The organism is Dyadobacter sp. CY261, from assembly GCF_021440085.1.
Taxonomy (GTDB): domain Bacteria; phylum Bacteroidota; class Bacteroidia; order Cytophagales; family Spirosomataceae; genus Dyadobacter.
Window position 1 is genome coordinate 230,687 of record NZ_JAKCPW010000011.1, and the last position, 113,642, is coordinate 344,328.

The window sequence follows — 113,642 nt, forward strand, 5'->3', positions numbered from 1 at the left end:
CAAGGGGTAGCCACCTATATTTGAACAACCAGCCAATTTATCTGGACGGTATTCTTTATCAGCCGGGTAATTCAACATATTGTCAAATCAAAAAGCATTTGCTGGCAATGAAAGAGCTTGGCTGCAATCTGGTAAGGATACACATCGCTGGCATTGATCCACGTATTTACAAGCTTGCCGATAAGATTGGAATATTGCTCTGGGTGGAGGTGCCCAGCCCGCATCGATCGACCCGAAACAGCCGTAAAAACCACCGGGCCGAGCTCATGCGCATGCTGACGCTGATCGGGACTCATCCTTCGGTTGTGATATGGAGCCTTTACAATGAAGATTGGGGGGCGCAGGACATTGCCAACAACAGCGAAACCCGCCAGTATATCACCGATATGTACCACTACATGCAGCTTGCTTATCCGCAGTTTCTGGTCGTCGACAACGATGGTTGGCATCATATTTCTTTTGAAGGAAGACTTAAGACAGATTTGCTGACCGCACATCTTTATACGCCAGACCTTGATCGGTGGAAGGGCATGCTGGATGAGCTTACGGCAGGGAAGCTGGAATCAGTGGCAGCATTTCCGCTGGTAGTAGGAGATCCGTTCTTTTATAGAAGACAGGTACCCCTGATCGTGAGCGAATGGGGTGGATTTGGATTCAAAGATTACGGGGGACCGGCCGAAGAAAGTGCGCGTGTGAGTCAGATCGAACTTTTTAAGGCGGAGCTGAGAAAGCGAAGCATCTCCGGCGACGTTTATACGCAAGCCACGGATATTGAGGAGGAGCGTAATGGATTAATTGATCGGGAAACCGGTGCCCTTCATATAAAGCCGGGGCTACTGGCGTCAGACCAGAATCAACGGCCCGTTGATCCTGATGGGGGATAAGCCGACCGGGAACGTGGATAACACTTGCTGCCCGGGCCGAGCGCGCACGGCTTGTCACGCCTCCTTCAAAGCCTCCAAAAACAGTCCCGTTAACTCTTGAACCGGAACACGGTTGATTGAAGGATTAACTTTCAGCATAAAGCCGTGTTCCCCAGATTTGGCTAGTTCAATATTTCTCTTCCCGAGGGCTTCCCTGAATTTATCAGGATCAGCATTTTGAAGTTGTAAATTGACAAAGTGCGAGCCGTTTTCAATCTTACCAAATTTGACGTGCTCATTCTTCCCCAGTTCTTTGAATAACTTTTCACTGTTCGACCAGGCTAGTTTATATTCATCTATGAAACCGTCGGCATAATACAATGCAACCGCGGCAAAAACCCACGCTGCCGGCAGTCCGCCGCCAAACATTCTTCTTTCATGAAAAAGCTTTTCTGTAAATGCTTTGTCACCCGCCAAAATAGCTCCGGAAGACGCATTAAAACATTTCCACATCGAAGTGAAAACAGTGTCGAAAAGCGCTCCGTACCGTTTCGGCTCGACGCCGGTATGAACCGCTTGCTTGAACAACCTCGCTCCGTCCAAATGTGTTCTGATCCCCTGCTGTTTGGCAAAATCCGTCATCTTTTCCAGGCTTTCGTAGCTCACCATCCTGTCCTGCTGACGTCTCACCGGTGTTTCGATCGCCATAGCGCCTATCTGAGCCTCTACCCGCCCCAGTTTTGTTTTGGCGATGATCTTTTCAACCTCCCCCACAGAGAACTCCACGGCGTTCGCACCCAACGGAATCAGGTTTAAACCGCTCAATATCTGCGAACTGTCCCCGGTATCATTGTAAATATGGCTCTGTTCCTGAACGATAACCCTCTGACTATTCTTCGACAACTTGCGAATAGCAACGTGGTTTGCCAATGTCCCCGTAGGCATAAAAACGCTGGATTCTTTACCAAGCAATTGTGCAAATTTGTGCCCCAATTCCTCCACTACCCCGCCATTGGAATAAAAATCAGGCTTGATTTTACCTTCATCCGCAAGTTTCATCAGCAAACTTGCATAATCCTTTGGACTCAAATTTAGTCCATCATATAAAAAGTCAACTTGCTGGCTGGATTTACGGGGGCTTTTTAACGAGTCATTTAAGGCAAAACCCTCATTCGGAGTTGCGGTGGCAGCGAGTATACCGCCCAGCTTAACAAAGTCTCTTCTTTGCATTGGAGTGAATGAAAAAAAATTTAACGAAAATAAGGACAGAAATGGTTAAAGCTGTATGCGTGGTTTGTTTAATTAATGCGCCTGACCCGGAAGACACCCTTAACACAGGAAAGACCCATCTCCGGTTTAATTTTCCGGAGGTCGACTTTTAGCTGTTCCCGGTACTGTGTATGGACACTTCTCACTCGAGGTACCTTTGTAGTTCCCGGTCTTTCCCCAGCAACCGCGCTATGCTACCAAGACTTTTATATAAAATCCGTTGAGCCCGATATGGAATTCCGGGGAAATATGTTTCCCCCATGTCTATCAGGATTGCCAGGTGCCAGAAATTTCTGGGCAGGCCTTTTTTGGAGCACCTTCCATCGGCGGCTAGCCCATATGCTATCCTTATTCCCTCCTCGAATTTAAATGCAGGCTCAACAACGGCTTTAAACCGCACATCCTTGGTGGATTTGTTATAAAAACGGTGTACCGAATGAGCAGGCGCTGTGATCTTGTCCCCCGGCCCCAGCAAATATTCTGTTCCGTTGCATTTTACATTTAAGTACCCATCCACGACTTCAAAATGCTCGTCAAAACAGGTATGGTAATGCAAATCGTTGCCCCCTCCCGGTTTTAGTTCTACTTCCACATGTACATATTCGCCGTTCGTCTCCTTTGAGGTTTTCAGAAACGTTACCCGATCCCCGACAGCGGGATTTTCTATTGTTCTCTTCATCGTCTATTTAATTGGTTCGCCAAAATTACCCGCGCCGGCAAAGGATCTAACTACGCTAGACGGAGTAAATAGTACGCAGTTCGTCGCCAAGATGTAAATGCGCATTCATATAGCCGGCAGCACGCGGAAATACAACTTTGGCTCGATTGTGCCGGATACTAACTGGAAAAGCGGCAGCGATGCGGGAAGTGATTATCATTGCCGGAGTTTACTTACCGGAGGTTCCGAAAAGCGGATGCTACCATTTTAAGACAATGCAAGTGTATTTTGGTCCAGTAAATAATATGAAAGGGCAAATGGAAAACCTGGACATCGACTACCTCACCATGGTTCAAGGCCGCCAGGAGGGTGAAAGTAATATGAGAGAATTTGAAAACTCCTATAATCACATGGGCAAACTTGGGCTGCAGTTCAATAACTATGAAATACCGGGCATACTCCTTTCAAGATTGGCTGGTGTATCAGATGGGAATACTGCATTTTCCGCTGCAAAGACACCGGAGGCCGTTAATATGAATTTTATACTTTCAGGAGCCATGCGGTCCCGATTACACGCCAATAATTCGGATTTCCTGATTAAGAAGTTTCAGCATAACCTGATCTATCTCGAGAACTTCGATGGCAGCCATAATTTTCCAGATGGAACTACCAGTGCTTTCCATGTTATGTTTGATAAAGCATATTTCTGCCGGTTGATAGATTACAATGAGGAACAGACAGGGAGACTTTTAGAGAAAATCGAAAAAAAAGAAGGCTTTTTTGCGAATAAGCATATGATGCCAGTGATGCCAGATATGTTGACAACCATCAATGATATTACCTTATGTAAGTTAACGGGGCCGTTTAGGAGGATATTTATGGAAGGCAAAGCTCTGGAGCTCTTGTCACACACGCTTAACCAGGCAGCGCATTATACTCCGGCACGCCAAAAACTTAACGCCACTGATTTGCAACGGATCAAAGAAGTGAAAGAATATCTTGACTGCCACTATCTCAATCCGGGTAGTATGCTTGAAATTTGCAGAATGTTTTGCCTGAATGATTATAAACTAAAAACGGGCTTTCGAGCGCTGTACCAGGATTCGGTTTTTGGCTACATTCATCTGAGAAAAATGCAGCTCGGGAAGAAACTGTTGGAAGATGGTCAGATGAATGTCGCGCAGGTCTCGGATTGCATCGGTTATGCAAATCATTTCAGTGCAGCTTTCAGAAAGTATTTTGGTTTCTCTCCAAGTCAGCTTAAGCGCTGAGAGGCTGTGCTCCCAATATGGATCGACTTTAAAAAACACCTCGTGGAAGTCAGCGATATTGCCCGATTTCTACGAGGTGTTTTTAGGTCAGCGGATTAGCCTAGACTATCGTTTCAGTTTTTGATCACTTTGGCAGTGCTGACACGGCCATCTGCTCCTGTTGCCCGTAGCAAATATAGACCAGGAGACAGACTTTTCACATTGATCTCGCTTTCCGATCTGCCAGGATTGCATTCCGAATTGAACACGGCCCTTCCCTTGGAATCGAGCATTATTACCTGTGTGAGCTGACTTTCTCCCGAGGTTTTCACTGTTAGCCTTTCTAAAACGGGGTTAGGGAAAACTATTAACCCGGGACCTTCCCCGAGATGGACTTCCATTGTAGGGCCATAGACGGACTTGCCTTCCGCTCCGGCTGCCGTTATCCGATTCGCAACAGTGTCAGAAAGCGACAAGAACCGTTCTCTTTTTCCTGCGGTGGCGGAAAGCATCTGTACGGCGGCTCCCCGATGCCGGTAGAAGACCCGGTGGGCATCCGTATCGACGGCACTTTCTTCAAACGCCATGAATCCTGTCGGCGTTTCTCCGGCGAGGCGAAGCGACCGCTCGTCCTGTCCATTCAACTCGGACGGATCGTACGACAAACCGACAAAGCCCTCAAAAACCAAGGGTTTTTCGAAAGTATAGACTCTTTCAATACTGCTGGTATTGTCGTCGGTGAATGGCGTTGGGGAGACCTGTAATGTATTGTTCGTTAGTGTGAGGTCCGTTTCCGGCACTATCGTGAGGCCATCCATTGTGACACTGGCACCACCCTGTACAAAAAGAGCGTTTTCACCAAAGTGCATTTGTGCCTGACAGTGGCGGGCTTCCAGTAGCCCCAAACAAGCCAGGCTGATGATGATATATGTTTTCATAAGATTGGTTACCAGCCCGCCGATACTGTTTTGGAGCATCGACAAGCCAGATCGTCAAGGTCAATGATTAATCCCTTTTGGCTTCCAGCTTCTGCCGTATGCCTTGGCCGGAAACTTCCGCCAGTTGCGTTTTCAGCCACTCAATTTCCCTGTTCAGTTGCATGGTGCGCTTTTCCAATGCCTGGATCAGGATGAAGGCTACGCCATCGACATCGGCTGTGTTCAGGGTAGTATCATTGCCAATTGTTCCATGGAGATCTTTGCCATAGGCGGCAAAGAAATCCTGGGCCATCGGGCCATAATGCCGCATGGTAGCGGCGTCCTGCTGCTTGTAGTTCCAGCTTCCCAGCCGCAAACCCCGGACTTTACGGAGAAAATCCTCTCCGTCGGCCTTCACAAAATTGGTTTTTCGGGTCGAATCCGATGAGCTGATCCAGGCATTACCGCCAGGTCCCAGCGCCACGTAGCTAGTGAGATTGGCGCTGCTGTATAACAGATAACCGTTGGCGAAGCGGGCTGTAAACTTATTGGGTGCTGAAACCTGCGTATGCTGGGGAAATCCAAGTGCGTCACCAATGATAAAGGATCCCGTTTTGTTGGCAGTGGAGACATAACTACCTATCGCGGTAGAGTAATCACCGGACGCTATCGTTTCCGTTCCGAAGGCAAACGCCCTTACTCCACTCGCATTGTTGTGAAAACCCATAGCGACTGCGCCCTGACCATTGGCGAAATTTTCTGTTCCAAAAGCCGTGGCACCTAGTCCATGCGATTGGTTGTGCTTTCCAAATGCCGTTGCGTAATGACCGTCGACGCCGTTTTCCTCGCCAAATGCAGTAGAGGATCTTCCGTGTGCACTATTGTGATTTCCAAATACTGTGGCCGCCTCACCTGAGGCCGTATTCCTGTACCCCATCGCCACCGAATACTTCTTTTGCGCCTGGACATTGATTCCCATGGCTACCGAACCTTCACCGATATTTCCCACGAACCACTGTACATTGTCGACTTGTCCCGCCCGGAAGGCGGCGAGTTTCGGGATCCAAAGCAGGCTGGTTCCAGCGTCGGAGGGAAGGTTACTTGTGTTCCCAGCCCCGAAGGTGCCAGTGGCGATAATCCCGTCCGGGTGTTTTACGTCTAATCCTGCCCGCGGAGTGTTGGTATTGATGCCTAATCGCCCCTGGCCGTGCACCGCACACGTGATGATGAGCAATCCGCCTAGCAAGATTGTTTTCTGAATTTTCATGGCTGTTTGATTGTAAATTTTGAGCATTGACTGATAATAGACAGACAAGATGTTCACGACATACTCAGACGAAGCTGCCGGACATTTTACCGCCCTTTTAGTTTCGTCAAAAGTAGGCTGAGGGGCATCACCAATTACATAATAATGCGTAGTTGGCCGTATTCTTGAGTGGCTGTCGTAGAAGCAATTATATCCGCCAAATTGAGCAACTCGTCTACAAAATCAAAACCCGGTTTGAATTCCGGTCTATCCGCGAAATTTTTTAGTAAAGTCCTGATAACTCACCATAAAAAGCAAAGCCGTGTACACGGCATTTAGCAAAAAAATACTTTGACCGGCCTCATTTGATTCCCCGTAATTCAGCATCTGGAACGGGGCAGCGTATGGCAAATAAATGATATAGTCCCAGTTTTTTAAGAGTAAGCCAATCATTAATCCGCCCAGGCCAACTCCTAGCGAAGTGATGAGATTTTTGAGCCGGAACGAAAGCCAGAACTGTAAAAAGACCATCGGCAAAATAGCAATCAACAACTCGGTCACAAATCTAAAAAGGTGTAGGCATGGTACCGGAAATTTTGAAAACCCGAGACCGGGTACCGCATAGCCAAGAGTGACGCCGGATAAAACACTCAATGACAGGTACAATGTAAAAAAGCCAATGACCATGGCGAAAACGACCATCAGCTTGCCCAGGTAAATAGTACCCCTGCTAACAGACAATGTAAATAAGTGCTTCCATGCATTTGCCTTATGCTCGATATGGACGATCAGACCGATGATCAACAGAATAAAGCCCACTGAAAAGAAACAGCACCCGTTCAGTACCCGAATGAGGAAATCGTCCCAGGGGTTTACACCATGCCCTGGTATAAAGGCTTTTACGTCCGATAAATAGGTGGCAAACAAAATAAATGGGACGAAAAGAGCACCCAATATCGTCAGCCAGAGCGCGAATGTATTTTTAAGTTTGATAAACTCAGTGTAAAACAGGTTCATAAATAATCATCTTTTACAATTGAAAGAAAGGTTTGTTCGAGCGTGCTTTCCACAAGCTGGGCGCGATTGACACGCAATCCCCCCGCCGTCAGCAATGTGATCAGCTGGGCCAGACGATCTTTGTCAACATATTGTACTTCAAGGAATTCTGCGGCCTTCACGACGGGCTGATGGTCTTCCAGCAGGATTTTCAGGGCGTGTATGTTGTCATCCGTATCAATCTCAATAATGGCTTTGTCCCGGCTGATTTGCTGCAATTCTTTAAGAGGCCCCTGAAAGAGCATTTTCCCCTGACCAATGATACCTATGTGGGAAACCAACCTCTCAACTTCCGAAAGTAAATGGCTTGATACAAGGATCGTGACACCGTGTTTCACATTCAGCTCCTGTAACAGATTCCTGATTTCTATGATGCCGTTCGGGTCCAGGCCATTAGTGGGCTCATCCAGTATCAGCAGATCTGGTGAAGAAAGTAGCGCTATCGCCAGGCCAAGCCGCTGCTTCATTCCCAGTGAATAGTGATGAACATACTTGCCTGCCTCCGAACCTAGCCCCACCATGTCCAGTACTTCCCATATCCTGCCCTTTCTGACGCTTCTCAGGTTGGCAGTAGCTTTAAGGTTGTCAAACCCGGTTAGGTGTTCATACAGTGATGGTGTTTCAATGAGTGCGCCAATCCGGGAAAGTATAGGGTAGCGCTGATCGCGAAGGGATTTTCCAAAAACTTTGACAATTCCTGAGCTGGCTGGAAGCAAGTCAAGCAACAGCCTGATCGTTGTGGTTTTCCCTGCTCCATTCGGTCCTAAAAAACCATAAATAGCCCCTTTCGGAATTTGCATGTTAAGATCCCTGACGACCTGCCGGTTTTTTGAAAAGCTAAAAGATAAATGGGTGGTTTCAATGGCAAGTCCATTTCCATTATTCATATCCGAGTATTTAATTGATAAACAAATATTCCCGGCTTTGTTGAATTGGAAAAATGATCCGGACATAACAGGCTATTGTACTGCCGTAATGATCAGTTGCGATGCCGAATCTTTTCGGCGACAGATAACTGGAATTGGGCATCGAAAAGCCGGCTTTCGGCATGGCGTGTTTCGAAAGCCGCGTCGATTGCCCATATTTGAGTGATGGAACACCTGGAATCTTTTATCGGAAAAGTAATGGCCTCCAGGATGTTGATGCACCTTTCTTTTTGCCTCACGTTTGTGGCTGTCTTTTCATTCGCAGTCATTTTAAGTGGTAACTATGACGTGGCTGCCGCTGCCATGATCAGTTGTCTTTACATTTTGACATGTACCTATGTCGGAAGGTGGTATGGTAAGTCGTGGCTAAACCGGTCAGTAGTGCGGGAGCCCCTTTCAAAGTCAGTTTCGATTTTCCTGGTGCTAGTGTTGGGTGGTGCTGCCGGTGCTGCATATATGTTCAAAGGTGATATCTCCGGATACTTCCTGCAGAACCTGTTTATCTGCTTTCCCATTTCGTTACTCTTTGTATTTTTTGGTATCGCAATTGCCCTGGCGCGGCATGCAGTAGGGATGCAAGTCATAGAGGCTAAAATCGTAAAAGAGCAAAAGGAGAGCGAGCTTCGGCTCCTTTTATCACAACTGAGCCCGCATTTTCTTTTTAACACACTCAATAACATTTACGGAATATCACTCACACAGCAGCAAAGGGTCCCGAAACTGCTGCTTAAACTTTCCGAATTGCTCAGGTATAGTGTTTACGAAACGAGAGAAGAGTTTATCCCGCTTAAAAATGAATTGCTGTATTTAAAGAATTACATTGATTTTGAAAAAATACAGAATGGTGACAGGCTGGTGTCGGAAATTGCAATCGAGGAAAATCCCGACGATCGGATACGGATCGCTCCCATGCTGCTGATTGTTTTTGTTGAAAATGCATTCAAATATTCCAAAGCTACGCGCAAGCAAAGTATGCTGGTTATCATTGAATTACAAATCAAAAATGACTGGATCCACTTCTCAATCAAAAACTCATTCGAACCTGGACATAGGGAAAAAATGGGCTTTGAGGAGCCGTCAGGTATTGGCCTGCACCATACATTGAAAAGATTAAACCTGATTTATGGGAGTGATTATTTTTACAATGCTTACGTAAACGATGATATGTACCACGTTACACTACGGCTCAAAGCGAAATAATGATGATCAATTGCTTAATCGTCGACGACGCACCGGTGGCAAGGGAAATTTTGGTAGAATACTGTAAACTGCTTCCTGTATTGCGGGTTGCAGGGATATGCAGCGATGCTTTTGAAGCCCGCGAGAAAATACAACAGCTACAAGTCGACCTGCTATTGATGGATATCAACATGCCGGTCCTCTCAGGAATTGAACTTTTGAAGACATTGAAAAATCCTCCCCTGGTTGTTTTCACTACGGCCTACAAGGAATTTGCGACGGATGCTTTTGACCTGGCTGCCTGCGATTACCTGTTAAAACCATTCTCCGTCGAACGTTTTATTATTGCCATCGACCGTGTCGTAGAGAGATTGAATCCCAAAGCGAATACTAAGCCTGAAATACCTGCTATCTCAGGCAACCATTTGCTATTACGGACTGAGGGCAGGATCAACAAACTGAATTATGACCAGATCGTGTATTTAGAAGCTAACAGGAACAATACAAAGGTGGTCACTTCCAGTGAGCATTTAATAAGCCCGACACCGCTTTCATATATCGAAGCACAGCTGCCAGCTGAACTGTTCTCCAGGGTTCACCGATCCTTTATCGTCAATCTTTCAAAAGTCAGCAGTTGGCAGGGTAACCGGATCATTCTCGGCAAAAATGAAGTGCCGCTAGGCGGCAGCTATAAGGATGAATTTTTGAAAATATTGGGAGCGTAACTGCGACTGAGTCCTGCATATTACGAATGGCGAAAAAAGTCCTTCGGAGTTAGGCCGGTGAACTTCTTGAAGTTTCTGATAAAGTGCGATTGGTCAAAAAAGCCTGCACGAAGCGCCGAATCGAGCAGAGAGTCGGTTAAATGCGCCCGGCCAATCAGGGCTTTCATGCGGACGATGTCTGCAAATTGTTTGGGGGCTGTACCAACGCTCTTTCTAAACCTCTTTTCGAATGCATCGAGACTAATATGCATACTTTCAGATAGTTCCTTCACATCAAGCACCCCACTTGCAGCCTTTATTTTTTCCACAGAATTGATAATGAGCAGATCAGCCTTTTGATAGCGGATTCTTTCAACAAAAAACTGTTGTACAATGCTCACCTTCTTTTCAATCGATCCGGCTGTCCATAATTGCTCTTCCAGCATCATTAACTCAGATGGTCGGAAGAATTCGTCCAGGCCAACATTGGTTTCGAATAATTCGTGAATGGGTAAACTAAAAAAAGCGGCAGCGCCGCCCTCCTTAAACTGAACAAGGATGTTGGCGCTGTTTTTCCCGTATTCTACCAGCCTGAACGACTTCCTTAAACCAGATAAAGAAAATAGCGGCAGAACGGAATTTTCGGCTATTCCTTCAAATTGCACGGCCCCCTTCAAGCGAATGGCTACAACCACGGATGTGTCAGGCAATAAGCGGCTGACCAACGTGTCGCTGCTTTCAACAACCACAAACGATTTTACGAATGGGGCTAAACAAGAAACAGGTTCGAATATTTGCATAGGATAGGCACAATCTACCAATTTACCTGCGTTCCCGCAACCATTTTGCTATGGCCAAACCAATTTCTTCCGAAGAGTCTTCTTGCAGATTATGATGTCCGTTTACAATCACATGAGTTTGGTTAGGCCAGAGCTTACAGGCATTTTTCTCTGCCTCGGCTAAGGTTCCGGGTGTCGCTTCGATGAACAGTTTCGGAATATTACTTTCTGCAAGCCAGCTGCTGTTGTCGTTTACAGTCCTGACAATTTCCGCCGGTTCGCCGCCTAATGGCAACTGGCGGGCCCAGCTGAGCATAGCACGCCTGCCTTTTCCCGGCTCACCAAAAGGGCGACGGTATTCGGCTAATTCTTCTTGTGACAGTGTGCGTAAAACTGTTTTTGGTAAATTAAACTCAATAAAAGAGTTGTCCACAAGTACCATTTTCTCCCCTTCATCGGTACGAAGCTTTTGAAAAGTCTCCCGTGCTACGCCAGGCACCTCGTCCCATGTGCGCGGTCTTGTGATGGATTCCATGTACACAATTCCTTTCACCGCGCCGGGATGGTTACGGGCCCACGCAAAAGCCAGTACGGAGCCCCAATCATGCACCACAAAAATGATGTCCCGTTCTATCCCGAGACTGCTGAGAAATTGGCTGAGGTATTTTTCGTTATTGCTGAAAGTATATTCCGCTTTGTCGGCGAATTTATCCGAGTCGCCCATACCCATCAAGTCGGGTGCAATGCACCGTCCCAAATGCTGAACGTGCGGCAGAATGTTTCGCCATATATAACTGGATGTTGGGTTTCCGTGGAGGAAAATAATCGGGTTGCCTTGCCCTGTCTCCACATAGGCCATTTTGAGCCCATTCATTAACTGGTATTTTTTTTGAATTGGAGAGACCGTTTGCTCCCGGGGTTGTGTGGCGTTCATTGTTACTTTGTTTTGTTTAGAAAATGCAGTTACTTTTTCTTGCAAAGTGACCTGTGCAGGCGATAGGACCTGCACGCCGGTGATCAGCAAAATCATAAGTGTTGACTTCATGCGTCGATTCTTTTTACAAAAGTCGCACTGCGTTAAACAAGTAAATAGTATAAAATCATTGATTTGCCGGACCGAAAAAGATACCGTGCATCCGGGAAAAGTTACGGGAAGATTGCTTTCTGATATGATGCACAACGACTCTTTGCCGGGCATCACTTTGCAGCATGAGATCAAGAAGTATGGATACTTTGACTATGAGACCAATGAGGCTCTGTTTCTGTCACCAGCATCTGAATTAGCAGGCCCATTGGCTGACTGCCTGGTCATCGCAAACCATCCGGAAAATAGGGCCAATATGGAGAGAGACGTTCTTATTGCGTGAAAAGACTTCCATTGCAACAATTCACTAGCCACTTTGCTCTCAGCCAGGGTCCCGCCTGCCATAGCGAAATTTGCAGGCATAAAATAAGCAATAAAGATAACAAGCACCAATAAGTTGCAGATCGCTGCAATCATCCATGCATTTTTATTGGCCAGCTTCTTTTTAAACGCATTTACAGATAAAATAATAGAAGACATTAGTGGCATCATTTCCAATGGCAGCATTGTCGATCCTAATGCTTTTGCATTCATTGAGAACCAGGATAAAAAGCCAGCGGGAGACATTGTTTGCCAAAACGGGACTAAGACAAGCAGGATGACTAAACATCCACCGGTAAAAGCGGACTGGGCGGCTATTGTAAAAGTAGCCAGGTGGCGGTTAGTTTTCAGACGTTTATCTGATACAGATGCCGGGGCGTGTAGTTGGATCATTGTTTCTTTCTTTGAATATTTTCTTACAAAGAAAGGAGCACGACAAAGCCTAAAATTGTAAAAAACGGAAGTGAGGTATCTGTTTTCTTAAATTATTCGGAGAATACCCTGTAATATCTTTCACGTCATTAATAAAATGAGCCTGATCGAAGAAGCCGCTTTCGTGTGCGATCCGGGTCAGCGCATGACCCGAATGAATCATTTTGGAGGCAGCCTGTTTCAGTTTTACTAACCGCAGGTATTCTTTCGGCGAACACCCAATATGGTCATAAAAATGATTTCTGAGGGTTCGGTCTGAGACGTTCAGTTGTCTGGCCAGGTCTTTGATTTCTGTTGTAGCAGCATTGTTCTCCATGAGTTCTACCGCTGTGGTAATCAAGGACAGATCCCTGGCCAGCAAATGATCAAGGAATATATTTTCAACCTCGTCGAACATTTGCTCAGTGTCCGTACAATGTTGGATCTTCTCCTTAAAGGCGGTCGCAGCGAGTTGAAATAAATCTTGCGTATTGATGAGCCAGGGCAAGGATTTAATAGGTGTTTTGGTAAAATAGGCCAGACCAAAAGGTCGCACATGCGCCCCGATGATTTTGATCCGATCCGTTTGTGGTTGTACGACGATCTTTTGGGTTGAAATGCGTGAGATGACCATTTCTACCGAAACCGACTGGTTCAAACTCAGATTGGTGACTGTAAATGGATAATCAAAAAAATAGCCAAACGTAATTCTGGGAAATGGGATGATGTATTCTGAACTTAAGGCAAGCTGACTTGCCGGGACATCAATGTAAAAATAGCAATCAACGAGTGTTGAAAGAAACGGGTCTAATGGCTTTTTCGTAACAAAATAATTATTATTATCCATTGATCCAGACTGTTACGTGTGTTGAAGGCCAAGTTTAATCTTTGATATCGGTCAATCCGGTTGTTTGTTGATTTACTCCTGAAAGTACAAAAATGGAATGGACACACCTACATTTTGTTGCATACCCCAAACCTCTATCACATTCAGGCAATGTTACCAGACGGTCTCGAAGGAATCCAAGTCATTTTGACCGCGACAACGCGGCCGGCCGTTGCCGCCAGATATCAAATAGCGTTTCTTAGCTGTTCTTTTTCAGCCGCTGATTGCCGTAAAAAGTAGCAGATTACCCAAAGCGTGATAATAGTACCTCCATGAATGAGCATCGCCCACAGGTTACTGCCGGGCGTACGCCATACAATGAGCATATCGGCGAAGGGAATGATGGAACCTGCCAATAAGGTGAGCAAGAGGGGCTTACGGTAATGAGACCAGGCAAACAGCACAATCATTAACCCTGAGAAAATATCCCGGATGCCTTTGATATAGTGAAAAGCGTAGTTAGGCTCTTGGTAATGAAGGCCAAATCCTGCTTCCCCAATTTCGGGTGCCAGCAAAAAACGACCGCCAATGAAGAGCAGGCCGAACCCAATCAACAGGCTTATCAGCCTGGCAGGTGAAGAGATGTGTTGCGTTGTCATAATCTTATGCGTTTTAAAGTACAGCACAAAATTGCCCAGCAAGCGCCACCTGTGCATTCACTCAGGTGAAGAAATGCGGTTATAGTCCTTTCCCGCCCATCGCGCCCGGATACGACTCAATGACTGTGGCTTGACTCCCACGTAAGAGGCAATATGATACTGAGTGATTCGGGCCGCGAGCGTCGGATATGCATCTAAAAATACCTGGTAACGTACTTCCGGCGAGTCCGTATAGAGTGAGACAAGCTGCCCCATTGCCTGAACAAAAATTTGTTCGATCACTATCCGGCCAAAACGTTCGCCATAATTTAGCTCGGTGAATAAGCGTTGCAGGTTGGCAGATGAGATAATGAACAACGTTGAATCCTCAATGGCCTGAATAGTACGTCGGCAGGGCTGTTGCGAAAGAAAGCTTTCATAATCACAGACAAAGTCGTTTTCTAAACCGAAGCTATAAATTTTCTCGTCCCCATCCTGGTTGACAAAATACCGAACCAAGCCCGTCTGAATAAACCCTACCTGTTGGCAAACCTGACCTTGCTGAACAAAATAATCTCCCTTTTTTAGAGACCAGGGCTGGAACAAGGTGCCTATCAGCGTCGTGTCCGCTTCATTGAGTGGAACTATGTGTCGTATCGTCTCGATAAGAGCAGTCAGCGGGTAATTCATCACTATTCTGCGTATAATTGAATGTTATGGCAAACTATATCATTTACAGGACAATACCATTGAGCGCCTTCCGGGGGACGCAAACTGACCGATATGAATCAAAGATATGGTTGGCACAATACCCCTCTGTAATAGTCCTAAGACCCCATCAGGGATATTGCACGCTTGCAATAACTTTGTCCCGCTAACGCTGGCCGTGATATTACCGGCAGTAACCAAAACATATAAAATGCAATCTAAATGAGAAAGGTAGTTTTATTCGCACACATCTCCCTGGATGGTTTTGCAGGAGACGTCAATGGTGGCCTCGGTTTTCTGACGTATGATCAGGAGTTGCAACAATACGCCGGAGAGCTGGTCAAAACAGTGGGCGCTCCTTTATATGGCAAGACCACCTACCAGTTGATGGAAGGTTACTGGCCCACCATATTAAACGACCCCAATGCCGACAAGCATTCGCTGGAGCATGCGCAATGGGTGCACGATATTCCCAAAGTAGTCTTTTCGACGACACTGGACACCGCAGGCTGGAATAACACGACACTGGTCAAAGACCATGTTGTGGAAGCGGTAAGCAAGCTCAAAGAAGAGCCCGGCAAAGATCTGGTCATATTCGGCAGCCCCGGCCTTGCCAAAAGTTTTATGAAGCTGGGACTGATAGATGAGTGTAAACTCACCTTGCATCCTGTGATATTGGGCAATGGTATCAGTCTGTTTGATGGTAATATCGCGAAAAGCTCCCTGAAATTACTGGAAAGCAACACCCTTAAATCGGGCGTTGTTACCTTGCATTATGAAGTTGGTAGGTAAAGGATTTCTGTAAATCACGGACTGACTCGACTATATTGAGACGATTCAGCCCGTGATTAATTTGCCGGCGATTTGTTATTTGATGGTAAGATCCGAAAGGTGAGCGCATGGTGAATGTCCATCCACAGGCTGTAATCGTTTGTTAATCGCGACTATCTGGCATTCGCAATCGCGCTGAAAGATGCCCGCACTTTTACCGGAGTAGTCTTCTTGCCCTCCCGATAGAGGTTGCATACGACCGTGCCGCTGGATATCTCGTTTGTTGCGGTAAATCTTTCAACGTTGAGCTCAGCTGGATCGAAGACAACTTTGTCAAGCTCAGCATGAGTTTCCTCAAAATACATGGTGCTATAACTTGCACCACCATCCCTTGCAGGGCCTCCGATGAAAAATGTAGATTTTTGGAGTTCTCTATGGTCGCCTTTCAGGGTGTAGGACTTAGGTCCGGTAAACCAGCCAAGCAAACCGGCCTGAAAGTCCACGATCTTTGCTGATCTGCTTTGCTCGCTTATTTTAACAAAGTAAGAAGTCCCATTCTCGTGGATTTGGTGACTGATATCGATATCAATGTCTTCGTATCGTTTTCCATCAACAATCAGAACGCCCGCCGAGCGAATTTTGATGTTGCGGACCAGTTGGGCTCCCGCCTCCTTGATGAGCTTTATTCCGACGGCCATCTGTCGCTTTTCTTTCGCAGGAAGTTTGTTTGGTGCGACATAATAAAACCTTGCGTTGTTTGCGTTTTCCGGTTTGAGCTTGATGAGACCTGTCTGAGCATCCAAGGTAGACTTCCCGTTAACAGTCCATGCGCTAATTTCACTCACGGTACTCAGGATTCCGAGCGGCACAAAAAGCTCTTCTTCGGGGGACGTCGGTTTAAAGCTCTCGTCAATGTGCCGAAGTTCGAGAGTGGTTTCTTCTGATGGAATGAGTGTGTCTTTGGTGCAGTAAAGAAAATACTTTGAGACAATAGAAGTTCGACCCGTCTTGGTCAGCTTTGCTGAGATCCGCCCGGTGGTATTATCCAACTCGGCCTTACGGGTAATGGCCCAGCTTCCTTCCGCCTGCTGTTGGGCGAGTCCAAGCGCGCCGGCTGCGCCGTTCAGGTCCTCCCCGGTAGAATGATAGGCAAAGGTAGCCGGTTTGTTGAACTTGATTTCTTCGGGGGTAATCCGGTAGCTGGTCCCCACGCCGACCATTGCGGTGTTTTCGATCGGTTCGACGCTAAACGGGGTAGATTTACTGAGTGCGCCGCTTGGAATGGTCAGCGTCAACTTGCCATCGTTTGTTGTCAGGCTTCCACCTTCCGGCCCGATCGTTTTGGTTGTTGCCGGTCCGATCGGCTTCCCGAACGCGGTCACCGTTCCTGGTCGATAAACCGGATTTTTGGACGGGTCTTTGGTATCCGGCAGCCTGGTTTCGCATGCCCATAGAAATAGTAGCGAAATAATAAGTACAGAAGAAAATACATGATTCATGGCTTGGTTGTATTTGGATTGATTATGGGTCAGATAATAAGGAGCTTTTTTTAACGGCGCTCGTTTTCAGGACGATTTTGCCTGTGCGCGCGTAAATCGCGGAACTTGGTTTTTAACCGGTTCAAGAGATTGAAAAAAGTAGTAAAGCGCTTTGAGATCATTTTTGGTGAACGACTGAAATGATTTCCACGGCATCGGCGAGTTTGGGAACGCAGCCCCGGTTTCAAATCTTTTGATGAAATCATTAACTGTCCATGACGCCAGAATACCGGTTTCTTTGTCGGGCGTGAGATTTGGTGTACCGAAAATCCCATTCTCCACTGGCATTTGATATCCTCCGGAGAATTCCTTTCCGATAAACTCACCGGTTTTGCCCCGCTGCGTGTGGCAGCCGACACAATTTGCGACAGAGATCGCCAGATATTTACCGTACTCGGCCGTAGTGTCTGGTGCGATATAGCTGGGCGCTGTCGGCTGGCTGGGCTTCAATACGAACCTGGCCACGATCTTCCCAAGTATATTCAGGTCGTTTTCCGGAACGGCATGGCTGATGGGCTCAATGCGTCTCAGATACGAGATGATGGCCGAAATATCCTGATCACTCATGGTATTAAACGTCATGAAGGGAACCATGGCCGTGTTGTCATGCTTAACAGAATTCCGGATGGCACGTGCCAGCATTTCGTCTGAGTAACTCCCGATTCCGGTAGCGCTGTCCGGGGTAATGTTCGGCGTATAGAGCGTTCCGAAAGGCAGTTTGATTTCAAGCCCGCCTGACAATCCTAATTTTGTCCCATTCTGCACATTCGTGACACCGTCGGCAGCATGGCACGTCCAGCAATGAGAGGGGCCCATCACCAAATACCGGCCCCGGGCGATCACCGCTGCATCACGGCTCGATCTTATCCCGGTTTCCGGAACTTCAAACTCTTTTTTGTAGCTAAACTGAACGTATAATAAGAAAAGACCTGACACGGCCGCCACAGTCAGGAAGACCCGCAGCAACCCTTTAACAATTTTCTTTTTCATGGCTAAAGATGAATAACGAATGATTAGTCGTCGGTGCGAGCCTTGGCTAGATCGGCATCGCGAGCGATCAACAGTGCAAAAGTATCCTGGGAGCAAAAAAATAAAAGATGTATTTTGCGACAACTTTTTACGCTTTCTGGTCATATGAAGTTTCAATTGTCCATCATACGCGATATCATCTACGAGGCGGTTGCTCACGGTGTCAAATTAAATGAGCTATGCAGACGGGCGGGGTTAACGGCGGCTGAGCTCAACGACGCCGACCGGATGGTCGACTGGGAATTTGCTCCGCATTTATGGGACGATATCGTGGAGCTGACAGGCGACAACTTGATTGGCCTGCATATGGGAAAGCGCATGCGGCCAACGGCCTACGGGATGATCGGCTTCCTGGTGCAAACGTGTAAGGATGTTAGGGAGGTGCTCAGTTCCATATCTCAATACAACGAGACGTTTTCTTCTATTTACACTTACACGCTGGAATTACAGGCCGACAAAGCGGTGCTGTATATGGAACCGGATGCCTTGTGGGCTGCCAAATATCCGACAAGCGCCCGACAAGCGTCAGACATTGGAAAATCGTCAGCAGTTTACATTCTGAGGACTTTGACAGGCAAGAAGATCACTCCAATTCACGCTTTCTTTTCACATGAAAAAATGCACGCCGAGGGTTACCGAAAAATACTTGAATGTGAATTAACGTTCAATGCGCCCAGAGATGGGCTTGTATTTCGGCGCAGCGATATGGACTTGGCTGTACTCGGCCACGATGTTTCGCTATTTTCTTTGTTCGATAATCTTCTCCAGGAAAAGCAGAAGCAACTTTCGGCAGGGAAAAGTTTTTCAGAGGTAATCAGAACTTCTATTTTGTCCAATTTCAAAGGGCAAATCCCATCCATCGAAATAATTGCCGCGCACCTCAAAATGCACACCCGGACTTTTCAACGCAGACTTGCTGCGGAGAATCTCAGCTATCGTTCGATCTGTAATGACCTCCGCAAAGAACTCGCTCTGGCAATCATTGCGCGTTCTGATAAGAGCATTGCTGAAATCGCCGAACTACTTGGGTATGCAGACCATACCAGCTTTCGAAGGGCATTCAAAAGTTGGACGAAATCTTTGCCAAAAACCGTACGTGCAAAAGCAAGCAGCCCGAATTCTATCTAAGTAGCAGTTATTAATTTTCGCTTTCATTCTAGCAACACCTTTGAGAATCTATATGAAATGTCATTTGCTCTCCCTCGCGTTTCTTTGGCTATTCCATGTGTCGCATGCCCAAACAAGGGTTGACCCGGTTGAAAGTGAATTGAGAGAGCTGCATATTCCCGGCCTGGCCGCGGCAAAGATCGAGAACGGAAAGATTTCCTGGATGCGATATTATGGTTTGCAAGACATCGAGCAAAAAATACCAGTGTCGGGTGAAACTGTCTTTCATATCGCCTCAATTTCAAAAACGATCACAGCTGCTGCCGTTTTGCAGCTCAATGCAAGAGGATACTTTAATCTGGATGATGATATAAACCGGTTCCTTCCGTTCCGCGTTGTAAATCCATCGTTTCCGAATGCTCCGATTACATTCAGGCAACTTCTGCGGCACCGCTCCTCGATCGCTGACAACCGGGATTACCTGTTTCCGTTTTGGGAAAATAAATATCAGGGAGGCGATATCCCATTGGAAGCATTCCTGCTCAACTACTTAGCGGCCGGCGGCAAGAATTATCATGCAGGCAAAAACTTTATCCACGCAGAGCCAAACGATAGGTTCGAATACTCCAACATGGGGTATGCCCTGCTGGGATATTTGGTTGAAAGAATTACAAAAATGCCTTTTGACCAATACTGTAAAGCCCGTCTCTTCGAACCTTTGCAAATGAACCATACCAGCTGGTTTCCCCAAGATTTTCCGGAAGCCCGGTTGGCTACGCCATACGCTTATTCCGATTCCCTGGCAGCGCTGATCAAACAGCCGCAAGGCAAGTATCCCGACTTCCCCGCCGGCCAGCTCCGATGCACGTTGAAGGACCTTGCCACTTTCTTGTTATGCTGGACTCATGACGGGAAGTTTGACGGGAAGCAAATCATCGATGCGAAGGCCATTCAGACGCTGACGCCAAAAGATATGAGCCTGGGTTTTCACACCTGGTTTATGTACCTGCTCAACACCGAAACGCCCATGTATAGTCACAACGGGCATGGGCCGGGTGTCTCCACGTATATGCTTTACGACCCGTTCTCGAAAAAGGGGTTGGTCATTCTGATGAACGGAGAACTCTCGGATTACTTCAAATGGAGAAAGCTTATCGATTTGCTTTACCAATTCTGACGCATTTGTTCAAACTGCACAAGAACAGGAACGTTTTTTTATATGACAACTACCATAATGAAGCAAGAAAATGGAATTTACTCCGATCAACGAATCGCCGTTCCTGTCGAATTTGCGGACTTTTTCACGCATTTCTACGCGGCACAAAATAACAGTGAGCAGGATGTCAAAAAGACATTAATACCCAGTTTCCAGACGATCATAGTATTCAGCTTCGGGCCTTCCATCAAGTTTAAATCCTGTGGTAACAGCCTTGAACTGAATGAATGTGTCATACTTGGCCCAATCAGGCAGGTTATCGAATACACGCTGCCACCTGGCGCACATTTATTGATCGCCAATTTCAAAGACGATGCTTTTTACCGGTTTTTTGGCCCGGCTGTTCTTTCTGATCAAATGGCGGTACATCCTGATGAACTACTGGACGAAAATTGCTTTACCCGGCTCTGGCTTCGGCTGAAAAATGAATCGACGACAAACCGCATAGCACTCATTCTGGATTTTTGCAGACCCTACCTTCGACCCAGGCATCTTTCGGTAACCCGCTTTACGGAAGAAAAGGCAGACTACACGGTCGTGAATCCTATTAAAACCGTCGCTCAAAAGACAGGGCAGAGCGAACGCAATGTCCAGCTAAACCACAAGAAATATTTCGGCTTTACGGCCAAAGAAAAGGCCCGTTACGAAAAGTTTTCGAAAGCCTTGCAATTACTGCAAACCTCATCTGGTAAAATAGATTGGCATCAAATTGCAGAAACTTGCGGCTATTACGATCAAAGCCAGCTCATTCGCGACTTCAACCATTATTTAAATCTTAGCCCGGGCCGGTACATCAAATTCCAGAAAGATATCTGTAAAGCCGGAGGATGATGGGTGTCGAAAGAATGTCTCCCCCGCCTGCATTCCCCGCTGGTCCCGTTGCTGGCCTTCCGCCGACGCTATTTCGTTTTCTTACAATTTCAGCGATGAAGGATTCATGAATTTTGTGCTGTAAACAAACAACAGCATGAAACAGACAAGCATTTTTCTGACAGGCGCAACCGGCTCCGTAGGATCTCAATTAGTTCAAAAGCTCACATCGCTGAACATCCCGTTTAAGGCGCTTGTGCGCACTGCCTCGCAAGCTGAACATCTCGGCAAGATACCCCATGCGGAAATGGTCGTGGGTGATCTGGCAAACCCTGAAAGTTTTGAACACGCCTTACAAGGTATTGAAAAGACCTTTCTTTTAACTAATTCGTCGGAACAAGCGGAATCGCTACAGACGGGCTTCGTTGAAGCTGCGCACCGGGCAGGTGTCGGTCACATCGTCAAACTCTCCCAATTCGCTGCGAACGAATCGTCTCCCGTACGTTTCCTGCGCTACCATGCCAAGGTCGAAAACAGGATCAGGGAGCTAGGTTTCCGGTACACTTTCCTGCGCCCCAATTTATACATGCAGGGCCTGCTGGCCTTCAAAGAGCAGATCAGAGACAACGCTCACTTCTTCGCCGCTATCGGGAACGCCCGGGTAAGCGCAGTCGATGTGAGGGATATCGCAGCGATGGCAGCCGTGGCCCTGACCGAAGCGGGCCACGAGAATAAAACGTACGACATCACCGGACCCGAGCCGCTCACCCACTATCAAATGGCTGAAACACTGTCCAAGACTCTTGGCAAACCGGTAAATTTCATCAGCGTCTCCCCCAGCGAAATGGAAGAAGCCCTGCGCGCCGCAGGATTCCCCGAATGGCAGGTAGGTGGCTTGATTGAAGATTACGCGCATTATGCCAGGGGCGAGGCGGCAACAGTTTCGGACGCAATCGCCCGTACCACTCATCAAAGCGCCATAACTTTCGAGCAGTTTGTTCAAGACCATAAGTTCTTGTTTCAGCCCCGGCCTTAATCGAAATTACAGCATTGCCTTTGTAGCAATATCGAATTAGGCTTAAACGAGATCTATTCTGATCATTACTTTGCGCGCGACAAATACAACTTGGCCGATTCGGACATCGTCAGAACTGCGCCTGCTAGTATAACGATGTCTTTCAGTACCAGCCTTCCCCTACTTGATAGGAACGGAGCACCCCACTGGTCATCGCCAAGATCGGGCACCCAGGATTCGGGCGTGGTAATTAAAAACGACAGCGTTCCGATGGTCATTAAAAATATGAGGATGCTCCCTATCATACTCGCAAAGGGAAATATACTATGCAGCGCAACAAGCAACGCACAAATAATCAGGAATACCCCCAAACCCTTTGCGAATCCATAAGTGTTGTTCGCAACATGCCATTGACGATTCTTTGCTGACAACTCACCCTCTTTATTTGTGTATTCCTTATATTGTTCGGGATGCCGGTAAAAGAAAGACATCATGGGACTGTTCGCAACAAATGGAACAATCCCGTCAGCTTCATAACTAAAAAATTTAAGTCCGCCAATCCACAAAAAAACAATCACAATGCTAAACCTTAACAAAATCAAACCGATCCTGTCTAATTTTGCAGCATACTTAGCTAAAAAATCTTTCATATCTATCCCCAGTTAATGTATAAAAGCTGAGAAGCACCTCAATCGATCCGATAACGTTGTACACTTCCCGAGGCCGATGATCTTTCAATTGCATCGATCATCCGGTGCCGGACTACTGCCTCTTGGAAAGTTACGCTCAGATGTGTCCCTGAATGCAGATCACTGGCGACCCGGGCGTAGTTCTGGGCAACAATCTGGGCAGGGACCGAAAGACTGCTAAGGCCATGATTGAGATACTGCTCCGGGATGGACAAGACTTCCAGATCCCCATCTCCCTGGCTGGCCAAAATCGTTACCGGGAAAGCGGCCGGATTACCACCGTCGGCTTTGAGCACGAAGTCACCCCGGGATCCGTTTATCTCCCAATGAAAATTGGTCCCCTTAAACATTCCTCCCCTGTAATGGATCGAAGCTATGGCTCCGCTTTGGAGTTGACCGTGGACAGCCAGCTGATCGTAGGCAGTCATGGGAATGGTCTCTCCGCTTTCTACGATCGTTGTCGTCTTTCTTCTGTTGGTAGCAATCGCACTCAGCTCAGAAAATTCCCCAAGGCAATAGCACAACGCATCAACCGCGTTCCCAAATGACGAGTAAATCATTCCTGCGCCGTTGCGCTTATCAACCGCGTAGGCATATGCCTCCAATGTATATTCACCGAAAATAATCCCCGAACCAATCAGGGAAGTAGAAAGTACCTCGCCAATGTATCCGTCGGCGATAAGGTCTTTGATGTAATTAACTGCCGGAATGGCCCTGGATTGGAGGCCAACGGCACCGAATATTCCTTTCTTTTTTGCCAGAATCGATAGCTCTTCCGCTTCCTCCAGACCATTTCCCAAAGGCCATTCGCAGTACACATTTTTCCCGGCGTTGATTGCCTGGATTACCAGCTCCCGATGCTGCGGGACGCGCACGGTTACGGCAACGAGGTCCACATTTGAATTCTCGATCAAAGCCGCGTTGTTATCGAAGTAGTATGGAATTCCTAACAACTTGGCCGTCCTTTCCGCGACTCCCTCTTTCAGATTGCTTATCGCTGATACCTCAAAATCCGGGAGTGCATTTAGTGCTGGAATATGGGCAATGGAAGCCCATCCGCGATCAGAATTTACACCAGCAATTCCGACTCTTATTTTTTTCTCCATTTGATTAGATATAAAATTGTTGTTGATTATAAATAGAGGCACTACTATCGAATATCCAGAACAGATCTTTTCAACAAAAGGGATTTAATTTTCCATTCACCCATTTCCATTAAGTATGTTTCGTGGTAATGACCATACCCATGGAGCGTTTTAAACGGTGACTCAATTGCCGGGGAGAAATAAATTCTGTCTTCCATTGCCCAAATTGCTTTGGCAGTACTTTCCGACAGTATTTCGATTTCAGCATTGTGCAGGTGATGAATGGAAACTGCCTTTTCCAATATTAGGCAACTTTCCACAAAATCTTTTGCTGTCGAAAATTGGTAAATGATAGCTCCCTCCGCATTTTCAAAAGTAATAAGCGGGTCTGAGGCCAGGAGCCTTCCCAGCTCATCCCACTGCTTTGTATCCACATAGCGGCAATATCTTGCCTTCAACATCTTCAATGTTTCGATGTAAACAAGATCTCTTTGCATGCTCGAATGTGCATTAGCCATAGTCTGCTTAGTTTAATGATTAAGTAGTAATTAATTATCAAAGACTAATCACTATTTTACCGGTGGTTGCGTTTTTCTCCAATTCCAAATGAGCAGCTGGAATCTCTTCAAGCGGGTATATTTTTGAAATATGTGATTTCAAGACTCCCCGCTCCAATAAATCCGCGAGTGCTTTCATGTCCTGGCCATTGGAGACTACTGCATTATAATAGGCATTCACACCCAGGTCATTTGCCAGCCTTTCCCATTTGGTTCCCTGAACCATCGCCCATAGGCTAATCAACGTTCCGCCGCGCTTCACAACGGCTAACGTCCTGGCTATATGGTCGTCCCGCAGCGCCTCTAAGGCAAGATCAACGTCGGATACGACATCTTCAAAGCGCTGCCTATCATAGGCCACGTACTCATCCGCGCCGAGGCCCAAAACGAAATCCCGCTTGCCGTAAGATGAAAGAGCGATTACATAGGCACCCAGATATTTCGCAATCTGAACCGCATAATGTCCCACGCCTCCACCAGCCGCTGTGATCAATATCCGATCGCCTTTCCGAATGTTGGCCCGGGTCAACGGCTGCCAGGCAGTAAGTGCTGCCAGGGTTGCAGCAGCCGCTTCTTCGAAACTGATATTCGAAGGTTTCAAAGCAAGGTGCGATGCCGGCGCCGCCACATATTCCGCATAAGCTTTGCCGTGCCCCGGATGCCTGATCGAGCCAAACACCTCGTCTCCTACTTTGAAATCGACAACCTTCTGCCCGGTGGCGGTCACTACGCCGGCGACGTCCCATCCCAGGATTTTTGGCGTCTCTCCATTAAAAATCCAGTCGATCGCTACGTCCATCCGAACGTAAGTGTCAGCCGGATTGATGCTCAGGGCTTTCACCCTGATCAATACTTCATCAGCTCCAATGTCGGGAACCGGGATTTCTGCCAGGCGCAAATTGTCTACGCTGCCCTGGCTTGTCAGAATAATAGCCTTCATCATGATATCTTTTAATGCGCAGCGCGCCGATTTCCATCATCAATGAGATCGGTTCCAAGCAGATATCGACGAAGAGCCCGATACCTGAACAGCAAATCGACCCAAATCAATATTTCAACAAGAACCGCAACAAAAATAGATTGTTGATGTTGCAGATGCGACGCAATAGCTCCGCCCATATACGCGATCAGGAGCAGCGAACCAATTAGCCCTGTGGAGTGAATGAGGAAAAGAATGACCGAAATCGCCTCGATCACGCCGATGATCCGGTAGGTGTCCGGTGGGATTCCAAAGGAGACAGATTGGGCAATGGCAGTTTCATGCCCGGATAATTTCAGGAAAGCGCTGAACCCAAACAGGAGCCCCAGTATAAACCTGATTATCAATTCCATTACGACAATTTTTTTCAAAGACACGACCATTTACTTGAAGTGAAGGTTAATCAGAAAAATGGGCCCGGGACTAAGGTATCCGACGGGCACCTACCGAATATGTGTATACGTTGGAGGTCAGGAGCTCTTTACGGGCGCTGCTTTTGCGAACTCTTCCCGTGAAACCGGATTTCCGTCGATGCTTTCGAAAATCGCTTTGGAATTGGACAAAGTTTGCATCAGGGATTTCGGCCCTTCGAAAGGACGCCCGCCAATGTGCCAACCATCCGTGTGCAACTCTTCGATGAGCACCCACACGACCTCCCTGAACGCTTCGGACCCCTCGAACTTAACCATCACTTCCGTAATGGCTGCCGCCATCTGATGTTTTTGCTCCGGCGTGAAGACGCCGTCTACCAATTTAATGTTTACAAAAGGCATGATTTTAAAATTTAGAGTTTAAAAAACTATTTGAATTAAAAAGGAAAAGAAAGAACCACGGTGCTATCGCCGAACCTCAGTATTACGCTTTTGCTTAGGGCTTCTGGTCAGGTGAACGATAAATCGTAAGGCCCAGTAAATCAGCAGGGCTTCCACCAAAGAGAGGTACAAGTACAGGATTCCCATGAGGTCGCGGGCTAGGCTTTCTTCTGTAATTGTTCGATCATGCTGGTCGACAGATCCCATAGTCTGTCCGCACCGTCAGGGTCCAGGGCATACTTCGCAACTCCGGCGAAGCGCTCGGGCCGGCTTGTCACGACTTCGGCTTCGTTGCAATCTTCGAAATACGCTCCGCTAACGTTGCGAACGACCGGCGAAGCTGACAGCAATATGGAGGTTGCAGCACCTTCCTGTACGGTTTTGTGAAACTCGGGTGCCGAACGAAGCTTCCCGCCAACATGCCTTTGCAGGTTTGTCAGAATAGCACCCGGGTTCAATGCATTAACGGCGATCCCATCCTCGCGCCAACGCCGGGCAGCACCGACGGCAAACAAAATGCAGGCAGTTTTCGACTGGCCATACGAAAGCCAGGGATCATAGCTTATAAAGTTGAAATTGATGTCGTCAAACAAAACGGGACAAAGTAGATGTCCGCTTGAACTGACCATCACGATCCGTGCGGCAGGTGCAGCTTTCAGGAATTTATGCAAGCCTACCGAAAGCGCGAAATGCCCGAGATAGTTCGTCATGAATTGCATTTCGATTCCTTCGGAAATTTTCTGCAGATACGGGATCCCCATGACGCCCGCATTATTGATCAAAACATCAAGCGGTTCGTTCCAATTTGACACAAAGCTCCGGACCGAAGCAAAATCGCTCAATTCAAGTTGCTGCACCGTTACTTTCCGGTTTCCCGTTGCCTGCATGATCTCGTCGGCCACCTTCCTGCCCACTTCTACATTTCTCACGGCCATTGTTACTTCCGCACCGGCCTTCGCCAGCGCTCTTACCGTTTCGGCCCCAATGCCGGAAGTGCTGCCGGTGACAATGATTCGTTTTCCGCTGAGGTCAATACCTTCCAGGATTTCGTCACCGGTTGTCTCAAATCCATATCCTGTCATCATCGGTTCCATGTTGAAAATGTTGGTGTTGCATTGAAACTATGCACCTTTGAAGACCAACCGCGTAAAGAAGGTTGGATCGATGATGAATGTGCCCCATTTGGCATCGAATGTAGAGGTAGGCTTTGCCTTAATGACCTCTTCAACCGTCATTCCCTGTTGCTTCAACTTCTTCACAGCATCGTAGATGTGAACCAGCATATCCCTATAGGCTATCAGTTGGTTACGGTTGCCGATGGGTCCATGACCGGGTATGATGATCGTCTTGTCCGACGAATGCCCGATGTTATGGTTTGTGGCAGCAATCATGCCCTTGATATTCCCTCCGGTATTGTAGTCTATGAACGGATAATGTCCATTCCACCAGGTGTCGGCCACGTGCAGGACGTCGGCTTTGGGGAAGTATACCGAAATGTCGCTATTCGTATGCGCTGGCGCATAATGCCTCATCTGGATATCCTCTCCGTTAAAAGTCATTGATTCCTTGTCGGCAAACGTTTTCCCCGGCAGTGCACCCTTCGGAGAGGGCGGGAAAGTAAAATTCCAATCATCCACCCGGATCGTCCGTGACATGTTTTTGAGGGTGTTTTCGTGGGCTACAATGGCCGCACCTTTTTCGTGTAACCACAAATTCCCGTCGACATGGTCAAAATGCCAATGTGTATTGATCAGGAATTTCAAGGGGGCGTTTCCCAATTTCGCAAGCGCCGCGGACATATTCGGCTTCGATACTCCGATCCCTCCATCCACCATCAATTTGCCATCTTTTCCCGTCGATACCAATATGTTTCCTCCTGATCCTTCCAGTACGGAGAGGTTACCGCGAAGCTTTGTAATCTCGATTTTTGCCGTAGCGGCAGCTTTTTTGATGATATTGACCGGGCTTTCCTGGGCGACAACTGATTTTTGTGAAAGCAAAAGCCCAATGGATATCAAGCTTGCCGATCCAATAAATTTCCGGCGATCAATGTTGATATTTTCCATATTCATGAATAAGTGAAGAATTGAATGATTATGAACCTGCGATCCGGATGATTACCTTTCCTGCGGCATGCCTGCGCTGCAAGTCGGCATAGGCGGTAAGCACAGAATCCATCGTGTAATCTTTCTGTTCTATCCGCGCGCTGACCTTTCCTGCTTCAATCAGCCTGGTCGCTTCGGACAATATTCTGCCATGATGCGCCCGCGCTTTGCCGGAGATGAGCGGATAAAGGGTGAACACCCCCGAATAGGTAGCACCACGAAAGGACAATGGCGCCAGACTATGGCTACCCCAACCCAAAATGCTCACAACATGCCCGTCATATTGTTTGGCAGCTTTGAACGATGCGTCCAGCGTGGCTCCGCCCAACGTGTCGAAAATGATATCGAAGCCGTCGTCGTTCGTGTACTCTTTTACATACGCTTCGACGGACAATGCATGATGATCGACAGGCGTAGCCCCGTAACCGTGTATCAGCTCCATATGGCGGTGGTTAACGGTTGCAAAAACCTGCGCCCCCATGGCGGCCGCAATTTGAATGGCCAGCTGCCCAACTCCACCAGCCCCGCCGTGGATCAGAACCGTTTTGCCGTGGCCGATTTTCGCGCGGTCCACAAGCCCTTCCCATGCGGTGATGAACGCCAACGGAATGGATGCATTCTCTTTCATAGTCAGGTTACCGGGCTTGATGGCCAACAGATCCGCGTCGACAGAGGCGTATTCTGCCAGCGAACCCTGTACGCCTGCGACTCCGCCGATCATTCCATAAACTTCGTCTCCCGGCTTAAACCGGGTCACCCCATCGCCGACCGCCTCGACGGTCCCGGCCATATCAATGCCTAAAATGGCAGGCAACTTCACCTGAGCATGCAGGGCCTCCCCGGCTACGATTTTCAGGTCGAGGGGATTCACGCCGCTATGGCTAATTTTTACGAGAACTTCGCCCTCCCGCGCGACGGGTGTCACAACATCCTTTATCTGATAAGGGGTGTTGAATGCTTCTAAAACCAGCGCTTTCATTATTGTTTGATCAGTCTAAGGTATGTTAGGGGCAAGTTTGCTTCTGAATTTTGAGAAACTGAGTCCGCTCTTCTGCTTGAAAAATTTGCTGAAATGACAAATGTCATCAAAGCCCATTTCATAGGCGATCTGTTTCATGCTCTTCGGTGAATAGGTGGCCCAATATTTCGCTTCGGATATCATTCGCTGCTGGATATGATGCCTTGCGCTACGTCCTGTTTCCTTCTTGATGGTGGCGTTGAGATGATTTCTTGTGACCGACAGATCGGACGCATAAGCGCTTACGGTCCTCTTAATGATGCTATCCGAGTTAATCAGATCCATGAACCTGCTCACCAATGCACTGCTTGCATTCAGGGCGGCCGAAGGTAGGTTTGCCTCTCTGGACAGTTGAATGAACAGTATTTTCAAGAGGCCTTTAAGAATTGCCGATTTGAAAAAGCCGGTCTTTGCCTGCTCATTCGATAACATTCGACCGATCTCTTCAACCATTGGCCGCTCACCATGTTCGAGCGGTAAAGCCAGGAAGCAGGTGTTGTATGCATGTTCGAGCAAATGCGAAATGTGCGCATACACAGTGCCGCTATCCGCAAGAAAATCTTTCGAAAAACAAATCCGGAACCCTTCCAGACGGGCGGTATTTTGAAACAGATAAGAACGGCCCGGCGTTAGCACCAGGATCATATCTTCGCTGATCTTTTGCATTCTCCTCTCGCATCGGAGCGCTCCACTCCCACTTCTGATCCATAGCAGTTCGCAATATTTGGGTAAAACCGGTATTGCGTGCTCGTGAGGATGATAGGATATGGTCGATTCCAGGTCCTGGATCTCAAAGTGATCGTCTGTCCCCAAGGGCTTCGTCATTGATCCATTGCAAGGACGCGGCAATTTCAATTCTTGGAGAATAATTTGCTGTTGGCTCATCGCAGTAAGGGTTTATAGGTAAACAACAGGATGCTGTAACCGCTATTTCAGATATTTCCGAAGTTCCGCCGCGGCGTGGATGAAGAGCGATTTTGTTTGGGGAATCTCCGCTAATCCATTCAACAGGCCAAAATCATGGATCACACCGTTATACCGTACTGTCGTGGCGGGCACACCGGCTTCTTCCAATTTCCGTCCATATGCCTCTCCTTCGTCTCTGAGGACGTCGTTTTCTGCAACCTGAATGAGCGCGGGAGGCAATCCCGTCAATTGATCAATGGTAGCCTGCAATGGGGACGCATAAATGTCCTTTCTCTTTTCCGGATCGGCGATGTACATGTCGTACATCCATTTCATCACCGGGGTTGTCAGAAACCGTTGAGCCCCGTACAGTTTGTAGGATTCGGTTTCAAAGTCGGCATCCACAATGGGCCACATCATGATCTGTACTTTTATTTCAGGCCCTTTGTGTGCTTTCGCCATCAGGGTAGTGACGGCGGTCATATTACCACCCACGCTATTGCCCACCACGCCGAGCCTCTTACCGTCGACGTTGATCTCCCTGCCATGCTCGGCGACCCATTTGGTAGCGGCGTAAATCTGGTTAACCTGTGTCGGGAATTTGGCCTCAGGCGTCCGGGTGTAATTGATGAAAACCGCGGCACATCCGGAAAGTACGACGAGATCCCTGACCATTCGCTCGTGCGTCGGAAAGTCGCCCAATACCCATCCGCCTCCGTGAATGAATACAAACACCGGCAGGATGCCTTTCACTCCGGCGGGCCTCACCAGATTTAATTTGATAGAAAACCCATCCACCGAAATGGTTTTTTCAGAAACGTCAACCCCCGACAAATCCACCTTGACTGATTTCTGGGCATTCACTAAAACCATTTGCGCTTCCTGGGGCGACAAAGTTTCGAGCCCGGGTCCACCCGTATTCAATCCTTTCAAAAACGACTTAACCTGGGGGCTGAGGTGCATGTCGGTTGCGTAATCCTGCGCCTGTCCGTAAGAGCTGATGCTCATCCCAATTACGAGAAGCGCGCCGAATAACAAGCCTTGTGCCAGCGGCGAGAGCAGATTTGTAAAATTTTCCATGATAAAACTGATTAGTTTGATTTGACATTAACTAAACAATTACAATGCCAAATCGCAATACTCTATTAATCAGATCTTTACAGATTTTTTGTTAAAAAATAAATAGCGATATATCCTTTTTTAGTGATTTGATATCTGTATTTCAATACAAAAGAAGGCAGTTGGTAACCTCCATGAGCCCTATGCAAATAGTCCCAACGCAAGTAACCATACGTTAACCCACGTATAGAAATGTCCGTGCGGCTTTCTGAATTTTAAATAATTCTGTATTTTTAAACCTGCCGATAGCATCCTCTATCGATCCCCACTTCTCGACGAACTGCTGGACTTTAAATTTCAATACGAAGTGTCTCACCACTAACATTGATACCCATGGCTCGTTTGTACAAAATGGCATTCATTCTGCTTTGCTTGAACCTTCCAAACCTCGGAAAAGCCCAGACGCAACCCGTCAGTCGAACACAGGACTACTTATGGCTAAAAGTTGCCCATATCTACTACATGGTCATTCGGGAGGGAGCAGTAGATCAGGATAGCTGCCTGATGTTGGTAAGCCAAAAAAGCCACATCAGCAGATGGCCCGTTGTGACAGAGGGCTTCGGAGCCAACTATTCGAACGCGGATATCTCCTGGTTTGAACGGGGAAACACATCAGCCGGCTTGAAGCGGTTAGCGGCTTCGAAGGGTGGCGATCATACCAGGCTTTTGCTTCTTCTGGGTGCATACTATGCATTTCAGCCGGGCTATCGTAAAAATGATCTGGACAGTGCGCTTTCCTTTTTGGAGGCCACGCGAAAGGAAAGTCAGGCACAACGCGATACAACCTTGTGGAACCAGTCTTTATGTCTTCTGGGAAAGACCTATTTGAAAACAAACAACACTGATAAGGCCTTTGCAACCTTCGAACAAGCGATCAAGAACGCGCAGAAATCCTCGGATAAAGCACTGGAAGCGAAGGCATGGGATTACCAGGGCACCTATTGTTTGACAACTCCTAAAACGATCGGAATAAAAATAAGTAGTTGGAAAAAAGCCTTTGAACTTTACGATCAGGTTAAGGATCAAAAGAACAAAATCAACTGCGCAACGAACATCAGTTATTTAAGCTTTTTAATTACCGATCTGAAAGAAGCGGAAAGATATGCAGCACTCGCATCGGAGCTTGAAAAAAGGATCGATGTCCCCGTAAAACATTATACCTACGATTTATTAGCGCTGATTTACGCTGCACGGGGCGAGCATGGGAAAAGCATGCAAAATGCGCTGGCTGCCGTAGAAAGTGCAGAACAAACCAGGGAGAAATTCGGCTTGGGCTATTTTTACGCGAGAGTCGGCCATATATCGTCGGGATATAACAAATTCCAGGAAAGCCTAGACTGGTTAAAAAAAGCATTGGATTATTTTACCAAAAACAATGGAGAGTCTGCGGATATTTATAAAGTATTAGCATTGACCAGCGGGCAGCTGAGCAACCTAAATAGGCATCAGGAAGGAATAGACCTGTTAAATCACTACTTAAAAATTTCACCGCCAAAGTCGGCCTTTGCCTTATACGAAATCCGTTTGGCATTGGCGGGTAACTACGCGGCAAGTGGGAACTACCCTGCTGCCGAAAAAAACCTGATCTTGGCAAAGGAGGCTGTCGAACGCAGCATGCTGGTCACCAAACAAAAACACAACACCCTTTTTAATCTGGAATTTGGACAACTGTACTATGCTTGGGGAAAGTATGGACTGGCGAAAAAGTACCTGAAGTTATTTGTCGAAAGTCCGGAGCGCACAAATTCAGCGTCGGACAATACGTTAACTGCCTATTACCGCTTATACAAAATTGATTCGACCGAAGGCAATTATGCATCAGCGCTCAACTACCACGTACTTTACAGTGCTCTCAAAGATTCAACGAGATCGGAAAAACAAAACCAATTGATTGAAACGCTGCGTGTACAATATAAAACAGAACAAAACCAGCGGGATATTGCCAGCTTAACAAAAGAAAAGACCTTCGAGCAAGAGCGTGTAGCACAAACAAAGAAAATGGCTTATGGAGGATTTGCCGGCGCTTCCATCATCATACTTTTGCTTTTGAACAGATATTACACCAATTCCAGGCAGAAGTTGGAAATGAATAAAAAGAATGAGCAGTTGCAGGTTTTAATTAAAGACAAAGACAGCCTCATTATTTCCAAAGAATGGTTGTTGAAAGAGGTGCATCACAGGGTTAAGAATAACCTTCATACGGTTATTTGCCTCCTTGAATCACAAGCTGCATACTTGAAAGACGATGCATTGAAGGCGCTGGAAATCAGCCAGCACCGCATTTATGCCATGTCACTCATCCATCAGAAACTTTACCAGTCAGATGACCTGAAAACGGTAAACATGTCCATATTCATTCCCGAATTCATGAATTACCTTTCGGAAAGTTTCGAGGTCAATAAAAGAATATACTTTGACCTGGATATCGCCGACATAGAGTTGGAAGTGGCGCAGGCCGTTCCTTTGTCACTAATTTTAAACGAGGCGGTAACCAATTCAATTAAGTATGCTTTTGCAAAACGGGATACAGGAAGGATTTCCGTATGGATGGCTCAGGAAGACCAACAGGTCACGATGTGCATTGCCGACGATGGTGTGGGCATTGATCCCGAGAGTCTTCGTTCGAAACCAAATTCATTGGGAATGAAGCTCATCAAAGGTTTAAGTGAAGATATCAATGCTGAATTTCATATTGAGAATAGCGGTGGGACTAAGATTACATTGGTCTTCACGACTAAGCTGTATGAACATCTCCGCACACATGAACCGGTTCAACAGATAGAGGCTTGATGTCGTCTTCAGTCCCTGCTCGAAGCGTAGTGCTGTTTACAGATGCCCAGTCGCTTCATTTTCGAGTTAAGCGTACTGGGATGAACGCCCAGAATTTCTGCCGCACCGCAATCGCCGGCAACTTTTCCTTTGCAAAATTTCAGCACTTTAAGAATGTGGTCCCGCTCATTCTCATCGATCGTTTTGAGTACCGCATGCTCGGAAGCTTCGGGCTTCTCCGGTTGGCGCATGCGTGCAGGAAATGGGACATGCGTTAAGGAGGGTCCCGTTGAAAGCAAAACGCTTCGCTCGATCAGGTGTTCAAGCTGCCTGACATTTCCGGGCCAATCATAGTGCACCAGCTCGCCGATTACGCCTTGGTCTATACTGACGATTTTACGGCCGGCTTTCTGAGCATATTTCGATATGAAATGGGCCGCAAGCAAGGGAATGTCCTCCCGTCGTTCCCTCAGCGGAGGAAGGTTGATCGGGAATATGTTAAGCCGGTAGTAAAGATCACTTCGAAAGCGCCCCTCTGCCACTTCCTTTTCCAGGTCTCGGTTCGTTGCTGCGATGATCCTGACATCCACCTTGATCGTATTTTTACCTCCGATGCGCTCAATTTCCCGTTCTTGCAGCACCCTTAGCAGCTTGACCTGAATGTCCAGAGGCATTTCGCCGACTTCATCTAAAAACAAAGTGCCTTTATGGGCAAGCTCAAACTTACCTAACCTTCGCTCCGCGGCACCGGTGAAGCTCCCGCGCTCATGGCCAAACAATTCACTTTCTATTAAATTGGCCGGCAATGCGGCACAATTGACTTTTACCATGGTTGCATTCCTGCGGGGCGAATTGCTGTGAATAGCACGCGCAACCAATTCCTTTCCAGTTCCAGTTTCGCCAAGCAGCAGGACCGTGCTGTCCGACGAAGCAACCAGATTAACCAGCCGGCTCACCCTTTTTATGCCAGCGCTTTTCCCAAATATTTCAGCACCAAACGGGTTGGAATCAATCAAATCATTTAAGTCCACGCACTTTCCAACCGGCGGTGAACCTATGGCCGAATCGAGGTTGTCGGGCAGAAATTGTAGCTGCTCGCCCGCGAGTTCGATGAAGTAATGTCCACTGGTTTGATAGAAAGAATCGGCTTGTGCTCTCATTGCCTGGCAGATGTGACTATGGTGAAATAGGTGGTCGTGCAATATGCGTCTCGCATTTTATTGCATTCGACTATACCAAGAAGTCAATTATCATACCAATAGTTAACATTCTGCTTATTAAACACTTATATGAATATTCCGTCAAAATATTTGTTATATTTCACAAAAAATGAAGCTACATTAGTGACATTTCACCAACCCAACCGTGTCTCATTCATCCCTTGTCGCCACCTTCCTTTTTTATTCCGAGCTTCCTTATTCTGGAATTCAGGGTGGAAACATTCATATCCAAAATTTCAGCTGCGCCGTTGGGGCCATAAACCTTCCAGTTGCATTTTTCGAGGACGGCGATGATATGATCGCGTTCATTTTCCTCGACCGTCTTGGTTCTTGATTGCGCCAGCTCTTCAGGCCGCCGCTCCAATGGCGCTGGCAGCGGCAGGGTATTGATCACTGGCCCGGTGGCTAATAAGACGCTGCGGGCCACAATATTTTCGAGTTCACGCACATTTCCAGGCCAGCTATAATTTAAAAATGCCTTTTTCACATGGTCGGCAAATGAGGTGATCACTTTGCCTTCTTTGAGGGCATATTTTTCCAGGAACGACTCCGCCAGAATGAGAATATCCTCCTTTCTTTCCCGTAGTGGCGGAAGCGTTATCGGGAATACATTCAACCGGTAAAACAAGTCAAGGCGGAAGCGGCCTGAGGCGAGTTCATATTCCAGATTCCTGTTTGTTGCCGCAATAATTCTCACATTGATTTTAACGGTTTTTCCCCCTACCCGCTCAATCTCCATTTCCTGCAAAACGCGTAGAAATTTCACCTGTAAATCCAGAGGAAGTTCCCCGATTTCATCCAGAAACAAGGTCCCTTCATCAGCCATCTCGAACTTCCCGACCCGTCGGCTTATCGCACCCGTGTATGCGCCTTTCTCGTGTCCGAAAAGCTCCGATTCAATAAGGTTTGGAGGAAGTGCGCCGCAATTGATTACCACAAAAGGCTTGGCTTTACGTTTGGAATTCCGGTGTATTGCTCTCGCAACGAGCTCCTTACCGGTGCCGCTTTCACCTAATATCAGCACGGAAGTATCCGAAGGGCTCACAATTCTGATGTTGTCTAGCAGGCCCAGCATTTGAGGACTTTTGCCTAGAATCCCACCCGACTCATCGGGCACAGGAGCGGGACGTGGCTTCTGCAATAATGCTAGTCGCTGGCTCTCGATTTGCTTCTTTTGCTGGTGCATATACCAGGCAACGTCAAGCGTAACCAGGAGATCCTTTGCCCGGAATGGCTTCACCAGGAAGCCATAGGGATTGGTCGATTTGGCAATGTCGAGATACTCTTTTTGAGAATTAGCGGACAGGTAAACAAATGCAATACCCAGCTCATTCAGTGTTTGAGCGAGCTGCAATCCTGTCTCCGGCCCTTGCAGCAGAATGTCCAGAAAAACGAGGTCCGGGTTTTCTTTTTCTATGATTTGCAATGCAGCGGCAACTGATCTGGCGATGGTGCAAACATGGTATCCTGCGCGTTCCAAAATCACTTCCAGATTGTTTGCTTCCACAAACTGGTCTTCAACGATAAGTATCCTGGCTTTCACGGGAGGGGTTATTTGATGGGTGTTGAATAAAAATAGCCAAAAATACAGGATGTTGTTAGACGAGAACATTTTTCTAATTCGCCGGGACATCCGGCTTTCATTGCTTTCTCAGAGCGCTGGACCCTCATCTTGCATTTACAAGTTCCTTCCAAAAACTTTTCAGCAAATATTTGCGTAACTCAAAAGTTACCTTTAAGTTTACGTAACTTAAAAGTTACCCAATATGACTAAAATTATCAAACATCAATTTTCCTTTTCCCACCCAGTTGAAACGGTGTGGGAATACCTCACGAATTCGGAGTTGCTAGCGTCCTGGCTGATGAAAAATGACTTCAAGCCGGCGATCGGGCACGAGTTCCAGTTTAGGACCGGACCGATTGCTCCCTTGAACTTCGACGGGATCATTTACTGCAAAGTACTGGACATCGTTCCGTTGAAACACTTGTCCTATTCATGGAATAGCGGTCCGGGCGGCGGAGAAATCACCCTGGAATCCGTTGTCAACTGGAACCTGGAACCAACTGAAAGTGGTACAACCCTACACCTCGAGCACAGTGGTTTTGCTAAAAAAGAGAACCTCGACATGTACAACGGGCTACTGCTCGGCTGGGTGGAAAAACTGGAAAAAATCGCGAACCTCTTAAAAGCAGAAAAATATGGCGATACCAGCGCTTGATGTTTTCCAGGTAATTGGTGACCCCAGCAGACGAAAAATGCTTATGCTACTCTTCGCCGGCAGTATGAACATCAATAACCTGGCTGAAAATTTCGATATGAGCAGGCCGGCAGTGTCCAAGCATGTTAAGATACTAGAAACGGCGGGATTTATTTCTATCACGGACGTCGGGCGCGAACGATACTGCACTCTCAGGAAGGACGGATTCGAGGAACTGCAGGCGTGGATCTCCTACTTCGACAAATTCTGGCTCAACAAACTGCAAAAATTGGAAGATCTATTAAATAACAAACTGCCGATTGATGATTCGGAAGGTAAAAAAAGTACGGGGTAGCAGCTCGTCTTAGCTTAACACCCCCATCACTTCCTGACAAGTAAATTTAACATTTATTCACCCGATAGCTGGCCAGGTCATAAGGAATCAGACCAGCCAGCTTCCTTCAACTTATGCCATGATCAGAGATTTAAATACCTCATTCTCCGTAGATCAATCTACCGAAGCCGTATTCAACGCAGTAAATAATGTCCGCGGATGGTGGTCCGAGAGGATAGACGGTGTCACCGACCGGATCGATCAGGAATTTACCTACCAGCGGAAAGATGTCCACAAATGCACCGTGAAAATTGTCGAATTCCTTCCTGGCAAAAAAGTGGTGTGGCTTGTACTGGACAACTACTTCAACTTTACCCAAAACCAGTCGGAATGGAAGGGCACGCGGGTCGAATTCGAGATCTCCGAAGCCGGCGGAAAGACGGTTCTTAACTTTACCCATCGGGGGCTCGTCCCGGAACATGAATGTTACAACATCTGTTTCGACGCATGGACATTCTATATTAACGAAAGTCTTAAAGGTCTGATTACTAAGGGTGTTGGGCAACCAAACCCGCTGACCGAGTAACTTCCTCAAAAAATTAGCGCGCCATGAATATAGGAATTATCGGATCAGGCGAAATGGGAGCCTGCCTTGCTTCGGGGCTGAACAAATTGGGCCATCGGGTTTCCATTGCCAACTCCCGCGGGCCAGCGTCATTAGCAAAAATTGCCCAAGCCACTGGTGCAGAGCCGGTAGAAGTAGAGCAGGCAATAAAAAATAAGGAGGTGATAGTAATTTCTATACCATCCAAAAATATACCGGATCTGCCCAAGGCGTTGTTCAGCGAACTTAAAAAAGATGTGGTTGTAATCGACACCACTAACTATTATCCCCAGCTACGCGACGGAATTTTACCCGAACTCGAACAGAGCTGGATAGACAGCCTCTGGGTTCAGCAGCAATTAAACGTTCCCATTGTCAAAGTTTTTAACTCGATATTGGCGACAAGCCTTCAGGTTTTAGGACGTCCGAAGGGGCACGCTGAAAGGATTGCCCTGGCAATATCCGGAGATAGCGCTCATGGAAAAACGATTGCCTCAGAACTTGTTGATCAATTAGGGTTCGACCCGGTAGATTCAGGCGCCATTTCGCAGTCATGGAAGCTGCAACCCGGCTCTCCGGTTTATTGCAGGGATATAGGCGTTCTGGAAATGAGCAACAGACTTGAATCATTAAACGGAGACTGGTCGGTGCTAAGCAAAGTCATTCTACCAAAGCGGCAGGCTGACGAGGCATTGATGGGGCTGAATTACCCAGCCTATCTGGAAAGCCTGATATAGTTATTCATTGATTGGGGCACGAAAAGACAGTTGTTCCGTTGGAACAGATTACGGCGCAGACCAAGGAGCTGCTGGCTGGGATCAAGCTGATTTTTAAATTGTCCATTGAAGGAAGCTACCCGGGCGGATTGCCGGAGGGCTGCTTCCTGATCAACTCGATCATAGAGTTTATTTCAGATGCCTTATCAATCAATATTCATGAACCTATGTTAACGGAATTAGTTATCCTGGCTGATTTTCAGGCTCACCGGTATGAGAGAACTTTGCATCAGTTTGTTAAACGTCCTTCAAATGCAAGTCTTAACTATATTCATCAGATGCTTTGCCATGATCATTTTTTTTTTGCGCTTGTGCCTCATGCTCTGGGGCAGATTGTTGCGAGCCAGGCATCGCCTTCACCAAAGGAATTGGTCCGTCAATTTCTTACAGAGGTCAGGTCAGGGTGTCTTCCGGAAAAGGCACACATTTTCATGGCCGATACGGTGGTCGCCCATCAGGTTCAGTCAGAGGCTCCCGTAGGTAGCCTGCGAACCCCGGAAGATTACACCGCACACGTCCGGGAGTTCATTCGGATGTTGCCGAGTACTGGCTGCAAACCGACCGACTGGAATTCGATTTACAGCTTAAAAAACGCCATTGATTAATTGGTAGGCTGCGGCTATATTTGCCAGCTATGTATGATCCGCTGATAAAAAACCTGAGCAAGTTTGTGCCGCTTTCGTCACAGGAAGCAGAGATCATAGAGTCGCTTTTTACCTTCAAGAAATACCGCAAAAAGCAGTATATCCTGCAAGAGGGAGACGTGACCCGCTTCGAAACGTTTATAGTAAAGGGTGTGACGCGAACGTATGAAGTGGACGATAAAGGTCAGGAGCATATCGTGCAATTTGGCCTGGAAGACTGGTGGGTGGGCGACCTATACAGTTTTTTGACTGGAAGTCCGACGACGTACAATATCGACTGTCTGGAAGACACCGAGGTGCTCCACATTACAAAGGCCGATCTGGAAACGCTCTATGAAAAGGTGCCCAAAATGGAACGGCATTTCCGCATCATGATCCAGAACGCATTCATTGCTTCTACCCGACGACTGTCGGCCAGCCTCGCCAGGAGCGCGCCGGAGCGGTATGAGGAGTTTATCAAAAAATACCCGCAAATAGAGCAGCGCGTTGCCAATCATCAGATTGCGTCCTATTTGGGCATTACCCCCCAAACACTGAGCCGGATCCGCTCGCAAAGCCAGTAGCGGCACCGGCAATACAACATTTGGCATTGATGTACTTACTGCATGGGGTTGTGCCCCGGCAGGAACGTTTGCGCTATGCCTGTTCACTGGCATAGCTCTTCAAAAAGTTAATCTAGGTTAACGGATTTTCTTATCACAGGTGATTGGTGATCGTGCGCCCAACCGGCAAAATTTGCATGAAATATTAGCCATGAAAAAAGTAACAATTGCTATCGTGTACCACAGCCGCAGCGGGCATACTGAGAGGCTTGCCCGGCTGCTGGCCCAGGAGATGACAACCGACCGTTCGCTCGTGCATTTGGTGAACGTGGCCCAACCCGACTCCTATCTGGACCTGCTCAGCAGCTCGGATACGATCGTATTCGGATGCCCCACCTACTTTGGCAATGTGAGCGCCGAGTTCAAACATTTCATGGAGCGCACAGGTGAGTTCTGGTATAAACAGCCCTGGAAAGACAAACTGGCGGCGGGCTTCACCTTGTCGTCAACCATCAATGGCGACAAACTGAATACGCTGGAATCGATGATGCTTTTTGCCTGTCAACACAGCATGAACTGGATTTCGCTGGGAGTACTTCCGCGGTTTCTCAATAACGAACAAACCGAAGGTCAAAACAGACTTGCAAGCTATATCGGGTTGATGGAGCAGTGCGACAATGGGGAGCGGGTTATCAACAGTCAGCACCCCGGCGATTTGCTTACCGCCGAGCTGTTTGCACGAAGGGTTGTTGAGGTATCTATTCGGTACATGGGCGGGCAAAATGAAGCGCGCGGGTAAATTATCCACGAACAATTTTTCTATAACAACTAAACATTACAGACATGTTTGCAAGTACATTAAAACACAATTTCAATTGGGGAACGCTGTTTCTCCGATTATTTCTGGCACTGGTCCTTTTCCCGCACGGCGCACAAAAATTACTGGGCTGGTTTGGCGGCTTTGGCTTTGAGGGCACTATGCAATACTTTACCGGCCAGGCCGGGCTGCCATGGATTATCGGATTGCTGGTGATCATCATTGAATTTTTCGGGCCTCTGGCGCTCGTGTTAGGGGTGGCAGTGCGCCTCTCTGCCGCGGCTATCGCGGCCGTAATGACCGGAATTATCCTTACCACTTTCCATGATCATTTTTTCATGGACTGGTTTGGCAACCAACACATCGAAGGAATGGAGTTCTTTTTACTGGCGATCGGCATTGCGGTTGCACTGGTTTTTACCGGTGGCGGTGCCTATTCACTCGGCCGACTTTTGAAACCCGTGCCCCCGACAGCCATATGAAAGCGTTGCCGCAAGCGGGCGCGTTTGGGTATTTACCAAGCGCCCCGCCGGCGGTGATCCCCCGAAAAGTGTAAATGCATTTTACGTAAATGTTTTCAGCCATTCGTTGGCCAGATACCACGACGGGTACTCGTGGTCAAACCTACGACCAACCCGGAGTTACAAGCTTCTGAAGGACAACTTTTTCCTTCGAGCTGAAAGTTTCTGTCACGTTGCTACCTATATGCCGGGAGCCGACGTTAGGTAGTTACCGGTTCCAGCGACTTTTACCTGTAACAACTTTAAACCGATTATGCAGCTACTTCCGACAGCCACCTATTTAGGGAACAACCTGACCACTTGCCAGACGGACGGTATCTGGACGAGCGTAACAACCTATTCGCAGGAAAATCTTCCGAATGTATCGTTGCATGCGCACGAAAATCCGCATATAACGATGCTTTTGGCAGGAGCAACCCTTGAAAAACGGCAACGAAGTGAGTGCTACCGGCAAGCAGGCGAAGCGGTATTCTTTCATGCGGGTGAGCCGCACCAGAATAGTAAGACGGTGCCGGGCTCGCAAAATTTTAATATTGAGTTTACGCCAGGTTTTCTTGAAGCGTATGACCTCACAGAAAACCATATTGGCCATGCTATCTGTGTAAATCCGCTCGCTGCCATTGCGTTTCTACGAGCCTACCGCCAATTATTGCACAAAGACCACAACACCGGCGATTCGATTACGATGGCCGTTCTTGGGCTATTTGGTACGCGGGAGAACGCCGGTGGCCGGCCGCCGGGTTGGGTAGGAAAAATCACCGAGCTGCTGCACGACCGCTGGAACGAGCAAGTGAGCTTACGTGAACTTTCCGTGGAAACGGGTACGCATCCCGTAACGATCTCGAAGTATTTCCCACGCTATTTCGGCTGCACATTGAGCGAATACATGCGGAAACTCAGGGTCATGAACTCGATTGCCCTGATTAAAAACACACCCTACCGGCTCACGCGCATCGCTCATGAATCCGGGTTTGCCGACCAGGCACATTTTACCAGGGCCTTCAAGCAGGTTACCGGATTTTTACCCAAAGAATACCGGGCAACTTAATGCGCTAATCTCATACAATTTTGGGTGGTTGATATACAGGAACTTTGCCGGTAAACTTAAATCAACCCGGCATATGTTACCTACCAAGCCTGTTTGTTTCTACCTGAGCGCCATTTTTTTCCTGCTTTGCTGTGACTGCGCACTCGCCCAGGCACCGTCGGTCCGGGAAATCGATGCAGCCATTACCATGATGGCGCATACCATCGATACCGCCTATGTATTTCCGGAAAAAGGACAAAAAATAGCACAATATCTCCGATCGGAACATCGGCAGGGCAGATTTTCGACTGCTAAGAATTGGCAAGACCTGGCCGGATCTATTTCGAAAAGCTTGCATGATTTCAGTCGTGACGGACATTTGTACGTCAGATATGACCCTAAAACCGTCAAAGAGATGCAAAAACCTGCGCAGCCCGCGCCGGATACAGCCACGCAGGCATATGATCCGTTTTTTGACGGGAAGGGCGCCGCGGAACGGAACTTCGGCTTTCGTGCTACGAAAGTGCTGGAAGGGAATATCGGGTATATCGAAATCTCGGAAATCAACATTTCGGCCCGCAGCCTGCCTGTGTTGTTTGCCGCAATGCGCTTCGTGGCCAACACACGCGCACTCATCATAGACCTGCGTAACAATGGGGGCGGGGGCAGCAATGTCGGCAGCGTCCTGGAAAGCTTTTTTCTGCCCAAGCACGCAACTTTGCTGGAATTTAAGACCAGGAATGGCAGCATTCAGACAGAAAAGACCGTCGGCTGGTTGTTAGAACCTAAGTATGAAAACCCGCTATTCATTCTGGTTAATAAGGGGACGGCCTCGGCGGCAGAAGCATTTGCCTATGCATTGCAAAAGCATCGCCGTGCAAAAGTAGTCGGACAGCGTTCGGCCGGGGCGGCGTTCATGAATTCATGGTATCCCGTCAACGAGCACCTCTACATTTCCGTTTCCACAGGAGCACCCACATGGCCAGGCACAACCGATAATTGGGAAGCGACGGGCATTCAACCCGATTACACAGTGCCGGAAGGCACCGAGCTTACTGTGGTTGCAGAGCTGCTGAAGTGACGATGGATCGGGCTTTCCGGATGAGCAACACATGACTCTGCCAATACTTCGGCTCTTTCCCGTTTGTGCAGTCCAATTGCTCTTTAATACCTTTTGCCTGTTCCTGTTATTGACTTTAATGATATCAAATGATAATTTGTAACAGACAAGACCAGCAGCCATTAATACACCAACAATGATTGCGGAAGCATCGGTTGTAAAATGCTTATCATCGATTCCTTTATTGACAAAATCGGCACCGATGTAAAGTAAACCTCCAATTGGAAAATAATAGGCAATTTACTCTTGTAAAAATGTATTCGCCGGAAAATCCGGGAGTGTTGTACTGCAGACTTAGAAAGGGAGACTTATTGGCCGTCGCAGACCGATCTCCAAAATCCGGTATTTGTGCCAATATGGCGTTGCTCGTCCTTGTTTTTTAATTGCCCACTAATTCAAGCGCTAAGTAGGCTTGGTAGTTGTTTCGACTTTTACATTAAGCTAAATACCTGCCACACAAGCATTACAACGTTTAGAGTAGCGAGAGATTTTAGCATCCCCGAAGCTTTTGGTGTTGAACGGTGCGCATGTAAAAAGCAAGTGATTGCTAACATATTCAAAACTATATGCAGTATCGTTAGAACACGAGCGTTTCTTAGGAATGAAGGATAGTTTGAAAGATACATCTGCCTGGCGCTATCAAAGCTAATCTCATCATTGATAGTTAGTCTTAACCACAGAAAAAAGCTACAAAGTACGGTCAAAGTCAGGAGTAAACCGGCAGAAATGAGTACTTTCCCGTTGATCGATTCCATCATTGGTATACTGGGTTTTCATTTACATTGGAAAAAGACAGACGGATTTTGGCATGACATACTATTCTAACGGACGCTTCGTCAATTCATTGAATCATGTTTACGGACGATGTTTCAAATAACGAAGTGAGCCAGCTATCTACTAGGAATTTTTACCTTGGCCAAAATTTCAATAAGCCAATCTACTAAATAGTTACGATACAATTAACATGGGCGCTTGGGGAACTGCTATATCATCTGACGGTAATTACGCCGATTTTTTTGGGCTATATAACGAAGGACTTAATGTCAGCGAAATCTCAAAGAAGTTGATCCGTGATAACCAGTAGACAGTAAACGACATTGCGGCGGACCACAACTTCTGGTTCGCCTTAGCGAGACAACCGGCGAAATCCTGTCGCTTCTATGTGCTGCGCTTTTGAAACGCTGCTTGAAATCAACAAGGCGGCGATAAAAAAACATGATTTAATGTTCCTTGAAGCGACCATCATAAACCATGTTTTTTGCCTTTTCAAATTGTGCCTTTTTTTGTTATTTGATGAAACAAAATTGGTCACCACGGCAGGCAGAAGTTATATCAATAGCAAAGCATCAACTATGCATTTCAAAGATCGCATCAGGCGGGCAGGAGCCTTGGTGCACTTCCTTTTTTTGCCGCAAGATATACATGCACGCCAGGAAGGACTGAGGTCGCTAGTTATTAAATACTATCTTGCTAACCTTGCAACTAAAAATACCTGTTGCTATTTCCCTTTATCCATTATGAAAGATTTTCAAAGAAAGTATGACGCCCTGATAATCGGTTTTGGAAAAGGCGGCAAAACATTGGCTGCTTTTCTGGCAAAAGAAGGCTGGCAAGTGGCCGTCATCGAACAATCGCCACTCATGTATGGAGGAACCTGTATCAACATTGCCTGCATTCCAACCAAATCGTTAGTACACAGTGCTGAAACCAAGATGCCGTATAGCGACGCGATTAGTGAGAAAATCCGGTTAGTAACCCTGCTCCGGCAGCGTAACTTTGAGATGGTCGACCAGTTCCCAAATGCAACCGTAATCACCGGCACCGCATCTTTCCTGTCACCACGGCAGATTTCCGTTCGCCTTGCCGACACGGGTGAGGAAGTGATAATGGAATCGGAGCGGATCATTGTCAACACAGGCGCTAAGCCCGTCATCCCCCAGATACCCGGAATGCAGGAGAGTCAGCGCATTTTTACCAGCACGACGCTTCTTGAAGTAACACAACTACCTGAGCAATTAGTAATTATCGGAGCTGGCTACATTGCGCTTGAATTTGCAAGCATGTATGCACAGTTCGGATCGACTGTAACATTGCTGAACCGTTCCCCGACATTTTTGCCGAATGAAGACCCTGAGATTGCAGAGGCCGTTATGAAGATTTTAATCGCCAAAGGCATCCGGATTGAACTAGGGGCCAAAGTTGATAAAATTATTCCCGGCGATGCGGATGCAGATACAGTCGTTTACCATCAGGCAGAAACACAAAAAGAAATAAGGGCCGCTGCTATCCTGGTCGCTACGGGGCGTCAGCCAAATACAGAAAGCTTGAACCTTGCCGCTGCCGGCGTCCAACACGACAATCGTGGTTTTATCTTAGTGAATGAACATTTACAAACCAACGTTCCGAACATTTGGGCTATCGGTGATGTCAATGGTGGACCGCAATTTACTTACATATCCCTGGACGATTTCCGGGTCCTGCGAAGCCAGTTATCCCAATTTCAGCCGCACACCGTCCTTGATCGTAAAAACGTAGCATCAGCATTATTCATTACCCCGCCATTGGCGCAGGTAGGTTTGCGGGAGCACGAGGCGATTGCGCAGGGATACCGAATTAAGGTTGCCAGCTTACCCGTTGCAACGAGCACAAGGGCGCAGATTTTAAAGGAAACCGAAGGCGTTTTCAAAGCGGTCGTTGATGCTGACACAAACAAGATATTAGGTTGCACACTGCTTTGTGTCAATTCCAGTGAACTCATTAATCTGGTGCAACTCGCCATGCATGCCGGGCTTGATTACACCGTGCTACGGGATACTATTTACACCCACCCTTCAATGAGTGAGTCTCTTAATGACCTGTTTGCTAAAATATGATAAAAAGATTGGATAGCGTTGCTACGGTGACTTAGAGTCAATAAATACATCAGCACAACCGGTATATTTAAATCTTTGGCCATTCTTGCCAATACGCGGGCTCGTGAAATGATCACTTCCTGTAGACGATTGGCAAATGGAAAATCCCGGAAAAGCGATTTTGACTAATTTGCCGACATGGAAGAATTTATCGAATATGCCTTGCAGTTTGGCCATCTGAATCAGCAGCAGATTGACCTTATTTCCGCCCAGGCGAAACCATTGGAGCTTAAAAAGGACGACTATTTCTCGGAAGCGGGGAAAATCCCCAGACAAGTTGGTTTTGTCGTTGAGGGCGTTATCCGTGGCTGCTCGTCAATCGGATACCGCTTGCTTACATTGCATCCTACCTTGGTGTTACGCAGCAGTCGCTGAGCAGGATCAGGAAGAACATCCGCTGATCGGTTTTTACCAATTGTTAAACATAAACAGTCCCATATTTCGTCGGCGCAGTTTTGCTGCATCAACTAAACAATACGAATATGAAGACGGCCTTAATTACCACCGACGGGCAAATTTTTCAGCGAGGAGACAAACTCTGAAACCGGTGAAATCCCGTGGTAAGTCAAATTTAGTTTTAAAACAGAATGAAAATCGCCACCTACAATACCAACGGCATCAATGGCCGGCTGCCAGTTTTGCTGAAATGGCTCGAAGAGGCACAGCCTGATATTGTTTGCTTACAGGAATTGAAAGCGCCGCAAGACAAATTTCCACAAAATGCGTTACTGGCAGCGGGCTATAATGCTGTTTGGCACGGACAGAAAATGTGGAACGGGGTGGCGATCCTCTCCAAAGACCTGCCTTTGCAGGAAGTCAGGAATGTTCTTCCCGGCGATGATGGCGATGACCATAGCAGGTATATTGAAGCTATTGTCGGTCGAATGCTGGTATGTTGCCTGTATCTCCCAAACGGAAACCCTGCGCCCGGTCCCAAGTTCGACTATAAAATGGCGTGGTTCAAGCGGTTGAAAAAACATGCCAAATATCTCCTGTCCGAAGAAGTGCCCGTCATCCTTGCTGGCGATTATAATGTGATCCCGACCGAAAAGGACGCTTACAAACCCGAGCGCTGGACGGACAATGCATTGTTTTTTCCCGAGCCGCGCAAAGCCTATAAAGACCTGGTGAAGCAAGGATGGATCGATTCGATCAGACATATTTATCCGGATGAAGCAATTTATACTTTCTGGGATTATCTGAGAAATGCTTATGGACGAAATGCCGGCCTGCGATTAGACCACTTGTTACTAAGCCCACAAGTGGCTCCGAGGCTGGTCGCTGCCGGCGTAGACACGCATGTTCGCGGCTGGGAGAAATCCAGTGACCATGCCCCTGCGTGGATTGTTTTGGCAGATGAAGAAGAAACTTAGCTAAAAAATGAACCCGCCATCGTGAGGGTTAAAGATGGGAAATACTTTGAAACACGCATTTCAAATTTAGCTTTTATGGCACTTCAAATCATATTTTTTCACGGCGGTGGGTCAAAAGAAGATTTTGAAGCCGACAAAAAACTCGTAGAGTCGCTGGAAGATCAGTTAGGGGCGTCTTACGTCGTTCATTATCCTTTTTTGCCCGATGACGGATCCCCAGATCTCGGAAGGCGACGGCAAATCAAGCAGGCAATATCAGACAGTGAAGACGGAGCAATTCTGGTTGCCCATTCGCTAGGGGCTTCCATGTTACTTGCGTGCCTTTCCGAATTCGATGTAGAGCGAAAGATCGCAGGAGTTTTTCTGATAGCGACACCTTTTTGGCAAGGGAGCGAGGATTGGGTGGAAGCATTCAAACTACCTCCTGATTTCGCGGAGAAAATCGACAGGAAGACGCCTCTGTTCTTTTACCACTGTATCGATGATGAGGAAGTCCCGTTTGAGCAATTAGCCATTTACAAACAACAGCTTCCCTGGGCGATATTTCGGGAAATTTCAATCGGCGGGCATCAGTTCAATGACGACCTTAGTATCGTGGCAGCGGACATCCGCGGGCTTTCCCAATAGCGTATGAAACCCAGGTGCGGCACGCAAACGGCCACACCTGGGTTTAAACGACTGAATCACAAAAGACCATGGGCAATGGGTAGAAATGTGATTCAAAAAAGTGGCGATTACTTCATGAGGCTGATGTTAGTCATGCCGCCGTCGGAAAGAATTTCCGTTCCAACAATGAAAGCCGAATCATCCGAAGCCAGGAACACCGCCGCCTTTCCGATGTCGGACGGAAGGCCTTGCTTGCCTACGGGGATAAGATCTATCCAGGTTTGCTTCACCTGCTCTAAATGCTCTTCGGGCACGAGCTTGCCAAAAACAGGCGTATCGATCGATCCCGGCGAGAGCGTATTCACCCGGATGTTTCTGGCAAGTAAATCCAGCGACAGGCCTTTCGCCAGCGAAATGACCGCCGCTTTGGCAGCGCTGTAAATCGCCATTCCGGGAGCGGCGCGATGGGCGGCGCTCGATCCGATGAGGATCACAGATGCACCATCGTTCAGATACGGCAGCGACTTTTGCACGGTGAAATAGGCGCTTTTAAGGTTCAGGTCCATGTAGCGGTCGTAACCTTCTTCGGTCACATCGCTGATGGCACCTAACGGAATGCCGTCCACCACACCGCCTGCATTCACGACGAGCACATCGATTTTCCCAAATGCATCAGCGGTCTTCTGGAAGATATTTTCCAGGTCGTCCTGGTTGGTAACATCGCCCCGGATACTAATAAATCCCTCGCCCAGTGCTTCCACGGACCTATCCAATGTCGACTGGTTTCGTCCTGTGATGGCACCTGTTGCGCCTTCATTCCTGAAAGCTTCCGCGATACCGAACCCGATACCGCTATTGCCGCCGGTGATGACGGCTACTTTGTTTTTTAGCTTGTCCATGTGTTTTTTATTAAAATCAATAGAAAAATAGGCGCTTGCTTACAGCCCGTAAATGCCGCCCGAAACGGAGATTTTTTCGCCGGTAATCCAGGCTGCATCATCGGAGGCGAGGAAAACGGCCACTTTTGCAATGTCGTCAGGCTGTCCGGTGCGGCCCAGGGGTGTGGTGGCTACGAATTTCCTCTCGGCATCGCTGCCTATGAAGCCTGCGCTGCGCGAGCCTTCGGTTTCTACCACGCCCGGCAGGATGGAGTTGATGCGGATGTTTTTGCCGCTGAATTCTTTCGACAAGGAAATGGTAATCGCGTCCAGCGCCGCTTTGGTGGCCGAGTAGACCGATCCGGTGGGTAGCGGCGTCTTGCCTGCTTCGGAACTGATGTTGATGATATTGCCTCCTGTTTCACCAAAAAGTTTTAGCGATGCCTGGATCGCGAGAATGGAGCCCAGCACATTGATATTGAACTGCTCATGAAACGTCCCTGCCGATACTTGCTCGATCGGTTCGTATTGATAAATTCCCGCATTGTTCACGAGAATGTCCAGCGAGCCGAATGCGGTTTTGGTCTCTTCAAACAGCCTCGCTATATCGCTTTCCTTCGACACGTCCCCTTTCACGGCAATAGCGTTTCCGCCATTTTCGGTGATGGCCTGCACCACCTTGTCGGCGTCTTCTTTGCTTGATGCGTAGTTCACAACCACTTTTGCACCTTCCGCTGCGAATTGTTTGGCGATCGCCGCGCCTATGCCCTTGGAAGCACCTGTTACCAAAGCCACTTTATTTTGTAATTTGTTCACTGTTGAATCCATTTAAATTGGAATACAAAGCTAGGTAGGGTTGGTTACTTTTCGTAACTTCGTAGCGAAAAGTAACAGTAACATCGAGGTAACAAAGTAACATATGCAGTGCGAGCCCCATCTGATTGACAAGCATAAAAAGAAAATGATGGCCGTCCAGGATTCGATGGACGTGCTGAACGGCAAATGGAAGATTTCGATCATTTCATCCATTTGCTATTATAACAAAAGGCGTTTTTCAGACATCCTGAACGACGTGGAAGGCATTTCCAACAAAATGCTGAGCAAAGAGCTGAAAGAACTGGAAATCAACCAATTGGTGAAACGGACTGTGCTAAACACCCAACCCGTAACGGTCCAGTACGAGCTAACCGAGCACGGCCTCACATTGAAAACCATCATCAATAACCTGACCGATTGGGGAATGGAACACCGTAAAAAGATCATCGGGGAATAGGTCTTTTTCAACTAAATCTGATCGGGAATGGAATCCAAATTGCGGCAACACATTGAAAAACTGGTGCCATTGACAGACGATGAATACGCGTTTGTCGAGCAGCATTTTACTTTCAAGAAATTCAAAAAACACCAGTTCATGGTGCAGCAAGGCGAGCCCGTTCCCTATAATTACTACCTGCTTTCGGGGTTGACGAAACTGGTTTATACCGACGAAGCGACCGATAAACAGTACATTCTGGCGTTCGCAATGGAAGACTGGTGGGACAACGACTTTCAGGCCTATTATACCCGGACCAATGCGACTCTTTCCATGGAATGCCTGGAAGACACCGAAGCGCTTTGCTTGTCGCTGGATAGTTTCCACGCCTTACGAAACGGCCTGCCAGGCATCGAGCATTTCTTTTTGGAAAAAGTAATTGCCGGCTTCCTCGCAGCGCAGCGGCGCATTCTGTCATTGATGACTTCGAGTGCACAGGAGCGATACGAACAGCTCGTTGCCCAACACCCTTCGTTGGTGCAACGCCTCCCCAAAACGCAACTGGCTGCTTATCTGGGCGTTTCCAGAGAGACGCTGAGCAGGCTGGACTTTTAGTGTGATCTACCTCACAACAAAGTCGTGAGTTGCCTCACGGGATGATTTCCGATGCAGGCGGTAGGTTTGCATTGAAATCAACTGAAAGCAAAAATGGAAAAAAGAATCATCAATCCCTGGCAATGGCAAGACGAACGCTCCTACAACCAGGGCGTGGAAGTGAAGCACTTCGAGAGCACTTTATACTGCGCGGGCCAGGCGGCCGTGCATCCCGACGGAACATCGAGCGACGCGGATATGCGCACCCAACTGCTCCTGGCCATGCATAATCTGGAACAGGTCGTGGGCCAGGCGGGATACGAACTGAAGAACATCGTCCGCCTGAATGTATACACGACCAACCACCCGGAATTTTTCTCGGTTTTCGACACCTTCACGGAATGGATCGCTAAAAACGAAATAAAACAAGTCTCGACCGTCTTTGAAGTGAAAACACTTTTCGAAACGCTGTCCGTAGAATTGGAAGCAACGCTCGTAAAGTAGGGCCGTCTTGTCACAATTTTAAAAAAACGAAGGGGCAATCAGCATCAAGCCCGTTGCCCCTTCCTCCTACTCCCTACACGGGTCGCCCAGATTCAACCCCCTCCAACCTTAACCTGTTCCGGCGCTTCATTATACCCTCCCGACCGGTCGGACATTCCTTCTGCACTTTTCAGGTTATCCCGTTGAGGAGGCTCATATCCGGAAGTCTCGTCCTGCGTCTCGTTTTGCGATTCACCTGCGTCGATACCTTTCGAATTGCCGGAGAGATACGATTCAAGATCATCCAAACCCTTATCCCAGCCATCCTGATGCGGTTTCAAAAACTCGGGCCCTGAAAATCCTTCCTGGATCACACGCAACTTGCTGCCTTCACCTTCGGCGGAAAAGCTAACATTCAGCGAATAACCACTCTCGGAACCCTCGTCGCTCATATTCCAAACCCACGAATAAACGAGCTTTTCGTTCAGTACCACTTCCTTGTACGTACCGGTAATTTCCAATCCTGCCTCACCGACATAATATGCGACTTCGCCTCCTTCGTTAAGATCATTTTTTACATCCGTCAGCGACTCACCCATCGGGTGCCACCATTGTTTAAGTTGTTCCGCTTCGGTCCAGGCTTTGAAGAGTGTTTCCACGTCCACATCGAACTGCCTTTCTATTTCAATCACATTTAGCTCTTTATCCTCTTCCATTTTTTCCCTGGTTTGTTGATTAACAGAATGTGCGCCAACCGGCATAATAATCGTGCCGTCCGGCTTGCGGTCGGCAATGGTGACGACCAGAAAAAATATCCGGAAACTTCCCGACGGATTTACATAATTGCTTCTTTAACTAAAACCTTTCCGCATGGCACATGCTACCTCCAACCCAAAGATCCACTCATTAAGCGTAGCTATCAATAAGTTACAAGACACCCTTACACAAAAGACATCTGGCGCTAAAACTGTTAGTGACTATCTAGCCGAACCAACCTGGGTTGAAACCAAAGATGATAACGTTAAGGAGACCATTGTAGAGCTACCTGATTCGAGGCCACGCTGAGAATCCATATATCAAAAAGCGCCTGGGTGGATCCGGAGAATACCGCACCTAACTTCGAGCCAAGACCTCAAAAAATATGGGCGGATATTTTGTAATCTGTTCCTACTCTTTCGGATAAGCAAAAATATTCTTCGTAACAACCTTCTCCCCACCCCCTTTCGACGCAGCGATCTGATCGGGGGCTTTTGACTTTTCTACCCAATCAATGATCAGGCCGACCCAGTCAACCTTGTCGCAACCTGGGCCGCCTCCGCAGTGTAAAACGCCCGGAAGGAGGAACAGTCTAGCGTAGGATTGCGCATCTTTGTCGGCTTTTAATATCCCATCATAGTGCTCAATGGTCGCGTTTGCCGAGAGCGCGGCGTCATTCCATCCATGGAAAAAGATAATCTTGCCATTTCGTTTTTTGAACTCGCTGTAATCAGTGTTGGTAGCATCCAGATAGGATGAAGCATAGGCGGTTTGCGCAGTAAAATTTTTGAAATTGTATTTTGAATAATCAAAGGTTGAATCATTGAAAATGAAATACTTGTATATATTGGTCGAAAACATGTAATGCAGGCTGGGCTCTTTTTGCTGGAAGGAACTAGACCCGGTGATCCAGGGATCCCAGGAAGCATCTTCGGCTTCTCCGCCAAAGGGAAAGCCAGGGTAAATCTGTTTGCCATCTACTACCAAGGGACTGTAAATCGACTTGATTGCCACGAGCTGCGCTTTTGTAAAACATCCGCTTCCCGGTTTTTCGTTAGGGCACACCGGTAATTTAGAAAAATCGAACTTGCATTTACTTGGATTGCCTAAGATCCCATCCACCGAACCGTCGAGTTGGTCGCATTGTTTCAGCACTTCGCCTTGTAAAAGTTTGAGGTTTTCTTTTGTGATGATTGGCCTCAGCTCGTTCGGGTCCGGATAATTGTATTGGCTGTGTTGCAAAAATTTCGCAGCTATGGCCGGCCAGGCAAATGCGGGCGCCCCGGCCACGATCCCGTCAAAATCCTCAGGATAATATTGGGCCTCCACCATCGCCTGTCCGCCCCCACGTGAACAACCGACAAAATACGATTTGGAGGGTGCCGCGCAATAATAACTTTGCATAATGGCTTTAGATGCTACGGCGGTACGATGTATGGCAAGCCTTCCGAAGTTGAGCTGTCGTTCCATGTTATTGTAAGCCCATTTGGCATCGGCGCCCCCTTCGTGACCTGTGTCGGTGCCTGCTGTTGCAAATCCTTCGTCTGTTTTAATCTTAAAGTCATTTTGAATACTTCCCACAAAACCACCACCTCCCGACATCAGGAAACGCGTGTTACTTTCGTCGGGCAACAATAACTCAAAATTAATTTCCTTGCTTATCCTGCCCAGTATGCGACAGAAAGGCTTCTTTATGACGATAGTTCCGCGCCAAGGCTCATTGGGATTACTGATCGTGTCCCCGGCATTCGCCTCAGCAACTAAAATCGTAATATCCGGAAGTTGAAGGTTTTTCAACTCCCCGCAGGGCTTGCAAGGCTTTACATGCTGCGCCGAGGCAATGCCGGCAAACAACATTAGGGCGAGGAAGACTTGAAATTTTCTCATAGGTGATCTGTTCTGTAGTGCCTGGGCGCATTTCAGTAATAAAGCAGGAAGCAATAACTTTTTCCCCATTGCATTCATGACATCGTATTCCATGGCTCCGGAGGAGCCTCCCAGAAGTTGACGATCAATTTACCGGCTCATCCTCTACCAATGCAAGTTGATGTACTAACACGCCTAGTTCTTTCAAACCTCCGTCAATTATATTGTTAAATAAGGAACCACAATTGATCCGGATATAGTGATGGTAGGCTTTGGAAACAGAAAAAATCTGTCCCGGACAAAAGCCGATGCCTTTTTTCAATGCCAGTCGCTGAAGGTCATGTACCTGAATCTTCTCGGGTAGTTCCAGCCAAAGACTGTACCCGCCTTGTGGATCTGAAACACGCGTTTCGAACGGGAAATATTTTGCGATGGCTTCCTGGTATTTGGTTATCTGCTCCTTTAAAGTATTACGGAGTTTTTTAACATGGCTGTGGTAATGACCGCTTTCTAAATAATTGCTCAAAGCCTCCTGTAAAAGACTGTTGGTGGCGATATTGGAAGCAAATTTATGCCTCTCCAATCCAGAGTGCCGCTTTCCTCCGCTAACCCAGCCAATGCGAAAACCGGGTGTGAGCGTTTTTGAAAAGGAAGAGCAGTATAAGACATTCCCCTCATCATCGTAGGCTTTGGCCGGCAAGGGCCTGGTGGCGCCAAAATGTAGTTCACCGAGTGCATCATCTTCGATCAAAGGAACGCGGTGTGCGGCCAGCAAACGAACGAGCCGGATCTTATGTTGTTCCGGCATTGCGCAGCCCAAAGGGTTGTGGCATGCTGGTGAAAAGATACAAGCCGCAATAGAATGAGTAGCGATTGCCTGTTCCAGTTGATCCACATTCAATCCTTGCTGCGGATCAACTTCGATGCCTAGCACCTGTAAACCCCGGCTTTCCAGGCACTGCAGCAAGCCTGCATAAGTGGGGCATTCGACCGCAACAATATCGCCAGGCTGGGTCAACACATCAAGACAAAGACTGATCGCTTCCATACAGCCGTTGGTAACCAATATTTCATCACTACTTGCAGGTCTGGTCCAGTTCATGGACTGCAAAGCGATCTGTGCCTGAAGTCGGGGCGAGCCTTCCAGGAACGGATAAAGATACTGATTGTCAAGCTGCTGCCTGGTCGCTTGAATAAGCGCCTTATTTAAGCGACCAGTTGGCATCATTTCCTTCGATGGCGCCAGGGTAGAAAAATTTACTACACCATATTTCCTGGTATTTTTAATCATGGCCGTTGCCATCGTGTTGACCTCGACTGTTTCCGGCAGTGGAATAAAAGACTGTTGTGTGACTGGTCTAACCTGACCTAAGTAGGGTTTCGCTACATAGTAACCGGATTTGGGTCGAGAAACCACTACGCCTTTTGCATCCAGCAAACTGTACGCTTGCACCACGGTAGCCATACTTACGCTCAGCTCTTTACTAATATGCCGGACAGATGGAATTTTATCACCAGGTCTTAAATGATTACGGCTGATAATGTCCTCGATCTTGGTAGCAATCTGTACGTAGCGAAATTGTTTTTCAATCATGGTTTCTATGCTTGGAATAATACCTATCGGTATATAATATTTTCAAAGAACAAAAAATACCAGTTTGAATTCATTTACCCGGTAAGAAAAACTGTACTGCTAATTTTCTGCGAATCTGTATAAGGAGCGACAAGATGGCTATCCGGACCTTTGACGTCGAACTTCATAACATAGTGGAATTCGGAATAGCAAGACATAAAACAGATGGTCAGAAATATGAGTACTTTGGAAACTACTGGGACTGCACTAGCCGGCACCAGTCTATTTACCCCCATTACAGTGGGTCTTAATCAACTCGCGAACCGGGTCGTGCTAGCGCCGCTTACCCGCATGAGATCCTCCGAGGGAGGTGTTCCCAATGACCTGATGGCAGAATATTACAGCCAGCGTGCAACCCCTGGTGCGCTTTTGATTGCCGAAGCGACACTCGTATCACCTAATGGCCACGCTTACGCCGGTGCACCGGGAATTTTAAACGAAGAGCAATTGGAGGGCTGGAAAAAAGTAGTAAATGCCGTTCACGACAAAGGTGCTATCATTTTCCTGCAACTTTTTCACGGCGGCCGGCAGTCACATCAGGACTTACAGCCTGATGGTGGTGTACCTATCGGACCTTCTGCAATTCCGCACAACAATCTGGTCTGCACCGAGGACGGCTGGGTACCAGCAACGCAAAACCGCGAAGCCACTATAGAAGAAATTCATTCCATTGTCGATGATTTTCATGCGGCAGCCAACAGAGCAAAACAAGCAGGATTTGATGGTATAGAGCTGCACGGCGCCAATGGTTATCTGATTGACCAGTTTTTGCAGGATGGTTCTAATCAGAGAACTGATGAATATGGCGGATCAATTGAAAACAGGGTTCGTTTATTGACGCAAGTTGTTAGCCGAATGGTTGATGTCTATGGGGCAGATAGCGTTGGTGTCCGTTTAGGGCCAAGTGGCAGATGGGGTGAAATGTCAGACAGTAACCCACTGGAACTATTCACATATGCCGTAGAGCAACTGGATAAATTCGGGCTTGCTTACCTGCATTTAATTGAGCCGCGGGTTTTTGGAAATGTTGACAGGGATGACCTGGTAGAACCGGTCGCTGCCGTGCAGCTGCGTAAAGTCTTTCATGGACCAATCATTGCCGCAGGTGGCTTCAATGGGCAGGGCGCTGCAGATATCATAGGGCGCGGAGATGCTGATTTAGTAGCCTTTGGCAGGTATTATGTCGCAAATCCAGACCTGGTCAGACGATTGAGAGAAGGACTTCCATTAAACCCCTATGACCGCTCATCCTTCTTCGGCGGAACCGAAGTTGGTTGTACTGATTATCCATTTTATTCCAATAATGCAGAGTTGGTTTAATTCAGTTATAACCTGCGGTTTGTTGATTCTAATCGTCGGGATCTGCGTCCACCGATCATCTATATACGTTATGCAGCTTTGATCACCCTATTGTCAGAACGCACCAGCGATGCGGCGGCTTCTCTACTTTTACCCAGCGGCCTTGCTGGGTAAAAGTCATTTTGCCAACTGGTCTTTCGTCTGTTAGAAAGCCAGGGCATCCTCCTCAACTGTCTATTCACTGTCAAAATCCAAATTCTTCATGTGAATCAATGTTTAGTTTCTCTTTGAACAGGGATCATCAGCCAGGCCACAAACGCTGCTATCAATGAGAGAACCGCTGCAACAATAAAGGCCGCCGCAAGTCCGGAATGATATGAGCCGTAGTGTTAGGATGACGGCAAAAGCCGCTTTTCTATGGATCATAGTGGATGGCCTAAGACTGGATCTAATTGTCATCGGCAGTTTGAGCTTCCGAGCTTCCTGCTTTGGCATGATGGGAAATATCGCCAATCAGCGTAATGGTCAGTTCGCGGCTCTCAAAATACCATTCGCCGCCGGTTATTCTAAACTGGTCATGATAGCGGCCGGTAAGTATCGCCTGCAGCGGAAAGTGTTTATCAGGATTTTGCTGGAAGATGGTCAGATAGGACACGCTTGTTGCGATTCCCGCCTGCTCATCAATGTCTAATACAATATTGGTCGTCACATGCGAGGTCCGAAGCGTGCCGTCCGGATAAACCTGTAAATTATCGGTCAGATGCTTTTCTACCTGCTCCTTTCCCTTCGGGGAATTGAAAGAAGTGATCAGTGTCCCGCGAGCAAATAGTTGGCCCACTTTGCCGAATTCTCCCTGGTCTAAGAAATGGGTATATTTTGCAATTAAATTTAGAATCGCTCTTTCACTTTTCATTATTTTGATTGTTTATTGTTGAATTGTAAGTGATGTTTTATTAGAAAATCAAATGGCGTACAGATGCGTGTCGGGAATTAATCCTGGCGAGTACTCAGGTGCACTGCCAGTGCATCGTAGCTTACAAAAAGCCCTGCTCCTGCCATCAGTTGGATACCTGCGGATTTGGCCCTGCTATCCATAGACTCGGCCAACTGGTAAGTCTCTAGTTCTGCACTGATGCCCAGGTAATGCACGCCCGCCCTCAGACAAGCTTCCATGGCCTGAAGGGCTGTATATTTGATTAATTATGGCACTTTTTTGAGTTGATTGTTTCAGAATTTAGAAAAAAAATTATCTGGATATCTGGGAAATGAGGTATTTGGCCATTTTCTTGATCCGGGCAGGGTCCTGGTGAAGGATATAGGACTCATGCCAGCCGGTAAAGGCATGTACAATAAAATCAGTCAGGGTTTCAGCATCTGTATTGCTGTCTATTTCTTTCTGCTCAATCGCTTTTTTGACCAGGTCAAGTAAAAAACCGTGGGTGAAGTCATCGTCTTCCCGCAAAATTGCCTGAACATCCGGATCAGATGTCGCCACCTCAAAAGTGGTCTTAATGGCAAGGCAGCTATTATTACTATACAGAATTGTACTTACTGACTCATTGATAAAGCTTACGATCGCTTTTAAAGGCGATTTGATTTTAGCGGAATGCGCCAGAGCTTCCTTCATCCGCCCCTGGGTATAACTCCGGATGCATTTTACAAATAACTGTCTCTTATCCCCTATCGTGTTGTATAAACTGCTGCTGTTGATTTGCATGGCATCGGTCAGATCACGCATCGAAGCGCCCGAGTAGCCTTTTTTCCAAAAGACCTCCATTGCCTTCTGAATTGCATATTCCTCGTTAAACTCAACATTTCTTGCCATGATTATTTTACAAACAGAGAACGAATTTGGTTCAATTCTGAAACGATTGTTTTTTATTGAATAATGTTTTGAATCACTAATTATCGAACGATTGCCGGAATTCCAGGGGTGAAACCTTTGTCTTACTCTTAAAAAGCTTATTGAAAGACTGCGGATATTCGAAGCCAAGCTGATAAGCGATCTCGGCAATGGTGAGGTTGCTTGTGCTCAAAATGTCTTTTGCTTTTTCTATCAGCCTCGCGTGGATGTGCTGCTGGGTAGTTTGGCCAGTCAGTGAACGCAGCATATCGCTCAGGTAGCGCCGGGAAACATTCAGGTGGTCGGAGAGTTGCTCGACTGTGGGCGGCCCGTATAGTAGCGCCTTGTTTTCGTTGAAATACCCAGACAAATAGGATTCCATTTCTGCAATCATATCATTATGAACGACTTTTCTGGTTATGAACTGACGGTTGTAAAACCGGTTGCTATAATTAAGCAGTGTTTCAATCTGGGACACCAGTACATCCTGACTAAAATGGTCGATATTGCTATCCAGCTCCATGCCAACCGCTTCAAATAACGAAAAAATGACCTTTTTTTCTTTGTCCGACAAGTAGAGGGCCTCAGCAACCGAGTAAGAGAAAAACCCGTACTTAATCATGTTCTTGCCCAAGGGATAATTACGGATAAAATCGGCGTGAAATAATAAGGTATACCCGCTATAATCCTTTTCTTCCTGAGCTGCCGATATCAACTGGTTTGGGGCGGTGAAGGAAAGTCCACCTTCTTCAAAATCGTAATGGCCCTGCCCATAACGGATCTGCCCTGCAAAATGCTTTTTGAAAGAGATTTTGTAAAAATTCAATAAATAACCTGTCCCCAAATTTTGCGTGTCCACTTGGATATCCTTATAATCTACCAAGGCGATCAGGGGGTGGGTCGGTTTGGGCAATCCTAAGGCCTGCAGCAGCTGTGAGACACTTTCAAAAATGTGGGGCTGAAAGTTTTTTCTTGTCATCGTTAGTCGATTTGATAAAGCGCCGAAATCTGTTTACTATGCAGTTCAAGCCCAAGATGCTGGCGGTTATCAGCGGCTGCAACAGCGTCGGGGCCAGCAAGGTAGCGTAGCTGTGATTTATTGTCAGTGGCCGCTTCATACACCACTTCAGCGATATCTGCGGGATCTGAAAACACGACGTTGGTGCTGCCGTCCTGAAAACCCGCGATCATTTTGTTCCACAACGGCTCATATGCTTCATGCGCTGCGTAAGTTAACGACCTGCCTACATAGTCGGTATTCATTGCCCCTGGTGCGACCGTTTTGAAAAAAATACCAAACTGATTCGTCTCGTAATTCATTGCCTCGCTCCATCCTTCCAGTGCAAACTTGGTTGCGCTGTAAACCGAGGCCAGCGGATTGGCCGCAATTCCTGCGGCAGATGTAATCGTCAAGAACAGTCCCTTTTTGCCTTGCTCGCGAAAATACGATATAAATGGCTGGGTTACTCGCAATACACCTAGCAGGTTCGTATCCAGCTGTCTTTTAATTTGCTCGTCCGAATATCCTTCAAATCCGCCTACCAAGCCGTAGCCTGCATTGTTTACAACTACATCCACCCCCATTGATATGGCCTGTTGGGTAGTATCGTTTACCTGCTGCTGATCCGTGACATCCAGTGGCATGAGGATCAGGTTATCCAGGCCGGCGAGTGCTGTTCCCATTTCAGGGTTTCGCATGGTTGCGATCACTCTCCAACCCCTGCTCAAGAATAGATTTGCGGTTTCTTTCCCTAGTCCGGATGATGCGCCGGTAATGAAGATCGTTTGCATTGTTGCTTGTTTTGGTTCAATGCAAAGGTCCTGCCCGCCGTTTTAATCCATGTTTCCATTTTGGTTAATGTTGTGTCCAAATGCGCAAATGAAAAAGGTGCAGGACTTTCCCAAAACGATTTCAGAAGATCTACGCAGCGTGATCTGTTTGCATTGCCGGCCAGTTGATGTCCATTTTTCACGCATTTTGCCTGATCAGTGGAATTACTTTGCTGCCGATCAACTCAATAGATCGCATTAACTTTTGGTGACTAAGACCTGCATTATCCATCTGAAAAGTGAATCGATCCACACCACCAAGGGCTTCGCTATGTCTTAAAAGCTTTTCGGCAACCTTTTCCGGCCCGCCGATAACAAGTACACCTTTGGGTGCGATCAGATTGTCGAACTGACTCTTGGTAACGGGTGGCCATCCGCGTTCACGTCCTAATTTTGTCCATAATTCAGCATACCCCGGGTAATAATCAGCAATGGCAGACTGATCGTTCTCTCCAACGTAACCAGGTGAATGCAGCCCGACCCTGAGTTGATGTGGGGCGAAACCGGCCTGCTGACCCGCTTTTCTATACAGATCGATCAATGGTCGAAAACGCTCCGTCTCGCCGCCTATGATGGCCACCATCAGGGGTAGCCCTAACATGCCGGCACGCACAAACGATTCCGGTGTTCCGCCTACACCCAGCCAGACCGGTATCTTTTTCTGAATAGGCCGTGGATATATGGCCTGATCTTTCAATGCTGGTCTGAATTTTCCCGACCAGGTAATGAATTCCTCATCACGGATACGCAGCAGCAGGTCCAGTTTTTCCTTGAATAAGGCATCGTAGTCGTTCAGGTTAAATCCAAACAATGGATACGCCTCGATAGCCGAGCCCCGGCCGACAACCATTTCCGCCCGGCCTTTGGAAATAATATCGAGCGTCGCAAAACTTTGAAATACCCGGACAGGGTCGGAGGTGCTTAGTACGGTCACGGCACTCGTTAACCGGATTTTTTTTGTACGGGCCGCTGCTGCTGCAAGTATCACCGCAGGAACAGAGTCCAAAAATTCCTTTTTATGATGTTCGCCAATCCCAAAAATATCCAGTCCGGCCTCATCCGCGGCAGCTATTCTGTCCAATAGCTGTTCCATGGCCTCTTCACTGCTTAACGCATTGCTTCCGTACATAGCCGAAGCAAAACTATCTATGCCTATTTCCATTATTTACTGTTTAATATTCCATTACAAACCCAGCCTGCCCACTTTTTCGTTCCCGGCTCTTTGCAGATATCATTGAACTACCTCTGTCACAACTGGAAAATCCATTTTAGGAACCAGTATCAGTACTCATAACACGAATTTTTCCATATGATAAATGAATTGCTCACAATGAATCCTATCTTCCGCTAGTTTCCGAAGATGCCACTACCTAACAGCTCGGGATAACAGTATCTGGAACCACTTTGTAAAAATTTGAACCGTTTTGGGAGGATACTGATTTGATCTGAGTACAATATATCGCTAGCTATTCAAAATTTGATTATGAGCTACTTGCTGCCTGATATTCCCATATTATTCCGTCTTCCCACCATATCACTGGCACACTATGGTCTGTCATGAATTCCTGCCCGACCCTCGTTTACATTCTTTCGTGCAGTGCTACCAGCTGCGCCATTTCATTTTTCCGGCTGGCAGCAACATTCCTTTCAAACCTTACGCACCACGTCCAGAGCAAACGCTGGCGTTTTTTCCGCGGGGTGGCGAGCGCGTTGAGCATTTAGCCAGCAATACCCTCATCTCGCGCCCGCGTTCTGCCATTATCGGACAGTCTTCCGAGCGAACTAATCGGCATTTGGTCGGACCAGAATTTTGTGTATTACTGGTCAATTTCCACCCAGGCGTGCTTTATCGAATCACAAATCTTCCATTTTATGAGCTGACAAACACTTTTGTGGATGCCGAAGATGTTTTGCCAACGGAAATAAGGCGTGTTAACGAAAGACTCAGCAGTGCCGGCTCACCGCAGGAAATGATCAGTATTGTGGACAGGTTGCTACTGGAACTGACTGCTGCAATCAGGAAAGATGCGCATCCGATTGATACAGTGACGCGTCAGCTGGTCCTGCACCCGCAGGAAACATCCGTACTTGCACTCGCCGAATCGAGCTGTTTCAGCCCGCGTCAATTCGAGCGCCTTTTTAAAGAAAGAATGGGGGTCAGTCCTAAGCTTTTCATCCGTATTGCGAGAATGACAAAAGCATTTTGTCTTAAATACAATCACCCTGAACTCGACTGGCTTAGCATAGCATTACTGTGCAACTATCATGATTATCAGCATCTGGCGAAAGATTTTAAAGATTTGGCAGGTGTTGCGCCAACAACCTATCTAACGCAAGAAAAGGATGCGCCTGAACGTCAATTTGGATTGCGGGATTCTTCGCTGGCTGACAAACTTGTCGCGTTTTTACCACCAGTAAAGCTCACAAACACAACAAATTTGGAGAAAAACCGGAAGAATGAAAACGCAACTGATTTTGATACTGGCAATTAATATTCTTATCCCTGTTGTCCAAGCCCAATCCTGCAACACGGGCGAGCTCGATCCGCGCGTAGCACACGCTTTAAAAACAGTTCTGCATGATCTGCCAGGCTCGCCAGCGACTTCGGTGGAACAAATTCGCGACGTGCGAGTTCCTGTACAACCATTTCTAATGGAAGATCAGACAACGCTAAAATCTTATCAGAAGTATGCAACCGGCTATTTCCAGACCAAAGCATTTAGTGAATTTGCGATCCAAAAGTATGCGCCAAATGAAGATTTGAACAACCCGGAAATCGGCCCGATAAACCAGCAGGATCTGGGTGGTTTGCCACCAGCTCTGGTGCTTACAGCTGAGTTCGACCCGCTTCGCGATGAAGGTCGGCATTATGCCCAGAAGTTGCGAAAGGCCAAAGTTCAGGTTTGGGAATATTGTTTCGCCGGACAGATCCACTGCTTACTTGGGTTGCCTCCTGACTCCAAAGAGCAACAGCATGCGGATCAATTACTGCTGACCACCATGCAAGCTGTGTTGAACCGGTAGCTTGCCGCTCCACTACAATCAGTATTTCAAAAAACAATTTATGACTGCCAGTGCTTTTACGAAATATTCTAATTTACGCGCGTGTTCGGAATGGTATAACTTATTCTCTGTGTCAAACATATACGATGCTTTCCGATAGCCCGCAACTGCCGAGCTTCCGACACCAGGAGTGATCAACTAACCTATCGCTCATTAGATATCTCGGGCGTAATCATTGCTTCGGTGGTATGTCGCGGCAACTTATACACCACTCCCCTTGAATCAGTGAAATACAAATAGGATTCTGACGGCTTCCTTCCGTGTCCGTCGGCCCAAATACCGTAAAAATCAGATCTGGCATTAAGGGGTTTGCGGACGTAAGAATGGTTCATGGGGCTGTTTCGGGTCATTTGCTTCTCCATAGTCCAGGTATTGCCGCCGTCATTGCTGCCCCACATCGCTACCTCGCCACCCGGGTTGTAAGCCTGGGGGCCGTCAATGGTCGGCCCTATTACTTTTAGTTTCTTGTTTGATTCGACATAAACAGAGCCCATGTCATAGTTGCTGTCCGAAGTTGTCACCAGACGGTGCTCCCATTTATTTTGTTTCCAGCGGAAAAGCGTCCACTCCCTGGGATTATTAACAGGCCCGGCCTCAAACCCTTTACTGGCGATCACCAGTATGGCCGGTTTTTGCTGCTTGTCAAACGTCATGTCGAGCAGATAACAATTCTGCTTCTCGCCCGCATAATCGTGAACCAGGGCCGGATTCTTCGTGTCGGTTAACGGCAACTGCGCCTGCTCTCCCTTTATATTTTGCCAGGTTTTGCCAAAGTCGGCGGTTTCCAGATAATGCAGGTTCGTTCGGTAATTAAGCCCTTTCCCTTTCGGGTGGTAATCAAACGCCACCCCTACTTTCCCGTTTGATTCCGCGCTGATCTGGTAGTGCCCGTCCTGAATATGGGCAAGCACTTTCCACTCATTCCAGTGCACACCATCCTTCGTTGTATTAAATCCGATCACGCGGTGACCCGCCTTATTATATTTTGTAAAAAGCGCAATAAAGCCCTGTCCTTTAACAGGATAAACCTGAAAATAGGAGAAGTTGTTAAATGGAACTTCCTGACCATTGACTATCTCTGTTGCTTGTATTGTTTCAAAATCCTCAATGAAATAAGGCTGTTTACTCTTATGAATGTAGGAAGGGCGGGCTACCCCATGCGAAGTGGAGAAAATCCAGATATACCCCTGATCATCAATTGATATCACCGGGTTATCGTGTGCATCTATTGTTTTCTTATCGAGCAAGGTCACCGGATTCGCCAGTTTACCGGTATTATGGTCAAAGTAGGATACGTTGTGAAGCAATGTCGAGTTTGTGTCATCGGTGCCTCCAAAGCAGAAAAATGTCTTGTTTACCTTTTTTTCATAGATCGCAAATGGCCGGTGATTGGCAGGATATAGAGCCAATCCGCCGCTGTATTTGTAAACATACTCATCATTTGACGGCTGGTTCATATACCAAATCCCTTTGAAACCGTCAGCTTTTCGAAGGATCAGCTCCGCTTCGGCATATTTGAGATCCGGAGGAACCTCCTGGGCCAGCAATGTTCCGGCCAGAAAACCTAAAAAGAATGTAAAAACAATATGCTTGAATCTATCTTTCATCTTTGGAAGACTCTAAATTCTCGTTGTTTGGTTGCCTAGAATGCGGTATTTACGCTTTGTCCCGCCATTCCGCCATCGGGCATCCGGAAAGTAAGCAGGGTCTGACCAGCGCCGGCGTCCGAACTTTGAACTTGATCGAAAACCGGTTTCAGTTTTTGGCTTACTTCCAATTGCAGCTGTGAACGGCTGCCGGAAGGATCGGAAATGGTGATCTTAGTCACTTTGTTCCCTTTTAATTGCAGCATTACCATACAGGCATCTTTCGTCGTAACAGATAGTCCCTTTGCGATTTGAATTTTACCGGGTTTATAAAAAACAACTTGCACCAAGCCCAGCTCAATGTGACGCACAGCCTGCATTGCGGGTGAATTGGCAATGACCTGAACAGGTAGGTTTTGGCGATAGGCGTCGATTTCGGAAGCGCTCATTCCGGCTACAACAATGTACTGATAGTCTGCATCAGAAGGTCGTGCACCGTGATCGAGCCAAGCCTTGAAAACCTCCTTGCTGACCTTCTCGTCAGTAGCCCGGGAATGGTGATTGATTTCCCGCCAGCTGCCCGTCTGCTGCTGATTGCTTACATGCAAGCTCACTGGTTTTGTAAAAATATAAGCCGTGCTATCATGGTGTACCCAGCTTGCCTTTTCCAGCTTATGCCCGCCTTTTTCCAGCGTACGGATCTTGCCTTCCACCCCGGCCGACACCTGCTCAGTGAGCAGGCTCTGGTTCAGTGTGGTTACTACATTGTTGTCCGCATCCGCAGTGAGGCCTGCTCCGAGTGCCACAAATTCTTTGTCGAGAAAGAACCATGCTTTCTTTGCCTTCAATGGATCGTGCACGCTGGCGAAATCGAATGCAGCCGCTCCGTAGCGTTGATCCGTCACCCCGCCTGTAAAATCATTGATACCCGGTTTCGCCAGCTCTTTCCAATGCGGCAGCTCCGGTTTTTGCAAAACAGTTGTTCCCGGTATTTTTTGCCAGTCCCAAACCGGAAAAATCCCGTCGAACTCTCTGCCCGTTCGCGAAATAAAGTTGCTCCCGTCGCCGTAATGGTGATTTTTAATTCCCTCCTCATTGTGAGGCTGTTCCATGTTCGCGGCCCGCTTGCTGTGCATCCGTACCGAAACATAATAGTCCGGGCGCTGATGCGTGTAATAGTGCGAATGCCAGAAATAGTAATCGCGCGTCAGGTTCGGCTTTACTTCTCCTTTTCTGATCCGGATGATATTTTCCAGCTCCGCTTTTCGGTAGGAAGTCGCCCTCAGCAGGTTTTCCGCCAGTTCCGGACCGGCAGGTTTCAATGCGCCTTTACGACTAATCCCCCGGTTTTCCGCCCCGGGATCGGGATATCTTCCGTAAATGTGCGATTGAGAGATCCCGTCCAAAAAGTAATCGACCAGCAGTTTCATCGGCTCATCGGGCAGTCTGAACTTTGTGCCTTCGGTTTTGACGGCCCAATATGCAAATGCATTCGCGTATCCGGTTCCGTATGCCAGAGTCGAGATCACATTGTCGGTCCGGTGGTGAAAGCTCAGGTCCGGCTTTAAGCCCCGACCGGTTGAGACCTTGATTTCCGAAACCATTACCTCCATTACTTTGGCCAACACTTCGGGATTCCGTTGAAAAAGCGCCTGCTTGGCGCGCATTCCGGCAATCTGTATCAGGTCGCCTCCCGGCCGCGCACCGGAAGCTTCCAGGTTGGCCCGGCCTGCTATTCTTACACCCTCTTTCTTCTGGTTTTCAGTCAGTTCCTCGTCCATAACGAGCAGGATGTTGACCATCAGGTGAGGAGTTCCCATTTCGTTCCACCACCAGTTTTCACAAATAAAATCATGCGCAAACCAGTAATCGAGGGCATTGGAAACTACTTTTTTCACCTCGGATTTACCGAAATATGCAGCGCCTGGCTTTTTCAATGCACGTGCCAGTTCAAGCATATTGTTCAGGTGCTCGCTATGCTCAAATCCCGTGCGTGAAACGTCCGTATAATTGATCCCGGGCCAGGTACCATCTTGCTTTTGGGTGTTGATCAACTCTTCAACGTGTTTTGCATTGATTGGCGGTTTGAGAAGATCTTCCACCACACGTTTCCTTATTTTTTCAAGGTCAGCGTCGGGCTGACCCTGGCCGGCTTCAACAGGTATAGCAACGTTCTCACCAGGTTTACGCAATTGCTGAGCGTAGGTGAGCTGCACCAAAAGAAGCCATAGAGTTAAGACTTTTTTCATCAGGTTCAGGATAAGGTCAACCAGGTTTTACTTCCACGACACAAGAGGCTTCACTTTCGGAACTTGCGTCGATGGTGAGAAAATCGCATTAAAGCTTTCATCAGAATTCGCGGGTATGGTCACTTCAAAGCCTACAAATTGCGTGTTCGGATTAGGCGCGTCGTAATCGTGGGTCGGGGTGGTGGGCCAGGTTTTGATCTCGATGTTCGCTTTCGTTTCAAACACAATCAACATTTTCTTTCCATTCTGCGACAGTTCCACCGTTTTGCCGTCGACCACTTTTACAGTGGCGCCCGTGAGCAGATTCCAGCGCATTTGGGCAGGTTTATCTCCGGTTTTCACTTCATCTCTTACCACCACCCATTTTTCGTCACGGATGGCGATACCGCGTTTGGCAGCAGTAACCTGGCCTTTATAAAGATCCGAAAGGTCAGTCACTGCCATCATTTCAGACTTGCTGTCAGACCACGAATCGATCTTGGCGTAGCCCTTTGCATTCATCAGCTGACCGTCAAAAGACAATGTATTGTGCGCAAAATTGTTAAGACGAAAAACTTCCCAGCGCTGCGAGTTCTGCGTGCGATTCCACAGGTCCACTCCCTTTGTTTCCAAAGAATTGTAATCCTGCATACCGAAATCCATCGCCCAACGCTCCCCCTGCGCATCGATCACGAAAGAGCCGATATCCATGTGGGCGTGGTTTACGGAAGGCGACCCCGTTTTCAGACCTACAAAAATGGCATTTGGGTCCGTCCAGGAAGTGCGCATGAGCGCAACCGGCGAAGGCCCCTGCCCTACCCATTGCTTTTTTACCGGCGCCTTAATCGCGCCGAGATCCGTTTTAATACCCCAAACCAGCAATGCCGGTAAAATACGGTTGCGCACATTGTTGCCGGTCTTATCGGAAAGCAATGTTTTCTGTGTCCACAGTAGAGAAGGGTCTCCCGTCTTTTCAGCATACCAGAACATCGCAGGGCTAAGTCCCTCTTTCAATCCGCTGTCGCCCCAGTTGTGCGCCAGGCCGGTAGGTCCGACCAAGTTTTGAAGAAATCCGGCGGTTTTCAGGAAACCGGGCGATTGCGAAAGTCCGAAGTCCGTACCCAGCGCTTTTTCAATCGCACTGATAAACAGCACATTGAAACTTGTTCCGTAGCCCCAGTAGCTAAACCCTTCCGGATAGGCACCGTCGGGTTGGTACGAGGGCAGCATCGCTTTGGGAATGGTGGCGACAGCTCTTGAAATCACTTTTGCCGCGATTTCTGGCTGACTTTCTGCAATAGCCAATGCGCCAAAGGACATTCCGGCATTACAAACCTGGTTCCAGTTATGCTCCGCATTCAGGAAAGAACTATGCTTTTTTTCAAATGAAGGTTCAATTCCCTTTTTGAGAATGGCTTCACTGATCGTGGTTTTGGCCTGGGCTGAAAGTCCGTCGTAAAGCCAGTCGTAGCCAATTGCCACCGCCATGGTCATTTCGGCCACATCCAGGAAGTGCGTCGGGTTCCAGTCTTCGAAAGCAGACACCGCCAGCATTTCCTTTTCTGCACGCCTGAGATACTTTTCGTCCTGGGTCGTCCGGTATGCATATGATAATTGAAAAACCCGCCTTAAACATTCCCGCGATTTGTCAAGCAGCCTTTTGCCGATTTTGATTCGCTCGACGGGCGCCGTGTTAATCAGCTTGTCGCATTCAGCCAGAATTTCCTGGTGGATCGCATTCCATTCCGGGTGTTTTCTAATCTGGGATAAAATTTCCTGCTCCTCCCCTTTCAGCAAAAGCAGCCTGGGATGCCCGGCCTTTAAAGATTTCAGAACATCGGGTGCGGACTGACTTTGCACGGAAAAACCCTGAAAAGTCAGCAGTATTATAAGTAGTATGACGATTTTTTTCATAAAAAGGGCGGTTAGGAAATGAATGCAACCGCACTATCCCGCAGGCTGCTAAAAACGTAACCTGCGGGAAATGCAGCAAATGACGGGGCAATGCTATTTCATCAGGTAGCGCTTGATGCTGATCTTGGCGCTTTTGGTATTGTTGTTAACGGAGTTCACGTACACGTAGGCGCGGTACTTTCCATCCTGTGTTTCCACCCAAACACCCGCTTCCGCACGCATGTTGATCGCATAGTCGGGCGCTGCGGAGATGTTTAGCTGCTGAAAATCCAGGTCATCAATATATACGCCATACTGCAATCTCGCCAGGTGGAAATCACGGAGGTTCCATACTTTTTGCACCTTGGTACTACGGGTCGCCCCAGCCGGCAGGATTACACCCGGCAGGTAAGTTTTGGCAGAGGGCGACACCAATCCGTGTGAAAAGGTAATGTTTGGAATAGAGCGGTACAAGTACACGAGGTCTATTTTAGATGCATTCGCGGCAGCATCAGCTGCATTGTAGACAGCCATATCCTCAATCGAAATGAATGCTTTGGTACTGTCGACTACGTCCAGATCCAGTACCATATCCATTTCAGCAATTTTGTAAGGTCCCATTGAATAGGAAACCGATTGTCCATTGCTTGCCTTGGCTGTAAATTGGAACGAAACTTCTTTTCCTCTTGCCGTAGTCGGAATGCGGTAAAAGTACCTCAGCGTGGCAGCGGATGTATCCTTAGTAAAAGTCACAGTCGTTTTACCACCGCTATTCACCGATTTGCTTCCTACTTCGATGCCAACATCTTCGCCACTTCCATTCGTATAAAACGACCGGTTTTCAAGGTAAGTAGCCTCCGCACCGTCGATCATTGCCGTCACTTCCGCAGAAACCAGCTTTCCCAACGTCTTTGGCAGCGCCATCGCATAGGCAAACTCAATATTCATTCCGACCAGGTTTGGTCCGAGCGTTCTTTTAATTACATCATTCTGAAGTTCCTGCTTTAACGTCGGGATCGCATATTCTTCCTCTTCACAGGAAGAAAGGGAAACCATCCCGATCAAAACTAGAAAGCAATACAAATAGGTATGTTTCATGATCTTGCTGTTTAAGGGTTACGGTGTTTGCACTGTGAGATTGACCGTATAGGTTTTCCTGACTTTGCGGTTACCCGACACCACGGTATACTGCTTCGGTTTGGAGAGATCGGAAAAGTCTTCTTTTCCGATAATCTTCGGTTCCAGCTTTGCGTCAGTCACAAGCGAGAATTGCGGATACAGGTTTTTCAAGTCGGTTCCGTAGAAAACCTTTACATTGATCGTCTGTGCAGTAGTGTCAATCACCGCGTTTTCAACTCTTACCGTTTGAAAATCAGGACCGAGGAGCTCGAAATTACTTACATAACACTGGCTGCGGGTCGTAATCAGCAGCCCGTCTTCGTCCACAGGGAATTCTTCTTTGCAGGATACCAGCATGCCGACTGCAAGCATCATTGCCGTGACCCATTTGATATATTTTAGCATTGGATTGAATGTTAATGTTTTAAAAATTTTCACAACTGAGCTATAACCACGGTGTATTCTGGGTCAGGTTCGGGTTGCGGTCACGCTCGCCCGGCGGAATGCGGAAAATGTAGTTCTGCTGGTAAGTGCGCTCCGGTACATTTTGAAAATACCTTTGCTGGTTGGCTCCGTGCGTATCGATCCGCCACAGACCTTCGGTGTAAGGCGCTCCCCACACCCGTTCCTGCGCACGCCATCTGCGGATATCAAATCCACGGTGGCCTTCGGCTAACAGTTCGACGATCCTTTCCTGCTCAATGCTGGCGAAGAATGCATCCGCACTGGCCGTTTTAGCCGCTTTTAGCGCTGGCAGGTTTCCACGATGACGTACTTTGTTGACCAATGCAATCGCATCAGCAGTCGGACCTTTTGTCGCATTGGTGGCTTCGGCGTACATCAGGTATACGTCGGCCAGGCGCATGACCGGGAAGTTGTAATCTCCGTCACTGCGCCCCTGTCCTGCATAGTTGCGCAGGAACTTGCGGAACACGTAACCGGAGTTGCTGCCGTCGGTATTGTAGGTCGTATATTTCACGCCGTCGATGGTAACAGGCTGGTTCCAGGTTTTGTAAATGAACGGCGACCAGCCAGTGGATTTCAATGAGGCCAAACCGATACTTACCTCGTAGTCCCACATGATGGAGGCTTTCATCCGGTAATCGCGGTTCTTATAACTTTTCGGATTTACGGCAGAGTTTGCGGCAGTACGTGCACCTGCGTCAACCGGGTTCATCGGTATCAATTTTGGCGCGAAATCCCCTGTTAGCGTCGACTGATAGCGGTCTGCAATTTCATAGCGTGGTGCTACCCAGAGCTGCGAACCTTCATGAGAACGTCCGGCGAAGTCGCGCATCAGCTCTTCTCCCTGCGCCGTCCCCGTACCTCCGTGCGTGAAGCCCATGATGATCTCAGGATCGTTATTAGCAGCCGGCGTGAACAGGTAATAGTAATTAGGTAGCTTGTCGGCTTTGCCCAGCGAATCTATATCTCCAGGCTCTCCGTTGCGGAACAGAACCAAACCATAATCATTAATGACAGAGTTAAAATCTGCCGCTGCTGCCGTGTAAGCTGCTGTTGCCGCATTGGCATCGGGTTTGAAATTTTCCAGCTCAGGCCAGCCAAAACGATTCCAGCAAGCCCAGTACAATTGTAGTTTCCCGCGGAATGCGAGTGCTGCGGGCTTTCCGGCGCGCCCTGCCCCTGCTGCTTTGGCAGGAAGCTTGTCGTAAGCGTAGGTAAAATCAGCCATAATGGAATCCTTTACCTGCGCAATCGGCGTGCGGGTCAGCGTGGATACATCCGAGTTGGCCTCAGCGATTTTTGTAAAATACGGCACGTCTCCCCACATGGAAATCAGGCGGAAATAGGCCATTCCACGAAGCAGCTTAGCCTCTCCCACAATCGCTTCCAGCTTCGGTATTGACTCCGGCTTTGCGGTACGCAACATCCTCTCGACATTGGTGATCACATAATTGGTGCGATTAACACCTCCATACAAATACCTGTACATTTTGTCAAAATTGTCGCCGTAACCACTCGGGTTATAGTCGCCATCGTGGTATGCGTCGCCCAGGCGCAGGTTGCCGCTGGTGGCGCTGGTACCGCGGGTACGCACATATTCGCCATGACCATCGAGATAGTAATCGCGGTCGAACAGCGGCCGCACCGATGCATAAGCTCCATTGAGCGCGAAGGTCGCGTCATCTTCGGTTTTCCAGAATGCATCGGCAGCCAGTTCGGTAGTCGGGTCCTGTTCAAGCAGGTCCTTCACACAGGATCCCATACTTAAAATGAGGCCAGTGAGGGTGATCGCTGATAATATATGTTTGATACTTTTCATTGGAGTAGCTTTTAAATTCCTATGTTGATACCGACCGAATAGGATTTGTTCAAAGGATATGCGTCGCTTTTATTGCCGGCTTTTTCCGGGTCAAGCCCGCGGAATTTGGTAATGGTGGCCAGGTTTTCAGTCGATGCAAAAATGCGGAAATTGGTCATTCCCAACTTTTTAGTGAGCGCTACCGGCAAGTTGTAACCCAGCTGAATGTTTTTCACACGCAGGTACGAAAGGTTATCAAGCCAGAAGGTGGTTTCCTCGCGGTTCGCATTGCCATTCAGCCTCGGCCATTCTCCGTCCCGGTTCTCGACAGACCATGGATTATCCCAATGCGCTTGCGTTGAAGCGTAACGTTGTGCTCCGAAATTGACATTGTTGTAGATATTGATCCAGTAATCCTTCCGCCCCGTAGCTCCCTGCAGAAGAAATGTCAGGTCGATCCCGCGCCACGAAACGTTGCCATTCAATGCGAAGTTGGTAGTCGGGCGGTCGCGCTGCACTTTGGGGTAGGCCACTTTATCATCGTCGGAAATCCTTCCGTCCCCGTTAACATCCTTGCGCAGTATATCCCCCGGCGATGCGCCTTGCGGAGTTGCATTGTACACATCCTGCCAGGTCTGCGCAATGCCGGCATCCTGGTAGGTGTACAGGTATCCGTAAGGAAGGCCGAGAAAGACTGAATTTCCGGAATTTGTCGATGTCCTTCCCAAAAACTCATTCCAGGATTCCAGCTTGGTCTTGTTATGAGATGCGTTGATGGCCAGCATGTAACTTACCTCCCCTTTGCGGTCGCGCCAGGTCAGGTTTCCTTCAATACCGCGGTTCCGCAGGTTCCCGATATTTTTGCGCGGCGCATCATACGCACCTGTGAGCAGGATCGACATTTCCGACGGCCGGTTCATGCCGGTAGTCAGGCGATCATAGTAATCGATTTCAGCGGTGAGCCGGTTGTTCAGGAAGCCTAGATCCAGACCGAGGTTAAATACTTTCGTAGTCTCCCAGGATAGGTCTTTGTTGACCAATTTTCGGTTTACAAATCCCTTCACAATCTGCCCGTTGACCATATAGTTATTCGCTGCGAGCGTCGACTGCTGCTCATAGCGGCCTACCCCGCTGTTGTTTCCCAGACTTCCGTAAGAAGCGCGGATCTTTCCATTGGTAAGAATTCGACTGGTAAAGCGGCTGATAAATGCTTCCTCCGTAAACCGCCATCCAACGGCTGCGGACGGGAAAAAACCAAACTGGCTACCCGGAAGAAACCTGGAAGAACCATCAGACCGGAAATTGACTTCCAGCAAGTATTTGTCAAAAGCGGCATAATTAACGCGCCCGATGTAGGAGCGCAAACCTTCTGTGGAAGAGTTGCCACCGGTTGATTGAATGTCCGTCAATGCGGCATCCACCTCGTGAAGTGACGGGTGCAACCTGTCGTTCCGGGAAGTAGCCTGGTAGCGGTCGTACCAGTATTCTTCACTATAAACAAACATTGCGCCGATCTCGTGGTGTTTGGCAATGGTCGTATTATAGTTCAACCGGCCGTTTAACAGTGTTTTATATCCTGTGTTCGTAAAATTGCCCACACCCGCATTCGGTCCCACATACACGCGGCTGCCGAATGCGTTAGTCTGGAAGTTGTAAGACTGATTAGGCGTGTTTGCATTCCAACGGAACTGGTTGAAGTAATTGAGTGCATAATCAATCCGGGCTGTCAATCCCTTGATCGGCGTCCAGTCAATGTACATGTTCGCATTTGCCTCCTGCCGGTTTTGCCGGTTAAGCTGGTTTTGATAGAGTGTGTAGGGGTTATAAGCCTGCGGATCCTCATTATAGGCCATTACACCACCGTAATAACCGGTTACAGGATCATAAGGCAGGATTCCGGGAATTGCAAACTGCATGTCGAAACCGGCTGTATTGGATGCATCGTCATCAGTAAAGCCGTCTTCCAGGGCATACGTCATATTCGACCAGTTGCCATTGAATTTGACACCGGTATTAATGTTCTTCCTGATCTTATAATCGTAGTTGAACCGGGCATTGTAGCGCTTGAAATCGTTGTTGATCTGCAATCCTTTTTCATTCATCAACCCCACTGAAATAAAGAAATTGGACTTGTCGCCGCCACCGGAAGATGACAGGTTGTAGTTCTGCACGGAACCGGTGCGCATGATCACATCCCACCAGTCGGTGTTGGGATACGCAACCGGATCGATCATGCCCAGCGCCATCCATTGGTCAATGGTGCCGTCTTTGAAGTTGAAGTTGGAACGCAGGGTGTTCACAGCCGCTGCACGCTGGTGAAGGGTGAGCGTTCGCGCATAATCTGCGAGGAATTCATAGGACTTGGTAGGAACCTGAACCCCGTAGTTTCCGGAAAAATTAATTGTCGCTTTTTCCTGGCCTTTACCCGATTTGGTTGTGATCAGGATTACGCCATTGGCTGCACGAGAGCCGTAAACTGACGAAGATGTGGCGTCTTTCAGAACGGATACCGATTCGATATCATTCATGTTCAGCCGGTTGATATCTACATCCGGCATACCGTCCACCACCACCAGCGGACTGGCGTTGTTGACAGTTCCCAAGCCACGGATCACCAGCGACGCATTGTTGCGGCCCGCCATACCTGAGTTCTGATTCACGGCAAGGCCAGGTACCAATCCCTGAAGACCCGAGGAAACATTGCTGAGTGAGCGGTTGGTGATCTTGTCGTCGATCTTAATGGCCGACACGGCACCGGTCACATTCACCTTTTTCTGGCTTCCGTAGCCGACTACAACAACTTCTTCCAGCGATTTGTCTTCCGGCGCGAGCTGAATGCTGATCGCCGTACGGTTGTCGACTGCTGCTTCCTGGGGAACGTAACCAATGAAGCTGAATGCAAGCACAGAAGAACCGCCTGCTACCGTAATGGTGTAATCTCCGTCCGGATTGGTGGTGGTTCCATTGGAGGTGCCTTTTTCGATGACGTTGACACCAGGCAGCCCGGCTCCTTTTTCATCGGTTACCTTACCGGTAACAGTTACCGCGGCCTTCGTTTCCTGCCTGACGCTCGTCAGGGTGCTGCTTCTGGCTTCTAAGTTCAAGCCTGGACACAGCCAGATCCCTGACAGGACTGCGAGACTTCCCCACGGAATGCGCGTAGAGGATTGTTTCATAGTTAAGTTGGTTTAGAGTGATTTGTACCCACAGGTGACGTAAATCCATTCAAACGTCCCTGACTATTTTTATAAATAATATTTAAATAATCTAGGATGTCCATAGCCAACTACTTTGTGTAAGCACGCTCTAAATACTGCCGGGCTACAATGAAAATATTATAGAAAAGCTGCGAAGAATTGACATAGACTGGATGGGATTGGCTAGGGCGGACGGCACGATTCATCAGATTGAGGCTTCAAACTTGTCTCAAATACCCCCTCAATATGTTCGAAATGACAGCGGTAACGGATTCTCAGTTAGCTATTTTTGCTACTGTCCAAAACCTAATCAACCAATTTGATCACGTATGAGAAAGATAATCGCCGCTATTAATATGACGCTCGACGGTTTTTGCGATCACACAGCAGTCTCGCCCGACGAAGCGGTGCACGATCACTACGGTGAGCTTCTGAAAAATGCCGGTACCGCATTGTACGGCAGGAAAACTTATCTGCTGATGGAGTTCTGGAAAGGCTTGGCGGAACACCCCAGCGGCGAGAAATCGATGGATGATTTTGCAATAAATATGGACGCTATTCCCAAAATCGTGTTTTCCCGCACCTTGCAAAGTGTGGATTGGAAAAGCGCAAAGGTTGCAACCCGCGACCTCGAAGCGGAAACGCTGGCGCTCCGGGAAGAAGATGGCGGTGACATTCTGGTTTGCAGCCGGAGCCTGATTATTGCCCTGATCAATCTCGGCCTCGTAGATGAATTTCAGCTGATGGTCCACCCGGTGGTGGCGCGAGAAGGTTTGCCTTTATTTGACAAACTGGCAGACGGAGTGGTTTTCGAATTGACAAAGACGCACACCTTTGCCAGTGGTGCCGTATTGCTCTACTATGCTCCGTCGAAGCAACAATAGCTGAACGAAACGCATATTTTCAACGCGGATACCAGTCCTGATGCTTCGAAAACATATATGCGCCCAACGCCCCGCTCAGTTTCCTTTTACAAAGTTTGCCTCTGTTAAATAGGGGGATCATAATTGCAAAGCCCGCAATACTGTATCCGGTATTGCGGGCTTTGTTATTTCAGATTGCTTTTTCTGCGGCTGTTAGCATTGATCACACATTCTCTGGAACCTGAGATTTTGAATTCCCTTATTGAACCGACATGGCCGAATGACGGGAATTTAAATGCATGTTAGTAACGAATTACCAATGTTAGTTTTTTAGTTTGCGGCTTGTAATAAAACGAACGAGCTTTGGCCGTCATTGGTCATGGTTGTAACTTACTTTCACTTTTTGTGACCAGCTCAATTTAAGTGGAAATTTATTCGAAATTTAATTCACAATCTTAAAAAATGAAGAGTCCAACTCTATTGAAGGCCGTCCAGTTAGGTGTGCTAGCGATGCTACTTCTTTTTAGTAAAACGATTTTTTCGCAGGATTTCAATCCCGAAGCGGACAGATATCAAAAGCTGGCGGATAGCTTGGGCGAAGCAAAACAATACAAAGCAGCTGCCAGAAGCTATCATGCGGAAGGTGAAGCCCGCAAAATGCTTGCCTACAAAAGACAGCCTGCTGTAAATGCCACCTATTTCTATTCCATGGCTCAAATGCCGGACAGTGCGTTGGCCAGCCTGCAAAAAGCTGTGAAACAGTATGGATTTACAAATAGAAAATGGATGGATTCTGAGATTGGTTTGGCCCCGATTCGGAAGAACAAGGCATATTCTGACCTGATAAGGTACATGACTGACAAACAAAACGCGCAACTTGATCCTGATCGGGCTGCGGTGATCACTAGCGACATCACTCTGTTCTGGAAAGCTTATGACCAATATAAAAAAGACCCTTCCAACGCTCAAAAGTTATTCCTTACCGAGTATTTTGAGAAAGGCACTCTTAATCTGCAGGAATATTATAGAATTAAAACTCCTAATATTGGAGGCATTCAAGGCTTTATTCACAACCTTGAAATCATGCCCGAATATTACGCCAGTATCAGGGCAAAGACGGAACAGGTTAGCACATTGGAGGATTCCATCCGCGTAATATTTCGGAACCTGAAAGACTGGTACAAACCCGCCACTTTTCCCAATGTAACTTTTGTAATTGGCGGATGGAGCTCAGGCGGAACTGTCACGAATTACGGCTCAATCATGGGTGTTGATATGCAGGCGGCGGGAGCTGAGACACCAACGCATGAATTGAATTTATGGCAGAAAAAAAATATGCTGCCTTTTAAGGAACTGAAAAATGTGGTAGCGCACGAGCTGGTGCATGTACAACAAAACAACATGGCCGGTGACACCACCTTGCTGTGCCATGCGATCAAGGAAGGCATGGCCGATTTTATCGGTGAGCTGATCAGTGGCAGAACGGCCAATGCCCGCCTTCATGTCTGGGCTGTTGGGAATGAAAAGAAGGTTTGGGAAGAATTCAAAAAAGAAATGTATCTGGACCGTTACTCAAACTGGATTGCCAATAGTAGTCAGGAAACCGCCGACCGTCCTTCCGATTTAGGTTATTGGGTAGGATATCAGATCTGCAAGGCATATTTTGATCAGGCAACAGATAAGAAAAAAGCTGTGAGCGACATGCTGAACATCAAGGATTACAGGGCATTTTTAACACACAGTAAAATTGACGAAAAACTGACGGAAGGTCGCAAATAAATAAACCGCTTTTGCGAGAGGTTTCATCTTACAATTTCCTTTGGAATGAGCGGACAGGTATTCCGTCAGCCAATCTCACCTAACTAGGTATCACTAAGAATCCAAGTTTATCAATAATGAACGAATCACTTTTGGCGAGGCATTCTATTTTTGAAAAGTACCTTGATGCTTCGCTGAGTACTTAATTCCAATGCATCGATATTATTTTTGCCGTTCCGTTTAAACGTCAGATCCGCTTTGAGTCCTGGTATCAGAAATCTGTCCCTCGCATAACTTTCAAGAGGGTGAGTCGCGCCGGAAACCAGTACGATTTCCAGGCTATTATTATTTTTCCAGATTTTGATTTCCGCTCCGACTTCCCCGGAAAAATACGTACCGATAAATTGGTCTAGTGGCATATTGCTGACGGTCGTATCCACCTTATGGTATTGCATGGGTTCGCCGGTAGGCGATGCGACAGTAAGTTCATTTTCGTGGTTAAATGAAAGTTCGATTCCGTGAAAACGAAATTGCCTCTCACTGATGGCATCCAATGGCGTGTCTGACAGCTGTAATCCGCGAGAATCCATGGTTATTTCTACATCACGGGCAGATTGCGCGCTTTTATAGTAGCCTGCATAGGATTTAAGTTTGGCCTGGTCCATTTTAACTGCAGTGACAGGCATTACTTGCGGAGCGACCTGTTCATCTGGGGTCGTGAGGAGATCGAACACCGCTGCGGCTGGGTCTATGCCGACCGTGTCGAGCATAGAGGTATTACTGAGCCAAGCGATAGATAATCCCCCGGCGGGTGAAGCGATTAACTTGGCTCGGTAAGCATTCGTGGCGCCACCGTGAAAAAATACGGGTTTACGAGTAGATCGGCTGTCAATAAATAGCCCCGCGGCGTAATGGTTTAAACTTTTGTCGTTGAGCGTATCCAATGCGGTTTGTTTGTCGTAAAGTGCCTCGTTGCCCATTTTGGCAGAAAGATAGAATTCGTTCCAACTCACCAAATCCTCTGCCGTTGTAAGCAAGCCCCCCGCTCCATGAATACTGTGATCTGGCATCGATATCCTGAATTTCCCATTTTTGACTTCGTATGCTTTGCTTCGATTCGGGATTACTTTGCCAAAATCGTCCCGCCAGCTGCTATGTGTCATTCCCGCGGGCTGGAAAATATACTTCATTGTGAAATCGGAAAATGACATACCCGATGCCCTTGTTATAATAATGGTAAGTAGGATGTAGTTGGAATTGCTGTAACGGAATTCGGTGCCGGGCACACTGTTCATACTCTGCTGTCGACATATGATATTCAGCACATCTCCGTTATTCGGCACTCGCAACACCTCGGGCCATCCGGCAAACTCAGCAATGTCGCTCCATTCCCGCAAACCGCTTGTGTGATGGATTAAATGACGGATCAGGATGGGCTTACCATGAATTGGAAGTTCCGGAATGTATTTATTGACAGGATCGTCGAGTTTCAATAATCCTTGTCTTTCTGCTAATAGAACTGCCGCAGCCGTGAATTGTTTGGATACCGATCCTGCTTCTATCAAGCTCTCTTTGGACAGAGGGGCGTTACTTTCCAGATCGGCAATTCCCCATGCCTTGGAATAGATCATTCTTCCGTCCCGACTAACCGCCAGTTGTCCTCCGGGTTTCTCGTGGGAGTAGCATTGAAATAAGCTGTCGATTTTCGATTCAAAATCCTGGGAACGAGCGCATTCAAATGAAATAATGAATATTGAAGAACCCAAGAATAGTATCCGAATCATTTGCTTCATAAGTTCAGATACTAATCGGTGTAAATCTCGTAGCCAACGTCTGCTTTTGACGACGGAGACATGCTTTTTACACTACTTCGCTTAATGTAGGCATTGATCTCCTTGGCTACCAGTCGTTTCTGCCCGTTGACAAGAACCAACTCATCGGCCGATCTTAACTTAATCCATCCGGAATCATTGACAAGATAAGTGCCTTCTTCAATTTCGAAGTACAAAAGGTTGTTACCGGCTTTTGCAGATTGTAATTTATTTTCAAAATTGATTTTGCTCCGAATTTTATCCAGGCCCTTAGCGACATCCTCAGGGTTGCTATGTCCCATGACCAGTTCCGAAAATTGCGGAGAACCGTTGGATGTTTTTTTCATACCAAAATAGTATGTCGCTTTGATTAGAGATTTCTGGTTAGCCCAGTGCTCTTTTTGCGTAATAGATTCGTACCCGATCTTACTGAGTTGTAAAGAAAAATCAATCTCGTTGGTTGCGTCTATGGCCAAGTTGCCATCGAAAAATCCGTTTTCGTCGGAGGTTGCCAGAAGGTTTCCCTTCGCATCCCTGATTGTCGCTCCGTTTAATGGAGTCAGGGTTTTGGAATCTACTACTAATCCTTGAAAACTGATCGTTGTTGCCTTTGAACTGGTGACGCGATTGGTATCAACTTCTACCAGGTTCAATGTGAGGATGAAGCAAAAAATTAGCGATTTGATATACAACATAGTCTGTTTTCAGATCTTTAAGCGTTGGATCGAATATCGGGGTTCGGAACAAATCCCAAATTTGCAACAATATAGAAAAATCACAAATGATATCAGTGTCTACAAGGTCTTGGGCTTAATCCCAGTCAAATCGATATAATATCCATAGGCACTGTGCATATTAGGTTGAGTGAGTGCACCGTAACATTCTTTACGTTTATACGATACAACGAGTCTCAAACCGGCCTTTCTGTACTCAGCGGGCACGGAAAGAGAATCCCCGCAAGGAACTAACATATTTTCCCCAGCATGATGTGACGTATGTTCAAAATCCTTGGGTTCGGTACTTAACACATACCTGTCATGATCCTGGTAGCTGGATATTAAAACGACCACAGCCTCTACGTTTTTCTTTTCCTTAGAAACAGATTTACTCAGGCAATCGCACGGACCCGGTTGTTCATCAGTGTCATTGCATTGAATATTTAAAAGACACAAAACCGAGGGGATTATGATGAAGCGGGCTACCTTGTTCATATTCGGATGAAAAATAAATGTCAAATGACCTTTTGAAGTATAAAAACTATAATCCTAAGATTCGGAAATAGTATCAATGGTTGTCAATACGATAAATATTCGTGATTTGCCGATGACATTATGGCTTTTCTGTGACATTTCTCAACCTCTTGCGAATAATTGGCTGGTAATCGATTAATTTTTCCCAATACGAAAACCCCAATGCCCTATGCCGCTTCTTAGAGATGCCGTCCAATTTTTAAATGTAGTTGATGCCAATAAGGGTATTATCTACAAGGTCGCAAATGCGTATTGCCGGGACAAGGAAAGTCGGAAAGATCTCGTTCAGGAAATCACCTTGCAACTTTGGTTGGCGTTTCCGAAGTATGACGAACAATTCATGCTGACCACGTGGATTTATCGTATAGCGTTGAACGTATCGATCTCGTTTTTTCGAAAGCAGGTAAGCCGCGACAAAATCAACCATCCCCTAACCGACGAAATTCTCACATTAATGGCCGACGGCGAACAGTTGGACGTGGATTCGGACCTAATTATGCTCCACGAGTTTATCAGGCAATTGAAAGAACTTGACAGGGCGCTTATGCTGCTATATCTGGAAGGCCGCAGCCAATCGGAGATAGCAGATATCCTCGGGATAACGGCCTCCAATGTCTCAACGAAAGTGGGAAGGATCAAAGAGCAACTACGGCAAAAATTTACATCATTAAAATCTTAGCACCATGCAAGAAACCGAATTAATCGAATTGTGGCGGTCATATGACCGGAAACTCGAAGAGAACCTTATTTTGAACCGGCAAAATGCTGCGGCTATCACGGTTATCAAAATCAAGTCTACAGTTGGCTCCATGGCTCCGATGAAAATCTTTCTGATCATCGCGAGTACATTATGGCTCTTCTTTCTAGGCGTCGTGCTTTACCGTACCCATGCATACGCGAGCCCATTTTTCTGGTATTCAATTGCCATTCACGCCATAATTATTGCCTTCGTGACAGGGGTCTACATTTATCAGGTAGTTTTGATTTACCAGACAGATCTTAGTGAAGCCCTGTTTAATACGCAGCGCCGGTTGGCCCAGTTAAAAAGCTCTACCTTACTCATTGCAAGGTTAATGTTCTTGCATGCCCCAATTTGGACAACGTTCTCCATTCAGGAACGGATGTTTGAAAATCCGGTATGGATGGTTGTTCAAATATTTGTCATAGTAGTATTCGCGGTTGGAGCTTTGTGGCTTTTTTTCAATATCAAATATGAAAATCGCCATAAGAAATGGTTTAGATTTATCTTTCACGGAAATCAGTGGGATCCTGTGATAAAGTCAATTGAAATGCTCCGGGAACTCGAACAATACAAGACGAGTCAGTACGAATCTGTAAGTGCGTCTCAAATAACGAGCGATCGTTGATTAATCTGAGGGATCGGATCTTATAAAGTCCAATTAAATACTGAAATTCCGCTTGATCCCCAGCTTCTTCATTTTTGAGCCCAGGGTGGTCGGCGGAATTTTAAGTATGGCGGCCGCGCCATCTTCTCCCCGGATCCTGCCATTGCATTTTTCCAGTATCTGTATGATGTAATCCCGCTCGTTTTCAAAGATCGTTTTTAGCCGCACTTCTTCCGCTTTTTCCGAAATAGCCTTGGGTTTGCCGGCCGGCAGCGCAACATGTTCGATGGAATTGCCTTTGGCAAGTAAAACGCATCTTTCGATCACATTTTCCAGCTCCCGGATGTTGCCAGGCCATTCGTAGGACATTAATTCAGACATTGCTTTGTCCGAGATTCCCGAAATTTTGCGACCTGCCTTTCGGGAATATATGTTCAGAAAATGGTCTGTTAGCAGCGGAATGTCATCCTTGCGCTCGTTTAAAGAAGGAAGATGAATCGGAAACACATTCAACCGGTAATACAGGTCAAGCCTGAACCTTCCTTCCGCCACCTCTTTTTCAAGATTCTTGTTCGTAGCGGCGATGACCCTGATGTTGATTTTCACAGGTGCTTTTCCACCGATCCGCTCAATCTCACGCTGCTGCAATACACGCAGCAGTTTCACCTGCGTTTCCAGCGGCACGTCCCCGATCTCGTCCAGAAAAATAGTGCCATGATTGGCCTGTTCAAACCGACCGATCCGTTTTTCCATAGCTCCTGTGAACGCGCCTTTTTCATGTCCGAATAGTTCTGATTCGATCAGGTTCGCCGGTAATGCAGCACAATTCACCTTGATCAATGGGTAGTCTTTGCGAGAGGAGAGCGCATGAATGCTGTCGGCAACGCGTTCCTTTCCGGTACCCGACTCTCCGGTGATCAGCACGGAGGTGTCCACGGGGGCGACCTGGCTGATCAATTCGAACACCGCTGTCAGTTGCGGACTGTTTCCAATGATGTTTTCAAAAACCGAATTGGGGGAAGGTTCCGGCAGTCCAGGCATCGCATTGCTGCTAACTGCGGGAATAGCGATGTTTGATATGCCTTGCGCCGCCAAAACCAGAAACGGCCGGATTCGCTCACCGAGCGAAACATGATCGGCAGCAAACGCATCCGGGCGCCTGCTGTAAAAGGAAAAAAGGCACTGTTTCCGACTGTTTTGGCCCTGAGGTAGCGGAAGCGTTAGCAACGCATTCATGCCAAATGTTTCTGCGATGATTTTATGCGTGCCCGGTTTTGATGTTATCGATTTAAAAGACGCCTCATTGTAATATTGAACGAGGGGAGCCGCACTGTCCTTCACCTGACCCGAATTGGTAGCGCGTGCATTGAGAATGACTTTAAGGCCATCACGCGTGAATACCTGGTATTCGTTGAATCCTATTTTCAAAAAATACAGTGTGTCCTGCTGCTGCACACCAGCGTCGTCGAAAGAGCCTATCACCAGCATGTCAAACGAAATGAACGGTTGCAGAACCTGTGCGATCATCAGTAACCGCTCCTGGCGGTTAACCTGACCGGCAGTAATGGTTGCGAGCTGCGTTTGGAGTTGAGTCTCTTTGCGGAGCCGGGATTCCAAACCGTTTTCGTGATGATACTGAGCAATCTGCAAGGTGACCAATAAATCATTGTCGCGAAATGGTTTGACCAGAAAGCCATAAGGATGCGTCGCCTTAGCGGCGTTCAATACCTCTTCATTGGAATTGGCCGACAAAAAAACGAACGGAATATTTGCCTCTTTCAATTGAGCAGCCAGATCGATCCCCGTTCTCTTGCCTGTCAGAAATATATCTAGTAGCACCAGGTCCGGTTTGTGCGTTTCTATCATTTCTTCGGCTTGCTCTACGGATCGGGCGACCCCGCACACAGTGTAATCCGCCCGCTGCAACATGATGCGCAAGTGATTTGCTTCAATAAACTGATCTTCGACAATGAGTATCTTTGGGTTCATGGGAAGGTATTTACATTTCTGCATATTGTTCGGTATGCATTTGCTCGGGCGTATATTCAAAGGCAATCTGGATCGCCGTTCCACCATCGTTGATGATATTGACCTCGCCTCCTACGTCCTGAGACAGCCCCAGGATGAGTGTAAGCCCGAAGGAATTCACCTGATTGATATTAAAGTCGCTACCCAGGCCAACGCCATTGTCCGATATGGTCAGCAGAAAATGTCCCAGGCTCGTCTGTTTCAAAACAATATCGATTTTCCCCGACCGTGCATCGGGGAAGGCGTATTTCAGGGAATTGATGATGGCTTCGTTTAATATCAGCCCGAGCGGGATGGCGTGGCTAATGTTCATGTCGACCTGGTCTATTTCCAGGTTGAATTCCACTGGCTTTTCGCTTCTGAAACAATCTTTCAGGTATTGCACCAATTCGTGAATGTAGGGCGAAATTTCGATGGAGGTGAGGTTCTCAGTTTGGTACAGCTTCTGATGGATCATCGACATCGATTGGATTCGGTGCTCACTCTCGGCAAGTGCCATTTTTGCCTCATCGCCTTTCAGGAATTCCGACTGGCTTTCCAGCAGCCCGACGATCATGTGCAGATTGTTCTTCACCCGGTGATGGATTTCCTTCATCAGCCATTGTTTTTCAGAGACAAGGCGGCCTAATGAAATGTTTTTGTTGCTGATTTCCTGTTGACTGGCCGCCAGGGTCTTGTTGTTCTTTCTAACGAGCAGGTAACCGTAAATTAAAAGTCCGACAATGATCAGCAGCAGCGATATGCTCACGTAAGTAATGTTCTGGACGAGTGATGCCTGACTGAGCATTTTCTGTTGCAACACCGATTCTTTCCGGAGCGCCTGAATATTCTCCTCCTTCTTTTCAGTTTCATAAATAATTTCCAGCTGGTTGATTTGCCGGCTCTTGGATTCGTTAAAGAAGGAGTCCCTCAGCACGCTGTACTTCTGAAATTCAGTAAGGGCGGAAAAATACTGGTGATTGATCGAATCGAGCTTCGCCTGCCATAGGTGGCTTCGATAGGACACGCGGATGTTTTCCAGTTTAAGTTTTTTCCGAAGATTTACATATTTGGCTGCCAGCGCATAATCTCCTTTAACTATATAAAATTCGATCAGAAGATTATAAATTAATTCCGTCTGCTCCGGAGAAATCCCTTCATCCACGATCGTCAAAAGTTCAATTATATATTTTGTCGCCCGCTCGTATTGTTTTTGCTCGCGGTAAAGATGTATGTACGAGCGGTCGAGCCAATACTTATTCTTCAATTCTTTAACCGGGTATTTCCCCTCTACTCTTTTCAGCAGGCGCACTGCTGCCGCATATTTTTTGAGCTTCACATAGGGATTGCTGAGGTTAGCCGCAACCATATGGATCGTCTCAAAATCCTCATACTTTTCCGCAATTCTCACCGCATTCTCATAGTTTTCAATAGCTTTCCTATAATTCCGCAAAGTATAATGGGTTATGCCTATCCGGTTATAGATGGTCGCTAGTTGCAGCGAAGTATCACCTGCTGCCTTGGCACTACGCAGGGCTAGCATTCCGTATTTTATACCCTCCTCAGGTGCGCCAAGGGACGTGTAAACAGTGCCAAGCAAGTCATACACCCCCATGAGCTGCTTATAGTTGATGGACTGGTAAGCTTGCAGCGCTTGTTTCAGGCTCGAAAGGGCGGGTCCATTATCGCCGCGGCTTTGGTAAAGGTCTCCGAGTGCCTGAAGTACCGCTCCTTCTTTCAAGGTAAGCTTTGCGGCACGAAAGGCTTCCAGCGATAAATTGGTATACTTAATCCTATGCTGGATTTCGGAATCCTGCAAACCGAAATATCCGGCCAGCCGGTAATAGGTTTCTCCGAGCATCCGGTAATTCTTTTGTTTGGAAAACAGCTTTGCGGCCGCTTCTGTGGCGCGCTGCCCATGTTCTCTCTGGTTTTTCATGGGCAAAATGGCGCCCTGCTGAAAGTATACCTCCGCCATACCCTTTTCAAAATCGAGTGAAGCGGCAAGTTTGTGCGCGGCGGACGTATAGTACTGCGCGCTATCCAGATCGACGGCACTCCTGCCGGCACGGTAGAAATACAAGTCGCCGAGTTGAATTAAAAGTCTTACCCGGGTAGTGTCTGCCCGGCTGGCCCTGAGCTTGATCAGCACCGGCGCCACTTCTTTTGGCAAGAATGGCCCCAGAAAGTCTGCATATGAGCTCTCCCAAGACCATAGGAGCATCATCAGCAGAAGTAGTTTTTTACGCATAAACACTGGCAGTTTCAGGGAGGGTTAAATATAAGTGTACCAGGATTCTTAAAGATATGCTCAGTCGAGCCAGACAAACGCAGCAAGGGTCATTTACCACGAAAAAAGACATTGAGTGAGATATTTGAAAGTAACCTCAATTAACCCTGCAATTTTTAAAATAACAAATTCTGCATTTATACCCGACGATATTTCGTTGATGGCTGGTTTCAAAACGATATTTCGGTGGTCGTTCGACACGCCGATTCACTAACTTACTGATTTTCAACTATACCAACCGGGGGTATTCTTTTGGATTTGACGCTGGCAAACCAAAAGTTATCTATGAAAGTTGATAGCAAAACAATCTTATTCATTACGGGAGCATTCGTCAGTAACGTCCACTGGGACGACTGGAAACTGTATTTTGAAAATCAGGGTTACCAAACGCTCGCTCCGCCCTGGCCTAATAAGCAGGCTCCCGCAGAAGCGCTTCGCAACCGGCAGCCCGACGCGGCCATTGCTTCCAACCGGCTCGCCGGACTTGTCGACTACTTCGGCGGCATTGCCGCAAGCTTGCCCGAGAAGCCCATCCTGATCGGACATTCCATCGGCGGTTTGATCACGCAATTGCTGCTGCAAAAAAACCTGGGCTATGCAGGGATAGCAATCCACTCGGTTCCACCACAAGGGATTATGACTTTCAAATTGTCGTTTCTGATTGCCGGTTGGGGGCCGCTTGGCTTTTTTACTCCGGTAAACCAGTCTTTCATGATGTCGTTCAGGCAATGGCAATATGCATTTACAAATGGGCTACCTATCGAAGTCCAGAAAGAGAGCTACTACAAACTGGCAATCCCCGAATCCAAACGCATTGTCCGCGATACAATCACCAGCGTGGCGAAAGTCGATTTCGAAAAGCCGCACGACCCGCTTTTGCTTATTTCCGGTACAGCGGACCACACCATTCCCGATTCGCTGAATTACGATAATTACCGCAGGTATAAATCCAGCGGATCAATAACCGATTACAAGAAGTTCGCGGGCCGGACCCATTATGTGCTCGGCCAGCAGGGTTGGCAGCAGGTAGCCGAGTACTGCCTCGAATGGCTGCATACACTCAGGTAATGAATTCAATTCAATAAGTATCTCAATTTTCTTCACTTAACCTCATGCCCCGATGAATATTACTTCCTGCCAGAAAAAAGGCGTTCTGCATATCAGAATAGCCACCCGATTCCTTCTATCCGTGACCTTGCTGGCGACGGTTTGGGCTTGCAATCCTGAAAAAAAGGAGTCAAAGCAAGCAGTTGAGCAAGACAGCACTGCCACAGCTGCCGATTTGAAACCGGCCGACCCGCCCTCGAACTTCCGGCACAAAACCGCGAACGTGAACGGTGTAAATATTCACTATGTCGTTGGTGGAACAGGCGAGCCATTGCTGCTGGTACATGGTTTCGGACAAAACTGGTACATGTGGAACCGGCTGCTACCTGAACTTTCCAAACACTTTACTGTGATCGCGCCGGATTTACGGGGCGTAGGCGAATCGGACAAGCCGGAGGGCGGGTACGACAAGAAAACCATGGCGACTGACTTGCATGAGCTCATAAAAAAGCTAGGCTTCAATCAAATCAACCTGGCCGGGCACGATATCGGGCTGATGGTCGCGTATGCCTATGCTGCCCAATATCCGACAGAAGTCAAAAAACTCGCATTGATGGACGCATTGCTGCCGGGCATTGAGCCGGTATGGAGCCAGGTTTTGGCGAGTGCATGGTGGTTTGGTTTTTTTGGCTGGCCGGCTTCGGGGGACCTTGTCGCCGGGAGGGAAAGACAATTCCTGACCAATTTCTGGCCGATGGTAGGACATGTTGAAAAGCCGTTTACCCAGCAGGAGACGGACGAATTCATCCGTGCTTACGCCGTAAAGGGCGGTACCACGGGCGCATTCCACTGGTTTGGTAATTTCCCGCAAGATGCAAAGGACAACCTGGAATTTGCCAAAAAGAAATTGCCAATGCCGCTCTTGGCCATGGGCGGGGAGTATTTCGGGGCCGCTTTTCTAAAAGATCATTCTAAACTCGTCGCTACCAACGTCGTCGAAGCGAAAATCATGGGCTCGGGACATTGGGTGGTGCAAGAGCAAACCGAGCAGGTACAGAAGGCATTGCTTGATTTTTTCGTGGATAAATAATGTGCTCTGCCATGAAAACTATATTACTTGTCATCCTGATTTTAGGATACCAGATTTGTTTCGCTCAAACGGCTGACCTGATCGTGACCAATGGTAAAATCGCTACCATGTCCAAAGCCGGGGAATTTGTACAGGCGGTGGCCATCAGAGAAGGGATCGTTCTCGATACCGGGCCGTCTGCCCAAATCATTTCTAAATATAAATCAGGCCAGACCAAGGTCATCGACGCGAAGGGAAGAACCGTAGTGCCCGGGATCAACGACAGCCACATTCACATCATTCGTGAAGGGTTGCATTACAATAGCGAGCTGCGTTGGGACGGGGTCAAAACGCTTGCCCGCGCGATGCAGATGCTGAAAGAGCAAGCCGCGAGAACACCCGAGGGCGTGTGGATCAAGGTAATCGGGGGCTGGAATGAGTTTCAATTCCAGGAAAAAAGGCAACCCACACTGGCAGAAATCAATGAGGCCGTCCCGGATAAGCCCGTCTTTATCACTTACCTGTATGGCAAGGCATTCCTTAACAAGAAGGGTATCCAGGTGCTCGGATACGATAGCAAGACAACTTACGAAGGCAGTCTGGTTGAGCTCGATCAGGAAGGTAATCCCACGGGAATGCTGTTCGCCAAAGAAACGCCGAAAGCGATCTACACGACCCTGGGGCTTACGACCAAACTTTCGTACGAAGAAAGATTAAACAGCACCTTGCAATATTACCGTGAGCTGAACCGGTTTGGCATCACCAGTGCTGCCGACGCCGCGGGTGGGAGCCAGAATTACCCCTCGGACTATGCTGTGGCGCTTCAATTGGCGAAGGAGGGAAAATTAAATATCAGGACGTCCTACTTTTTATTTGCGCAGCACAAAGGCCACGAACTGGAAGACTATCAGAAATGGATACAAACCGCCGTTCCCAACAAGAACGATCACATGCTGCTACCGAACGGCTACGATATGGAGGGGGCCGGAGAAAACCTGGTAGCCACCGCGGCCGACTTTGAGAATTTTCTCGAACCCAGAACCATTCTTTCCGATGAGATGGAGGCGGACCTGGAACCGGTAATCCGTTTGCTGGTCAAAAACCGGTGGCCGTTCAGGCTGCACGCAACGTATGGAGAATCAATCGAGCGCATGCTGGCCGTGTTTGAGAAAGTGGATAAGGAAATTCCATTCAAGGGTTTAAGGTGGTTTTTTGACCATGCCGAAACCATTACCGACGAGCAGCTTGCACGCGTCAGGAAGCTGGGCGGGGGCGTGGCTGTACAGTTCCGGATGTATTACCAGGGAGAGTTGTATGACAGGCTTTACGGCAAAACCGATCGCCAGCTACCGCCAATCAAAAAGATGCTTTCCATGGGCATACCCGTTGGCATGGGCACGGACGCCACGCGCATTTCAACTTTCAATCCTTGGATGGCATTGCATTGGCTGCTGACCGGGCAAACGATAGGCGGCTTGCAATTCTGGCCAAAAGATCAGGTACTCGACCGGTTCACCGCCTTACATATATACACCTCCGGGAGTGCCTGGTTCACGGGCGAAGAGAAGTTGAAAGGCCAAATTGCAAAAGGAATGTATGCAGATATGGCAGTGCTCACAGATGATTACTTCTCTGTTAAACCAGATGACGTAAGAAACATCGAATCGCTGGTAACCATTGTTAATGGAAAGGTAATATACGCAGCGGGCGAGTATAAGGCGCTAGACGCTGCCATGCCGGACGTGATCCCTGCCTGGTCGCCAGTGAAATTTTACGGAGGTTACCAGAAGTCCCGGCCATGAAACGGCTGCTGATCCTCTGCATCTGCCTTGCCCCGCTGTGGGCTGTGGGACAGTATGCGCCATTCAAAATGCTTCGTTACGAGGAAAATTATGCCTTTCTGAAAAGCGATACGAGCCGGAATTTCTACCGTCAGATGAAATTTACAGCTCTATCTAAAAACCGCGGAACGTATGTCAGCTTCGGGGGCGATGTCAGGTTTCAATACTACCATGTCATTAACGATGAATGGGGAGAGCAGTCCGACAAAAATTACGGCTACGTGTTTTCACGCTACCTGGGCCATGCTGATTTCCACGCCGGCCGGCATTTCCGGGTGTTCACCGAACTGCAAAGCGGAATGGCCAATGCGAAGGCAAGTACCAGCCCGGCAGATGAAAATCCGCTGGATCTGCACCAGGCGTTTTTTGATGTGAACATGTTTCCTGGGAAAAAGAATAATCTGGTGTTCCGTGTAGGGCGGCAGGAGCTTTTATATGGCTCACAGCGACTCATTTCCGTGCGGGAAGGACCCAACAACCGCCATTCATTCGACGGTGCCAAAGTGATGTTTTCGGGTAGGAATGTCAAAACCGACCTGCTTTACTCCCATTATGTTGCTTCGAAAAAAGGTGTTTTTGATGATGGATATAATAAGAATGTGAAGCTGTGGGGCGGCTACAGTGTGTTCAATCAAATTCCTCTTCTTCAAAATATGGATGTCTACTATTTTGGTTTTGATAAAAAGGCCAACAGCTATGACGAAGGGAAAGGAAAAGAACTACGACATTCGGCCGGGACCAGAATCTGGGGCAAATCCCAACGATGGCGATATGACCTGGAAGCCGTTTATCAGTTCGGTGACTTTGCAGGTAAATCAATCCGGGCGTGGACCGCTTCGGCCCATGTCGATTACGTGCTGGATGGACTAATGTTTGCGCCGGAGCTAGGCTTAAAAACCGAGCTTATCAGCGGAGACAAACAGCTTGGCGATAAACGGCTTAACACATTCAATCCATTATTTCCCAGGGGTGGGTACTTTGGCCTGGCTGCCTTGATCGGGCCAGCCAACCTAGTGGACCTTCATCCATCGGTGACGCTTAATTTTACAGACAAATTCAACGTGGATTTGGACTACGACGTATTTTGGCGTTACAGTAGCCACGACGGTGTTTATGGGCCCAATGCAGCGTTAATCTATCCTAGTATGGACATCCCTAATAAATTGATCGGGCACCAATATGCCATGGTCGGCGAGTACATCACCAACCCGTTCCTGCATTTCGGCTGCGAGTTGACCTATTTTGTGACGGGCGATTTCCTTCGGAAGGCCGGGCCAGGGAAGAACCTACTATTTCTTTGCCTTACAACGGAATTCAAGTTTTAAGCAAACAGCTGGAAACCATTAAGCAATTTTTGCTGAGTAATTCGGTGAGTTCAGGGATCTGCAGATTTTACTCACCAGAACCACCGTCCCTGATTGTATGTGGAGAAGGGTATGAAACCAAAACTAAGTCTATGTTTGACAATGGTTGCTCACACGTCACGGTAGGATGCGCCCGATCTTGGCTTTTGGTTGTTTAGCCAGAAAAATTGGCTCTATTAACACTCCATGTTTAAATCCGTTACGGCATGAATCGCAAAATTTTAATTGTCACCGGGGATGGTGGCGAAAGTTATGAAACCCTGTATGCCGTTCACCGATTTCAGGAAGAAGGCGACATTGCCGTGATTGCCGCCCCCAGCAAACGCCGGCTTCACCTGGTAATGCACGATTTTGAAGTCGGCTGGGATACGTATGTGGAGCGGCCCGGCTATTGTTTGAATGCGGACCTGACGATTGAGGAGGTGGTAGTGGGCGATTATGACGCCATTCTGCTGCTAGGCGGCCGCGCCCCCGAGTACCTGCGCAACCATACTGCGCTGTTGGAAGTAGTTCGCGAGTTCGACCGGCAGGGCAAGTGGGTCCTGGCCATCTGCCACGGTATCCAGATTCTCGTCACAGCAGGATTAGCCAGCAACCGAAAGCTAACCGCTTACGAACATGTGCGGACCGAAATCGAAATGGGAGGTGGCACCTACTCTACCCAACAGGCCATCCGCGACGGAAATATGATAACCGGGCAGACCTGGCAATCACACCCCGAATTCTATCGCGAAGTTTTTGCCTGTCTCAACAAGGCGGCACTCACGGAAGGGTAAATGCCGAATTCTGGCCAGCTGTCGAGACGACAATAACAGAGAGAGCCCATACGGAACGTCTTTACCGTATGGGCCTTCAACGGATTGGCTGTGGTGGATTTTAAATATTATTGCTACTAGTTGTCTTTGCTCCCGTTTTTACGGATTATTGAATAAATGTCCGTTCTTCTGTCTTTTAGATTTCGAACACTTCCAAACTGATTTAATTCCCGTAACATATCAATATCCACGTCTGCAATCAAAATCATTTCTGTATTTGGCGTTGCTTCGGCTTTTATTCCATTGGTGGGAAACGAAAAATCGCAAGGCGTAAATACCATGGACTGGGCATATTGAATATCCATATTGTGTACTTTTGGCAAGTTGCCCACACTGCCGGCGATGGCAACATAACACTCATTCTCAATCGCTCTGGCCTGCGCACAGTTCCGTACCCTGGAATAGCCATTTTGAGTATCAGTCAAAAAGGGGACAAATAAAATGTTCATTCCCTCATCGGCCAGAATGCGGCTTAACTCCGGAAACTCAACATCATAGCAAATGAGAATGCCTATTTTTCCGCAGTCGGTATTGAACGTTTTTAAGGTATTTCCACCCTGCATACCCCAAACTTTTGCTTCGTCCGGAGTCACATGCAACTTTTCGAACCGCTCAATCCCACCATCCCTCTTGCACAAATAACCCACATTATAAAGACTGTTATCTACAACCTCCGGCATACTCCCCGTAATGATGTTGATGTTATAGGAGATGGCAAGCTCTGAAAAGCGATTGACGATTTTCTCTGTGTATTCTGCTAACTTTCTGATTGCGTCCGGTTCTGCAAGATGATTGTAGTCCGACATTAGAGGAGCATTGAAAAACTCAGGAAACAGCGCAAAATCACATCGGTAACCCGACACTGCATCCACAAAATACTCAACCTGCTGCATCAGTTCATCGAAATCGTTATACAACCGCATTTGCCATTGTATCAGTCCTAACCTGATAATTGATTTCTTGAATGCAGCCTGGTCTGTGCTTTTCTCATAGTAAACATTATCCCACTCCAGTAAAACGGCATATTCATTGGAGTCTTTATCGCCTTCCAGGTACCCTTGCAGGATTCTAGCCGGGTGAAAGTCATTTGACAATTGGAAATTTAAGACAGGATCGTGAATGTCCTTGTTCCGCACCTTTTCGATGTACTCTTTGGGCGACATGGAATGGGAATATTGATGGAAATTCGGGATCCGGCCACCAAATACAATTCCTTTTAGATTTAATTCCTCACAAAGCTCTTTTCTGTAATCATACAAACGCCTTCCCAATCGCAGGCCGCGAAACTTTGGCCGTATAAATACATCAATTCCGTATAAAACATCCCCTTCGTTTGTGTGGGTCTTGAAAGTATAATTTCCGGTTATTTCTCTGTACGTATGTTTAGAGTCCACTTTGTCGTAGTCAACAATAATGGATAACGCACACCCAGCCAGTTCGTTATCTACTCGTATGCCTACCTGCCCCTCGTGGAAAATATTGATCAGTGTTTTGATGTGATGTTCTTTCCAATACGCATTTGGCATGCTGGAATAAGTCTCAATCATCATTTCCTTGATCTCCTGATAATCTTCCGGTTTTAAGAAAACCAGCTCAATATTCTCAATTGTTTTACTGTCTTTGTTTGTTTCCATGGTGTTTTACTCCGGTCTACCTGTCTTTGCAGGGTAAATGCCGGTGAGTGATTTTTTGTTGTAGTTGGCTGATTTAAAATGTATTACTCAATAATTGCATTGTAGGAACAAACGTTGAATGCCCACATTTTGGGGTTTTCAAATTACAGGTTCAATCAAAATTGCGCACAATAAAAGGAAGTAACAAAAAAACTGCCTGGAAGTTTCGTATCAATGCGCTAAGACAAATTGCGCGTTTGGGGCATCATTTCGAAAACTCACTTTTCGACACCAGGCGCATTAACCGCGCATTTCATGCTTTCGAACGCTTTTTTCAGGACTTCTTTGATCACTTCCAGCTTCATCGGTTTAGCTATATAATCGTCCATTCCAATGCTGAGGTACACATTCCGGGCGTTTGTAGCGTAGGCACGGGCCCACTTTGGCCATCATTGTTGGGCACTTAATCGTGCAATAACACGGGATGTCCGGAACCTTTACCGGTAGTCATAAGCCAACCTGTAGGCCTGTCCATGGCGTAAAAGGATGTGCTACCCAAACCAATTATTGTAACTTCCTGGGGTCATAATTATAATTGTCTACCCTGTTCACGGTGAAAGCGAGAAAACCAGATGTAAGGCCCGAGGATATCCAGGCGCGCAGTTTGCACAATCAGGCCGATGCGGTTGCGGTATTCGATGAAAAGTCTCCGGTTTATGCAAACCTGTATGAAATGATTCAGGGACGATTCGCGGGCGTAACCGTTTCGCGAACTGTTGGAACACCGTCAGGGCCGCCAGCGCCAGCGGGATACAAAGTATCTATCCGCGGCATAAACAGTATCAAAAGTGGTACCCAACCCTTGTTTCTCATGGATGGCGTGGCCATTCAGGATCCGGAAGGAACCGCATTGATGAACTTCAATGCAAGAGACATTGAACGTATAGAAGTTTTGAAAAATGCAGGTACGGTGGGTATTTATGGCGTCCGTGGCGGGAACGGCGTGATCGCTTTTTTCACTAAAAGCGCGAGATCTATGCAGGTGAATACGAAAGCGGTGGGCAGGATGAAGCCGGTTCAATTCATTGGTTATCCATTAGTGCAACGCGAATTTTATGTACCCCGTTATGATTCGGAGACGTCTGGCAGCAACATTTCTGTCCCTGTCGACGACCGGGATGTGCTTTATTGGAAGCCGCTTATGCTAACCGACAGCAAAGGGCAAAGTCAACTACGGTTTCCACTATCGGACAAAGTGCGGACGCTGCGTGTGTTGATACAAGGCGTTACGGCAGGCGGCCGTCCGGTGCATGGCGTTCAGTTGATCCAGGTTCAATAATGCATTGTGCTCCTTTATTTCTCCTGGCTTCCTTACGTCAGCGTCAGGCGTGATCCAATTTTGTTTGCAGCGAACATTTGCTTCGATTTGGTGATAGGTTCAAAGTTAACAAAACCGAAATGTTACAATTGTCGTACTTTCACATTACAAATTTAGAGCCTATGTATTCAGAAATATTACGGGCAACCGGCACTTACACGGATGACGAGGTGGGGCTCTTTGAAGAAGCGGTTACGGCACGGCATGTTACCAGAAACGAACTCATCCTCCAAAAAGGCCAGGTAGCTAAATCAATGTATTATTTGTTGAGTGGATCCATTTACCAATATGAACAGGTATCCGAGCTGGATCGGAATATAATTGATTTGCGCATTCAAAATGAATGGTTTTTTGATTATCGAAGTCTAATATCTCAACGGCCCTCTGAAATTTACATCCAGACTTTCACCGACTGCCACATCCTCGAACTCAGTCTTGATATCGCTCATTACTTAACTGGAAGGTCTATTGCTTTTTTACAGCTGAACAAGGTTCTGGAAGGTGCATTGGAAAGACTGAAATTCTTCGATCAATCGATGACTCCTGTGGAAAAATATACATTCATTCTTCATAATCGCCCGCGGCTGATACAAACATTTCCTTTGAAAATGATCTCATCCTATCTCAAGCTGACTCCTGAAACGCTAAGCAGGGTCAGGAAATCCATATCGAGAGCAGATCTTTCTTGATTTGGATCAATAGGTCAAATCCAGCCGAAGACGTACTTTTGGATTTTAAATCAAGAGTATGAAGCACTCATCATTAGCTATCGGCCATTTATAGGGTGCCGAATTTTGAACGATCCCGAAATTCCCGCAAGCAAAAAAACACTTTACAGATATGAAATTCAGCAAACTTGTCCCCAATGTATTTTACTCAGATATCAACGATGCGCTTAAATTCTGGTTGGATTGTCTGGAATTCACAATCACGCATAACGAATTGAAGACACATAAGCCATTTTGCGTGATTGAGAAAGATGGCTTACGCATTAACTTATTTCAAGATAGGAAGTATGCAGAGGAACATCATCCCGAATTTCGGCTGGTAACAGATGATATCCAGTCGGTGTATAATAAAATCTTCGCGAGCCACCCTGAATTCCTGCATCCTAATCTTGACAAAGTCACTTTACGACCGTGGGGAGCCCAGGAATTTGCGCTCGCCGACACACAGTTAGGTGTAGTTATCCAACAATGGTAAGATAAAATTCAACGGATATTTCGCCAGTTGTCAGCTGTTACCAGACCTGATATCTTCTATCAATCTTCTGGCAACGTAAGTATCATAGATAATTTTTAACTTTTCAATCTTGGTTTCATTGTTGAAATCGAGAATATCAACAACATCAAACACGACAATCTTCCCGGATTTCACCGTCCATTCATATTCAAAATAGAGTGCTAGGGAATTAGAATCCGCATCCTCAAAAATCCTTTTTAATGTCAATCTTGAATTCGCTGTATCATCGGTCAATTCCTTGAAGAAGTGTTTGGCCAATTTATCTCCATAGATTGGCGAACTGACTGTTCCATTTTCAGCAAATAAGCCTACTATTTGCTCAACGGCCCCATTTGATAGATATTCGATATATTTTCTTGCTACTTCGTTTTTTGTCATAATTGATTATGCGATAGGATCTCGGGTACTTTAAAAGCGCTTTCAAGCAAATATAATAAAAGCATTGCCCAAGTGGTTTTACGATGGTTAATTCAAAGAGAAGTCGTGGATATTCCGAAATTAGACTAATTTATCATGCTTAGCTGCCTCATGAAACAAGCTTCTAACATGCCCTATTAAATACTCGGCACAACTGCACTAACTGAGAAATATCGACCTTTGTAGTACATCGTATATGTTGCAATGATGATAAACGTCAGTATTTCGGCCAAAGACCGCGATAGCCAAATTCCTGGCAGACCAAAATAATCCGGAAGGATCAAAAGCGCAGGTGCAACTAGTAAAAAACCTTTTAACAAGTTGATAAATAGGGATATGATTGTCTTCCCTGTGCTTTGAAGAAAGGCTGCGAGTAAATAGTTTGGTCCGGCCGCTAAAAACAGCAGAAAGTATAAGCTCATTGCCTGGCTTGCAATTTTCCGGTAGGCCATGTTTTGGTCTCCGGAAAATAACACAATTAACTGGTCGGATAAGAATAAGCCAATAGCGGTCACCACAATCCCCAACAAAAGTGTAAAGCCTAATGAGAACCATAAAGTCTCTAACACACGCTGCGGCTGTCTTGCACCGATATTGAATGACATAATGGGAAGTGCGGCGATCATCGCAGCAGTAAAAGGTCGGATGAGCAAAAAACTAAGGTAGTTAACCAAACCAAACGCGGCCACTGCGGTAGCTCCGAAATGGATCAATGACTGGTTAATTAATAGCAAGCCAGATGAGAATGCAATTTCAGATGCAAATGATGGAAGTCCAATTTTAAAGTATTCCTTCCATTGTGGAAGTTTCAATGTAAAGCGAAATGAGAAAAAACTAAAATGAGTGTTACCCTTGAATATATATACAAAAAGGTATGTGGCACCGGTGGCTAATGCGATTGATGTCGCAATCGATGCACCTTTTACCCCCAGTCCGCAACCAACAATAAGTATTAGATCAAGCACGATATTGACGCACGCAGCCAAAATCGATGCATTTCGCGACACTTTCGGCGCGTTGTTCGCCCGAACGAAGTTTCCCCAAATCATTCCAAGGAAGAAAAAGGGAAGACCCAGCAGCTGCCAAAAAGCATAGTCAGCCGTATTTTCAGCCAAAGTAAGATTCGCCGCCCCCGCCAGAAATTGGGCAAGGGGGATTGCTGAAAATGGCGCACTGATCGCTACGCAAGTTCCAAATAAAATAACAAGGGTGGTAGCAAATTGAAAGACTTGTTGGACCTGCCTCAGGTCTCCGGCTCCAATACTCTTACCGATCAGCACTCCCCCACCTATCATTACAGGTAAGCTCAACGCTACCAGGACGATCACGACAGGGCCATATAATCCGACTGCTGCCAGGCCATCCTTTCCTATTTGTTGTCCAAGTATAATCCCATTAATGACCTGATGAACAATGGAAGACAACAGACTAATTATCGCAGGACCGTAATTTTGAAAAAACAGCTTCCTAATAGGAGCTTCTCCTAATTGATTAGTGGCGGTCATGCGGGATGTTTTTGAAATACGGGGCGCAAAGGTAAAACATTCATCCAGTTTTGCAACTTAACCGTACAATAACCCCTTATGTAGGTGTAACTTATGATAACTTTTCAGTGAATACAAGTAGTAGCCACGTTTGAACGGTAAGAAGAGTACGCAAACTAGTGACCGACGACCCGGTTCGGACGCCATACTGCCAATCTGTTATAGGCTGTGTTTATTTCTTCGTATTAAAAGATATTCTTCAAATATTTAATTTTCACAAAGTTCTTTCAATTTATCGAGTGCTTTTGGATAGGTCTGGTTCATATACCCTAAAAAATCTTCCGTGGTGTCTAAATCAACAGTAACGGTCGTAGTCCCATTGTTTTCTTCGAAGGTATAGTTTTCAAATCCGTTTGCCCATTTTTCCACTTCTTGTCCTTCCGTAATTTCCTTATCAGCTTTTAAAAGACCATAATGTTGAATTGAAACAAATTGGTTGGGAATGTTCTCAGCTATCTTGGAAACCATACCCCCCTTTTCTCCTTTCTCATCTACTCCAATAAATAGAATTTTATTTCCCTTTTCCCAACTTCCTACATAGGTCGATGTTGGGTTAAACAAAGAAGTCCACTGCTCATAAGTTGATTTACTGTTAATGCCAAGCATAAAATCATATACCCTGGTCACTGGTGCATTGATGCTTATTTTGAATTGTAACTTTTTCATAACATTAATGTTTGTTTAAATTAATCTTTTGAGTTTTTATTTTTTGTCATACTTAGCAGCCGTTTAACATAACCTTTAACTCTACGATTAACTCACGTTCAATACGGAATGCGTATCTTGTACTGCTGAAAAAGAAGTCTACTTGGGAATATACTCATGAGGACTACCTGGCCGTCTCACGAAACGTCCTAACGGTGCGGCTAAAAAATACCCGTTGGTTCTGAGGCAGAACTGTGCAATAACCGTCTCAAATCTCCATCCGCCGGGCCGCCCCGTCACGAATCAAGGTCTCAGCTCTAGAGAACTTAATATCAACGAAGCTCTTGGGGTTGACACTCAAACTTGTAGTCGATTAAATCATCATGCAAACAAGAGCACTCCATCACAAGACATTCGCAGAAGAAAAACATAGAATTCGCGATTGTGCGACAATTGGAGTTCTGACGGCTGGGATAGGATCAGCAGTTACACAGCCGACGGGGCAATTTTGACTCCCAATAGTGATCTTGCTGGGGGATTAACGAAAGCCGTAACCAGGCCCACTACAACTGGCAGTATCAATCCACAACGCAGCTTCCTCCAAAACCAACTTTGTCTATGAGGGGTGATTGATTCATTTCGTTTTTATATTCACTAAGTCAGAAACATCTGTTGGCGGCGAATTGCTGCACGCTGACATTTGAACACAAACAACCGACTTTTGATTACCAGCCCACATCTGCCAGCAGCTTTTCTTTGCAATAAATTAATAGCAAAGAAAAAATGAAATACACATTGATTACCGGAGCGTCAGCAGGAATAGGTGAAGCTTTGGCGAAAAAGCTGGCTTCAGAAAAACACAACCTCATATTAGTTGCACGCAATGCCGGAAAATTGACACAGATTAGTGAAGCGTTGGTAGCGCTATATGGCGTTGATGTAAAATGCATACCGGCCGATTTAGCTACGCTGGATGCAGCGCGCAAAGTTTTTGAAGAAACCGAAAGGCAGAATCTGCAAATCGAAATATTGGTGAACAATGCAGGAATTGGGTCGGGTGGCGAATTTGCCGAACTTTCATTGCAATCTGAATTAAGCTTACTTCAACTCAACAATGCATCCCTTGTCGCGATGACGCACCTTTTTATACAAGCCATGCGGGAGAGAAAAAGCGGCTCAATCGTTAACGTTGCCTCGATGACCGCATTTATGCCCGTGCCTTACATGGCCACTTATGCGGCCAGCAAAGTTTTTGTGCGCTCGTTTACAGAAGCATTGACGGAAGAAGGTAAACCGTACAACATTCACGTGATGCTGTTCTCGCCGGGACTTACAAAGACAAACTTTAATGAATCGGCGGGCATCAATAACGAGAAAGCGGTTGGCCTGAGCTCTGACTACGAAACGGCTGCGGCACAAACGCCGCAAGAAGTCGCAAATGAGTTATGGAACGCATTGAATGCTAAAAAACATTTTCATGTATCCGGAAGCAGGAACCGTTTCGGCTCACGTGTACTTGCATTGCTTCCAAATGCAATGATCGCCAGGTATATGGCTAACTCGTACCGGAAGAAACTGGCGCAAATCTGATTATCTTCATACATGGAAACGACAACCACAGTCCACATTCAATCCATTGCCCAGCTGCACCAGCTTTTGAAGCAGCCAAAGCCGAAGCATCCGCTGGTCAGCCTGATCCGGTTCGAAGACTTTCCAGAGATCAAGGTCGAGCGGCGAACGAGGCTCATTACGGACTTTTACCAGGTCACATTGAAAACGGAATGTCCATGCAAAATTCAATATGGTCAGAGCATGTTTGATTTTGACGAAGGAGTAATGTCCTGCTTTGCTCCTAAACAGGTCAGCTTTATCGACAAAGATTTTGTATTCGCCCGCGCTGGCTGGCAACTGTCCATTCACCCCGATTTCCTGCGAAATTCACCTTTGGGGCCTAGAATAAGAGCTTATGGATATTTTGATTATTCCGTGAACGAAGCGCTGATTCTTTCCGAAGAGGAGCAGCAAGCAATGGAAAACATCTTTCTGCAACTCCAAAAAGAAGCATTGCTACCGATCGACAATTTCAGCCAGGATGTGTGGATTGCCAATATTGAATTGCTCCTCACTTACTGCGACCGTTATTACAACAGGCAGTTTATCACGCGCAAAGCAGTGAGCAGTGATTTATTGGATAATGTCCAAAAACTGCTGGATAGCTATTTGGAATCCGATCATGTTGATAAAGGCTTACCCACTGCGCAGTATCTGGCCGAAGCGATGCATTTGTCTTCCAAATACCTGAGCGATTGTTTGAAGCAACTCACCGGCAATACCACACAGCAGCTGATCCATGAAAAGCTTATAGAGCATGCCAAGGAGAAGCTCTCGACGACTGAACTTTCTGTGAGTGAAATCGCCTATGCCTTGGGCTTCGAATACCCGCAATCTTTCAGCAAGCTTTTCAAATCCAAGACACAGCAGACTCCGCTGCAATTCAGGGCGGATTACAATTGAGGATCAATCAGGGCTATAAAAGCCCGCCCGAAACCGTAATCCGCTCACCGGTCACCCAGCCAGCCTCATCCGAAGCCAGGAATACGGCAACCTTTGCGATGTCTTCCGGCTGGCCGATCCGTCCAAGTGGTGTGAGGGGAAGCATTTGTTTTTCGATGTCACCGCCGATGACACCCATTTCATGATTCCCTTCTGTATCGGTCACGCCCGGAGCGATGGTGTTGATTCGGATATTTTTCGGTCCCAGCTCTTTCGCTAATGTTTTGGTGACATTGTCGATCCCGGCTTTAGCAGCAGAATACACCATCACACCGGGAATCGGATTTTGACTTACCGTTGAGCTAACATTAATAATGCTCCCACCCTTGTCACCAAACAAATTGACGGCCTGCTGAATTGTCAGAATCGGCCCCATCAAATGGGTATTCACCTGCAAATGAAAGCTGTCTTCGGATATTCCGTCCAGCATTTCTATTTTGAAAACTCCCGCGTTGTTGACCAGAATATCCAGCTGACCATAAGTCTTTACCGTTTCGTCCAGGAGTCTTTTAATGTCAGCAAACTTGGAAATGTCCGCTTGTATGGCGGTGGCAATTCCGCCATTTTGGATAATCTCGCTGACAACCTTTTCAGCATTCGATCTGCTGGATGCGTAATTGATAACCACTTTTGCGCCTTCTCCGGCAAATGCTTTTGCTATTCCTGCACCAATTCCCTTGGATGCACCAGTCACTACTGCGACTTTATCTTTCAATGTTAAGCTCATTTCATTTTCTTAATTTAATGAGCTGCAAAGCTAGGCTGTACATTATCTTACGTCAAGTATGTACTTTTTTGTATCTTACACACTATTAAGAATCTATTGTTGATTATCAGCGAATTAAAAATGAAGAAAAATAAGCATGAATGTCCGGATATGCCGACATGCTCTGTCGATTATGCATTCAGACGGATTGGGGGAAAATATAAAGGGAGGATCTTGTGGTATCTGCATGAGCATTCGATCCTGCGCTACGGGGAGCTGGGCAGGACTTTGCCAGACGTGACGACCAAAATGCTGACACAAACGCTGCGGGAGTTGGAAGCGGACAAGCTGATCAGCCGGAAAGTGTATCACGAAGTGCCGCCCAAAGTGGAATATACACTGACCGAAGTTGGGCAGGAGCTGATCCCATTTATTGAATATCTCCGGCAATGGGGAGACAAGCAGATAAAAAAGGAAAGGACATTAGGATGATAAATAGTTTGCATCGCAATTGAAGCCACTCTCACTAACTCCAATCAATTCCACTGCCCGTACGGTCATTCATTCGGGTCAAATTCCACGATCCATTCAATGCCGTACTTGTCTCTAAACATTCCGGCGTATGAACCCCAGGGACTGTCGCCAATGGGACCTTCAATATCTCCGCCTGCCGATAGCCCGTTGAATACTTTATCCGCTTCTTCACGACTTTCTGCACTAATTGATATTTTAGACCTGTTTTCGTCTTCGTTTACCCGTCCCATAAAGTCCGGAACGTCATTAGCTATTAATACATTGTTTTTCCCGATAGGCAGGGAAATGTACATTATTTTATCTGCCTCGTTTTCCGGCACTTGAAATTCAGCGCTTGCTAAGTCCTTGAAACGAATAATCTTGGCAAATTCTCCGCCAAAAACTGATTTGTAAAATGTGAATGCTTCTTCGGCATTTCCGTTGAAGTTGATCCAGGGATTAATTGTCCTCATAACTTTATTTTTTAGTTTTTAATTTTTTCTACTGGTGCTATTCAGCATTCTCGTTTTCAATGTGATCGGCAATCCCCTTCTTATAATTTCTGCGATAAGGCTGTCAACACATTTATCAGATTTTTTATATTCCGCTTAGAATTGGTCTGAGCCTTGTGATGTCGACAAAGTTGAAACTTAGTCTGGCATTTAATGCTGTGTAAATGCGACAATTTAGAGGGTGAATACCGCCAAAATGAGTCTGTTGTATAATGCATTACCTATTTGCTAATGTACAAAACAGGATCCTGTGGCTGTTATACCTGCACCAGAAAACTTACACCTCAATTGAATGCAGGGAGTTGAACGGCACGGGCCGCCCCGCCCGGTCTGCGCGACGCGGGCCAGAACAGGGAAAATCTGCGCCTTTTACCTGCAAATTGGCTACCAAACATAAGAAAATCGGCTACCATCCAAACGCAAAAATGCCGCCTCTGAGATCAGAAACGGCTTTTCGTGGAGATGCGGGGTGTCGAACAACAAGACTAACACGCTGTATATCAATAAATTATATAGCTCCTAAATTTTGGGTATCCGAATTTGCTTCCAACTATATTCACGCAAAATCGACGACATAACTTTATTCAAATCAGATATATTACGCAAGCCATCTTAAGGATCGAACAGTCCGCCGCGCGGTATGTCCAGAGCTGATAATCCGTATGACAATGCTTGGGCCGAGTCATTCTGGGGGAGACTGAAGGCCGAGTTAGATATGCTAAGGGGCGGCTACGAAAGCATCGGGCAATTGAAGTCTGTTTTATTCGAATACATTGATGGATATTACAATACCAGAAGATTACATTCATCACTGAATTACCTAAATCCGACAGCTTTCGAAGCAGAATACTACCGGCAAACCGGATAGGAATTGAAGTTTTTAATATTTACTAACCCGCAGAAGTGTAAAGCAAAATGGAATCACGTCACTTACCCCAAAGATTCTTTGGAACAGGAGAAATTATTTTTAGAACTATCATATTTACATACGAGCTTCAAAGGATAGTGATAGATGTTGTGAAGGCATATCTTAAAGATAATAGTGGAAGTAAGGCCGCAAGATTGGATGCCGGCTAGCCGTACAACGTTTCAGGATCGAGGCGCTTGTGAGTTCAAAGTTGCGGGCCGGCTCCTCAGGTGAGACGTCAGCGTTTTCGGAAGCTTGGCCGGAAAGGACCGCAATTAGCGCAGCACCATGGGTTACTCACGAACTGCATAACAAAAATGGATTTTTGACTGTCACTCGAAGGCTACGGCCATCCCCGACTATTTCAACAACCCGGCCAATTTCAGAATAGTAGGCGTCTCGGTCAGGGTATCATTGTTAAAAATATGATCCGACTCTTTGCCGGAAAGATAGTCCCTCAGGATCGGGTCTTGATCCAACCGCTCCGCAATCTTGTTTCGATTGGCCCTATTCAGCGATATTGATTCCCAGGGTTTGGCTGGCGCGATATCAACCTCTTTCATCGCTACCCGGTTCATGAAAATGTTAAGTCCAACTTTCTCCGCACCTGCACCAAATCCAAAATACCAGGGTTTCTGGCTGATCTGCCTGTCAAAATAAAACCGGTACCTGAAAGCTTTCCAGTCGCCATCGAAGTCGACATCAATTCGGATGATATCGTCATGAAATAACCTGAAATGCCCGTAATCGACCTTAAAATTTTCGTATTTGATCGTCACACGGCCGTCGCTGTCAACAGAAAGAATAAAACTCTCGAGTTTGGCCTGAGGCGCATTGATAAAGTGCCCAATAAAATACCTGTCCACGAATTCATTGATTAAAGTGTCGTGAGAACTGTGAATATGCTCAGGTAACGCATTTTGGGAACCAACTTTGACCTCGAAGGTCTGATGAAAAAGGTTTTGCCTGATCTTTGCTACCAGGATCGGTTCGATAGCCACCTTCCCGTTGGATTTCTTTTTGGGTTTCCGAGGAATCTGCTTCGTATCAAGATCCGTGTCTGTCTGTTCCGGTTCAAAAGGCTCCCCGGCCAGGGTAGTATCATGTGTAAGATAAAACGCGCCGTGCCTCAGATTGAACTGTACCGGATCTGCCGACGCAAATGTGCCGGTTAACAAATCCATTTTTTGCTCATCTTCAATATTGAAAACCATCAAAAGATCAGGTTTACCAGGGCTGGCAAATCTCACCGTGATATTTTTTGATGTACCTCCGAAGAATTGTGACCAAACGAATCCAGTAAAAGATCTTTCGTCGGATAAAACCAGGGAAGCCCCCTCTCCTTCCCAATGCAGCGGTAGCTTCAAAACTCCCTCCGCCACCCCACCGGTAAAACGCTGGGTTTCCACATGTACTTTTTCTCGCGGGTCCCACCACCAGAATTTGAATTGGTGGTATTTGTTTAAAACGGCTTCCTGAGTCAACGCAGCTGTCGTAAGCGCGGATTTGGCTTTTGCATACTTCGATATTTCGTCTTTTAGCCGACGGATTCCGACGGGCAACTTGGCTGTGATGGTTTTGTCCCTGAGCTTGGTTCCATACCCTCTCCTTTCCGCATTGGTCATTCTCATCACCGATGTATGCGAGAATCCGGGCCCGAGAATGTTGTAAATATCTTCGTCTGTAAGTTCGCTGTTTAGTTCTTTAAGATTTTTAAACTCGATTTGGAAGGTTCTGATGAGGCCAGCTAGCTGGTCGGGTAAGGTCATGTTGTTAAGGGAGTTGAGTAATTAAGCGGCTAAATATAGACAATTCAACTGAATGTGCAACCGCATATATACTTGTTCACTTCTTTCAATTTGCTATTCACCTGAATACACAGTTCACTTCAGATGAATACTTCAAAAAGTACAACCTTACAGTTATTCCGACAACACTATTCACCTGCACTATTATTCTGTACTGCTAAAGAATGACTATATAATATTTTGTCAAGATTGTAATTTCATACTGTTTTATTTCAGATGCAGAATAAAATTTAAGATCCTGCGAACTCACTAATTAATACAACTCAGTAAATCCTCAAACAAATGAAAAAACTCTATCTATTGCTGGCCATACTGGCTGCTCCATTTTTCACCGATGCGCAAACCATGGATATCTGCGGGGCAGAGGTCCCGGAAGGCTGGATATCGATCGCCGTTAAATCTACGTACTGCGGCTCTAACGGGGGTTATTTTTACATAGGCAAAACAATCACAAGAATCGATGGCGCCGCACCTGGAACTGTCCTAGATATCTGCGGCAGCGACGTACCTGAAGGCTGGGTAGCCATTGCGGTTAAATCGAGCTTTTGCAGCACGGTCGGAGGGCGTTTATTCTTCGGCAGAACCATTAAAAAGATAGAAGGTCTTCCCATCGGGACCACCTTGAACGTGTGTGGGACCAACCCACCGAAGGGTTGGATACAAACGGCTGTCACCGGATCTTGTTCCAGGGTTGGCGGTTACATCTTCACAGGCACTACTATTCAGAAAATCAGCGGCATGGTCGACCAGACCCTGACTTTCAATCCGCTTCCCGCTGTAAATTTCGGCTCAGCGGATATCGCTCCGGTGGCATCGACTACCTCGGCCCTTCCTGTTTCTTTTTCAAGCAGTAATCCGGCAGTCGCGGGTATCGTCAATGGTAAAATCAGGATTTATGGTGCCGGAACAACGTATATCACAGCGTCGCAGGGCGGTAACAACGCTTACACTCCGGCGCCTGAAGTGACGCAGCTGCTTACGGTCAACAAGGTGACTCAGGGCATCACATTCCCGGCTATTCCGCTAAAACCATTTCAGACACCCGATTTCAGCCCCGGCGCAAGCGCGAATTCCGGCTTGCCGGTCACTTATTCGAGCGGGGACCCCGCAGTAGCCACTATTATTGGCGACAAAATACACATAGTAGGCACCGGCTCGTCCGCGATCACCGCTTCACAGGCAGGAAATGATAACTTTCACGCAGCCACCAATGTAACCCAGGTGTTGACCGTTAGCAAAGCCGCTCAAAACATCACATTCGCACCGATACCGGCAAAGACAACCGGCGCTGCAAGCTTTTCGCCCGGAGCCACAGCCTCGTCGGGTCTGGCAATAACCTACACCAGCAGCAACAAGGCGGTCGCGACCATCGTAAGCCAAAAGATCAATATCGTAGGCGTCGGCACTTCAACGATAACGGCTTCGCAGGCTGGAAATAGCTCCTACAACGCCGCACCCAATGCTGCACAGGTGCTTACCGTTAAATCTCCCCAAACGATAACCTTCAAACCGACCGAGGAGAAACTATATGGGGACGCCGAATATGTTCCGGCTGCCAAAACGAGTTCCGGATTGCCCCTCAGCTTCACCAGCAGCAACACCAAAGTGGCTACCATCGTCAACGGAAAGATCCGTATTACGGGAGTTGGGATCAGCACGATTGTTGCTTCACAGGCCGGCAACGCATCCTTTGCACCAGCCACTTCTGTTTCGCAGCAACTGACTGTAAAAAAAGGCAATCAAACTATCACGTTTGCCGAGATCACCAAGCAAACAGTGGGTAACCCGGACTTCGCGCCCGGAGCGACCGCGAGTTCCGGATTGGCTGTCAGCTACACAAGCAGCAATACCGCTGTGGCTACGATCGTCAATGGCAAAATACGTTTGTTGAGTTCAGGTCAAACGAATATCGTTGCCGCCCAGGCAGGAAACACCCTGTACAATGCAGCAACGAGTGTTACCCGCTCATTGACGGTCAACAAAGCCAGCCAGACCATTACTTTCAAGGAAATACCTCCAAAACTGGTGGGCGTCGCAGATTTTGCTCCCGACGCAAAAGCCAGTTCGGGGCTGGAAGTAACTTATACCAGCAGCAATACCGCAGTCGCGACGATCGTCGCCGGAAAAATCCATGTGATCAAAGAGGGCACATCCTCCATTACTGCCATTCAGGCTGGTAACAGCGCCTACCTCGCGGCGGCCAAGGTAATCCAGACACTCACGGTAACCAAAGCGGATCAGACGATAACTTTTAAAGCGTTTACGGAAAAACAAGCAACGGCGGCCGATTTTGCACCCAACGCCTCAGCGAGTTCCAAACTACCGCTCAGTTTTACCAGCAGTGATCTGACTGTCGCAACGATTGTGAGTGGAAAAGTACACTTGGTTGGCGCAGGGACAACTACGATTACTGCTTCCCAAGCCGGAAATGCGGCATTCAATGTCGCGAAAAAAGTGAGTCAGCTCCTTACTGTGGTTAAAGTCGGTCAGAAAATCTACTTCCCGGTGATTTCAATCAAGGCGCATGGGGCAGCAGATTTCGATCCCGCCGCAAAAGCAAGCTCCGGCCTGCCCGTATCCTACCGAAGCAGCAATACATCGGTAGCTACCGTTGTAAACGGCAAAGTACATATTATAACAACCGGCGAGGCAATCATCACAGCGAGCCAGAAAGGAAACAATGTATATGAACCCGCATCGTCGGTTTCGCAGGCACTGACCATCGGCAAAGCTTCGCAAACCATCACTTTCAAGGCGATACCTGAAAAACTGGTGGGGGCTGCTGTTTTCGATCCGGCCGCAACATCCAGCTCGGGACTGAAAGTGCTTTACACCAGCAGCAATACCGCAGTGGCAAAAATTGTAAACGGCAAGATCCAGATTCTCAAATCGGGACTTACAAACATCGTTGCGTCCCAGCCCGGTAACCTGACATTCGAGGCAGCACCGACCGTAAGCCGGCCACTGGTGGTGAAAAAGAACAAACAGACCATTACTTTCAACGCAATACCGACGAAAGTAGTAGGCTCACCCGATTTCGATCCAGGCGCAAAGGCCAGCTCCGGTCTGAAAGTTACCTATAAGAGCAGCGCGACGGTAGTGGCCACCATTGTGAACGGTAAGGTACATATCATCAAAGACGGTGGTTCTATCATCACTGCATCGCAGGAAGGCGACGATTTCTGGGAGGCGGCCACGATTGTGAGCCAGAAACTGACCGTTGTCAAACCTAATGCAGCGCCAGAGATTACGGTTTCAAACTCACCTGCCGATATGGCTGAAATTGTCCCTGCAACTGAGCTGCCTGCGCTGGAAGTTTTCAAAGCGGAGGATATCCAACCGGCAGCGAAACCTGCGGAATTGATTTACAAAATCTATCCTAACCCAGCCTCCCACCAGATCTACATCGAAAACGAAAGCAGCCCCGACCAAGGCTCGGATGCCAGCGGCAAAATTTGGATCAGGATTTTCAATTCGAGGGGATCGCTTGAAAAAGAAGTAATTACCAATGAAAAGAAAGTGATGATCCCGATTGAAAACATACCGGAGGGATCGCACCTGATCCGCATCACCAATGGCAGGAAGGAAGTGACGAAGCATATTTTGATCCGGCACTAAACGCACGGGTTGAATCGGGGGAATTTCCGGAGATCATCAGAAGAAGCGACGACTTTTTTCTCCACAGCATCTCTCTGCAGTTTACTTAAATATTTGATATTAGCGAGTTATAGCGGAGGGTGATCTCCGCTATAACTTTTTCGACCGAATATAACTGATTGATTTTCAGCATCAGATTGAATAAAAATCTGGAAAAGTTGCTCATCCTGGTTAGCAATTCGGTGAGCATCTTCCGGGTTAACTAGCGTGCTCACCGCAATAAAGCTTAGAAGCTTGTGCGTTTTCTGACTATGGGTTTGTTTCGCGAAAACCAACGCGACAAGTCAGACACTCTAAAAGCAATTCTTCGACTCGCGTAACCGCCCGGCGGTAAAATCTGCCATGGCTTGCTGCCCGGCAAATCTCTGAAGGGAGCCGATGTAGCGGCTGAACTGACCAGGATTTGCTTGGTTGAAGGCTGTTATCCAGAACGAATTCAATGCGATAATGGAAGCGAATTTATCCGCGGCGGCGGACCGCTCCAAGGAGATGGATTTATGGGCATATTCAAACGGTGTGACTCTTGACTTTTCAAGGTCCGGAATGTACTATCTTACCATTACTTGATACATTGTAGAATTGACTAACTAGGACTTAGCTAGAATAAAGCTATAAAAGAAAAGTAATTTTTCATATCAGTGCACTACAGATTTTATTTTACCGGTAATTTAAGTCGATTTTGTTGTTAAAGAGCCACCGTTTGTGATTGAGATCACTGATATTCCCAATAATACTTCTAGATTGTCACTGGACAACTACTTAAATTTTTAAATTAGTAGTTGACTATGAAAAAGAAACACAGGAAATTCAGCGCAAGCTTCAAAGCCAAAGTGGCGATAGAAGCTATCAAAGAGGTACAAGCCGTGCAGGAACTAACGTCCAAGTTCGAGATCTATCCACAAGATTTCTATAACGATATGCTATAAACGCAGACACCTTATTGAGGCACGAGAGGATACTTTCAAGTGCGAGACGGAAGTTGTCGGCTTTTTGGGGAATATAATTCAAGTTGGTGCTGGCGGTTCTCATCAGACACATAGCCGCAGAAATGTATTGATTGACTAAGTTTTTGATCTCACGATTTTTCTGCTCCTGGAAGACAAATTGTTTGAATAAAAGGATCAACCGTTTTTCTTCTTTCACTGCTTTGTCAACGATAGCCCTAGACTGATGTTCGTCCAAGCTTTTCGGCTCCGTTCTTTGCGGATCTAGCTCATTCACCATCCGGTCAAGCCAATCTAAAGCATACTCGTGTCCCATAAAATATCAATTAAGTAAGCGTCAAGCCATCACTGAATGTCTGGGACAAAACTCAGTGATTCAGGTCATGAAAAAAATACGAGAAAACTACTATTTCAACGTTTGGCAGCTACGCAAAAAGACGCAAATCAAACTATGCAAAAATACGTATTTCGGTCTAAATAGCCTAGATTAGCCGTTTTCGCAAATTTCAAGCCGATTCAGAAGCTCAACCCGATTTGACACACCTAGCTTTTCAAAAACGTTCTGAATACGGAATAAGCGCCGAAGGCTGGTGGCTCAACCTTTCAGACTCTATATAATAGAAAAAGCCGCCGTGATGCCGTAAGCTTTTGGCGGCTTCTTACCATCTTAGAAATAGGGCCACTTATTTAGCTGCCTTTTTGCCGAGTTTGTTTGTCAGACTTTGATTAATGCAACTAATACCACTAGAATTTGTCCCCAAAGACTAACCATCAGTCGGCTCCAATTTTGACCGCAGCTTGTCCATATCATGTAGGCTTCCCATTTTTAGAGTGGTGCGATTTAGACTCAGTTGTTCATTGTGACAGTTAATTCTTCTTTTTTCACGGCATTTTCTTTCAGTAGT

106 protein-coding genes (1 of these 106 cut by a window edge) are annotated in these 113,642 nt (G+C 47.1%); 48 read left to right on the plus strand and 58 right to left on the minus strand.

Translation table 11 applies throughout. From position 1 onward, the window contains the following. On the plus strand, positions 1-884 hold the end of the coding sequence (locus LZD49_RS27210) for a glycoside hydrolase family 2 protein (protein ID WP_234670938.1). Its footprint begins 970 nt before the window's first position; only the last 884 of its 1,854 coding nucleotides appear in the window; its start codon lies beyond the left edge, outside the window; the stop codon is at positions 882-884. Positions 885-938: 54 nt separating this feature from the next. Here the strand turns inward: LZD49_RS27210 and LZD49_RS27215 are convergent, their stop codons facing one another. Both LZD49_RS27215 and LZD49_RS27220 read right to left on the minus strand, forming a co-directional pair. Then, positions 939-2,093 (minus strand): low specificity L-threonine aldolase, encoded by a 1,155-nt coding sequence (locus LZD49_RS27215; RefSeq protein ID WP_234670940.1) that lies wholly within the window; start codon positions 2,091-2,093, stop codon positions 939-941. 181 nt (positions 2,094-2,274) lie between these two features. Continuing rightward, positions 2,275-2,811 (minus strand): cupin domain-containing protein, encoded by a 537-nt coding sequence (locus tag LZD49_RS27220; protein WP_234670942.1) that lies wholly within the window; start codon positions 2,809-2,811, stop codon positions 2,275-2,277. Between the two features lie 146 nt (positions 2,812-2,957). Here LZD49_RS27220 and LZD49_RS27225 point away from each other — a divergent pair, with 146 nt between their 5' ends. Beyond that, a complete protein-coding gene (locus tag LZD49_RS27225; RefSeq protein ID WP_234670944.1) occupies positions 2,958-4,061 on the plus strand; it encodes a helix-turn-helix transcriptional regulator in 1,104 nt (367 codons plus the stop codon). 113 nt (positions 4,062-4,174) lie between these two features. Here LZD49_RS27225 and LZD49_RS27230 read toward each other — a convergent pair whose 3' ends face one another. The 4 genes from LZD49_RS27230 to LZD49_RS27245 form a co-directional block, all read right to left on the minus strand. After that, positions 4,175-4,978: a T9SS type A sorting domain-containing protein gene (locus tag LZD49_RS27230; RefSeq protein WP_234670945.1), complete on the minus strand. Its 804-nt coding sequence runs from the start codon at positions 4,976-4,978 to the stop codon at positions 4,175-4,177. Positions 4,979-5,045: 67 nt separating this feature from the next. Beyond that, positions 5,046-6,224, minus strand: a complete 1,179-nt coding sequence (locus tag LZD49_RS27235) for a tail fiber domain-containing protein (protein ID WP_234670946.1) — start codon at positions 6,222-6,224, stop codon at positions 5,046-5,048. A gap of 246 nt (positions 6,225-6,470) precedes the next feature. Next, on the minus strand, positions 6,471-7,220 hold the full coding sequence (locus LZD49_RS27240) for an ABC transporter permease (RefSeq protein WP_234670947.1): 750 nt from the start codon (positions 7,218-7,220) through the stop codon (positions 6,471-6,473). Continuing rightward, positions 7,217-8,146, minus strand: coding sequence for an ABC transporter ATP-binding protein (locus LZD49_RS27245; RefSeq protein ID WP_234670948.1), 930 nt, complete (start codon positions 8,144-8,146; stop codon positions 7,217-7,219). The genes LZD49_RS27240 and LZD49_RS27245 overlap by 4 nt, the downstream gene beginning before the upstream one ends. A 204-nt stretch (positions 8,147-8,350) precedes the next feature. On the opposite strand from LZD49_RS27245, the gene LZD49_RS27250 reads away from it, so the two are divergent. After that, a complete protein-coding gene (locus tag LZD49_RS27250) occupies positions 8,351-9,385 on the plus strand; it encodes a sensor histidine kinase (protein ID WP_234670949.1) in 1,035 nt (344 codons plus the stop codon). Continuing rightward, the gene (locus LZD49_RS27255) at positions 9,385-10,089 is read left to right on the plus strand and encodes a LytTR family DNA-binding domain-containing protein (RefSeq protein WP_234670950.1); all 705 of its coding nucleotides are present in this window, start codon (positions 9,385-9,387) and stop codon (positions 10,087-10,089) included. The genes LZD49_RS27250 and LZD49_RS27255 overlap by 1 nt, the downstream gene beginning before the upstream one ends. 20 nt (positions 10,090-10,109) lie before the next feature. On the opposite strand, the gene LZD49_RS27260 is transcribed toward LZD49_RS27255, so the two are convergent. The 6 genes from LZD49_RS27260 to LZD49_RS27285 form a co-directional block, all read right to left on the minus strand. After that, positions 10,110-10,868: a response regulator transcription factor gene (locus LZD49_RS27260; protein ID WP_234670951.1), complete on the minus strand. Its 759-nt coding sequence runs from the start codon at positions 10,866-10,868 to the stop codon at positions 10,110-10,112. 22 nt (positions 10,869-10,890) lie between these two features. Continuing rightward, the gene (locus tag LZD49_RS27265) at positions 10,891-11,892 is read right to left on the minus strand and encodes a haloalkane dehalogenase (RefSeq protein WP_234670952.1); all 1,002 of its coding nucleotides are present in this window, start codon (positions 11,890-11,892) and stop codon (positions 10,891-10,893) included. Positions 11,893-12,084: 192 nt separating this feature from the next. Beyond that, the gene (locus tag LZD49_RS27270; RefSeq protein ID WP_234670954.1) at positions 12,085-12,645 is read right to left on the minus strand and encodes a DUF1772 domain-containing protein; all 561 of its coding nucleotides are present in this window, start codon (positions 12,643-12,645) and stop codon (positions 12,085-12,087) included. 49 nt (positions 12,646-12,694) lie between these two features. Continuing rightward, positions 12,695-13,510 (minus strand): helix-turn-helix domain-containing protein, encoded by an 816-nt coding sequence (locus LZD49_RS27275; protein ID WP_234670956.1) that lies wholly within the window; start codon positions 13,508-13,510, stop codon positions 12,695-12,697. A 224-nt stretch (positions 13,511-13,734) separates the two neighbouring features. Continuing rightward, positions 13,735-14,148 (minus strand): DUF4267 domain-containing protein, encoded by a 414-nt coding sequence (locus LZD49_RS27280; RefSeq protein WP_234670957.1) that lies wholly within the window; start codon positions 14,146-14,148, stop codon positions 13,735-13,737. 57 nt (positions 14,149-14,205) lie between these two features. Further along, complete coding sequence (locus tag LZD49_RS27285; protein WP_234670958.1) at positions 14,206-14,817, minus strand: Crp/Fnr family transcriptional regulator; 612 nt, start codon at positions 14,815-14,817, stop codon at positions 14,206-14,208. 240 nt (positions 14,818-15,057) lie between these two features. Between LZD49_RS27285 and LZD49_RS27290 the strand changes: the two genes are divergently transcribed. Continuing rightward, entirely contained in the window at positions 15,058-15,627 is a 570-nt protein-coding gene (locus LZD49_RS27290; protein ID WP_234670959.1) for a dihydrofolate reductase family protein, read from the plus strand. A gap of 152 nt (positions 15,628-15,779) precedes the next feature. Here LZD49_RS27290 and LZD49_RS27295 read toward each other — a convergent pair whose 3' ends face one another. Both LZD49_RS27295 and LZD49_RS27300 read right to left on the minus strand, forming a co-directional pair. Beyond that, positions 15,780-17,105 carry a hypothetical protein gene (locus tag LZD49_RS27295; RefSeq protein WP_234670960.1) on the minus strand — a complete coding sequence of 442 codons (1,326 nt, stop codon included), beginning with the start codon at positions 17,103-17,105 and terminating at the stop codon, positions 15,780-15,782. A 66-nt stretch (positions 17,106-17,171) separates the two neighbouring features. Next, entirely contained in the window at positions 17,172-18,134 is a 963-nt protein-coding gene (locus LZD49_RS27300) for a c-type cytochrome (protein ID WP_234670961.1), read from the minus strand. A 144-nt stretch (positions 18,135-18,278) separates the two neighbouring features. Here LZD49_RS27300 and LZD49_RS27305 point away from each other — a divergent pair, with 144 nt between their 5' ends. The 4 genes from LZD49_RS27305 (at position 18,279) to LZD49_RS27320 (ending at position 22,342) form a co-directional block, all read left to right on the plus strand. Beyond that, entirely contained in the window at positions 18,279-19,301 is a 1,023-nt protein-coding gene (locus LZD49_RS27305; protein ID WP_234670962.1) for an AraC family transcriptional regulator, read from the plus strand. Positions 19,302-19,353: 52 nt separating this feature from the next. Beyond that, entirely contained in the window at positions 19,354-20,457 is a 1,104-nt protein-coding gene (locus LZD49_RS27310) for a serine hydrolase (RefSeq protein WP_234670963.1), read from the plus strand. Between the two features lie 57 nt (positions 20,458-20,514). After that, positions 20,515-21,327, plus strand: coding sequence for a helix-turn-helix domain-containing protein (locus tag LZD49_RS27315; RefSeq protein WP_234670964.1), 813 nt, complete (start codon positions 20,515-20,517; stop codon positions 21,325-21,327). 136 nt (positions 21,328-21,463) lie between these two features. Further along, on the plus strand, positions 21,464-22,342 hold the full coding sequence (locus LZD49_RS27320) for an SDR family oxidoreductase (RefSeq protein WP_234670965.1): 879 nt from the start codon (positions 21,464-21,466) through the stop codon (positions 22,340-22,342). Between the two features lie 65 nt (positions 22,343-22,407). On the opposite strand, the gene LZD49_RS27325 is transcribed toward LZD49_RS27320, so the two are convergent. The 11 genes from LZD49_RS27325 to LZD49_RS27375 all read right to left on the minus strand — a co-directional run bounded on the left by LZD49_RS27325 (position 22,408) and on the right by LZD49_RS27375 (position 31,480). Further along, positions 22,408-22,971: a DUF417 family protein gene (locus LZD49_RS27325; protein WP_234670966.1), complete on the minus strand. Its 564-nt coding sequence runs from the start codon at positions 22,969-22,971 to the stop codon at positions 22,408-22,410. 38 nt (positions 22,972-23,009) lie between these two features. Continuing rightward, the gene (locus tag LZD49_RS27330) at positions 23,010-24,116 is read right to left on the minus strand and encodes a Gfo/Idh/MocA family protein (protein WP_234670967.1); all 1,107 of its coding nucleotides are present in this window, start codon (positions 24,114-24,116) and stop codon (positions 23,010-23,012) included. A gap of 44 nt (positions 24,117-24,160) precedes the next feature. Then, a complete protein-coding gene (locus LZD49_RS27335) occupies positions 24,161-24,556 on the minus strand; it encodes a nuclear transport factor 2 family protein (RefSeq protein ID WP_234671075.1) in 396 nt (131 codons plus the stop codon). A gap of 94 nt (positions 24,557-24,650) precedes the next feature. Beyond that, the gene (locus LZD49_RS27340) at positions 24,651-25,595 is read right to left on the minus strand and encodes an NADP-dependent oxidoreductase (protein ID WP_234670968.1); all 945 of its coding nucleotides are present in this window, start codon (positions 25,593-25,595) and stop codon (positions 24,651-24,653) included. An 8-nt stretch (positions 25,596-25,603) separates the two neighbouring features. Continuing rightward, entirely contained in the window at positions 25,604-25,984 is a 381-nt protein-coding gene (locus tag LZD49_RS27345; RefSeq protein WP_234670969.1) for a DoxX family protein, read from the minus strand. Between the two features lie 117 nt (positions 25,985-26,101). Beyond that, a complete protein-coding gene (locus LZD49_RS27350) occupies positions 26,102-26,404 on the minus strand; it encodes a 4-oxalocrotonate tautomerase family protein (RefSeq protein ID WP_234670970.1) in 303 nt (100 codons plus the stop codon). Between the two features lie 197 nt (positions 26,405-26,601). Continuing rightward, entirely contained in the window at positions 26,602-27,528 is a 927-nt protein-coding gene (locus tag LZD49_RS27355) for an SDR family NAD(P)-dependent oxidoreductase (RefSeq protein ID WP_234670971.1), read from the minus strand. Positions 27,529-27,564: 36 nt separating this feature from the next. Further along, on the minus strand, positions 27,565-28,509 hold the full coding sequence (locus tag LZD49_RS27360) for an MBL fold metallo-hydrolase (RefSeq protein ID WP_234670972.1): 945 nt from the start codon (positions 28,507-28,509) through the stop codon (positions 27,565-27,567). Positions 28,510-28,537: 28 nt separating this feature from the next. Further along, positions 28,538-29,527: a zinc-dependent alcohol dehydrogenase family protein gene (locus tag LZD49_RS27365; RefSeq protein WP_234670973.1), complete on the minus strand. Its 990-nt coding sequence runs from the start codon at positions 29,525-29,527 to the stop codon at positions 28,538-28,540. A gap of 15 nt (positions 29,528-29,542) precedes the next feature. Continuing rightward, a complete protein-coding gene (locus LZD49_RS27370; protein WP_234670974.1) occupies positions 29,543-30,451 on the minus strand; it encodes an AraC family transcriptional regulator in 909 nt (302 codons plus the stop codon). 42 nt (positions 30,452-30,493) lie between these two features. Beyond that, positions 30,494-31,480 (minus strand): alpha/beta hydrolase, encoded by a 987-nt coding sequence (locus LZD49_RS27375; RefSeq protein ID WP_409021355.1) that lies wholly within the window; start codon positions 31,478-31,480, stop codon positions 30,494-30,496. Positions 31,481-31,924: 444 nt separating this feature from the next. Here LZD49_RS27375 and LZD49_RS27380 point away from each other — a divergent pair, with 444 nt between their 5' ends. Then, positions 31,925-34,381 carry a histidine kinase dimerization/phosphoacceptor domain -containing protein gene (locus LZD49_RS27380; RefSeq protein ID WP_234670975.1) on the plus strand — a complete coding sequence of 819 codons (2,457 nt, stop codon included), beginning with the start codon at positions 31,925-31,927 and terminating at the stop codon, positions 34,379-34,381. 8 nt (positions 34,382-34,389) lie between these two features. Here LZD49_RS27380 and LZD49_RS27385 read toward each other — a convergent pair whose 3' ends face one another. Then, positions 34,390-35,520, minus strand: coding sequence for a sigma-54-dependent Fis family transcriptional regulator (locus LZD49_RS27385; RefSeq protein ID WP_234670976.1), 1,131 nt, complete (start codon positions 35,518-35,520; stop codon positions 34,390-34,392). A 214-nt stretch (positions 35,521-35,734) separates the two neighbouring features. Further along, the gene (locus LZD49_RS27390; RefSeq protein ID WP_234670977.1) at positions 35,735-37,123 is read right to left on the minus strand and encodes a sigma-54 dependent transcriptional regulator; all 1,389 of its coding nucleotides are present in this window, start codon (positions 37,121-37,123) and stop codon (positions 35,735-35,737) included. 223 nt (positions 37,124-37,346) lie between these two features. On the opposite strand from LZD49_RS27390, the gene LZD49_RS27395 reads away from it, so the two are divergent. The 14 genes from LZD49_RS27395 (at position 37,347) to LZD49_RS27460 (ending at position 49,075) form a co-directional block, all read left to right on the plus strand. Then, positions 37,347-37,799, plus strand: coding sequence for an SRPBCC domain-containing protein (locus LZD49_RS27395; protein ID WP_234670978.1), 453 nt, complete (start codon positions 37,347-37,349; stop codon positions 37,797-37,799). After that, positions 37,780-38,133, plus strand: coding sequence for a helix-turn-helix transcriptional regulator (locus LZD49_RS27400; RefSeq protein ID WP_234670979.1), 354 nt, complete (start codon positions 37,780-37,782; stop codon positions 38,131-38,133). Before LZD49_RS27395 ends, LZD49_RS27400 begins: the two co-directional genes overlap by 20 nt. A 118-nt stretch (positions 38,134-38,251) precedes the next feature. Beyond that, the gene (locus LZD49_RS27405; protein WP_234670980.1) at positions 38,252-38,698 is read left to right on the plus strand and encodes an SRPBCC domain-containing protein; all 447 of its coding nucleotides are present in this window, start codon (positions 38,252-38,254) and stop codon (positions 38,696-38,698) included. Between the two features lie 23 nt (positions 38,699-38,721). Next, entirely contained in the window at positions 38,722-39,453 is a 732-nt protein-coding gene (locus tag LZD49_RS27410) for an NADPH-dependent F420 reductase (RefSeq protein ID WP_234670981.1), read from the plus strand. A gap of 38 nt (positions 39,454-39,491) precedes the next feature. Beyond that, positions 39,492-40,097: a hypothetical protein gene (locus tag LZD49_RS27415; protein ID WP_234670982.1), complete on the plus strand. Its 606-nt coding sequence runs from the start codon at positions 39,492-39,494 to the stop codon at positions 40,095-40,097. A 29-nt stretch (positions 40,098-40,126) separates the two neighbouring features. After that, positions 40,127-40,699, plus strand: coding sequence for a Crp/Fnr family transcriptional regulator (locus LZD49_RS27420; RefSeq protein WP_234670984.1), 573 nt, complete (start codon positions 40,127-40,129; stop codon positions 40,697-40,699). 190 nt (positions 40,700-40,889) lie between these two features. Next, positions 40,890-41,477 (plus strand): flavodoxin family protein, encoded by a 588-nt coding sequence (locus LZD49_RS27425; protein ID WP_234670986.1) that lies wholly within the window; start codon positions 40,890-40,892, stop codon positions 41,475-41,477. 44 nt (positions 41,478-41,521) lie between these two features. Then, entirely contained in the window at positions 41,522-41,977 is a 456-nt protein-coding gene (locus LZD49_RS27430) for a DoxX family protein (RefSeq protein WP_234670988.1), read from the plus strand. A 292-nt stretch (positions 41,978-42,269) separates the two neighbouring features. Next, a complete protein-coding gene (locus LZD49_RS27435; RefSeq protein WP_234670990.1) occupies positions 42,270-43,064 on the plus strand; it encodes an AraC family transcriptional regulator in 795 nt (264 codons plus the stop codon). Positions 43,065-43,137: 73 nt separating this feature from the next. After that, a complete protein-coding gene (locus LZD49_RS27440; RefSeq protein WP_234670991.1) occupies positions 43,138-44,124 on the plus strand; it encodes a S41 family peptidase in 987 nt (328 codons plus the stop codon). 1,556 nt (positions 44,125-45,680) lie between these two features. Continuing rightward, positions 45,681-47,036: an FAD-dependent oxidoreductase gene (locus LZD49_RS27445; protein WP_234670995.1), complete on the plus strand. Its 1,356-nt coding sequence runs from the start codon at positions 45,681-45,683 to the stop codon at positions 47,034-47,036. A gap of 177 nt (positions 47,037-47,213) precedes the next feature. After that, complete coding sequence (locus tag LZD49_RS27450; RefSeq protein WP_310590506.1) at positions 47,214-47,450, plus strand: hypothetical protein; 237 nt, start codon at positions 47,214-47,216, stop codon at positions 47,448-47,450. 212 nt (positions 47,451-47,662) lie between these two features. Continuing rightward, entirely contained in the window at positions 47,663-48,448 is a 786-nt protein-coding gene (gene xth / locus LZD49_RS27455; protein WP_234670996.1) for an exodeoxyribonuclease III, read from the plus strand. Between the two features lie 75 nt (positions 48,449-48,523). Next, positions 48,524-49,075, plus strand: a complete 552-nt coding sequence (locus LZD49_RS27460; RefSeq protein WP_234670999.1) for an alpha/beta fold hydrolase — start codon at positions 48,524-48,526, stop codon at positions 49,073-49,075. Positions 49,076-49,182: 107 nt separating this feature from the next. On the opposite strand, the gene LZD49_RS27465 is transcribed toward LZD49_RS27460, so the two are convergent. Together LZD49_RS27465 and LZD49_RS27470 are read right to left on the minus strand one after the other, a co-directional pair. After that, positions 49,183-49,953 carry an SDR family oxidoreductase gene (locus LZD49_RS27465; RefSeq protein ID WP_234671001.1) on the minus strand — a complete coding sequence of 257 codons (771 nt, stop codon included), beginning with the start codon at positions 49,951-49,953 and terminating at the stop codon, positions 49,183-49,185. Positions 49,954-49,992: 39 nt separating this feature from the next. Next, a complete protein-coding gene (locus LZD49_RS27470) occupies positions 49,993-50,748 on the minus strand; it encodes an SDR family NAD(P)-dependent oxidoreductase (protein ID WP_234671003.1) in 756 nt (251 codons plus the stop codon). Between the two features lie 103 nt (positions 50,749-50,851). On the opposite strand from LZD49_RS27470, the gene LZD49_RS27475 reads away from it, so the two are divergent. From LZD49_RS27475 to LZD49_RS27485, 3 genes are all read left to right on the plus strand, one after another. After that, on the plus strand, positions 50,852-51,205 hold the full coding sequence (locus LZD49_RS27475) for a helix-turn-helix domain-containing protein (RefSeq protein ID WP_234671004.1): 354 nt from the start codon (positions 50,852-50,854) through the stop codon (positions 51,203-51,205). A 27-nt stretch (positions 51,206-51,232) separates the two neighbouring features. Further along, positions 51,233-51,799 carry a Crp/Fnr family transcriptional regulator gene (locus LZD49_RS27480; RefSeq protein WP_234671006.1) on the plus strand — a complete coding sequence of 189 codons (567 nt, stop codon included), beginning with the start codon at positions 51,233-51,235 and terminating at the stop codon, positions 51,797-51,799. Positions 51,800-51,892: 93 nt separating this feature from the next. Further along, the gene (locus tag LZD49_RS27485; RefSeq protein ID WP_234671008.1) at positions 51,893-52,282 is read left to right on the plus strand and encodes a RidA family protein; all 390 of its coding nucleotides are present in this window, start codon (positions 51,893-51,895) and stop codon (positions 52,280-52,282) included. Between the two features lie 92 nt (positions 52,283-52,374). On the opposite strand, the gene LZD49_RS27490 is transcribed toward LZD49_RS27485, so the two are convergent. The 3 genes from LZD49_RS27490 to LZD49_RS27500 all read right to left on the minus strand — a co-directional run bounded on the left by LZD49_RS27490 (position 52,375) and on the right by LZD49_RS27500 (position 56,477). Then, positions 52,375-52,977, minus strand: coding sequence for an SRPBCC domain-containing protein (locus LZD49_RS27490; RefSeq protein ID WP_234671010.1), 603 nt, complete (start codon positions 52,975-52,977; stop codon positions 52,375-52,377). A 451-nt stretch (positions 52,978-53,428) separates the two neighbouring features. Continuing rightward, positions 53,429-54,904: a tannase/feruloyl esterase family alpha/beta hydrolase gene (locus LZD49_RS27495; RefSeq protein WP_234671012.1), complete on the minus strand. Its 1,476-nt coding sequence runs from the start codon at positions 54,902-54,904 to the stop codon at positions 53,429-53,431. A 124-nt stretch (positions 54,905-55,028) separates the two neighbouring features. Then, positions 55,029-56,477 (minus strand): PLP-dependent aminotransferase family protein, encoded by a 1,449-nt coding sequence (locus LZD49_RS27500; RefSeq protein ID WP_234671013.1) that lies wholly within the window; start codon positions 56,475-56,477, stop codon positions 55,029-55,031. Between the two features lie 216 nt (positions 56,478-56,693). Here LZD49_RS27500 and LZD49_RS27505 point away from each other — a divergent pair, with 216 nt between their 5' ends. After that, positions 56,694-57,836, plus strand: coding sequence for an alkene reductase (locus LZD49_RS27505; protein WP_234671015.1), 1,143 nt, complete (start codon positions 56,694-56,696; stop codon positions 57,834-57,836). A gap of 427 nt (positions 57,837-58,263) precedes the next feature. Here the strand turns inward: LZD49_RS27505 and LZD49_RS27510 are convergent, their stop codons facing one another. The 6 genes from LZD49_RS27510 to LZD49_RS27535 all read right to left on the minus strand — a co-directional run bounded on the left by LZD49_RS27510 (position 58,264) and on the right by LZD49_RS27535 (position 62,650). Beyond that, the gene (locus tag LZD49_RS27510) at positions 58,264-58,728 is read right to left on the minus strand and encodes a nuclear transport factor 2 family protein (RefSeq protein WP_234671016.1); all 465 of its coding nucleotides are present in this window, start codon (positions 58,726-58,728) and stop codon (positions 58,264-58,266) included. Between the two features lie 77 nt (positions 58,729-58,805). After that, positions 58,806-58,988, minus strand: coding sequence for a hypothetical protein (locus LZD49_RS27515; RefSeq protein WP_234671017.1), 183 nt, complete (start codon positions 58,986-58,988; stop codon positions 58,806-58,808). A gap of 73 nt (positions 58,989-59,061) precedes the next feature. Continuing rightward, complete coding sequence (locus LZD49_RS27520) at positions 59,062-59,640, minus strand: TetR/AcrR family transcriptional regulator (protein ID WP_234671018.1); 579 nt, start codon at positions 59,638-59,640, stop codon at positions 59,062-59,064. Between the two features lie 76 nt (positions 59,641-59,716). Further along, positions 59,717-60,637, minus strand: coding sequence for an AraC family transcriptional regulator (locus tag LZD49_RS27525; protein WP_234671019.1), 921 nt, complete (start codon positions 60,635-60,637; stop codon positions 59,717-59,719). A gap of 2 nt (positions 60,638-60,639) precedes the next feature. Then, positions 60,640-61,449: an SDR family oxidoreductase gene (locus LZD49_RS27530; protein ID WP_234671020.1), complete on the minus strand. Its 810-nt coding sequence runs from the start codon at positions 61,447-61,449 to the stop codon at positions 60,640-60,642. Positions 61,450-61,627: 178 nt separating this feature from the next. Next, on the minus strand, positions 61,628-62,650 hold the full coding sequence (locus tag LZD49_RS27535) for an LLM class flavin-dependent oxidoreductase (RefSeq protein ID WP_234671021.1): 1,023 nt from the start codon (positions 62,648-62,650) through the stop codon (positions 61,628-61,630). A gap of 385 nt (positions 62,651-63,035) precedes the next feature. On the opposite strand from LZD49_RS27535, the gene LZD49_RS35850 reads away from it, so the two are divergent. Together LZD49_RS35850 and LZD49_RS27545 are read left to right on the plus strand one after the other, a co-directional pair. After that, the gene (locus LZD49_RS35850) at positions 63,036-63,980 is read left to right on the plus strand and encodes an AraC family transcriptional regulator (RefSeq protein WP_310590507.1); all 945 of its coding nucleotides are present in this window, start codon (positions 63,036-63,038) and stop codon (positions 63,978-63,980) included. Next, complete coding sequence (locus tag LZD49_RS27545; RefSeq protein ID WP_234671023.1) at positions 63,946-64,512, plus strand: alpha/beta hydrolase fold domain-containing protein; 567 nt, start codon at positions 63,946-63,948, stop codon at positions 64,510-64,512. The genes LZD49_RS35850 and LZD49_RS27545 overlap by 35 nt, the downstream gene beginning before the upstream one ends. 182 nt (positions 64,513-64,694) lie before the next feature. Here LZD49_RS27545 and LZD49_RS27550 read toward each other — a convergent pair whose 3' ends face one another. From LZD49_RS27550 to LZD49_RS27580, 7 genes are all read right to left on the minus strand, one after another. After that, positions 64,695-66,158: a BNR-4 repeat-containing protein gene (locus LZD49_RS27550; RefSeq protein WP_234671025.1), complete on the minus strand. Its 1,464-nt coding sequence runs from the start codon at positions 66,156-66,158 to the stop codon at positions 64,695-64,697. Positions 66,159-66,193: 35 nt separating this feature from the next. Then, positions 66,194-68,386: a polysaccharide lyase family 8 super-sandwich domain-containing protein gene (locus LZD49_RS27555; RefSeq protein WP_234671027.1), complete on the minus strand. Its 2,193-nt coding sequence runs from the start codon at positions 68,384-68,386 to the stop codon at positions 66,194-66,196. Positions 68,387-68,413: 27 nt separating this feature from the next. Next, positions 68,414-70,279 carry a heparinase II/III family protein gene (locus tag LZD49_RS27560; RefSeq protein WP_234671028.1) on the minus strand — a complete coding sequence of 622 codons (1,866 nt, stop codon included), beginning with the start codon at positions 70,277-70,279 and terminating at the stop codon, positions 68,414-68,416. A 93-nt stretch (positions 70,280-70,372) separates the two neighbouring features. Further along, on the minus strand, positions 70,373-71,356 hold the full coding sequence (locus LZD49_RS27565; protein WP_234671029.1) for a DUF4466 family protein: 984 nt from the start codon (positions 71,354-71,356) through the stop codon (positions 70,373-70,375). A gap of 18 nt (positions 71,357-71,374) precedes the next feature. Next, positions 71,375-71,782 carry a DUF5018 domain-containing protein gene (locus LZD49_RS27570; protein ID WP_234671031.1) on the minus strand — a complete coding sequence of 136 codons (408 nt, stop codon included), beginning with the start codon at positions 71,780-71,782 and terminating at the stop codon, positions 71,375-71,377. Between the two features lie 40 nt (positions 71,783-71,822). Further along, positions 71,823-73,661: a RagB/SusD family nutrient uptake outer membrane protein gene (locus LZD49_RS27575; RefSeq protein WP_234671033.1), complete on the minus strand. Its 1,839-nt coding sequence runs from the start codon at positions 73,659-73,661 to the stop codon at positions 71,823-71,825. An 11-nt stretch (positions 73,662-73,672) separates the two neighbouring features. After that, positions 73,673-76,816: a TonB-dependent receptor gene (locus tag LZD49_RS27580; RefSeq protein WP_234671034.1), complete on the minus strand. Its 3,144-nt coding sequence runs from the start codon at positions 76,814-76,816 to the stop codon at positions 73,673-73,675. Between the two features lie 350 nt (positions 76,817-77,166). Here LZD49_RS27580 and LZD49_RS27585 point away from each other — a divergent pair, with 350 nt between their 5' ends. Both LZD49_RS27585 and LZD49_RS27590 read left to right on the plus strand, forming a co-directional pair. After that, positions 77,167-77,721 (plus strand): dihydrofolate reductase family protein, encoded by a 555-nt coding sequence (locus LZD49_RS27585; protein WP_234671035.1) that lies wholly within the window; start codon positions 77,167-77,169, stop codon positions 77,719-77,721. 441 nt (positions 77,722-78,162) lie between these two features. Further along, a complete protein-coding gene (locus LZD49_RS27590; protein ID WP_234671036.1) occupies positions 78,163-79,479 on the plus strand; it encodes a DUF2268 domain-containing putative Zn-dependent protease in 1,317 nt (438 codons plus the stop codon). Positions 79,480-79,604: 125 nt separating this feature from the next. Here LZD49_RS27590 and LZD49_RS27595 read toward each other — a convergent pair whose 3' ends face one another. After that, positions 79,605-81,242 carry a serine hydrolase gene (locus tag LZD49_RS27595; RefSeq protein ID WP_234671037.1) on the minus strand — a complete coding sequence of 546 codons (1,638 nt, stop codon included), beginning with the start codon at positions 81,240-81,242 and terminating at the stop codon, positions 79,605-79,607. Positions 81,243-81,262: 20 nt separating this feature from the next. Then, positions 81,263-81,964 carry a carboxypeptidase-like regulatory domain-containing protein gene (locus LZD49_RS27600; protein WP_234671038.1) on the minus strand — a complete coding sequence of 234 codons (702 nt, stop codon included), beginning with the start codon at positions 81,962-81,964 and terminating at the stop codon, positions 81,263-81,265. Positions 81,965-82,688: 724 nt separating this feature from the next. On the opposite strand from LZD49_RS27600, the gene LZD49_RS27605 reads away from it, so the two are divergent. Both LZD49_RS27605 and LZD49_RS27610 read left to right on the plus strand, forming a co-directional pair. Then, the gene (locus tag LZD49_RS27605) at positions 82,689-83,198 is read left to right on the plus strand and encodes an RNA polymerase sigma factor (RefSeq protein WP_234671039.1); all 510 of its coding nucleotides are present in this window, start codon (positions 82,689-82,691) and stop codon (positions 83,196-83,198) included. A gap of 4 nt (positions 83,199-83,202) precedes the next feature. Then, positions 83,203-83,886, plus strand: coding sequence for a hypothetical protein (locus LZD49_RS27610; RefSeq protein WP_234671040.1), 684 nt, complete (start codon positions 83,203-83,205; stop codon positions 83,884-83,886). Positions 83,887-83,919: 33 nt separating this feature from the next. Here the strand turns inward: LZD49_RS27610 and LZD49_RS27615 are convergent, their stop codons facing one another. Both LZD49_RS27615 and LZD49_RS27620 read right to left on the minus strand, forming a co-directional pair. Next, positions 83,920-85,854 (minus strand): sigma 54-interacting response regulator, encoded by a 1,935-nt coding sequence (locus LZD49_RS27615; RefSeq protein WP_234671041.1) that lies wholly within the window; start codon positions 85,852-85,854, stop codon positions 83,920-83,922. A gap of 10 nt (positions 85,855-85,864) precedes the next feature. Continuing rightward, a complete protein-coding gene (locus LZD49_RS27620; RefSeq protein ID WP_234671043.1) occupies positions 85,865-88,123 on the minus strand; it encodes a histidine kinase dimerization/phosphoacceptor domain -containing protein in 2,259 nt (752 codons plus the stop codon). A gap of 324 nt (positions 88,124-88,447) precedes the next feature. Between LZD49_RS27620 and LZD49_RS27625 the strand changes: the two genes are divergently transcribed. The 5 genes from LZD49_RS27625 to LZD49_RS27645 all read left to right on the plus strand — a co-directional run bounded on the left by LZD49_RS27625 (position 88,448) and on the right by LZD49_RS27645 (position 94,259). Beyond that, entirely contained in the window at positions 88,448-89,230 is a 783-nt protein-coding gene (locus LZD49_RS27625) for an alpha/beta hydrolase (protein WP_234671045.1), read from the plus strand. A 52-nt stretch (positions 89,231-89,282) separates the two neighbouring features. Continuing rightward, positions 89,283-90,299: an alpha/beta fold hydrolase gene (locus LZD49_RS27630; protein ID WP_234671047.1), complete on the plus strand. Its 1,017-nt coding sequence runs from the start codon at positions 89,283-89,285 to the stop codon at positions 90,297-90,299. A gap of 11 nt (positions 90,300-90,310) precedes the next feature. Continuing rightward, a complete protein-coding gene (locus LZD49_RS27635) occupies positions 90,311-92,080 on the plus strand; it encodes an amidohydrolase (RefSeq protein WP_234671049.1) in 1,770 nt (589 codons plus the stop codon). After that, complete coding sequence (locus LZD49_RS27640) at positions 92,077-93,444, plus strand: alginate export family protein (protein WP_234671050.1); 1,368 nt, start codon at positions 92,077-92,079, stop codon at positions 93,442-93,444. The genes LZD49_RS27635 and LZD49_RS27640 overlap by 4 nt, the downstream gene beginning before the upstream one ends. Before the next feature lie 245 nt (positions 93,445-93,689). Further along, positions 93,690-94,259, plus strand: coding sequence for a DJ-1/PfpI family protein (locus tag LZD49_RS27645; RefSeq protein ID WP_234671053.1), 570 nt, complete (start codon positions 93,690-93,692; stop codon positions 94,257-94,259). 116 nt (positions 94,260-94,375) lie between these two features. Here the strand turns inward: LZD49_RS27645 and LZD49_RS27650 are convergent, their stop codons facing one another. Together LZD49_RS27650 and LZD49_RS35595 are read right to left on the minus strand one after the other, a co-directional pair. After that, positions 94,376-95,932, minus strand: a complete 1,557-nt coding sequence (locus LZD49_RS27650; RefSeq protein WP_234671054.1) for a carbon-nitrogen hydrolase family protein — start codon at positions 95,930-95,932, stop codon at positions 94,376-94,378. 257 nt (positions 95,933-96,189) lie between these two features. After that, positions 96,190-96,318, minus strand: a complete 129-nt coding sequence (locus LZD49_RS35595) for a hypothetical protein (RefSeq protein ID WP_255721194.1) — start codon at positions 96,316-96,318, stop codon at positions 96,190-96,192. A 206-nt stretch (positions 96,319-96,524) separates the two neighbouring features. Here LZD49_RS35595 and LZD49_RS27655 point away from each other — a divergent pair, with 206 nt between their 5' ends. The 3 genes from LZD49_RS27655 (at position 96,525) to LZD49_RS27665 (ending at position 98,492) form a co-directional block, all read left to right on the plus strand. Then, on the plus strand, positions 96,525-97,250 hold the full coding sequence (locus tag LZD49_RS27655; protein ID WP_234671055.1) for a TonB-dependent receptor plug domain-containing protein: 726 nt from the start codon (positions 96,525-96,527) through the stop codon (positions 97,248-97,250). A gap of 161 nt (positions 97,251-97,411) precedes the next feature. Then, on the plus strand, positions 97,412-97,978 hold the full coding sequence (locus LZD49_RS27660) for a Crp/Fnr family transcriptional regulator (protein WP_234671056.1): 567 nt from the start codon (positions 97,412-97,414) through the stop codon (positions 97,976-97,978). 151 nt (positions 97,979-98,129) lie between these two features. Beyond that, a complete protein-coding gene (locus tag LZD49_RS27665; protein WP_234671057.1) occupies positions 98,130-98,492 on the plus strand; it encodes a hypothetical protein in 363 nt (120 codons plus the stop codon). Positions 98,493-98,522: 30 nt separating this feature from the next. Here the strand turns inward: LZD49_RS27665 and LZD49_RS27670 are convergent, their stop codons facing one another. From LZD49_RS27670 to LZD49_RS27680, 3 genes are all read right to left on the minus strand, one after another. After that, complete coding sequence (locus tag LZD49_RS27670) at positions 98,523-98,909, minus strand: nuclear transport factor 2 family protein (RefSeq protein WP_234671058.1); 387 nt, start codon at positions 98,907-98,909, stop codon at positions 98,523-98,525. 176 nt (positions 98,910-99,085) lie between these two features. Continuing rightward, positions 99,086-100,453 carry an MATE family efflux transporter gene (locus LZD49_RS27675; RefSeq protein WP_234671059.1) on the minus strand — a complete coding sequence of 456 codons (1,368 nt, stop codon included), beginning with the start codon at positions 100,451-100,453 and terminating at the stop codon, positions 99,086-99,088. 246 nt (positions 100,454-100,699) lie between these two features. Further along, the gene (locus LZD49_RS27680; protein ID WP_234671060.1) at positions 100,700-101,158 is read right to left on the minus strand and encodes an SRPBCC domain-containing protein; all 459 of its coding nucleotides are present in this window, start codon (positions 101,156-101,158) and stop codon (positions 100,700-100,702) included. Positions 101,159-101,920: 762 nt separating this feature from the next. Between LZD49_RS27680 and LZD49_RS27685 the strand changes: the two genes are divergently transcribed. Together LZD49_RS27685 and LZD49_RS27690 are read left to right on the plus strand one after the other, a co-directional pair. Next, entirely contained in the window at positions 101,921-102,727 is an 807-nt protein-coding gene (locus LZD49_RS27685; protein ID WP_234671061.1) for an SDR family oxidoreductase, read from the plus strand. A gap of 12 nt (positions 102,728-102,739) precedes the next feature. After that, positions 102,740-103,651, plus strand: a complete 912-nt coding sequence (locus LZD49_RS27690) for an AraC family transcriptional regulator (protein WP_234671063.1) — start codon at positions 102,740-102,742, stop codon at positions 103,649-103,651. A gap of 13 nt (positions 103,652-103,664) precedes the next feature. Here the strand turns inward: LZD49_RS27690 and LZD49_RS27695 are convergent, their stop codons facing one another. After that, entirely contained in the window at positions 103,665-104,417 is a 753-nt protein-coding gene (locus LZD49_RS27695) for an SDR family NAD(P)-dependent oxidoreductase (RefSeq protein ID WP_234671064.1), read from the minus strand. 120 nt (positions 104,418-104,537) lie between these two features. On the opposite strand from LZD49_RS27695, the gene LZD49_RS27700 reads away from it, so the two are divergent. Next, positions 104,538-104,888: a helix-turn-helix domain-containing protein gene (locus LZD49_RS27700; RefSeq protein WP_234671066.1), complete on the plus strand. Its 351-nt coding sequence runs from the start codon at positions 104,538-104,540 to the stop codon at positions 104,886-104,888. 65 nt (positions 104,889-104,953) lie between these two features. On the opposite strand, the gene LZD49_RS27705 is transcribed toward LZD49_RS27700, so the two are convergent. Continuing rightward, positions 104,954-105,382 carry a VOC family protein gene (locus tag LZD49_RS27705; RefSeq protein WP_234671067.1) on the minus strand — a complete coding sequence of 143 codons (429 nt, stop codon included), beginning with the start codon at positions 105,380-105,382 and terminating at the stop codon, positions 104,954-104,956. Between the two features lie 679 nt (positions 105,383-106,061). On the opposite strand from LZD49_RS27705, the gene LZD49_RS27710 reads away from it, so the two are divergent. Further along, positions 106,062-106,289, plus strand: a complete 228-nt coding sequence (locus LZD49_RS27710) for an integrase core domain-containing protein (RefSeq protein ID WP_234671068.1) — start codon at positions 106,062-106,064, stop codon at positions 106,287-106,289. Between the two features lie 398 nt (positions 106,290-106,687). Here LZD49_RS27710 and LZD49_RS27715 read toward each other — a convergent pair whose 3' ends face one another. Next, positions 106,688-108,097 (minus strand): hypothetical protein, encoded by a 1,410-nt coding sequence (locus LZD49_RS27715; RefSeq protein ID WP_234671069.1) that lies wholly within the window; start codon positions 108,095-108,097, stop codon positions 106,688-106,690. 321 nt (positions 108,098-108,418) lie between these two features. Here LZD49_RS27715 and LZD49_RS27720 point away from each other — a divergent pair, with 321 nt between their 5' ends. Next, positions 108,419-111,754, plus strand: a complete 3,336-nt coding sequence (locus LZD49_RS27720; RefSeq protein ID WP_234671070.1) for a T9SS type A sorting domain-containing protein — start codon at positions 108,419-108,421, stop codon at positions 111,752-111,754. 332 nt (positions 111,755-112,086) lie between these two features. Here the strand turns inward: LZD49_RS27720 and LZD49_RS35725 are convergent, their stop codons facing one another. Then, a complete protein-coding gene (locus LZD49_RS35725) occupies positions 112,087-112,278 on the minus strand; it encodes a hypothetical protein (protein WP_304488713.1) in 192 nt (63 codons plus the stop codon). Positions 112,279-112,578: 300 nt separating this feature from the next. Between LZD49_RS35725 and LZD49_RS27730 the strand changes: the two genes are divergently transcribed. Beyond that, positions 112,579-112,719: a hypothetical protein gene (locus LZD49_RS27730; RefSeq protein ID WP_234671071.1), complete on the plus strand. Its 141-nt coding sequence runs from the start codon at positions 112,579-112,581 to the stop codon at positions 112,717-112,719. Positions 112,720-113,642: the final 923 nt, after the last annotated feature.

Coding starts and splice junctions, on each gene's coding strand:
- LZD49_RS27710 (WP_234671068.1), top strand. CDS start 106,062: ATGTCCAGAGCTGATAATCCGTATGACAATGCTTGGGCCGAGTCATTC.
- LZD49_RS27705 (WP_234671067.1), bottom strand. CDS start 105,382: ATGAGGACAATTAATCCCTGGATCAACTTCAACGGAAATGCCGAAGAA.
- LZD49_RS27360 (WP_234670972.1), bottom strand. CDS start 28,509: ATGGAAAATATCAACATTGATCGCCGGAAATTTATTGGATCGGCAAGC.
- LZD49_RS27670 (WP_234671058.1), bottom strand. CDS start 98,909: ATGACAAAAAACGAAGTAGCAAGAAAATATATCGAATATCTATCAAAT.
- LZD49_RS27220 (WP_234670942.1), bottom strand. CDS start 2,811: ATGAAGAGAACAATAGAAAATCCCGCTGTCGGGGATCGGGTAACGTTT.
- LZD49_RS27510 (WP_234671016.1), bottom strand. CDS start 58,728: ATGAAAAGTGAAAGAGCGATTCTAAATTTAATTGCAAAATATACCCAT.
- LZD49_RS27315 (WP_234670964.1), top strand. CDS start 20,515: ATGAAGCAAGAAAATGGAATTTACTCCGATCAACGAATCGCCGTTCCT.
- LZD49_RS27350 (WP_234670970.1), bottom strand. CDS start 26,404: ATGCCTTTTGTAAACATTAAATTGGTAGACGGCGTCTTCACGCCGGAG.
- LZD49_RS27325 (WP_234670966.1), bottom strand. CDS start 22,971: ATGAAAGATTTTTTAGCTAAGTATGCTGCAAAATTAGACAGGATCGGT.
- LZD49_RS27440 (WP_234670991.1), top strand. CDS start 43,138: ATGTTACCTACCAAGCCTGTTTGTTTCTACCTGAGCGCCATTTTTTTC.
- LZD49_RS27270 (WP_234670954.1), bottom strand. CDS start 12,645: ATGATCCAACTACACGCCCCGGCATCTGTATCAGATAAACGTCTGAAA.
- LZD49_RS27485 (WP_234671008.1), top strand. CDS start 51,893: ATGGAAAAAAGAATCATCAATCCCTGGCAATGGCAAGACGAACGCTCC.
- LZD49_RS27660 (WP_234671056.1), top strand. CDS start 97,412: ATGTATTCAGAAATATTACGGGCAACCGGCACTTACACGGATGACGAG.
- LZD49_RS27400 (WP_234670979.1), top strand. CDS start 37,780: ATGGCGATACCAGCGCTTGATGTTTTCCAGGTAATTGGTGACCCCAGC.
- LZD49_RS27560 (WP_234671028.1), bottom strand. CDS start 70,279: ATGAAAAAAATCGTCATACTACTTATAATACTGCTGACTTTTCAGGGT.
- LZD49_RS27215 (WP_234670940.1), bottom strand. CDS start 2,093: ATGCAAAGAAGAGACTTTGTTAAGCTGGGCGGTATACTCGCTGCCACC.
- LZD49_RS27435 (WP_234670990.1), top strand. CDS start 42,270: ATGCAGCTACTTCCGACAGCCACCTATTTAGGGAACAACCTGACCACT.
- LZD49_RS27500 (WP_234671013.1), bottom strand. CDS start 56,477: ATGATTGAAAAACAATTTCGCTACGTACAGATTGCTACCAAGATCGAG.
- LZD49_RS27610 (WP_234671040.1), top strand. CDS start 83,203: ATGCAAGAAACCGAATTAATCGAATTGTGGCGGTCATATGACCGGAAA.
- LZD49_RS27615 (WP_234671041.1), bottom strand. CDS start 85,854: ATGAACCCAAAGATACTCATTGTCGAAGATCAGTTTATTGAAGCAAAT.
- LZD49_RS27305 (WP_234670962.1), top strand. CDS start 18,279: ATGAAGTTTCAATTGTCCATCATACGCGATATCATCTACGAGGCGGTT.
- LZD49_RS27405 (WP_234670980.1), top strand. CDS start 38,252: ATGATCAGAGATTTAAATACCTCATTCTCCGTAGATCAATCTACCGAA.
- LZD49_RS27320 (WP_234670965.1), top strand. CDS start 21,464: ATGAAACAGACAAGCATTTTTCTGACAGGCGCAACCGGCTCCGTAGGA.
- LZD49_RS27355 (WP_234670971.1), bottom strand. CDS start 27,528: ATGATGACAGGATATGGATTTGAGACAACCGGTGACGAAATCCTGGAA.
- LZD49_RS27385 (WP_234670976.1), bottom strand. CDS start 35,520: ATGAGAGCACAAGCCGATTCTTTCTATCAAACCAGTGGACATTACTTC.
- LZD49_RS35850 (WP_310590507.1), top strand. CDS start 63,036: ATGGTCTGTCATGAATTCCTGCCCGACCCTCGTTTACATTCTTTCGTG.
- LZD49_RS27600 (WP_234671038.1), bottom strand. CDS start 81,964: ATGTTGTATATCAAATCGCTAATTTTTTGCTTCATCCTCACATTGAAC.
- LZD49_RS27365 (WP_234670973.1), bottom strand. CDS start 29,527: ATGAAAGCGCTGGTTTTAGAAGCATTCAACACCCCTTATCAGATAAAG.
- LZD49_RS27605 (WP_234671039.1), top strand. CDS start 82,689: ATGCCGCTTCTTAGAGATGCCGTCCAATTTTTAAATGTAGTTGATGCC.
- LZD49_RS27275 (WP_234670956.1), bottom strand. CDS start 13,510: ATGGATAATAATAATTATTTTGTTACGAAAAAGCCATTAGACCCGTTT.
- LZD49_RS27520 (WP_234671018.1), bottom strand. CDS start 59,640: ATGGCAAGAAATGTTGAGTTTAACGAGGAATATGCAATTCAGAAGGCA.
- LZD49_RS27380 (WP_234670975.1), top strand. CDS start 31,925: ATGGCTCGTTTGTACAAAATGGCATTCATTCTGCTTTGCTTGAACCTT.
- LZD49_RS27550 (WP_234671025.1), bottom strand. CDS start 66,158: ATGAAAGATAGATTCAAGCATATTGTTTTTACATTCTTTTTAGGTTTT.
- LZD49_RS27375 (WP_409021355.1), bottom strand. CDS start 31,480: ATGAGCATCAGCTCTTACGGACAGGCGCAGGATTACGCAACCGACATG.
- LZD49_RS27590 (WP_234671036.1), top strand. CDS start 78,163: ATGAAGAGTCCAACTCTATTGAAGGCCGTCCAGTTAGGTGTGCTAGCG.
- LZD49_RS27535 (WP_234671021.1), bottom strand. CDS start 62,650: ATGGAAATAGGCATAGATAGTTTTGCTTCGGCTATGTACGGAAGCAAT.
- LZD49_RS27565 (WP_234671029.1), bottom strand. CDS start 71,356: ATGAAACATACCTATTTGTATTGCTTTCTAGTTTTGATCGGGATGGTT.
- LZD49_RS27625 (WP_234671045.1), top strand. CDS start 88,448: ATGAAAGTTGATAGCAAAACAATCTTATTCATTACGGGAGCATTCGTC.
- LZD49_RS27260 (WP_234670951.1), bottom strand. CDS start 10,868: ATGCAAATATTCGAACCTGTTTCTTGTTTAGCCCCATTCGTAAAATCG.
- LZD49_RS27255 (WP_234670950.1), top strand. CDS start 9,385: ATGATGATCAATTGCTTAATCGTCGACGACGCACCGGTGGCAAGGGAA.
- LZD49_RS27430 (WP_234670988.1), top strand. CDS start 41,522: ATGTTTGCAAGTACATTAAAACACAATTTCAATTGGGGAACGCTGTTT.
- LZD49_RS27545 (WP_234671023.1), top strand. CDS start 63,946: ATGAAAACGCAACTGATTTTGATACTGGCAATTAATATTCTTATCCCT.
- LZD49_RS27345 (WP_234670969.1), bottom strand. CDS start 25,984: ATGGAATTGATAATCAGGTTTATACTGGGGCTCCTGTTTGGGTTCAGC.
- LZD49_RS27695 (WP_234671064.1), bottom strand. CDS start 104,417: ATGAGCTTAACATTGAAAGATAAAGTCGCAGTAGTGACTGGTGCATCC.
- LZD49_RS27620 (WP_234671043.1), bottom strand. CDS start 88,123: ATGCGTAAAAAACTACTTCTGCTGATGATGCTCCTATGGTCTTGGGAG.
- LZD49_RS27250 (WP_234670949.1), top strand. CDS start 8,351: ATGGAACACCTGGAATCTTTTATCGGAAAAGTAATGGCCTCCAGGATG.
- LZD49_RS27575 (WP_234671033.1), bottom strand. CDS start 73,661: ATGAAAAGTATCAAACATATATTATCAGCGATCACCCTCACTGGCCTC.
- LZD49_RS27665 (WP_234671057.1), top strand. CDS start 98,130: ATGAAATTCAGCAAACTTGTCCCCAATGTATTTTACTCAGATATCAAC.
- LZD49_RS27650 (WP_234671054.1), bottom strand. CDS start 95,932: ATGGAAACAAACAAAGACAGTAAAACAATTGAGAATATTGAGCTGGTT.
- LZD49_RS27685 (WP_234671061.1), top strand. CDS start 101,921: ATGAAATACACATTGATTACCGGAGCGTCAGCAGGAATAGGTGAAGCT.
- LZD49_RS27265 (WP_234670952.1), bottom strand. CDS start 11,892: ATGAAGTCAACACTTATGATTTTGCTGATCACCGGCGTGCAGGTCCTA.
- xth (WP_234670996.1), top strand. CDS start 47,663: ATGAAAATCGCCACCTACAATACCAACGGCATCAATGGCCGGCTGCCA.
- LZD49_RS27370 (WP_234670974.1), bottom strand. CDS start 30,451: ATGAGCCAACAGCAAATTATTCTCCAAGAATTGAAATTGCCGCGTCCT.
- LZD49_RS27585 (WP_234671035.1), top strand. CDS start 77,167: ATGAGAAAGATAATCGCCGCTATTAATATGACGCTCGACGGTTTTTGC.
- LZD49_RS27460 (WP_234670999.1), top strand. CDS start 48,524: ATGGCACTTCAAATCATATTTTTTCACGGCGGTGGGTCAAAAGAAGAT.
- LZD49_RS27450 (WP_310590506.1), top strand. CDS start 47,214: ATGGAAGAATTTATCGAATATGCCTTGCAGTTTGGCCATCTGAATCAG.
- LZD49_RS27235 (WP_234670946.1), bottom strand. CDS start 6,224: ATGAAAATTCAGAAAACAATCTTGCTAGGCGGATTGCTCATCATCACG.
- LZD49_RS27570 (WP_234671031.1), bottom strand. CDS start 71,782: ATGCTAAAATATATCAAATGGGTCACGGCAATGATGCTTGCAGTCGGC.
- LZD49_RS27720 (WP_234671070.1), top strand. CDS start 108,419: ATGAAAAAACTCTATCTATTGCTGGCCATACTGGCTGCTCCATTTTTC.
- LZD49_RS27245 (WP_234670948.1), bottom strand. CDS start 8,146: ATGAATAATGGAAATGGACTTGCCATTGAAACCACCCATTTATCTTTT.
- LZD49_RS27700 (WP_234671066.1), top strand. CDS start 104,538: ATGAAGAAAAATAAGCATGAATGTCCGGATATGCCGACATGCTCTGTC.
- LZD49_RS27335 (WP_234671075.1), bottom strand. CDS start 24,556: ATGTTGAAGGCAAGATATTGCCGCTATGTGGATACAAAGCAGTGGGAT.
- LZD49_RS27425 (WP_234670986.1), top strand. CDS start 40,890: ATGAAAAAAGTAACAATTGCTATCGTGTACCACAGCCGCAGCGGGCAT.
- LZD49_RS27465 (WP_234671001.1), bottom strand. CDS start 49,953: ATGGACAAGCTAAAAAACAAAGTAGCCGTCATCACCGGCGGCAATAGC.
- LZD49_RS27640 (WP_234671050.1), top strand. CDS start 92,077: ATGAAACGGCTGCTGATCCTCTGCATCTGCCTTGCCCCGCTGTGGGCT.
- LZD49_RS27240 (WP_234670947.1), bottom strand. CDS start 7,220: ATGAACCTGTTTTACACTGAGTTTATCAAACTTAAAAATACATTCGCG.
- LZD49_RS27330 (WP_234670967.1), bottom strand. CDS start 24,116: ATGGAGAAAAAAATAAGAGTCGGAATTGCTGGTGTAAATTCTGATCGC.
- LZD49_RS27230 (WP_234670945.1), bottom strand. CDS start 4,978: ATGAAAACATATATCATCATCAGCCTGGCTTGTTTGGGGCTACTGGAA.
- LZD49_RS27680 (WP_234671060.1), bottom strand. CDS start 101,158: ATGAAAAAGTTACAATTCAAAATAAGCATCAATGCACCAGTGACCAGG.
- LZD49_RS27475 (WP_234671004.1), top strand. CDS start 50,852: ATGCAGTGCGAGCCCCATCTGATTGACAAGCATAAAAAGAAAATGATG.
- LZD49_RS27420 (WP_234670984.1), top strand. CDS start 40,127: ATGTATGATCCGCTGATAAAAAACCTGAGCAAGTTTGTGCCGCTTTCG.
- LZD49_RS27635 (WP_234671049.1), top strand. CDS start 90,311: ATGAAAACTATATTACTTGTCATCCTGATTTTAGGATACCAGATTTGT.
- LZD49_RS27490 (WP_234671010.1), bottom strand. CDS start 52,977: ATGGAAGAGGATAAAGAGCTAAATGTGATTGAAATAGAAAGGCAGTTC.
- LZD49_RS27555 (WP_234671027.1), bottom strand. CDS start 68,386: ATGAAAAAAGTCTTAACTCTATGGCTTCTTTTGGTGCAGCTCACCTAC.
- LZD49_RS27675 (WP_234671059.1), bottom strand. CDS start 100,453: ATGACCGCCACTAATCAATTAGGAGAAGCTCCTATTAGGAAGCTGTTT.
- LZD49_RS27285 (WP_234670958.1), bottom strand. CDS start 14,817: ATGAATTACCCGCTGACTGCTCTTATCGAGACGATACGACACATAGTT.
- LZD49_RS27505 (WP_234671015.1), top strand. CDS start 56,694: ATGAGTACTTTGGAAACTACTGGGACTGCACTAGCCGGCACCAGTCTA.
- LZD49_RS27595 (WP_234671037.1), bottom strand. CDS start 81,242: ATGATTCGGATACTATTCTTGGGTTCTTCAATATTCATTATTTCATTT.
- LZD49_RS27715 (WP_234671069.1), bottom strand. CDS start 108,097: ATGACCTTACCCGACCAGCTAGCTGGCCTCATCAGAACCTTCCAAATC.
- LZD49_RS27445 (WP_234670995.1), top strand. CDS start 45,681: ATGAAAGATTTTCAAAGAAAGTATGACGCCCTGATAATCGGTTTTGGA.
- LZD49_RS27515 (WP_234671017.1), bottom strand. CDS start 58,988: ATGGAAGCTTGTCTGAGGGCGGGCGTGCATTACCTGGGCATCAGTGCA.
- LZD49_RS27480 (WP_234671006.1), top strand. CDS start 51,233: ATGGAATCCAAATTGCGGCAACACATTGAAAAACTGGTGCCATTGACA.
- LZD49_RS27290 (WP_234670959.1), top strand. CDS start 15,058: ATGAGAAAGGTAGTTTTATTCGCACACATCTCCCTGGATGGTTTTGCA.
- LZD49_RS27690 (WP_234671063.1), top strand. CDS start 102,740: ATGGAAACGACAACCACAGTCCACATTCAATCCATTGCCCAGCTGCAC.
- LZD49_RS27525 (WP_234671019.1), bottom strand. CDS start 60,637: ATGACAAGAAAAAACTTTCAGCCCCACATTTTTGAAAGTGTCTCACAG.
- LZD49_RS27730 (WP_234671071.1), top strand. CDS start 112,579: ATGAAAAAGAAACACAGGAAATTCAGCGCAAGCTTCAAAGCCAAAGTG.
- LZD49_RS27580 (WP_234671034.1), bottom strand. CDS start 76,816: ATGAAACAATCCTCTACGCGCATTCCGTGGGGAAGTCTCGCAGTCCTG.
- LZD49_RS27530 (WP_234671020.1), bottom strand. CDS start 61,449: ATGCAAACGATCTTCATTACCGGCGCATCATCCGGACTAGGGAAAGAA.
- LZD49_RS27395 (WP_234670978.1), top strand. CDS start 37,347: ATGACTAAAATTATCAAACATCAATTTTCCTTTTCCCACCCAGTTGAA.
- LZD49_RS27340 (WP_234670968.1), bottom strand. CDS start 25,595: ATGATGAAGGCTATTATTCTGACAAGCCAGGGCAGCGTAGACAATTTG.
- LZD49_RS27280 (WP_234670957.1), bottom strand. CDS start 14,148: ATGACAACGCAACACATCTCTTCACCTGCCAGGCTGATAAGCCTGTTG.
- LZD49_RS27300 (WP_234670961.1), bottom strand. CDS start 18,134: ATGAAAAAGAAAATTGTTAAAGGGTTGCTGCGGGTCTTCCTGACTGTG.
- LZD49_RS27410 (WP_234670981.1), top strand. CDS start 38,722: ATGAATATAGGAATTATCGGATCAGGCGAAATGGGAGCCTGCCTTGCT.
- LZD49_RS27295 (WP_234670960.1), bottom strand. CDS start 17,105: ATGAATCATGTATTTTCTTCTGTACTTATTATTTCGCTACTATTTCTA.
- LZD49_RS27645 (WP_234671053.1), top strand. CDS start 93,690: ATGAATCGCAAAATTTTAATTGTCACCGGGGATGGTGGCGAAAGTTAT.
- LZD49_RS27310 (WP_234670963.1), top strand. CDS start 19,354: ATGAAATGTCATTTGCTCTCCCTCGCGTTTCTTTGGCTATTCCATGTG.
- LZD49_RS27630 (WP_234671047.1), top strand. CDS start 89,283: ATGAATATTACTTCCTGCCAGAAAAAAGGCGTTCTGCATATCAGAATA.
- LZD49_RS27495 (WP_234671012.1), bottom strand. CDS start 54,904: ATGAGAAAATTTCAAGTCTTCCTCGCCCTAATGTTGTTTGCCGGCATT.